Here is a 115343-nt window from a genome sequence, read left to right as displayed (position 1 = left end):
GCCCTCGGTGGAGCCGGAATCGTTGGTGTTGCCCTCCACGGTGTAGATGGTGTCGGCGTCGTAGGCGTAGACGACTCCGGTGTGGTCGCCGCCGCCGGGGCCGAGGTAGAAGGGGCCGCCGAGGACGGGGTAGGGGGTCCAGCGGTTCTGGCGGCGCCACCAGGCGACGGCGTCGAGGCAGGACGCCGTCATCGGCCACAGGTTGTCCATGCCGGTGCGGTGGGCGGCCCAGGCCTCGAAGGTGGCGCACCAGGGTTGGCCGTCGGACCATTCGAGGCCGGGGGTTTCCTCGCTGTAGCGCTGGCGGTTGTTCCAGGTGCCGTCGGCGTCGCGGCCCTCGTGGTAGCCGACCTGGCCGAGGAGTAGGGCAGTGAACTCGTCTCGCATTGGGGAGCCTCCCGTCGTTCCGAGATGGTTCTTCCCCTGTGAGTGCCCAACGACCTCGGAGTGGCGGTGTCACCGGTGGTGTGGAGGCGCGCGGGGGGCGCGCGTCGCGCGAAGTTGGCGGATGTTTCACGTGAAACACCGTCGGGCTCGTGGCACCCTTGGCGGGTGATCACCGAACGGCCCCCGCGCGAGGCCACCCTGCGCGGCCTGCTGCACGGCACCGGCTTCCGCCGGCTGCTGACGGTGCGCCTGCTCTCGCAGTTGTCGGACGGGGTCTTCCAGGTCTCGCTGGCCGCGTACGTGATCTTCTCCCCGGAACACCAGTCCTCCCCCGCCGACATCGCCGCGGTGCTGGCGGTGATGCTGCTGCCGTTCTCGGTGATCGGGCCGTTCGCGGGGGTGCTGCTGGACCGCTGGCGGCGGCGTCAGGTGCTGCTGATGGGCAATCTGGCCCGGTTCGGGCTGGGCCTGGTGACGGCGGCGCTGCTGCTCGGCCGGGCGCCCGACTGGATGTTCTTCGCGGCCGCGCTGCTGGTGACGGCGCTGAACCGGTTCATCCTGGCGGGCCTGTCCGCGTCGCTGCCCCGGGTGGTGGACCCGTCCGACCTGGTCACCGCGAACGCCCTCTCGCCCACGCTGGGCACGGTCGCGGCGGCCTCCGGCGGCATCGTCGGCTTCCTGGTGCACCAGGTGATGCCGCCCGGACGGAACGCGGACGCCGTCCTGGTGACGCTGGCGGCGCTGCTCTACCTCTCCGCCGCGACGGCCGCCCGGCGGATCGCCCCGGACGCGCTCGGCCCCGAGGTGCACGATGAACTCCCTTCCCTGCGGCAGGCGTTGGGCACCGCCTGGCACGATCTGCTGGCCGGCCTGCGGCACCTGCTGCGGGACTGCCGGCCGGCCGTGCGGGCGCTGGCCGCGGTCACCCTGGCCCGGTTCTGCTACGGCGTGCTGATCGTCGTGGTGCTGATGCTCTCCCGGTACACCTTCAACAGCGCGGAGGACACCGCGGGCGGCCTGTCCAGCCTGGGCCGGGCGGTGATCCTGTCCGCGGTGGGCTTCTTCGTCGCCGCGGTGATCAGCCCGTGGTGCACCCGGCGGCTCGGGCTGCACGGCTGGATGACGGTGTGTCTGGCGGCCGCCGCGGTGTTCGTCCCGGCGCTCGGACTGACCTTCCGGGAGGCCCCGTCGATGCTCGCGGCGCTGCTGCTGGGCGTGGTCACCCAGGGCACCAAGATCTGCGCGGACACCCTGGTGCAGGAGTCGGTCGAGGACGAGTACCGGGGCCGGGTGTTCGCGATCTACGACGTGCTGGTCAACGTCTCGTTCGTCGCGGCGGCCGGGGTGACCGCCCTGGTGCTGCCGCTGAACGGCCGCTCGGTGCCGGTGGTGCTGGGCCTGGCGGTGCTGTACGCGCTCGGCGCGCTGCTGTACTTCCGCTCCGCACGCCGGACCTGACGGGGTCTCTGCCGCTAGGGTCGTGGGCGCACGGCACGCCTTCGTCGTCCTGGGGGAGAACAGATGAGCACACCGCCGCCGCCCGGTCCGCACGGCGGGCCCGCCCCGTACGGCCAGCAGCCCGGCCAGCAACCGCCCGGCTACGGCCAGCCCTCCGGCTACGGCCACCCGCCCGCGTACGGACAGCCCCCGTCCTACGGACAGCCCCCGGCGTACGGTCAGCCGTCCGGCTACGGTCAGCCCCCCGCGTACGGACAGCAGCCCCCCGGGCCCGGCCCCCAGCCGGCGTACGGGCAGCCCCCCGCGTACGGACAGCAGCCGGCCGGCGAGGGGCAGATGCCCGCCTGGGGGCAGGCGCCGCCGCCCGCCAAGCCGCCCACCCGGAAGGCCAGGATCCGGGGCGTGGTGGTCGGCCTGGGGCTGATCGGCGTGGCCGTCGGCGGCCTGTTCGCCTTCCGCGCGCTGACCGGCGGGGGCGACAAGGGCGCGAACGTCGGGGACTGCCTCACCACTCAGCACCGAACGGTGGCCTGCACCGCGGCGGACGCCGACTGGAAGGTCGTGGCGCGCCACACCGGCCTCATCAGCACGTACAACTGCGCCCAGCAGTACCCGGGGACGACGGCCTACGACAGCCAGTACCGGTCCAAGAAGAAGACGGTCAAGTACCGGCTGTGCATCAGCCCGCTGAACGCCGCTCCCAAGCCGGCGACCAGCGGGCACTGAGCCGGCGTCAGTCCTCGGGCTGCGCCGCCCACCACTCGTGCAGCGCGGCGACCGCCGCCTCGTGCTCCATCGGGCCGTGCTCCAGGCGCAGTTCGAGCAGGTGCTTGTAGGCGCGGCCGACCGCGGGGCCGGGGCGCAGGCCGAGCAGCTGCATGATCTCGTTGCCGTCCAGTGCGGGCCGGATCGCGTCCAGCTGCTCCTGGGCCTGGAGCGTGGAGATCCGCTCCTCCAGCGAGTCGTAGGTGCGGGCCAGCGCGGCGGCCTTGCGCTTGTTGCGGGTGGTGCAGTCGGAGCGGGTCAGCTTGTGCAGGCGCTCCAGCATCGGCCCGGCGTCGGTGACGTAGCGGCGCACCGCGGAGTCGGTCCACTCGCCGCCGCCGTAGCCGTGGAAGCGCAGGTGCAGCTCGACCAGCCGGGACACCTCGTTGATCAGCTCGTTCGAGTACTTGAGCTCGCGCATCCGCTTGCGGGTCATCTTCGCGCCGACCACCTCGTGGTGGTGGAAGGAGACCCGGCCGTCGGACTCGAAGCGGCGGGTGCGCGGCTTGCCGATGTCGTGCAGCAGCGCGGCGAGGCGCAGCACCAGGTCGGGGCCCTCGGTCTCCAGCGCGATGGCCTGCTCCAGGACGGTCAGCGAGTGCTCGTAGACGTCCTTGTGGCGGTGGTGCTCGTCGCTCTCCAGGCGCAGTGCCGGGAGCTCGGGCAGCACGAAGTCGGCGAGGCCGGTGTCGACCAGCAGGCGCAGGCCCTTGACCGGGTGCTCGGCGAGCAGCAGCTTGTTGAGCTCGGCCTGGACGCGTTCGGCGGAGACGATGGTGATCCGCTCGGCCATCGCGGTCATCGCGGCGACCACCTCGGGCGCCGGCTCGAAGTCGAGCTGGGCGGCGAAGCGGGCGGCCCGCATCATCCGCAGCGGGTCGTCGGAGAAGGACTCCTCGGGGGTGGCGGGGGTGCGCAGCACCCGGGCCTCCAGGTCGTCCAGGCCGCGGTGCGGGTCGACGAAGCCGCGGCCGGGCAGGTCGACGGCCATCGCGTTGACGGTGAAGTCGCGGCGCACCAGGTCCTGCTCGATCGAGTCGCCGTAGCTGACCTCGGGCTTGCGGGAGCTGCGGTCGTAGGCCTCGCTGCGGTACGTGGTGATCTCGATCAGGAACGAGCCCTCGGGCGTGTCCTTGCGGGCGCCGACGGTGCCGAACGCGATGCCGACGTCCCAGACCGCGTCGGCCCAGCCCTTGACCAGCTTGAGGATCTGCTGGGGGCGGGCGTCGGTGGTGAAGTCGAGGTCGTTGCCGAGCCGGCCGAGCAGGGCGTCCCGGACCGAGCCGCCGACCAGCGAGAGCCGGTGGCCGGCGTCCTGGAAGCGGCGGGCGATCTCGTCGGCGACCGGGGAGACCCTCAGCAGTTCCTGCAGGCCGAGGGTCTGCGCCTCGGTCAGGCCCGGCAGGGCGACCCGGTCGGCGGAGCTGGAATGATTGGTGCTGGACGCATTGGCAGTGGACACGGCTCACAAGGGTACGTGCCCGCCCTGCTCCGCCGCCCTCCCGTTTCGTGTGCTCCGCCCGCTCCTCAGCTCCCGGCCCGTGGCACTGCGGGCCGCGCAACGTCGTTACCATGCCGGGTGAACGCTCCTTGTCGGAGGCCGCCGGGGTCGGGCGGGGCCGCGTCGGTGCGTGGGTCGATCGAGACGATCAGGAACGGCGAGGACGCGCGTGGACGAGCGGACCGGGCGGGGCGCGGCAGGGGCCGGGCGCCGTGAACGGTGGACGGGCCGGCTGGCCAGGGGTGCCGCCGCCCTGCTGGCAGGCGGACTGGTCGGGGCCGTCGCGGCCGCCCCGGCAGCGGCCCGGCCCGGCACTCTGGTGACTGCGACGGGCGAGTACCCGGCGACCGTGCAGATCGACACGGTGCAGGTCGGCAACGGGGCGACGCCGAAGATCGCACACGAGAACGAGAACGTGACGGTCACCGGCAAGGTCACCAACTCCGGTTCGGACACCCTGAGGTCCTCGGCGGTCAAGGTGCGGCAGCCGAGCGCCGGCAAGCCGATGCTGACCACCCGCAGCGACATCGACATGATGGGCTCCTGGGCCACGCCGAGCACCAAGGACGGCATCGCGCTGGACAGCCCGGCGCAGGAGGTCGGCGACCTGGGCCCGGGGCAGAGCAAGGACTTCACCCTGCAGGTGCCGGTGTCCGCGCTGAACGCCAAGGAGACCGGCAGCTACGAGCTGGCGGTGGACCTCTGGGGCACCACCGGCGGCGACCGGACGGCGCACCCGCTCGGCATCGCCCGCACCTACCTGCCGTTCCAGGGGCACGCCACGGCCAAGCCCTCGCAGGTCTCGGTGGTGTGGCCGCTGACCCACGCCCCGGTGCTGGTCGCGCAGACCATGCCGGACCAGGACCAGACGCCGGTGCTGCGGGACGACAGCCTGGCGGGCGAGCTGACCGGCGACGGGCGGCTGAACCAGTTGGTCGAGATCGGCAAGACGATGCCGGGCCTGACCTGGGCGATCGACCCGGACCTGCTGGACACCGTGTTCGCGATGACCAAGCCGTACCGGGTGCAGAAGCCCGGCACCTCCGGCGAGTCCGCGCGGGACGACAACACCGTGCCGGGCACCGGCCGCGACGCGGCGACGGCCTGGCTGGCGAAGCTGAAGTCGGCGGTGTCGGGGCAGGACTCCGAGGTGGTGTCGCTGCCGTACGCCGACCCGGACCTGGCGTCGATCGCGCACCACGGCGCCGGCCTGAACGGCATGGACGCCGCGCTGCGCAAGGCGATGACGGCGGGGCAGGTCACCACCGAGGCGCGGCTGTCGGTGGACGCCCACTCGGACGTGGCCTGGCCGTACCGGGGTCTGCTGGACCAGCGGACGGCGGCCGTGGCGGGCGCGGCGGGCGGCCGGACGGTGCTGGTCAACGGCGCGTCGATGCCGGAGTCCGACAAGCTGACCTACACGCCGAACGCGGCGCGTCCGATCGGCAACGGGCAGACCGCGGTGGTCTCGGACTCGGTGCTCGCCTCGCTGTTCCAGAACGACCTGGCCACCGTGCAGGACCGCACCGCGGTCCAGCAGCGGTTCCTGGCCGAGACCCTGGCGATCGCCCACCAGGAGCCGGAGCACCCGCGCGGCTTGCTGGTGCTGCCGTCCCGGTCGCTGACCGTCGGCACCGCGCAGGCGCTGCACGACTCGGTGCTGGCGGCGTCCGGCAACGGCGGCTGGGTGACTCCGGTCATCCTGCAGAAGGTCGTCGACATGCCGGCGGACCCGACCGCCAACGCCAACGTCCCGGCCGACTACCCGGGTGACGCGACCGGCACCGAGCTGTCCTCCGGTGAGCTGGTCGACACCATGGGCATCCAGGACGGCGTCGACCAGCTGATGATGATCCTCACCCAGCCGGAGCGGGTCCGCGGCCCGTTCAGCGCGGCCATGGTGCGGTCGATGTCCACCAGCTGGCGCGACCAGCAGAAGGCCGGCATCGCCTACCGGGCCGGTGTGCAGCACTACCTGGACAACCTGAAGTCGGCGGTCCGGGTGCCGAAGAAGAGCACCGTGACACTGCCGGGCGACAACGCGACGCTGCTGATCAGCGTCAAGAACGACCTCACCCAGGCGGTCGGCAACCTGGAACTGCGGCTGTACTCCACCCAGCCGAACCGTCTCCTCGTCGGCGAGAACCAGCCGGTGGTGCTGGACGCCACCACCTCCCGCACCTTCCGCTTCCCCGCCGAGGCGCAGGTCAACGGCCAGGTCCAGGTGACCGCGGAGCTGTGGACCACCGGCCCGAACGCGCAGCGCTACGGCGAACCGGTGGAGTTCACCGTCGACGTCACCTCGGTGGCCAGCGGTGTGACGTACGTGATCGCCGGCGGCACCGCGCTGATGCTCCTCGCCGGGGTGCGGTTCTACCTGCAGCGCAAGAAGCGCAAGGCGGCCGGCGAGATCGACGAGGACCCGGACCGCCCGCTGTCGGACGCCGCGGGCGACGACGGCGACCGGCCGGGCGCCGACGCGGAGCCCTCCTCCGAGCGGGATGACACCGATCGGGTCTCCGGTGATGAGATGGTGGATCACCGGGCGCCTCACCCCCAGGCGTCCGTCCCCCCTCTCTGACGTGGATTGGTGGCATGAACGAGCGGAGCGAGCGAGCAACCCAGGACCAGGGCGGAGGTAGGCCCCAGGACCGCGCGGGCGGCCCACGGTCCGCCGCCGCCCCCGCCGACCCCACCGCCGACTGGTACGTCGCCGACACCTACGCCCGTGACCCGTACGCCGCCGAGGCGTACGGGGACGCGGACCCGTACGGCGAGGTCGACCTGCCGGGCGCCGTCCCGGACGCCGCGGAGGTCCAGGACGCCCCGGCGGCCACGGCGGCGGTGCCCGGCCAGCCGAGCCGCGAGCCCGAGGCCGCCCTGCGGCTGACCGCGCCCGCCCCGCGCTGGGCGTCGATCGCCGCCGAGGTGGCCGCGGAGGCCGCCGAGCCGACCGGGTCGCGCTGGGACACCGAGACCACCGAGTACGTCGGCGTGGAGACCCTGCTGTCGGCCCCGGAGCAGGCGCCCGCGCCGCAGGCCGCACCGCACTCGCCGCAGGCCGCACCGCCCGCGCCGAAGGCCACCGAGCCCGAGTCGGCCGAGCCCGCCGGCGAACCGGAGCCCGCGAAGGCCCTCGGGCCCGAGCCGGCCCCCGCGACGGGCGAGCGCCACCCGTACGTGCCGCCGATCGAGTTCGACCCGCCGCTCTCCGAGGAGGAGGCGGTGATGCGGGCCGACGCGGCCGTCCTGGAGGCCAACGCCGCCGCCGCGCCGCCCGCCCCCGTACCTGCGCCCGCAGCCGCGCCCGTGGCCGCACCCGCGCCCGCCGGGCCGGGCGACGCCGGTGGCAGCGGTGGCGACGGCGCCGGCAGCCGGGTCACCGGGCTGCTGAACTCCAGCGCCATCATGGCGGCCGGCACCCTGGTCTCCCGCGGCACCGGCTTCCTGCGCACGATGGTGATCGCCGCCGCGATCGGCGTGGCCTCGATGGGCGACTCGTACAACGCCGCCAACACGCTGCCCACCCTGCTGTACATCCTGATCGGCGGCGGCGCGCTGAACGCGGTGTTCGTCCCGCAGCTGGTGCGCAGCATGAAGAACGACGAGGACGGCGGCACCGCCTACGCGAACCGACTGCTCACCCTGGTGGTGACCGGCCTGGCGGGCGTGGTGTTCGTCGCGGTGCTGGCCGCGCCGGTGCTGGTGCAGCTGATCTCGCACGCCCTGATGCGGGACCAGCAGAGCGCCGACACCACGGTCGCGCTGGCCCGGTACTGCCTGCCGACCATCTTCTTCATGGGCGTGCACGTGGTGATGGGCCAGATCCTCAACGCCCGCGGCCGGTTCGGCGCGATGATGTGGACGCCGGTCCTGAACAACGTCGTGGTGATCTTCACCTTCGTGATGTACATCGGCGTGTACGGCACCTTCCAGCACACCGAGGTCACCCCGCAGGCCATCTCCCCCGAGGGCGTCCGGCTGCTCGGCATCGGCACCATGCTGGGCCTGGCGGTGCAGGCGCTGGCAATGATCCCGTACCTGCGGTCGGCCGGCTTCGGGTTCCGGCCGCGCTTCGACTGGCGCGGCGCCGGCCTGGGCAAGGCGGCCCGGCTGGCCAAGTGGACCTTCCTGTTCGTGCTGGCCAACCAGGCGGGCTTCCTGGTGGTGACCCAGCTGGCCACCGCCTCCGGCAAGGCCGCCGAGCACGACGGCCACCTCGGCGTCGGCCTGGCCGCGTACTCCAACGCGCTGCTGATCTGGCAGCTGCCGATGGCGGTGATCACCGTGTCGGTGATGAGCGCGGTGCTCCCCCGGCTGTCCCGGGCGGCCGCCGACCAGGACGCCGGGGCGGTCCGCGACGACCTCTCCTACGGCCTGCGCACCTCGGCGGTGGCGATCGTCCCGGCGGCGTTCCTGTTCCTGTCGCTGGGCCCGGTGATCGGCTCCTCGATCTACGGCCTGGGCAACGGCGGCGCGGTCGCCCACGGCACCACCGCGGTCGGCTACATGCTCTCCGCCTTCGCCCTCGGCCTGATCCCGTACTCGGTGCAGTACGTGCTGCTGCGCGGCTTCTACGCGTACGAGGACACCCGCACCCCGTTCTCCAACACCGTCTGGGTGGCGCTCACCCAGGCCGGCACCGCGGTGCTGTGCTGGCTGCTGCTGCCCGCGCAGTGGGCGGTGACCGGCATGGCGCTGGGCTACGGCCTGTCGTACGCGGTGGGCGTGTTCGTCGCGGTGCCGAAGCTGAAGGCGCGGATCGGCGGACTGGACACCGCCCGGATCACCAAGACCTACGTCCGGCTGGCGATCGCCTCGCTGCCCGCCGCCGTGGTCGGCCTGGGGATCGAGCTGTTCGCGCTGCGGGTGGTGGACGGCTGGATCGGCAACGTCCTGACGCTGCTGGTGGCGGCCGTCGTCCAGATCGCGGTGTTCCTGCTGCTGGCCCGCCGGATGCGCATCGAGGAACTCAACGCGCTCACCGGAATGGTCCGTCGGCGGATCGGCCGCTGACCGGAACGCCGGTCACGGATTGACGAATCGTCAATCACGGGGCTGACGATTCGTCGGCGACTCAGTCCGCCTACTGTGGGCCGGAGTCGGGGCACACCCCCGATTCCGGCCCATTCGTCTGCTGTTCGCCCGGAAGTGGGTAAGCGGGCAACCTCCCGGCACTCTCAGCGGTCGTACCAGGGTGCCGCGAGTGGGCACAATTGTCCTTGCAGCACGGCCGACCACTCCGGCAGCGGCTCGTCGACCGTCCCGGCCCCGACCCGGGACGACACAAGGGGAGGCAGGACCACGGTGGCTGACGGCACCAAGGCGATCGTCGACACGTCCGAGACGGACGGGGCGGCGACCGAGGCCGCGCCCGGAACCTCGCAGCGCGACACCGGATCCGACCGCGGCCGCGCCGCGAAGGGGTCCGCCGACAGCGTGGTGAAGAGCACCGCGAACGGCTCCCCGAAGGACGCCGCGAAGAACACCCCCAAGGGCGCGTCCAAGGGCGCGTCGAAGCCCGGGGCGAAGGACGCCCCGACCACCCCGCTGCGGCCCGCCGCCGCGGAGCCCGCCGACGCCTCCGGGAGCGACGACCCGAAGCCGCCCGCCGACGCCACCGCCCCGCTCTCCGCGCAGGAGATCGACGCCGAGCTGACTGCCCAGGGCGCCCGCGCCGCCGAGCGCCCCTCCCGCAGCCGCGGCGTGCGCCGCCCGCTGCCCCCGATCGAGCCGTCCGAGCCCGCCCCGCCCACCAGCACCGAGACGCTGGACGCCGACACCGCCACGCTGCCCGCCGTGCTGCCCGCCCCGCAGCGGCACAGCGGCGACAAGATCGGCGGCCGCTACCGGCTGGAGGAGTGCATCTCCGAGTCGGACACCTTCACCAGCTGGCGCGCCGTCGACGAGAAGCTCCGCCGCGCCGTCGGCGTGCACCTGCTCTCGGCCGGCCACCGCCGCGCCAAGTCGGTGCTCACCGCGGCCCGCAGCGCCGCCCTGCTCGGCGACCCGCGCTTCGTCCAGGTGCTGGACGCCGTGCAGGAGGGCGAGCTGGTGTACGTGGTCCGCGAGTGGCTGCCCGGCGCCCGCGACCTCGGCGAGCTGCTGGCCGACGGCCCGCTGGAGCCGTACGACGCCTACCAGATGGTCCGCCAGGTCACCGACGCCATCGCCGCCGCCCACCAGCGCGGCCAGGCCCACCTGCGGCTCACCCCCAAGTGCGTGCTGCGCACCGACGGCGGCCAGTACCGGATCAACGGCATCGCGGTCGACGCCGCCCTGCGCGGCCTGCCCACCGAGGACGCCGAACTGACCGACGTCCGTGCGATCGGCGCACTGCTGTACGCGTCGCTCACCCACCGCTGGCCGTACCCGGAGGACCGCTACGACCTCCAGGGGCTCCCCAAGGACCTCGGCTGCGTGCCCCCGGACCAGGTCCGGGCCGGCGTCCACAAGGGCCTGGCGGAACTCGCCGCCCGGATCCTGTGCGAGCAGCCGCCGCACCACAAGGAGCCGATCACCACCCCCGCCGAACTGGCCGCGGCGATCGCCGAACTGCCGAAGATCCGGCAGCCGGAGCAGCCCGCCCCGCCGGTGCTGCGCACCCCGCCCGCCGCCCGGCCGCGCTACTCCCCCGGCGCGCCCACCCAGGCGATCCCGGCGGCCGAGCCCGCCCCGGCCCCCGTCGCCCCCCGCCCGGCCCCGCGGCCCGCTCCGCGCCGCCGCCGCGGGCTGCGCCGGGTGGCCCAGTGGACCGCCTCGCTGGTGGCGCTCTCCGCCGTCACGGTCGGCTCCTGGCAGCTGGTGGACTACGTCAACAACCGGAACAAGGCCACCACCGACAACCACACCGCGCCCGCCCCCGCCCCGAGCGACAGCGGGGCCGCCGCCACCGGCGAGAAGCTCGCCATCTCGTCGGTCTCCCCGTTCAACGCGTTCGGCGGCACCAAGGACGAACACGTCAGCGAGCTCCCCAACGCCACCGACGGCAACCCGGCGACCGCCTGGACCACCCAGCGCTACAACGACCAGTTCGGCACCGCCTACCGGCCCGGCGACGGCCTGCTGGTCGACCTCGGCTCGGCGCGCGCCGTCAGCTCGGTGGAGGTCCAGTTCCTCGGCGACACCAAGGTCGAGCTGAAGGCCGCCCCGGCCGGCGCCACCACCGCCCCGGCCGACGACGAGAACGGCTTCCGCAGCCTCGGCGCCACGATCGCCGGCGGCTCCGGCTCCAAGGTCACCCTGAAGCCCGCCGCCCCGGTCACCACCCGGTACCTGCTGGTCTGGCTCACCAACGTGCCCACCGACGACGGCGGGTACCGCGGCAGGATCGCCGAGATCCAGGTCAACGGCTAGCCGCACAATCGGACCGCCTGCGCCCCTTGATCCGCTCCGCCGGATCCCCAACGATGGTGACCCGCGGCCGCCGGATCGGACGGCCGGACCGTGAGGAGGGGGCGGATGGCCGAGGAGCCCAGCGACGCCGAACTGCTCGCCCGGCACACGGCGGGCGACCCGGACGCCTTCGGGCTGCTGGTGCACCGCCACCGCGACCGCCTGTGGGCGGTCGCGGTGCGCACCCTCGGCGACCGCGAGGAGGCCGCGGACGCGCTCCAGGACGCCCTGGTCTCCGCGTTCCGCGCCGCGGCCGGCTTCCAGGGCCGCTCGGCGGTCACCACCTGGCTGCACCGGATCGTGGTCAACGCCTGCCTGGACCGCGCCCGCCGCGGCGCCGTCCGCCGGGCCGAGTCGCTCGACCAGCACCCGGGCGGCCCGCCGGACGCCGCGCTCGGCACCAGCGAGGGCGCGGAGAACCACGCGGTGCGCGCCGAGACCCGGCGCGAGGTGGCGGACGCCCTGGCCGCGCTGCCCGCCGACCAGCGGGCCGCCCTGGTGCTGGTCGACATGCAGGGCTACCCGGTCGCCGAGGCCGCCGAGGTGCTCGGCGTCCCGGTCGGCACCGTCAAGAGCCGCTGCGCCCGCGGCCGGGCCCGGCTGCTGCCCCTGCTGCGCCACCTCCGCCCGGACGATGTTCCACGTGGAACCGACGCCGCCCGTGTTCCACGTGGAACCGACCCGGGCCCCGCTCCGCGGGAGGCCGATCCGCCGCGTGTTCCACGTGGAACCACCCCCGGCCCACGGGCACCCGTCGCCGATGTTCCACGTGGAACCCCGTCCGCGGCCCGGACCGGGAACCCGAACCGGCCCTCCCCCGTCCCACCCACGAATCCCGCCACCACGCTGGAAGGAGATGCGACCCCGCGATGACGCCGCACCCGCCTTCCGAGCACCCCGACCTGGACGCGCTGGCCGATCTGGCCGAGGACCTGCTGCCGGCCGAACAGGCCGAACCGCTCCACCGCCACCTGGCCGCCTGCCCGGCCTGCGCCGAGGACTACGCCGCGCTCAGCGGCCTCCCGGAGCTGCTGGCGGACCTCCCGGCCGCACCGATGCCGCAGGACGTCGCCGACCGGCTGACGGCGGCGCTGGCCGCCGAGTCCGCCGCCCGCGCCGAGACCCGCGCCGAGGAGCGCCCGGAGCGCCCTCTCGCCGCCCCGTCCGGCCCGTCCGCCCCGTCCCGCCCCGGCGGGCCCGCCCGCGCCGCCACCGGGCCGGGGCGCCCCGCGCGCCGTCGCCGTCGCGCCCTGAGCCTGTTGCTCGCCACCGCCGCCGTGGCCGCCGTGGCCACCCTGGGCGGGCTGCTGATCGACCGGGACACGGCCCGCTCGACCGCCTCGGCCGCCCACGGGGACAGCGGCAAGGCCGCCGCCGAGCCGTCGGCCGTCGACGCCTCCCGTCCCCGGCCCAACGCCGCCGCCGGCAGCCAGGGCCCGGAATTCACCGCCGAACAGCTCCCGGCGCAGATCCGTCAACTGCTGTCCGCCAAGCCCGCCGACCAGCTCGCCCCGGCCGACCCGGGCGGCAGCGCACCGGCCTGTGCGCTGGCCGCGGCCGGGCACCCGGACGACCCGCCGCTGACCACCGGAACGGGCCGCTACCAGGGCCGACCGGTGCTGGCCCTGGTGTTCCGCCCGCCCGGTGGCAGCGGCCCGTTGGACGTCTACCTGGCCACCCCGGACTGCCCCGGCTCGTCGATCCTGCTGCACAGCACCGTCCCGGCCCCCTGATTCCTCACCGTTTTGAGTCGTCCACGTCCGAAGCGCGGGTGCCTGGTGCGCTCGGGCCTGGGAATGCGGGAGACTGGTTAGTCGTTGTCCGGGGCGGCGGAGCAACCGCCCTCCCCCGCGCGAGCGGGACGCCATGCGAACCAGGAGATGCAGTGAGCGACGTCCGTAACGTGATCATCATCGGTTCCGGCCCGTCCGGGTACACCGCTGCGTTGTACACCGCGCGTGCCTCCCTCAAGCCGTTGGTGTTCGAGGGCGCGGTCACGGCCGGCGGCGCGCTGATGAACACCACCGAGGTGGAGAACTTCCCCGGCTTCCGCGACGGCATCATGGGCCCCGAGCTGATGGACAACATGCGGGCCCAGGCCGAGCGCTTCGGCGCCGAGCTGGTGCCGGACGACGTCGTCGCCGTCGACCTCACGGGTGACATCAAGACCGTCACCGACTCCGAGGGCACCGTGCACCGCGCCCGGGCCGTGATCGTCACCACCGGCTCGCAGCACCGCAAGCTCAACCTGCCGAACGAGGACAAGCTCTCCGGCCGCGGCGTCTCCTGGTGCGCGACCTGCGACGGCTTCTTCTTCCGCGACCAGGACATCGCGGTGGTCGGCGGCGGCGACACCGCGATCGAGGAGGCGACCTTCCTCTCCCGGTTCGCCCGCAGCGTCACGATCGTCCACCGCCGCAACACCCTGCGCGCCTCCAAGGCGATGCAGGAGCGCGCCTTCGCCAACCCGAAGATCACCTTCGCCTGGGACAGCGCGGTCGAGGAGATCCACGGCGACCCGAAGCTGACCGGCCTGACCCTGCGCGACACCAACACCGGCGACCTGCGCGAGCTGCCCGTCACCGGCCTGTTCATCGCGATCGGCCACGACCCGCGCACCGACCTGTTCAAGGGCCAGCTGGACCTGGACGCCGAGGGCTACCTGAAGGTGGAGTCGCCCTCCACCCGCACCAACATCCCGGGTGTCTTCGCCGCGGGCGACGTGGTCGACCACACCTACCGCCAGGCCATCACCGCCGCCGGCACCGGATGCTCCGCGGCGCTGGACACCGAGCACTACCTCGCCGCGCTGACGGACTCCGAGGCCGAGACCGCCGCCGTCGCGGTCTGAGCCACCGACAGACCCACCCAGGGCCGAGCAGCCCACCGGCCGGGAGCGGCGACCGTTTCCGCACCGAAACAGAACCGCCCCCGCCGTTGTTATCCCTCTCGCACCTCTCCTCCGACCCCAAGGAGTTCCCGTGGCCGGCGCCACCAAGGAAGTAACCGACGCGACCTTCGACGCCGAGGTTCTCAAGAGCGAAAAGCCCGTCCTGGTCGACTTCTGGGCCACCTGGTGCGGCCCGTGCCGCCAGGTCGCCCCGGTCCTGGAGGACATCGCGGCCGAGCACGGCGACAAGCTGTCCGTCGTCAAGCTCGACGTCGACGCCAACCAGGAGACCGCCGCGACGTACAACGTGATCTCCATCCCGACCCTGAACGTCTACAAGGGCGGCGAGCTGGTGAAGACCATCACCGGTGCCCGCCCGAAGGCCGCGCTGCTCCGCGAGCTGGCCGAGTACCTGTAGTCCGTTCCGGACGCCGTCGCCGAGGCGGCCCGCACGGGAAGTTCCCGGTGCGGGCCGCCTCGGTGTTTTCGGCGGGCACCGTGAGGCTTCGTCAGGACGCGACGAGAGCCGGGCAGTCCGATCCGGACCGACCTCGCCGGAGCGGGGAACGCCGCTCTCAGAACGGCCGCAGCGCCGGTTCCTTGCGCCGGCCGCCGAGCAGCCGCTCCAACGCACCCTCCATGTCGCCCTTCCAGGACAGCGTGGAGCGCGCCTCCAGCCGCAGCCGCGGATACCGGTGGTGCGGCCGAACGGTCTTGAAGCCGACCGCCAGGAGATGGTCGGCGGGCAACACGCAGCTGGGGATCTCACCGCCCTGCGCCCCGAACGCCTCGATCGCCCGGAAGCCGCGCCGGATCAGGTCCTTGGCCACCGCCTGCACCAACACCCGTCCCAGGCCCTGCCCCTGAAACTCCGGCAGCACCCGGGAGACCATCAACTGCACCGCGTCCGGGGAGATCGGACTGGTCGGGAACGACTGTCCGCGCGGCACGTACGCGGGCGGGGCGTAGAGCACGAACCCGGCCGGACGGTCGTCCACGTAGGCGACTCTGCCGCAGGACCCCCAGTCCAGCAGTACCGCCGAGATCCAGCCCTCCTTCTCCAACTCCCCCTTGCCGGCGTCCTGCGCGGCCCGTCCGCTGACCGGGTCGAGCTCCCAGAACACGCAGGAGCGGCAGGTGTTCGGCAGCTCCGAGAGGTTGTCCAGCGTCAGCGGAACGACCCTTCGCCCCACGCCCGCACCTCCTCCTCCACACGGAAACCGGCCCAGGAGTCCAGTCTGCGCCGCCCAACGAAACGGGTGCACGTTTCACGTGAAACATGCACCCGTTGTTCGCCGTTCGGGGTCACCGACGTCAGGACAGCCGCAGCCCCTGCTCACCCGGCGCCAGGCTGTCCAGGATCCGGTTCAGGTCCTCGGCCGAAGCGAACTCCAGCACCACCTTGCCCTTGCCGATCCGGCCGTCGCGCTGCGAGGCCTCGACCTTGACCCGGGTCTCGAAGCGGTCCGAGAGCCGGTCGGACAGCTCGGTGAAGACCGGCGAGGTCGACCGGCCCGCCCGCGAGGTGGCCTTCTTCTCCTTCGGGGTCTCACCGGCCATCAGCCGGGCGATCTCCTCGGTGGCCCGCACCGTCAGCAGCTCGGCCGTCACCCGCTCGGTCAGCTTCTCCTGGCCCGCCGCATCCGGCACCATCAGGATCGCCTTCGCGTGCCCGGCGGTGACCGTCCCGGCCGCGACCTTCAGCTGCACCGAGACCGGCAGCTTCATCAGCCGCAGCGTGTTGGACACGTACTCCCTGGACTTGCCGATCCGGTCCGCCAGCTGCTGGTGCGTGCAGGCGAATTCGCTCAGCAACTGGTCGTACGCCGAAGCCTCCTCCAGCGCGTTCAGCTCGGCCCGGTGCAGGTTCTCCAGCAGCGCGTCCAGCAGCAGCTTGTCGTCCTCGGTGGCCCGGACGATCGCCGGGATCACCTCCAGGCCGGCCTCCCGGGAGGCCCGCCAGCGACGCTCACCCATGATCAGCTCGTAGCGCTCCGGACCGGTCTGACGGACCACCACGGGCTGCAGCAGGCCGACCTGCTTGATGGAGGCGACCAGTTCGGCGAGCTTCTCCTCGTCGAACACCTCGCGCGGCTGGCGCGGGTTGGGGCTGATCGAGTCCAGCGGCAGCTCGGCGAACCGGGCGCCGTCCACCGGCGTCAGCGCCGCTTCCAGGACGCTGCGGCGCTTGTCGCCGGCCAGCTCCCGCAGACTCTCCGCGGCGGCCTTGGCGGCCACCGTGCCGCGATCGGTGGGAACCACCGGCGCCGGCGGGTCGGCCGGTGCGGCCGCTCCCCCGGCCGCCGGCTGGGTCGCCGGGATCAGCGCCCCCAGACCCCTGCCCAGACCCCTGCGCGTGCCACTCACCGGTTGCCCTCCATCGAACTCTGCTGTGCCGTCGGCGCGGACGGCTCCGCGCCGCTGCGCGGCGGAACGACCGCCGCGCGTGCCCGGTGCCGCCCGTCCCCGGCCTTGACGACCGCCCGCAGCGCCAGCTCGCGGCCCGCCTCCAGGTAGGAGAGCGCGCCGCTGGAACCGGGGTCGTAGGTGACTACGGTCTGCCCGTAGCTCGGGGCCTCGGAGATGCGCACCGATCGCGGGATGGCGGTGGCCAGCACCTCGTTCTCGAAGTGCGTCCGCACCTCCTCGGCGACCTGCGCGGCCAGCCTGGTCCGGGCGTCGTACATGGTCAGCAGGATGGTCGAGACGTGCAGCGCCGGGTTCAGGTGCGCCCGCACCAGCTCCACGTTGCGCAGCAGCTGGCCCAGGCCCTCCAGCGCGTAGTACTCGCACTGGATCGGGATCAGCACCTCCTGACCGGCCACCAGGGCGTTGACGGTCAGCAGCCCGAGCGAGGGCGGACAGTCGATCAGCACGTAGTCCAGCGGCTGCTCGTAGGCGGCGATGGCCCGCTGCAGCCGGCTCTCCCGGGCCACCAGCGAGACCAGCTCGATCTCCGCGCCGGCCAGGTCGATGGTCGCCGGGCAGCAGAACAGCCCCTCGACGTCCACCACCGGCTGCACCACGTCGGCCAGCGGCTTGCCCTCCACCAGCACGTCGTAGATCGACGGGACCTCGGCGTGGTGGTCGATGCCCAGGGCGGTCGAGGCGTTGCCCTGCGGGTCGAGGTCGATGACCAGCACCCGCAGGCCGTGCATGGCGAGCGAGGCGGCCAGGTTGACGGTGGTGGTGGTCTTGCCCACCCCGCCCTTCTGGTTGGCCACCACCATGACCCGGGTGACGGCGGGTCGGGGAAGCCCCTCCCCGGCGAACCCGGTGACCGGGACGGCGGCGTGCGCGGCACGTGCGACGGGGGTTTCATCCACCTGATCGACGATCTCCGACTCCTGCATGGGGGTCAGTGTTTCACGTGAAACCGGAGCCGCGACAGTCACTGCCGGGTCCCGTTCGCGGGTCCGGTTCAGCTCCTGATCAAGTACGCCGGTCAGCAGGAAGCGACGTTTCACGTGGAACACGATGCCCGGAATGTCGGAATCCGACGGCCCGACACTCCGGGTGCCGACAAGCGAACGGGGCGGGTGGCCCGATCGCCACCCGCCCCGCCCGGCACCGCCGCGAACTCAGCGCCGCCCGCGGCCGGCGCCACCGCGCCGGCCAGCGCCCTCGGCGCCCTTGCCGCCGCGACCGGCCCGGGCCGCCTTGGCCCGCCGGGTGGCCGCCTTGACGCCACCGGGGCTCTCGCCGGCCTCCACCCGGACCACCCGGGTCTGGGTCTCCAGCACGCCCTCACCGACGCCGATCACCGACCACTTCACCGCACCCAGCCGGGTCAGCGCCGCCCGCGATTCGGTCAGCTCCTGCTCCGCGGTGTCGCCCTTCAGCGCCAGCATCTGCCCGTAGGGCCGCAGCAGCGGCATGCCCCAACCGGCCAGCCGGTCCAGCGGCGCCACCGCGCGGGCGGTCACCACGTCCACGGCCAGCTTGCCGATCATCTCCTCGGCCCGGCCGCGCAGCACGGTGACGTTGTCCAGCCCGAGCTCGCGGACCACCTCCTCCAGGAAGGTGGTGCGCCGCAGCAGCGGCTCCAGCAGCGTCACCGAGACGTCCGGCCGGGCCAGCGCCACCGGGATGCCGGGCAGCCCGGCGCCCGAGCCGACGTCGCACAGCGAGACCTCGGCGGGCAGCAACTCGGCCAGCACCGCGCAGTTGAGCACGTGCCGGTCCCACAGCCGGGGCACCTCGCGCGGGCCGATCAGGCCGCGCTGCACCCCGGCGGTCGCCAGCAGCTCGGTGTAGCGCACGGCCATCGGCAGCCGATCGCCGAAGACCCGTCCCGCTGCCTCCGGCGCCTCGGCCAGCCCCTCCGGCGACGCCTCGGACGCCGTGCCGTCCCTGTCCATCTCTGCCTCTCCGCTCACCGTCGAATCCACCCACCCGTCCCAGCACTGTTCCACGTGAAACATCAGTCCACCGCAAAGGCAACGACCCCGCCCGCGAGAGGCGGGCGGGGTCGGACGCCGTTCCGACGGCACCACCGGCATCAGGCCGGCAGTACCACCACACAGCGCTGGGGCTCCTCGCCCTCCGATTCGCTGCGCAGCCCCGCGGCGGCCACCGCGTCGTGCACCACCTTGCGCTCGAACGGGGTCATCGGCCGCAGCTTGACCTGCTCGCCGCTGCTCTTGACCCGCTCGGCCGCGTCCGCGCCCAGCTCCGCGAGCTCGGCCCGCTTGCGCGCCCGGAAGCCCGCGACGTCCAGCATCAGTCGGCTGCGCTCACCGGTCTCCCGGTGCACGGCCAGCCGGGTCAGCTCCTGGAGCGCCTCCAGCACCTCGCCGTCCTGGCCCACCAGCCGCTGCAGCGTCCGGTCGTCGCCCTCGCCGACGATGGAGACCAGCGCCCGGTCCCCCTCGACGTCCATGTCGATGTCGCCGTCCAGGTCCGCGATGTCCAGCAGACCCTCCAGGTAGTCGGCGGCGATGTCACCCTCGCGTTCCAGACGCGCGAGGACGCCCTCGCCGGCCGGCGCGGTGTCGACGGCGGAGGTGGTGCCATCCGTCACAGGTGGACTCCTTCAGGAATGAGGCCCTCGGGTGGGGCCGAGAACGAGGGTCGGGACTACTTCTTCTTCGGCCGCTGGCCCTGGCCGCCGCGCCGCGGCGGCTGCTGCTGGCGCTGACCCTGCCGGTCCCCCGGCTTCGCCCCGCCCGCCTTCGGGCCGGACTTCCCGGCCTCGGCCGTCTCGGCGTCCGTCTCGTCCGCCGCCGGGCCCTGCTCCTCCGCGGCGTGCGCCTGGTGGGCCGCCGTGGCCTGCCGCTGGGCCTTGGACTGCTTGCGCGGCTGCTGCCGGCGCACCTGCACGCTCTCCTCGGCCGCCGCCTGGGCCTGGGCCTCGGCGCTGTTCTTGGAGCCGGTCAGCGAGGCCAGCACGCCGACCTTCTTGATCGAGCCGTCCGGGTTGATCCGGCCCTGCTTCTTCAACCGGGCCTGACGCTCGTTCCAGGCGTGGCTGCCCGGCGTCGGGTTGTTCCGGATGACGATCAGCTGCTGGCCCATCGACCAGACGTTGGTGGTGAGCCAGTAGACCAGCACACCGACCGGGAAGTTGATGCCCATCACGGCGAACATGATCGGGAAGACGTACATCAGCATCTTCTGCTGCTGCATGAACGGCGTCTTGACCGTCAGGTCCATGTTCTTGGTCATCAGCTGGCGCTGGGTGATGAACTGCGACAGCGACATCAGCACGATCATGATCGCGACGACGATCTGCACCTGCACGCTGTCCGCGCCGACGAACTTCGCCGACAGCGGGGCGCCGAAGATGTGCGCCTGCTTGGCGCTCTCCAGCAGGCTCTGGTCGATGACGCCGATCGGCTTGTCGTTGGCCACCGAGGCCAGCACGCCGTAGAGGGCGGTGAAGAACGGCGCCTGCACGATGATCGGAAGGCACGAGGAGAACGGGTTGGTACCCGCCTCCTTGTACAGCTTCATCATCTCTTCGGACTGGCGCTGCTTGTCGTTCTTGTAGCGCTCCTGGATGGCCTTCATCTTCGGCTGGATCGCCTGCATGGCCCGGGTCGCCTTGATCTGCTTCACGAAGAGCGGGATCAGGCAGATCCGGATGACGACCACCATCATCACGATGGACAGGCCCCAGGCCCAGCCACCGTCCGGGTCGAAGACGTGGCTGAACAGCGAGTGGAACTGGACGATGATCCAGGACACCGCGTAGTAGAGGGGACTCAGAAAGCCGAAGGTCACCGGTCAGACTCCTTGGACATCGGGCTGGCCACCGGCTCCGGCTCGGCGGTCCCGCTCGTGGGGCTCAGCAGATTGCGCAGCCGGCGATGCCACACCGGATGCTTTCGCGGCGGAACATGGTCGACCCCACCGGGAGACCAGGGGTTGCAGCGCAGGATGCGCCAGACGGTGAGCCCGCCTCCCTTGATCGCCCCATGGACGCGCACCGCCTCGTACCCGTAGCGGGAGCACGAGGGGTAGTAACGGCACACCGGGCCGAGCAGCGGACTGATGGTCCACTGGTAGAGCCTGATCAGGCCCATCAGCAGGTACTTCATCGCCCTGTTCCCGTCGGGGCACTGCCGGCCGGTTCCGACCTGAGCAGGCGGCGCAACGCCGCATCCAGGTCGTGCCCGAGTTCTGCGTACGAGGCTGTCGCCGCAGCAGGCAGCGCCCGTACCACTATCAGGCTACCTGCGGGCAACCGGGACAGACGCTCGCGGACCAGATGACGCAGCCGACGCTTGACCGCATTGCGGACCACGGCAGGCCCCACGGCCTTGCTGACGACGAAACCCGCACGCGCCGAAGGAAGCCCCTCGGCGACGTGCGGGCGGGAGTCGCTGTTCCGGTCGGCGCCCTCGTCGGGTACCGCCTCTCTGTGGAGGTGGACCACCAGCAGGGGTCGACCGGCGCGGCGACCGCGTTTCACCGCGGTCGCGAAGTCCTGGCGCCGCCGCAGCCGATTCTCGGTGGGCAGCACTGCAGACCCTTGGCGCGGATCAGGCGGACAGGGCGCTGCGGCCCTTGGCACGGCGCGACGCCAGGATGGCGCGGCCGGCACGGGTACGCATGCGCAGCCGGAAGCCGTGGGTCTTGGCGCGACGACGGTTGTTCGGCTGGAAGGTGCGCTTGCTCACTCGGGGGCTCCTGGGGTGAATCGTAGGATGACGGGGGGTCGCTTGGCCGTCACCGTGCGTCCGCGCGATCTCCCCTTGCACTGGGAAATCCCGTCCCGGGGCCCAGATCTGCTGGACCGGGACCACCACGGCGCCCGTGCTGCGCGCGTCATGGAAGCGGGCGGACCCGCGGACATGCGGCAGCGGCCATCGACAACTCGACCTGGTTACGGTACGCGGCGGCGGGTCCGAGGGTCAAACCAGGTGGGTGTCGGCCCGTTGCCCACAGCCTGTGGACAACGACTTGAATCAGCTCTGCGCGCTGACTACCGTTGCAGGACTTGTCTCTTTTGTTCTGTGCTCGCGGCCGCCTTCGCGCCGCGCCCACCCAAACCTCTCCCGACCTTGACTGACTGCCCCTGCCCGGGGAACGAGAAAGCGTGTACCAGTGGCTGATGTCAACAGCGATCTCGTCCTGATGTGGTCGAGGGTCGTCGAGCGACTGGTCAGCGACAGCGATGTCGTGGAGAAGGACAAGAACTGGGTCCGACGCACCCAGCCGATGTGGATGATGCACGACACCGCCCTGCTCGCGGCCCCCAACGAGTTCGCCAAGCAGGTGCTGGAGGGCCGGCTGCTGCCGCAGCTGACCGAGGCCATCTCGCACGAGTTCGGCCGCCAGGTGCGGATCGCCGTGATGGTGGACGCCAACGCCGCCCCGCCCGCCGGCCTCGGGCCGGAGGCCGAGCCCGAGCCGGAGGCCGGCGACGCCCCGGAGTGGCCGCACCCCCGCGGCGAGCAGGGCTACCCGGCCGAACCGACGTACCAGCCCGGCCCCGCCCACCAGCCGGGCGCCTGGCCGGGCCGCCCCGCCGAGGACTACCAGCGCCCGGCGTACCCGCCCGGCTACCCGCCGGTCGAGCCCTACGGGGCGCCGCCGCAGGACCCGTACCGGGAGCAGCCCGACGCGAGCGGCGGCAGCTGGGAGCCGCAGGCGCCCGAGCGGCGCCCCGAGCCGGCCCCGCGGCGGACCAGCCGTCCCGGCCCGGACTCGGCGCAGGGCGACCTGTTCGGCGGCGCGCTGGGCTCCCCGGACGAGGACCGGCCGCGGCACGGCGGCTCCCGGCGGGGCGCGCCCCGCCCGGCGGACCGTCCGGCCCCGGTGGAGCGCAGGCCCGCTCCCGGCGTCCCGGCCCCGCCCGGCGCTCCCCCGGCCGGCGGCGCCCGCAAGGACGAGCCGAACGCCCGGCTGAACCCCAAGTACCTGTTCGACACCTTCGTGATCGGCGCCAGCAACCGCTTCGCGCACGCCGCGGCGGTGGCGGTCGCCGAGGCCCCGGCGAAGGCGTACAACCCGCTGTTCATCTACGGCGAGTCCGGGCTCGGCAAGACCCACCTGCTGCACGCCATCGGGCACTACTCGCGCAGCCTGTTCCCGGGCACCCGGGTGCGGTACGTGAGCTCGGAGGAGTTCACCAACGAGTTCATCAACTCGATCCGGGACGGCAAGGCGGACGCGTTCCGCAAGCGCTACCGGGACATCGACATCCTGCTGGTCGACGACATCCAGTTCCTGGCCAGCAAGGAGTCGACGCAGGAGGAGTTCTTCCACACCTTCAACACCCTGCACAACGCCAACAAGCAGATCGTGCTCTCCTCGGACCGGCCGCCCAAGCAGCTGATCACGCTGGAGGACCGGCTGCGCAACCGGTTCGAGTGGGGCCTGATCACCGACGTCACCCCGCCGGAGCTGGAGACCCGGATCGCGATCCTGCGCAAGAAGGCGATCCAGGAGCAACTCAACGCTCCCGCCGACGTGTTGGAGTTCATCGCGTCCCGAATCACCCGCAACATCCGGGAGTTGGAGGGCGCGCTGATCCGGGTCACCGCGTTCGCCAACCTGAACCGGGCGCCGGTGGACCTGGAACTGGCCGGGATCGTCCTGAAGGACCTGATCCCGGGCGGGGACGAGGACGCCGGGCCGGAGATCACCGCACAGGTGATCATGCAGCAGACCGCCGCGTACTTCGGGCTGGGCGTGGAGGACCTCTGCGGGTCCTCGCGCAGCCGGGTGCTGGTGACGGCCCGGCAGATCGCCATGTACCTGTGCCGGGAGCTGACCGACCTGTCGCTGCCGAAGATCGGCGCGCAGTTCGGCGGCCGGGACCACACCACGGTGATGCACGCGGACCGGAAGATCCGCTCGCTGATGGCCGAGCGGCGGTCCATCTACAACCAGGTCACCGAGCTGACCAACCGCATCAAGAGCTAGCCGCAGGGCGGCAGTTGAGGTACCCGAAGGGGAGTCCGGGCAAGGCCGCCGGGCTCCCCTTCGGCGTGCCCGCACTGGGTCGGTCGGGCGAATTCGGGCGGCCGGCGGGTGTGGAGCGGGCCTCGGCGGGGCAGGAATCGTTCGACCGGCCCGGGCGGCCGGGCCGTCGTCCACCCGAACATCTGCGCAGCTATTCGAACGGTTCGGGTGCGTACTTGAGTTTTCCACAGGAACGGGTGGGTTTTCCCCGTCCACAGGCCCCACAGGCCCGAGTTATCCAGAGGTTCCTCCACAGGCGGATCACCGCTACGCTCTTCGGCGCAGGTCAGACCCCTGTGGACTTGTGCACAACAGTTATCCACAGCCTGTGGAGAACTGAGGACCCGTCAGGACGGCTCGGGAGTTGTCCACGGGCTGTCCACAGCGGAAGGGGAGTTATCCCCAGGTTTTCCACAGCTGCGTCCACAGTTCGACAACTTCAACTCCCTTGTCAGGCTTGGGTGTGAAAGGCGTCACGTGATGTTGATCGGAGCCCGTGGATAACTCCGGCGATTTCTGTGGATGAACCTGGGGATAACCTGTGGATACTCAGCGTGCCCTGTGGATTACGCTCCGTTGTCCACAGCAGGCCCTGGTTGTCCACAGCCGCCGTCCACAGGACCTGTGGACAAAAAACCGGGTCTGACCTGCGAAAACGGGGTTATCCACGGTATCCACAGGCCCTACTACTACTGCTACACCTAGAGACCTCGCGACTTGATCAACAGTGGGGGTGGCCCGAATCTGTGGACAACCGCGCCCCGACATCTGTTCGGCTTGCTTCCGCCCATCTGCCCCGACTGTCGGCCGAGTACGTCAGACTGTCTCTCGGCACCTGGAAGCCGAGCGGAGCGAGTCCGGTCGGCGGGGAGCCGGAAGACGATCAACAGCGCCGGTCGGCAGTACGGGCCGCCGGCGCGGCGACAGCAGCCAGGAGGCGGTTACCGGTGAAGTTCCGGGTGGAGCGTGATGTCCTCGCGGAGGCGGTGGCCTGGGCCGCTCGCAGCCTCCCCGCGCGGCCGCCGGTGCCGGTGCTGGCCGGCCTGCTGCTGACGGCGCAGGACGGCACACTGGCGCTGTCCGGGTTCGACTACGAGGTGTCGGCCCGGGTCGAGCTGGAGGCGGACGTCGAGGAGGCAGGCACCGTCCTGGTCTCCGGTCGCCTGCTCAACGACATCTCGCGGAACCTGCCGAACCGCCCGGTGGAGATCTCCACCGACGGCATGCGGGTCACCGTGGTCTGCGGCAGCTCGCGGTTCACCCTGCCGACCCTGCCGGTCGACGAGTACCCGGCGCTGCCGCAGATGCCGACCGCCACCGGCACCGTCCCGGGCGACGTGTTCGCCTCGGCGGTCAGCCAGGCCGCGGTCGCCGCCGGCCGCGACGACACCCTGCCGGTGCTGACCGGCGTCCGGGTCGAGATCAACGGCAGCGGGATCACCCTGGCCGCCACCGACCGGTACCGGTTCGCCGTCCGCGAGCTGCTGTGGAAGCCCGAGCAGGACGACATCAACGCCGTCGCGCTGGTCCCGGCCAAGACCCTGCAGGACATCGCCAAGTCGCTGGGCAGCGGCGACCACGTGTCGATCGCGCTGTCCACCGGCGGCGCCGGCGAGGGCCTGATCGGCTTCGAGGGCGCCGGTCGGCGGACCACCACCCGCCTGCTGGAGGGCGAGTTCCCGAAGTTCCGGTCGATCTTCCCGACCGAGTTCTCGGCGGTCGCCGCGGTGCAGACCCAGCCGTTCCTGGAGGCGCTCAAGCGCGTCTCGCTGGTGGCCGAGCGCAACACCCCGGTCCGGCTGAACTTCGAGCAGGGCGTGCTCACCCTGGAGGCCGGCTCGGGCGACGACGCCCAGGCCTCCGAGCGGGTCGAGGCGGACCTGGAGGGCGACGACATCTCGATCGCGTTCAACCCCGGCTACCTGGAGGAGGGGCTCAAGGCGATCGACGCCGCGTACGCGCAGCTGAGCTTCACCACTCCGACCAAGCCGGCCCTGCTCACCGGCAAGCCCGCGGTGGACGCCGAACCGGACGACGCCTACCAGTACCTGATCATGCCGGTCCGCCTGTCCGGCTGACGAAGCCTCAGGTCACAGGGGCGCGAGGGCCATCGGCCTCCGCGCCCCTGTGGCTGCCCGGAGCGGCCCGATCGGCGGCGTAGGCTCACAGAGCGCGGCAACGGCGCCGCCGTCAGGCACGACACCACAGTGAAGGACTTGTCATGGAGCTCGGCCTCATCGGTCTCGGCAAGATGGGCGGCAACATGCGCGAGCGCATCCGCCGCGCCGGCCACACCGTCATCGGCTACGACCGCAACCCCGACCTCGCCGACGTCGACAGCGTGGAGCAGCTGATCGCCAAGCTCGAGGGCCCCCGCGTGGTGTGGGTGATGGTCCCGGCCGGCGGTCCGACCCAGGAGACCGTCGAGCACCTGGCCGAGCTGCTCTCCCCCGGCGACGTCGTGGTGGACGGCGGCAACTCCCGCTGGACGGACGACATCCAGCACGCCGAGCTGCTGGCCGCCAAGGGCATCGGCTTCGTCGACTGCGGCGTCTCCGGCGGCGTCTGGGGCCTGGAGAACGGCTACGCGCTGATGTACGGCGGCAACGCCGAGCACGTCGCGAAGGTCCAGCCGATCTTCGACGCGCTCAAGCCCGAGGGCGAGTTCGGCTCCGTGCACGCCGGCAAGGTCGGCGCCGGCCACTTCGCCAAGATGGTCCACAACGGCATCGAGTACGCGATGATGCAGGCCTTCGCCGAGGGCTGGGAGCTGCTGGAGGCGGCCCCCGAGGTCACCGACGTGCGCGAGGTGTTCCGCAGCTGGCAGGAGGGCACCGTCATCCGCTCCTGGCTGCTCGACCTGGCGGTCCGGGCGCTGGACGACGACGAGCACCTGGCCAAGCTCAAGGGCTGGGCCGCGGACTCCGGCGAGGGCCGCTGGACCGTCGAGGCCGCGATCGACCACGCGGTGCCGCTGCCGGCGATCACCGCCTCGCTGTTCGCCCGGTTCGCCTCCCGCCAGGAGGACTCGCCGCAGATGAAGATGATCGCCGCGCTGCGCAACCAGTTCGGCGGCCACGCGGTCGAGTCGAAGTAAGCACCCACGGCCAGAAGGCGAGCGCAGTCCACCGTCATGCACGTCGCGCACCTGTCGCTCGCCGACTTCCGTTCCTACGCCCGGGTCGAGGTTCCGCTCGACCCGGGCGTCACCGCGTTCGTGGGGCCCAACGGGCAGGGCAAGACCAACCTGGTCGAGGCGATCGGCTACATCGCCACCCTGGGCAGCCACCGGGTGGCCACCGACGCCCCGCTGGTGCGCCTGGGCGCGGAGCGGGCGGTGGTCCGGGCCAGCGTGGTCGCGCAGGGCGGCCGGACCACCCTGGTGGAGCTGGAGATCACCCCCGGCAAGGCCAACCGGGCCCGGCTGAACCGCTCCGACAACGTCCGCCCGCGCGACGTGCTGGGCGTGCTGCGCACCGTGCTGTTCGCCCCCGAGGACCTCAGCCTGGTCAAGGGCGACCCGGGCGAGCGCCGACGCTTCCTGGACGAGCTGCTGACCGCCCGCGCCCCCCGGCTGGCCGGGGTCCGCTCCGACTACGAGCGGGTGCTCAAGCAGCGCAACGCCCTGCTGAAGACCGCCGCGACGGCCCGCCGGGCCGGCGGCGGCAAGGCCGCCGACCTGGCCACCCTGGAGGTCTGGGACGGCCACCTGGCCCGCACCGGGGCCGAACTGACCGCCTTCCGGATCCAGCTGGTGGCCGCCCTGCAGCCACTGGTCGCCGAGGCCTACCGCCAGCTCGCCCCCGGTGGCGGGGAGACCGTGCTGGAGTACCGCTCCTCCTTCGAGGGCGAGCTGCCGACCAGCCGCGAGCAGGCCGAACAGCAGCTGCTGGACGCCCTCCAGGCGGCCCGTGCGCAGGAGGTCGCGCGCGGCCTCACCCTGGTCGGCCCGCACCGCGACGAACTGCTGCTGCGGCTCGGCCCGCTGCCCGCCAAGGGCTACGCCAGCCACGGCGAGTCCTGGTCGTACGCGCTGGCCCTGCGGCTCGCCTCGTACGAGCTGCTGCGCGCCGAGGGCGGCGAGCCGGTGCTGATCCTGGACGACGTGTTCGCCGAGCTGGACGCCCGCCGCCGGGACCGGCTGGCCGAGCTGGTGGCCGGCGGCGAGCAGGTGCTGGTCACTGCGGCGGTCGCGGAGGACGTCCCGAAGGCGCTCAGCGGCGCCCGGTACGCCGTCTCGGACGGCGCCGTGACCCGGCTGGCGCCGTGAGCCCCGGCGAGCCCGTACCCTGGACCGCTCGTCGGTGCAGTTGTCCACAGCCTGGGGATGGAGCGTGATGTCGGAGGGTTCGGAGCTTTCGGGTGTGGACCTGGCCCGGGTGGCGTTGCGCGCCGCCAAGGAACAGGCCAGGCAGCGCGGCGAGCAGGTCCGCGAGCGCCGGGAGGCCAAGCGCACCGGGCTGCGCAGCGGCGCCCGCGCGGACGGCCGCGACCCGGTGCCGCTTGGCGCCGCGCTGAACCGGCTGATCACCGAGCGGGGCTGGGAGGCGCCGGCCGCGGTGGGCGGGGTGATGGGCCGCTGGTCGCAGATCGTGGGCCCGGACATCGCTGCGCACTGTGAACCCAAGTCGTACGCGGAAACCGAGGCGGTGCTCACGGTGCAGTGCGACTCCACCGCGTGGGCCACTCAACTCCGCCTGCTGGCACGTCAGTTGGTGGCCCGGCTGAATCACGAGCTGGGGCACGGCACGGTCCGGGTGATCAAGGTGCTGGGGCCGGACGCCCCGGTGCGCGGTTACGGGCGGTTGCGAGCGCCCGGCAGCAAGGGCCCCGGGGACACCTGGGGCTAGCGGATCCGGATCTTCCGGAATCGCTGACGGCCCGTCCAGGCGCTCTGAGCCCCCCTGTCGAGTATCGGGACACGTCCCGAGGGGATTCAGGGCGGCACATCTGCCCTCAGAGGCTGCCAAACGCCCCTCTCTGTCGCTCGTACCGGTAGACTGAAGCGCAAACACCGTTGCGTGCAGCAACCGAGTCGAAACGCCGTGGTCGCACACCTGCCCGGGCAAACGGGAAGGGGCGCGGCCCGCGCTGTGCCAGAGAGGGCGCTTCGTGGCCGATTCCGGCAACCCCAGCCAGACCCCAGACCCGTCAGACAACAAGGCGTACGACGCCAGCGCGATCCAGGTGCTGGAAGGCCTCGACGCCGTCCGCAAGCGCCCCGGCATGTACATCGGCTCGACCGGCGAGCGCGGCCTGCACCACCTGGTGTACGAGATCGTCGACAACTCGGTCGACGAGGCCCTGGCCGGCCACGCCGACACCATCGACGTGACGATCCTGGCCGACGGCGGCGTGCAGGTGGTGGACAACGGCCGAGGCATCCCGGTCGGCATCATGCCGGGCCAGGACAAGCCCGCCGTCGAGGTCGTCCTGACCGTGCTGCACGCGGGCGGCAAGTTCGGCGGCGGCGGCTACGCGGTCTCCGGCGGTCTGCACGGCGTCGGCGTCTCCGTCGTGAACGCGCTCTCCACCCGCCTCGCGGTGGACATCCGCACCGACGGCTCGCGCTGGACCCAGGAGTACAAGTCCGGCACCCCGACCGCCCCGCTGGCCAAGCACGAGGACGTCGAGGAGACCGGCACCACCGTCACCTTCTGGGCCGACCCGGACATCTTCGAGACCACCGTCTACTCCTTCGAGACGCTCTCCCGCCGGTTCCAGGAGATGGCCTTCCTCAACAAGGGCCTGACCATCGCCCTGACCGATGAGCGCCCCGAGCACGCCGACGAGGAGGGCAAGCCGCTCTCCGTCACCTACCGGTACGACGGCGGCATCGCGGACTTCGTCGCCCACCTCAACTCCCGCAAGGGCGAGGTCATCCACCCCTCGGTGATCGACTTCGAGGCGGAGGACAAGGACCGGCGGATCTCCGCCGAGATCGCGATGCAGTGGAACTCGTCCTACACCGAGGGCGTGTACTCGTTCGCGAACACCATCCACACCCACGGCGGCGGCACCCACGAGGAGGGCTTCCGCGCCGCGCTGACCGGTCTGATGAACCGCTACGCGCGCGACAAGAAGCTGCTCCGCGAAAAGGACGACAACCTCTCCGGCGAGGACATCCGCGAGGGTCTGACCGCGATCATCTCGGTCAAGCTCGGCGAGCCGCAGTTCGAGGGCCAGACCAAGGACAAGCTCGGCAACACCGAGGCCAAGACCTTCGTGCAGAAGGTGGTCAACGAGCACCTGGCCGACTGGCTGGACCGCAACCCCAACGAGGCCGCGGACATCATCCGCAAGTCCATCCAGGCCGCCAGCGCCCGGGTCGCCGCCCGCAAGGCCCGCGACCTGACCCGCCGCAAGGGCCTGCTGGAGTCCGCCTCGCTGCCCGGCAAGCTCTCGGACTGCCAGTCCAAGGACCCGGCCGAGTGCGAGATCTTCATCGTCGAGGGCGACTCGGCCGGCGGCTCCGCCAAGCAGGGCCGCGACCCGCGCACCCAGGCGATCATCCCGATCCGCGGCAAGATCCTGAACGTCGAGAAGGCCCGGATCGACAAGGTGCTGCAGAACACCGAGGTCCAGGCGCTGATCTCGGCCTTCGGCTGCGGCATCCAGGAGGACTACGACGCCGAGAAGCTCCGCTATCACAAGATCGTGCTGATGGCCGACGCCGACGTCGACGGACAGCACATCCGCACCCTGCTGCTGACCCTGCTGTTCCGCTTCATGCGCCCGCTGGTCGAGTCCGGGTACGTCTACCTGGCGATGCCCCCGCTGTACAAGATCAAGTGGGGCAAGGACGACTTCGAGTACGCCTACTCCGACCGCGAGCGCGACGCGCTGGTCTCGGCCGGCGTCGAGGCGGGCCGCCGGCTCCCCAAGGACGACGCGATCCAGCGCTTCAAGGGCCTCGGCGAGATGAACGCCGAGGAACTGCGCATCACCACCATGGACGCCGCCCACCGCCTGCTGCTCCAGGTCACCCTGGAGGACGCGGCCCGCGCCGACGACCTGTTCTCCGTCCTGATGGGCGAGGACGTCGAGGCCCGGCGCTCCTTCATCCAGCGCAACGCGAAGGACGTCCGCTTCCTGGACGTCTGACGTCCCGTCAAGGATCGTTGAAAGGAAACTGACCCCAAGTGGTCGACGACAACCGTCCCGACGGCGGCGAGCAGCCCGAGGACAGCACCACCCCTGCCCAGAGCGGTAACCGGGTCGAGCTCATCGAGCTCGAGACCGAGATGCAGCGCTCCTACCTCGACTACGCGATGAGCGTCATCGTGTCGCGCGCCCTCCCCGAGGTCCGCGACGGCCTCAAGCCGGTGCACCGACGCGTGCTCTACGCGATGTACGACGGCGGCTACCGGCCCGAGAAGGGCTACTACAAGTGCGCCCGCGTGGTCGGCGACGTGATGGGTAACTACCACCCGCACAGCGACGCCTCCATCTACGACACCCTGGTCCGGCTCGCCCAGACCTGGTCGATGCGGATGCCGCTGGTCGACGGCAACGGCAACTTCGGCTCCCCGGGCAACGACCCGGCCGCGGCGATGCGCTACACCGAGTGCAGGTTGATGCCGCTGGCGATGGAGATGATGCGCGACATCGACGAGGAGACCGTCGACTTCGCCGCCAACTACGACGGCCGCCAGCAGGAGCCCACCGTCCTGCCCGCGCGCATCCCCAACCTGCTGATCAACGGCGCCACCGGCATCGCGGTCGGCATGGCCACCAACATCCCGCCGCACAACCTGCGCGAGGTCGCCTCCGGCGCGCTCTGGGCGCTGGAGCACCCCGAGGCCTCCAACGAAGAGCTGCTGGAAGCCCTGATGGAGCGGATCAAGGGCCCCGACTTCCCCACCGGCGCGCTGATCGTCGGCCGCCGCGGCATCGAGGACGCCTACCGCACCGGCCGCGGCTCCATCACCATGCGCGCGGTGGTCGAGGTCGAGGAGATCCAGGGCCGCCAGTGCCTGGTGATCACCGACCTGCCCTACCAGGTCAACCCGGACAACCTCGCGCTGAAGATCGCCGACCTGGTCAAGGACGGCCGGATCGCCGGCATCGCCGACGTCCGCGACGAGTCCTCCTCGCGCACCGGCCAGCGCCTGGTCATCGTGCTCAAGCGCGACGCGGTCGCCAAGGTCGTGCTGAACAACCTGTACAAGCACACCGACCTGCAGACCAACTTCGGCGCCAACATGCTGGCCCTGGTCGACGGCGTGCCGCGCACCCTCTCGCTGGACGCCTTCATCCGGCACTGGGTCGCCCACCAGATCGAGGTCATCGTCCGCCGGACCACCTTCCGGCTGCGCAAGGCCGAGGAGCGCGCCCACATCCTGCGCGCGCTGCTCAAGGCCCTCGACCAGATCGACGCGGTGATCGCGCTGATCCGCGCCTCGGAGAGCGCCGACGCCGCCCGCACCGGCCTGATGCAGCTCCTGGCGATCGACGAGATCCAGGCCAACGCCATCCTCGAAATGCAGCTGCGCCGGCTGGCCGCCCTGGAGAGCGCCCGCATCCTCAGCGAGCACGACGAGCTCCAGGCCAAGATCAACGAGTACAACGCGATCCTCGCCTCGCCCCCCCGCCAGCGCGAGATCGTCTCCGAGGAGCTCACCGCGATCGTCGAGAAGTACGGCAACGAGCGGCGCTCCACCCTGATCCCCTCCGACGGCGACCTCTCCATCGAGGACCTCATCGCCGAAGAGGACATCGTGGTCACCATCACCCGCGGCGGCTACGTCAAGCGCACCCGCTCCGACCTCTACCGCTCGCAGAAGCGCGGCGGCAAGGGCGTGCGCGGCGCGCAGCTGAAGCAGGACGACATCGTCGACCACTTCTTCGTCACCACCACCCACAACTGGATCCTGTTCTTCACGAACAAGGGCCGGGTCTACCGCGCCAAGGGCTACGAGCTGCCCGACGCCGGGCGCGACGCCCGCGGCCAGCACGTCGCCAACCTGCTGGCCTTCCAGCCGGAGGAGCACATCACCCAGGTGATGGCGGTGCGCACCTACGAGGACAAGCCGTACCTGGTGCTCGCCACCCGCGGCGGCCTGGTCAAGAAGTCCGCGCTCAAGGACTACGACTCCCCGCGCTCCGGCGGCCTGATCGCGATCAACCTCCGCCAGGACGAGGAGGGCCGGGACGACGAGCTGATCGGCGCCGAGCTGGTCTCCGCCGACGACGACCTGCTGCTGATCTCCAAGAAGGCCCAGTCGATCCGCTTCAAGGCCACCGACGAGGCGCTGCGCCCGATGAGCCGGGCCACCTCCGGCGTCAAGGGCATGTCGTTCCGTGAGGACGACGAACTGCTCTCGATGAACGTGGTCCGCCCGGAGACGTACGTCTTCACCGCCACCGACGGCGGCTACGCGAAGCGGACGTCGGTCGACGAGTACCGTGTCCAGGGACGCGGCGGCTTCGGCATCAAGGCGGCGAAGATCGTCGAGGGCCGGGGCTCGCTGGTCGGCGCCCTGGTGGTCGAGGAGACCGACGAGATCATGGCCATCACGCTCTCCGGAGGAGTGATCCGGACCAGGGTTTCCGAGGTTCGTGAAACCGGACGTGACACGATGGGCGTCCAACTGATCAACCTCGGAAAGCGCGACGCGGTGGTGGGCATGGCCCGCAACGCGGAAGCCGACGAGGAGGAGGGCGCGGACCTCGACGCCGAGGCGACCGAGACCGCGACCGCCACCGAGCACGAGGCGGACGGCGCGCCCGACCAGGGCTGACGCACGACCGCGACCGTGGTGCCCGTCCCGCTTCCAGCGGGGCGGGCACCACGGGTTGACCGCAGGCCAACCGGGCCGGCGGAGCACGAGCACAACACGGACCAGGGCGGTTCGATCGGCCTGGCGGACGGTTCGGGAGGACCACGGTGAGCGGAGCCACGGGTGCTGGAGGTGCCACGGGCGGGCTGTCGGGCGGACCGGGCGGGACACCGTACGGTGCACCGCAGCGCCCCGAGAACCCTGCCACGTCCACCTCGGTGATGCCCCCGGTCGGCCAGGGCGGCGCCCAGCCCGGCTACGGCGGGCAGACCCCGCCGGCCCCCAGCGGCCCGCCCGGCTTCTCGCAGCCCACCACCTACGCCAAGGGCCAGCCGACCCCGGCCCGCGGCACCCGCACCGGCGGCCCCGGCCCGCAGGGTGGCGCGCCCGGCGGTCAGGGCGGCGGCCAGGCCCGTCGCCCCGGCGGCCCCGCGCAGGGCCCCGGCGGCGGCACCGGGAAGGTCCGCAAGGCCCGGCTGCGGATCACCAAGGCCGACCCCTGGTCGGTCATGAAGGTCAGCTTCCTGCTCTCGCTGGCCGTCGGCGTCATCGTCATCGTGGCCTCCGCGGTGCTCTGGATGACCCTGGACGGCCTCGGCGTCTTCGACTCGCTGACCAGCACCCTCAAGGACGTCACCGGCACCGACAGCTCCGGCGCGTTCAACCTGATGGACTACATCGGGTTCGGCAAGGTCATGATGTTCACCACCCTGATCGCGGTGGTCGACGTGGTCCTGATGACCGCGCTGTCCACCCTCGCCGCGTTCATCTACAACACCGCGGCCGGCTTCACCGGCGGCATCGAACTCACCCTGGCCGAAGAGGACTGACCCGGCGTCAGCTCGCTGGAATTCCCCGGGCCCCGAAGGCTGTTGAAGCCTTCGGGGCCCGTTGTCGTCCGGCGGCGGCAATCGGGTGACCGGGCGGCGCGCCGGGATCGGCCGCACCGCCCCGCATGGACAAATGGAAGACACGAACGAGCACGGGGCCGACCGGCCGCGACAGCGGTCACCGGGCGGCCAGACGGGTACGGCCGGTCGAGAGGTGTCCGTGATGGCGGAGAACGCACAGCAACTGGTCCGAGCGCTCGAAGGCCTGATCGGCCGTCGGCTCCCCTTGCGAGTACGCACCTGGGACGGCTCCCAGGCCGGCCCGCCGGGCGCCCCCGCCGTCGTGCTCCGCAACCGACGGGCCCTGCGCCGGCTGATCTGGTCCCCCGGCGAACTCGGCCTGGCCCGCGCCTACGTCTCCGGCGACCTCGAGATCGACCCCGGCACCGACCTCTACGAGGTGCTGGACGCCGTCGCGGCCTTCGCCGAGGACCCGGACGTCCGCAGCCTGCAACTCGGCCCGCGTCACCTCGTCGGCGCCCCCGGCCGCCACCTGCTCGCCACCGCCCTTCGCCTGGGCGCGCTCGGCCCGGCGCCCGCACCCCCGCCCGAGGAGGTCCGGCGCCGCCGCGGCAACCTGCACAGCCGCCGCCGCGACCGCGCCGCGATCAGCCACCACTACGACGTCGGCAACGACTTCTACGGCCTCGTCCTCGGCCCCACCCTGGTCTACTCGTGCGCCTACTGGACGCCCGGCGCGAAGAGTCTGGAGGACGCCCAGGAGGCCAAGCTCGACCTGATCTGCCGCAAGCTCGGCCTGCGCCCCGGCATGCGCCTGCTGGACGTCGGCTGCGGCTGGGGCTCCCTGGTCCTGCACGCGGCCCGGCACTACGGCATCCAGGCCGTCGGCGTCTCCATCTCCACCGAACAGGTCGCGCTGGCCCGCAAACGGGTCGCCGAGGCCGGTCTGGCCGACCGGATCGAGATCCGGCTCCAGGACTACCGGGAGATCCCCGACGGGCCCTTCGACGCCATCTCCAGCGTCGGCATGGCCGAACACGTCGGCTCGGACCAGTACCTGGTCTACGCCCGCCACCTGTACGACCTGCTCGCCCCCGGCGGCCGCCTGCTCAACCACCAGATCGCCCGCCGTCCGCTGCACCCCGGCGAGAAGTACCGGCTCTCCCCCTTCATCGACCGCTACGTCTTCCCCGACGGCGAGCTCTCCCCCGTCGGCACCACCGTCACCCGCCTGGAGGAGGCCGGCTTCGAGGTCCGCGACGTCGAGGCGCTCCGCGAGCACTACGGCCGCACCCTCCGCGAATGGGTCGCCAACCTCGAAGCCCACTGGCCCGACGCCGTCTCCCTGGCCGGCCGCGGCCGGGCCCGCGTCTGGCGCCTCTACATGGCCGCCTGCGCCCTCGCCTTCGAGCAGAACCGCATCGGCATCAACCAGGTCCTCGCCGTCCGCGCCACCCCCGCAGGCGCCTCCCACCTCCCCGCCACCCGCGCCCAATGGCTCGCCGAGCCCCCTGAGCAGCACCGTCCGGAGGGGGCCGCGGATACGGATTTGGGAGATCGGCCAACGGTCCGCTAATCTTTGAGTGCGGCAAGGGCCTATAGCTCAGACGGTTAGAGCGCTTCCCTGATAAGGAAGAGGCCACAGGTTCAAGTCCTGTTAGGCCCACCGGCGCGAAGGCCCCGATCACCTGGTGATCGGGGCCTTCGACGTTTTCCCTGCCATCGGCCGTAACCCCCGCCCCCGGTTGCTCGTTGAGACCGGTGCGCAGAGGCAAAACACAGGGTGAGCTGACTCGAAACTGATGTGAAGTCGGGGACAGCCGGGCGACAGACCCGGTCATTGGGTGACGTGGGACACAGCGCGACCTCTGCTCCGGCCGGCGGATGACCGGCCCCGCCCGCCCCGGGCGATTGGGCGGTTCCCACGTCATGTCTTCATTCACCGTGTGAGGCACTCCCATGTTCATGGAAGCCGCGCTGCTCGAATCCAGGACGCTCCGAAGCGGCCTGTGCGAGCGCACCGAAGTCCTCGACGAGGTCAAGGCCCTCGTCCTGCTGCCCGACGGGCTGCACGTCAACACGCGGATGGTCGCCGAGTACTTCGGCGTCGGTGAGCGGACCATCCGGACCTTGGTCCGGCGTCACCGACAGGAGTTGGAGAGCAACGGCTACACCGTCCTCAAGCCTGTGGACAACCCCGCTGGCCAGACCTTCAAAACGGAGGTCTGGCAGGTCAGCGGCCTGGAGGGCGGTCAGCCGGAGGACGCGGTGAGTGTCCTCCCTGCGCACCCTGTGGATAGTTCCGCGAACCAGAGTTTCATGATGAAACTCTGGCAGGTCAGCGCCCCGGAACGCCCCCAAGACCACCCCTCCGGCGGGGGTCACCGCCCCACCCCGCCTGTGGATAACTCCAGGGGCGCCACCCACCGCCCCCAGGGCGGTGGAAACGGCGTCGCGCTGTACTCCCGGCGGGCCGTGCTGAACGTGGCGATGCTGCTGCGGGACAGCGAGGTCGCCCGCCAGGTCCGTAGCCGGCTGCTCGACATGATCGAGGGTGCGGTCCGTCCGGTGGCCGAGCCGTCGGCCCTGTACTCGCTGTCGGCTCGGCCGTGGAAGCGGTGGAGCGAGTTGCGGTGGGACGAGGACGAGGCTGGGCGGCGGGATCCGGCCGTGGCGGCCTGGCGGCGGCGGATCGACGGGCTGGAGCCGTTCGAGGGGCGTCTGCCCGCGCCGTCGCAGGTGGCGGAGGAGGAGCCGGGGTTCGGCTTCCCGGGGGACGACTTGCGGGGTGCGGTCGCCGCGTTGGCCGCCGTGCTGGGGTCGATCGACCGGCGGCTGGAGGCGCAGGGCGTGGTGATCACGGCGATCAGCGAGCGGCTCTCCGGGCAGGAGTCGCGCCTGGACGCCCACGGTGCCCGGTTGGACGCCCACGGCGCCCGGCTCGACTCGCTGAGCGAGGACGTCCGGGCGATCCGGCGGGATGTCGCGCAGTTGCGGAGGCGGCGTCGCGGGTAGGCGGGGCTGCGGGGCGCTGTTCGAAGGGCCCGCCACCGGTTCGGAACCGGTGGCGGGCCCGGGTGCGTCGTCGGTCGGGGAGGGAGCGGGCTCGCAGTCTGATGACCGTACTGGTGGGGAAGCGTCAAAGGCGCTTGCAGATCGGCCGGTTGACGGTGGCGGGGGCCGCTTCTGAACCGGTTACCGGTGTGTATCATCGGCCCCAGGGCGGTCTTCAGCCTGACCGCTGGTTCGTACCCTTACATCCAAGCAAGCAAGAAGGACGAGGTCCCGCGGTGAAGAAGCTTCTCCTGGTCGCCCTGGTCGCCCTCGGCGGCTTCTTTGTCTACCGTCAGGTCCAGGCGGACCGCGCCGAGCAGGACCTGTGGACCGAGGCGACCGACCCGGTTCCGGCCGGCCGCTGAGCCGACCGACGAGTCTTCCTCGGACCGGCCCACGGAGCACGGGCCGGGGCCGGTCCGAAACCCGCATGGGGCGTTGCCCGGGAGCGGGTACGCTAGTGCCCGTTGCTCGGGGCCTTAGCTCAGTTGGTAGAGCGCTGTCTTTGCATGGCAGATGTCAGGGGTTCGACTCCCCTAGGCTCCACCCGAATACGACTTCGCCCGACCGCAGAACCGCGGTCGGGCGAAGTCGTTTCTGTCTGCGGGCGGCCGCCCCCGTTCAGTGCGGCTTGCGCGGGTCGTGCGGCTTGGGCCGCTCGTCGTCGGCGGGCTGGGTGACCGGGGGCGGGGTCGGCTTCGAGGTGGGGTCGGCCTCCGGGTCGTCGTGCGGCACGGAGCCGTTCAGGGTGGCCCCGCCGACCGGCGCGCCGGTGGCGCTGCCGGGCCGGGTCGGGTCGGCCGTCGCGGCCGTCGCGGGCGGGGCGGTTACGGGCTCCGGGGGTTCGGTCAGCCACTCGGGGTTGTTCTGCTTGCGGTACCACTGCCAGGCCGCGACGCCGGCACCGACGGCGATCGCGCCGGCCACCGCGAGGCCGGTCGCCCAGCCGTTGCAGCGCTTCTTCTTGGCGTTCTTGGCGGCCAGGTCGCTGATCTCGGCGGCGCTGACGTTCCCGTGCAGCGCGGTGATCGCGGCGGCGCTGCGGGCCTGGGCCTCCTGGGCGAGCGGGACGACGCTCTCCTTGGCGGCCTGGAAGGTCTCGGCGACCTTGGGGGCGACGTTCGTCCGGGCCTGGCAGGCCGCCTGACCGGCCGACAGCTTGGCGGCGAGCGCGGCCTCCTGGGCCCGGTGGACGGCCTTCAGGGCGGCCTTCTGAGTGTCCGGGGGGAGGCTGAAGAAGGCCTGTTCCAGGTGCGGGGCGAGGTGCTTGACGTACTGCACCCGGGCGGCCTGCGCGGCCTGGCCGGCCCCTTGGCGGGCCTGTGCGCCGGCGGCCGCGGCCTTCGGGCCGAGCGCCTCCAGCCTGGGGCCGAGCACCTGCTTGGCCTCCTCGGCGTAGTGCAGGGCGGCCTCCTTCGCGGAGGTGGCGTAGGGCGCGACGGCGTCCTTCGCCCGTGCGGCGGTCTCGCGCGCGGTGTCCGTACGACTCACGGGCTTCTCCTTCTCGGCGGGTGTCCGGCGTTGTCCGGTATGCACCTTTCCACCTGATAGGAGATCATGCATGCTGCTTATCCGCCGGGCACCTCCGGCTGAGCCGTCTGCGGCGATCATGGGATGATTCCTCGGATAGTCAGCCAGAAAGACAGGAAGGTACTCCCGTGGCCGAGGAACTCACCGCCACCCTGAAGACCAACCGCGGTGACATCGTGGTGAAGCTCTTCCCGAACCACGCGCCGAAGACCGTGGCCAACTTCGTCGAGCTGGCCGAGGGCACCCGCGAGTGGAAGAACCCGGAGACCGGCGAGGTGGCCGCCAAGCCGCTGTACGACGGCACCGTCTTCCACCGGGTGATCGACGGCTTCATGATCCAGGGCGGCGACCCGCTGGGCAACGGCACCGGCGGCCCGGGCTACAAGTTCGCCGACGAGTTCCACCCGGACCTGTCGTTCGACCGCCCGTACCTGCTGGCCATGGCCAACGCCGGCCCGGGCACCAACGGCTCGCAGTTCTTCATCACGGTGGCCCCGACCAGCTGGCTGAACCGCAAGCACAGCATCTTCGGCGAGGTCGTGGACGCGGCCAGCCAGAAGGTCGTGGACGCGATCGGCACCACCGACACCAACCCGCGCAACGACCGCCCGGTCCAGGACGTGGTGATCGAGCAGGTCGTCGTCTCCCGCGGCTGATTCGAGCCCCTTGCCGCCCTTCGGGGCGGCCCCGCGCGCCCCGGCGCGCAGTAGCCTGGACGGTCCCGGTGGTGCCCCGTTTCGCACGGAGGCGGCGCCGGGACCGTTTCGTTGATGGAGGGACAGCGCCGATGCTTCCGGACGAGCCCGTGCGGCCGACGCCCGTGGAGGGCCAGGGATCGGGACTGCCCCGGTGCCACCGGCACCCCGACCGGGAGACCGGGGTGTCCTGCGCCAGGTGCGGGCGGCCGGTCTGCCCGGAGTGCATGGTGCCCGCCTCGGTCGGCTTCCAGTGCCCGGACTGCGTGCACGGGGCGGCCGAGCGGCAGGCCCGGCCGCGGACGGCGTTCGGCGGGGTGCTGGCGCTCGGCGACGGTGTGCTGGTCACCAAGGTGCTGATCGGCCTGAACCTGCTGGTGTTCCTGCTCACCGAGTACGTGGCGCCGGAGTGGCAGGTCAAGCTGGGCCTGGTCAGCTGGGCGCCGATGCCCGGGCTGCGGTTCGGGATGGCCGCCGGGCCGGAGGAGTGGTACCGGCTGGTGACCGCGATGTTCGTGCACGGCGGGCTGCTGCACATCGCGACCAACATGTTCTCGCTGTGGATCCTCGGCCCGCAGCTGGAGCGGGTGCTCGGTCGGCTGCGCTTCCTGGGCCTGTACCTGGTGGCGGGCATCGCGGGCAACGCGCTGTCGTTCCTGCTGACGCCGGGGTCCGAGAAGCTGTTCACGGTCGGCGCGTCCGGTGCGATCTTCGGACTGCTAGGAGCCACCGCGGTGCTGTTCCGGGCGAACCGGGTGCCGATGCAGCCGGTGATCGCGCTGCTGGTGGTGAACCTGGTGATCACCTTCTCGCTGAGCAGCATGATCGACTGGCGGGCGCACATCGGCGGCCTGGTGGCGGGCACCGTCATCGGCGCGGGCATGATGTACGCCCCACGGGCGCACCGGAACCTGGTGCAGGGGTTGACGACGGCCGCGGTGCTGGCCGCCGCCCTGGCGCTGGTGCTGGTGGGGACGGCCCGGCTGCCCGGCTGACTGCCGCCCCCTGCGCACTGTCCACAGGCAGTGCGCAGCGGGGGATTGGATTTCCCCGGTCTACGCGCGTTATCCTGCTGCGTTGCGAGTTATCCACAGGATCGGCAAAGTTTTCCCCAGTGTGGACAACCCTGTGGATAAACGTTCGGACGCTCCGTGATCGGCCGGCATCCTGGCACGCCGAACACCGCCCCGGCTCGGAGGCCGAAGCGGTGCGGAGTGCGGATCAGAGCGCGGACCGCCCGGCGGGCGGCGCCGGACTCACTTCCACTGCGTGGAGACGCCGAAGCCCGCCGCGATGAAGCCGAAACCGGCCAGGATGTTCCAGTTGCCCCAGCTCCGGACCGGCCAGGTGCCGCTGGTCACGTAGTAGCTGACGATCCAGGCCAGGCCGATCAGGAACAGCACCAGCATCAGCGGCGCCACCCAGCTCCGGCCGGAACTGATCTTCACGGCGGTCACGGAGGACGGCGGCGGCGTGTAATCGGCCTTCTTGCGGAGTCGAGACTTCGGCACGAGGGGCTCTCCTGTCGATGCGCTGTGACCGCGCAGGTGGTCAGTGGGGGCGAGGTGGCACATGAGAACGGTCGGAGCTCCGCACATGCCACCGGCGTCCGTTAGCGTAGTGGCTCGCCGGGTCTGAGGGAGATAAGGGTACGGTGACTGATTCCACGATTTCTTCGCAGACCCCGGCCGCACGCCCGCGCCGGGGCCGAATTGTCGGACGTGCCCTGACCTGCACCGTCTTCGCACTCGCCGGGCTGCTGTTCTACGTGAGCGGGCGGACCGCGCACGGCACCGATCTGCGCACCGACAACTCGTTGCTCAAGCTCAGCGACGTCATACAGCAGCGCTCCACCCAGAACCAGCAGCTCCAGGAGCAGGTCGCCGCCGACCAGAACCGGGCCGACGGGCTGGCCCGGGAGCAGGGGCAGAGCCCGGACGACGCCGCCCGGCTGGCCGCGCTGCAGCAGGCCGCCGGGCTGGACGCGCTGCACGGGCCCGGGCTGACCGTCACGCTGGACGACGCCCCGCCGAACGCCACCGCCCGGATCCCCGGCGTCCCCGAGCCCGGGGTGAACGACCTGGTGATCCACCAGCAGGACATCCAGGCCGTGGTGAACGCGCTGTGGCGGGGCGGCGCGGAGGGCATCCAGGTGATGGACCAGCGGCTGGTCTCCACCAGCGCGGTGCGCTGCGTCGGCAACACCCTGCTGCTGCAGGGCCGGGTCTACTCCCCGCCGTACGTGATCCGCGCGGTCGGCCGGACCGAGGCGCTGCGGTCGGCGGTGGACGCCGATCCGACGATCCGCAACTACCTGGGCTACGTGGCCGCCTACGGGCTGGGCTGGAAGGTCCAGGAGGGCAACGAGCTGAGCCTGCCAGGGTACGCCGGATCGATCGACCTGCGGGCCGCCTCCGCCCAGTAGGCCGCCGCTTCGGGTCCGTTGCGCGGATACCCGCCTGGGGCGGGCGGGTGGGCGTTTACGCTTGTGCCGACCCGAGCATCGAGGAGCACCATGTACGGCTGGATCTGGCGGCATCTTCCGGGCCCTTCGCCGGTGCGTGCGCTGATCGCGCTGCTGCTCGTCCTCGGAGTGGTCTACGTCCTGTTCCAGTACGTGTTCCCGTGGGCCGAGCCGCTGCTCCCCTTCGGGAACGTGACGGTGGATCAGGGCGCCGGCGGCTGAACCGGCTCCCGGTTCCGTCCGCCCTTCGACGCACGCACACCCCAGGAGTTAGCGATGACCTCCGCCGGCCACCCGCCCCGGATCCTCGTGGTCGACAACTACGACAGCTTCGTCTTCAACCTCGTGCAGTACCTGTACCAGCTGGGTGCGGTCTGCGAGGTGGTCCGCAACGACCAGTTGACGGTGACTCACGCCCGGCCGAGGGAAGGCGCGGAGGGCTACGACGGGGTGCTGCTCTCCCCGGGGCCGGGAACGCCCGAGGAGGCGGGGGTGTGCGTGGAGATGGTGCACCACTGCGCGCGGATCGGGCTGCCGCTGTTCGGAGTGTGCCTGGGCCTGCAGTCGATCGCGGTGGCGTACGGCGCGGTGGTCGGCCGGGCGCCGGAGCTGCTGCACGGCAAGACCTCCCCGGTGGTGCACGAGGACGGCGGGGTGTTCGAGGGCCTGCCCTCGCCGCTGACCGCCACCCGCTACCACTCGCTGGCGGTCGAGCCGGACACCGTGCCCGCCGAGCTGGTGGTCACCTCGCGCACCGACAGCGGCGTGATCATGGGCCTGCGGCACCGTGAGCTGCTGGTCGAGGGCGTGCAGTTCCACCCCGAGTCGGTGCTCACCGAGGGCGGGCACCGGATGTTGGCCAACTGGCTGGCCGAGTGCGGCTTCCCGGACGCGGTGGGCCGCTCGGCCGGCCTCGCCCCGGTGATCGGCCGGGGCTGACCGGATGACCGCCGTGCGCCCGGAGCGGGGCGTTCCCGAGGAGATGGACGAGCCGGACGGCTGGGGCGTCTACGAGCCGGCCCCGGAGCGGACCCTGCAGCTGCGGCTGCCCGACACCGAGCCGGACCCGGCCGCGATATCCGGGCCGGACGACCGGGCCGGACAGCGGCGCGCCCAGGGGCCGGGAGGCCTGCGGGCGGGCTCCGGCCGGCGGCGGGCGTCCGGGAAGGCCGCGGGGCCGCGTCCGCCGCGGCCCAAGGAGCGCAAACGGGTAGTGCTGGCCCGGGTGGTGGGGGAGCTGTTCATCACCCTCGGCGTGGTGATGCTGCTGTTCGTCTCCTACCAGCTGTGGTGGACCAACGTGGTGGCCGACAACGCCGCCGACGCCGCGGGCAAGAAGCTGGAGCAGCAGTGGGGGCAGCTGCCGGCCGCGCCGCCGACCGGCGGTGAGGCGCCGCCGCCGGTGACCAAGTTCGAGCCCGGTCAGGGCTTCGCGATCATCCACATCCCGAAGCTGGACCTGAACTACCCGATCGCTGAGGGCACCAACAAGCAGCAGGTGCTCGACAAGGGCCTGGTCGGCCACTATGCGGGCACCGCGATGCCCTCCGACCAGGCGGGCAACTTCGCGGTCGCCGCGCACCGCACCACGCACGGCCAGCCGTTCCGGGAGATCGGCAAGCTGGCCCCGGGCGACAAGATCGTGGTGGAGACGGCGACCTCCTACTACACGTACGAGGTCGCGGGCGGCATCCCGGAGACGCCGCCGAGCAATGTGACGGTGATTCAGCCGGTGCCCAAGGGCTCGCCGTTCACCGGGCCGGGCCGCTATCTGACCATGACGACATGCACGCCGGAGTTCAGTGCCCGGGGAAGGCTCATCGTCTTTGGCAAGATGGTCGACGAACGGCCGAGGAGCCAGGGCCAGCCGGAGGCGCTGACCGGGCAACACTGAGCAGCGAGGCACGGCACCATGGGCACAGCCATTCGGGACGGGCGACGGCGCGGACGGGTGGCTGCGGCCCTGGGCCTGATGGGGGAGCTGTTGATCACCCTAGGCCTGGTGCTGGCCCTGTTCGTCGGGTACTCGCTGTGGTGGACGGACGTGGTGGCCGCCCGGGCCGCCGGCCTGCAGGGGGACAAGCTGCGGCAGACCTGGAGCGCCCCGGCGGTGCCCTCGCCCGGCGTCGAGGCGCCCGTCCCGGAGTACCAGGCCGGTGACGGGGTGGGCTTCCTGCACGTGCCGGCGTTCGAGAAGGACGACCGCACGACGCTGATCCGGATGGGCACGAACACGGACGTGCTCAACGAGGGCGTGGCCGGGGTGTACGAGGAGCCGTACCGGTCGGCGATGCCGTGGGACGCCGAGGGCAACTTCGCGATGGCGGCGCACCGGGACGGCCACGGCGCGAAGTTCCACGACCTGGACCGGCTCTCCGAGGGCGATCCGGTGGTGGTGGAGACCCGGGACTCCTGGTACGTGTACCGGGTCGCCGGGACGCTGCAGCAGACCTCCAAGTACAACGTGGGCGTGGTCGCGCCAGTCCCCGAGGGCTCGCCGTTCACCGGCCCCGGCCGGTACCTGACGCTGACCACCTGCACGCCGGTGTACACCTCGCGCTACCGGATGGCGGTGTGGGCGACGCTGGTCCGGGTGGACCCGGTGGACGACCACCGCACGCCGCCGCCCGAGCTGCGCTGACGCCCCGGCCCCGTCGACGACGAGAGGGGCCGCACCGTCCGGGCGGACGGTGCGGCCCCTCTCACGGTGCGGTGCCGGTCAGGGCGTGTTCGGCGTCTTGTCCGCCGGCTTGACCCACAGCGTCACGGTGTCGTCCGGGCTGATCTGCGACCCGGCGGTCGGGGTGACGGTCTGCACGATGCCCTGCGGGTCCTGCGAGCCCATCAGCTGGTACTTGGTGATCCCGGCCGCGGACAGCTGCTTGATCGCCTCGGTCAGCTTGACGTTCTGCAGCGGGGGCACGGTCACCTTGTCGGCCAGCTTGCCGACCGTGATGGTGACCTTGCTGCCCTTCGCGACCTGGGTGCCCTTCGGCGGGTTCTGCTCGATGACCTGGCCGACCTTGGTCTGGTCGGTGATGGTCTTGGTGACCACGTTCGGCACCAGGCTGAGGTCGGTGAGCGCCTGGGAGGCGTTGTCCTGGGACTGGCCGACCAGGGGCGGCACCGCGACCTTCGCCTGGCCGGAGGAGACCACCAGGGTGATGGCGGTGTTGGCCGCCGCCTTGCCGCTCACCGACTGGGAGATGACCTTGTCCGGGTCGACCTTGTCGTCGTTGCTGTAGTTGACGGTGACCTGGAAGCCCTTGGCGGTCAGCGCGGTGTTGGCGGCGTCCTTGGTCTGGCCGACCACGTCGGGGACGTCGATCTGCGCCGGGCCGGAGGACAGGTGCACCGTGATCTTCCCGGTGGTGGAGATCTCGGTGCCCGCGGCCTGCTCCTGGGTGCAGACCTGGTCCTTCTGGATCTTGGTGTCGGGGCAGGCGATCGGGTCGCCGGCGGCCACGGTGAGCGTCGGGTTCTGCGCCTTCGCCGCGGCCTCCGCCTCGGGGAGCGTCTTGCCGATCAGGGTCGGCACGTTGGTCTTCTTGGTCCCGCCGCCGGTCTTCACCATCGACTGCACCACGAAGAACGCGCCGACCAGGACCAGCACCGCCGCGACGGCGAGGATGATCCAGGAGGTGTTGCTCTTCTTCGGCTGCTCCTCGCGCCGCCGGCTGCTGCGGCCCTCGTAGCCGTCGTCGTAGCCGCCGTTGCCGTAGCCGTCGTCCTGGTAGCCGCCGTAGGGCGCGGGCTGCTGGTGGCCGACCGGTGGCAGCATGGTGGTGGGGCCGCCCTGCTGGGGCAGCATGTTGGTCTGGCCGTACGGGTCGTACTGCCCGCCGCTCTGGTCGTACCCGTAGCCGTTCGTGCCGGTGCCGTAGGCGGCCTGCTGGGCGGCGGCGACCGGGAGGCCGTCGAGGAAGCGCTCGATGTCGTCGCGCATCTCGTCGGCGGACTGGTAGCGGTAGTCGCGCTCCTTGGCGAGCGCCTTCAGCACGATCGCGTCGATCTCCGGGCGCACCTCGGGGTCGTACGCGGACGGCGGCGCGGGCTCCTCGCGGACGTGCTGGTAGGCCACCGCGACGGGGGAGTCGCCGACGAACGGGGGGCGCACCGTGAGCAGTTCGTACAGCAGGCAGCCGGTCGAGTAGAGGTCGGAGCGGGCGTCGACGGTCTCGCCCTTGGCCTGCTCGGGGGAGAGGTACTGGGCGGTGCCGATGACCGCGGAGGTCTGGGTCATCGTCATGCCGGCGTCACCCATCGCGCGGGCGATGCCGAAGTCCATCACCTTGACGTTGCCCTGCCGGGTCAGCATGACGTTGGCGGGCTTGATGTCGCGGTGCACGATGCCGGCGCGGTGCGAGTACTCCAGCGCCTGCAGGATGCCGATGGTCATCTCCAGCGCGCGCTCGGGCAGCAGCCGCCGCCCGGTGTGCAGCAGTTCGCGCAGGGTGGAGCCCTCGACGTACTCCATCACGATGTACGGGATGGAGATCCCGTCGATGTAGTCCTCACCGGTGTCGTAGACGGCGACGATGGCGGGGTGGTTGAGCGAGGCCGCGGACTGTGCCTCGCGGCGGAACCGGGCCTGGAACGAGGGATCGCGGGCCATGTCGGTACGGAGGGTCTTCACTGCGACCTGGCGGCCGAGCCGGGTGTCGTGGGCGAGGTACACCTCGGCCATGCCACCGCGCCCGAGGACGCCGCCGAGCTCGTACCTGCCGCCTAGGCGACGAGGCTCTTCCATATCTCCGACCCTCTCCCCCACCGGTCGGTGAGGATATGACGTAGTGTCCCCGCACGCTCTGTTCTGACGCGGCCGCCGCCGCGGTGGTTTCACGGTGCCGGCGTCCGCGGTTGGTGACCGCGGACTGGCTGCGGGTACACCCGCTGCTGGCGGATACGCTACCGGGCGAACCTGACCTGCCTGGTGCAGGCAGCCAGCTGAGACCAGACCGGTACCGACCAGGACCGTCCCATTGTGACAATTCCGGCCACCGATCGAGGATCGATGGCCGGAATGTGACGGATACGACCGACCTACTTGCCGAGCGCCGCCTGCATCATCGCCTTGGCGATCGGCGCGGCCAGCGAACCGCCGGAGATCTCGTTCCGCTCGCTGTCGCCGTCCTCGACCACCACCGCGACGGCGACCTGCTTGCCGTCCTGGCCCTTGGCGTAGGAGACGAACCAGGCGAACGGCAGGCCCGCGTTGTCCTGGCCGTGCTGGGCGGTGCCGGTCTTGCCGCCGACCGTCGCACCCGGGATCTTCGCCTTGGTGCCGGTGCCGTTCTGCACCACCGACTCCATCAGCTGCTGGAGCTTCTGCGCGGTGGCCGGCGAGACGGCCTGGCTCAGCTGGTGCTCGGTGTGGGTGGAGATCACGTTCCCGGCCGAGCCCTCCTGGGCGACCAGGTAGGGCTCCATCAGCGAGCCGTTGTTGGCGATGGCCGCCGCGACCATGGCCATCTGCAGCGGGGTGGCCCGGGTGTCGTGCTGGCCGATGGCGTCCATCGCGGTGCCGTCGGGCTTGGAGTCCTTCGGGAAGTAGCTGGGGGTGGGCGCGATCGGGATGCGCAGCTGGTCGCTGTTGAAGCCGAACTTCTCGGCCTGCGCCCGCAGCTTGTCGCCGCCCAGCTCGGCGCCCATCTTGCCGAACACCGTGTTGCAGGAGTAGTCCATCGCGACCTGGACGGTGGCGTTCTCGCACGGCTCGGTGGCGCTGGCGTTGCGCAGCGCGGTGCTGGTGCCCGGCAGGACGTACGGGTTCGGGGTGTCGGTGGTGTCGGTCGGCTTCTGGTACTTGCCGTTCTCGAACGCGGCCGCCGCGGTGACCAGCTTGAAGGTCGAGCCGGGCGGGTAGGTCTCGCGCAGCGCCCGGTTCAGCAGCGGCTTGTTCGGGTCGTCGTTGAGCGCCTTCCAGGCGTTCTCGTCGTCCTTGGTGCCGCCGGAGAAGGTGCCCGGGTCGTACGACGGGGTGGAGACCAGCCCGAGGATCGCCCCGGTGCGCGGGTCGATCGCGACCGCGGCGCCCTTCTTGTCGCCGAGCCCCTCGAAGCCGGCCTTCTGCACCTTGGGGTCGATGGTGGTGACCACGTCGCCGCCCTGCTTGGGCTTGCCGGTCAGCATGTCCAGGGTGTTGCGGAAGAACAGCCGGGAGTCGGCGCCGGAGAGGATGCCGTCCTCCAGCTTCTCCAGCTGGCTGGCGTCGTACGTCTGCGAGGAGTACCCGGTGACCGGCGCGTACATCGGCCCGTCCACCCAGGAGCGCTTGTACTTGTAGCGCAGGCCGTTGACGAAGTCGGACCTGGTGACGGCCTGGCCGCCCGCGATGATGTTGCCGCGCGGGTAGGCGTACCGGTCGTACTTGGTGCGGTCGTTGTGCGGGTTGTTGGCCCAGGCCGACGCCTGCACGCCCTGCACCCAGTTCACCCGGAGCATCAGGGCGAGGATCAGGACCAGGCAGAAGATCGACACCCGGCGGATCGGCTTGTTCACGAGGTCGCTCCCCTGCTCTCGTCCGGTGCGCCCGGCCCGGCGGCGGGGAGCCGCCCCGGTCCGGCCGGCTCCGGGATGGCGGCGGCCGGTTCGACGGCCGGCCGGCGGGCGGTGTCGCTGATCTTCATCAGGATGGCGATCAGGGCCCAGTTCGCCACCACGGACGAGCCGCCCTGGGCGAGGAACGGCATGGTCATGCCGGTCAGCGGGATCAGGCCGGTGACGCCGCCCGCGACCACGAACACCTGCAGCGCGAACGCCGAGCTCAGGCCGACCGCCAGCAGCTTGCCGAACGGGTCGCGGGCCGCCAGCGAGGTGCGCAGGCCGCGCTGCACCACCAGGCCGTAGATCATGAACAGCGCCATCAGGCCGGTCAGGCCCAGCTCCTCGCCGAACGAGCCGAGGATGAAGTCGCTCTTCGCCGCGAACTGGATCAGCCAGCTGCGGCCCTGCCCGAGCCCGGTGCCGACGGTGCCGCCCGAGCCGAGCGACATCAGGGTCTGCCCGATCTGCTCCGATGACTGCGAGGGCGGCTTCGGCCCGAACGCCGCCATCGGGTCGAGCCAGGCGTTGATGCGGGTCTTCACGTGCGGTTCGGCGGAGGCCACCACGGCCGCGCCGCCGAGCGACATGGTCAGACCGAAGACGATCCAGCTGGTCCGCTCGGTGGCGACGTAGAGCATCACCACGAACAGGCCGAAGAACAGGAAGGAGGTGCCCAGGTCGGTCTCGAACACCAGGATCAGGATCGACAGCAGCCAGACCACCACGATCGGGCCCAGGTCGCGCCCGCGCGGCAGGTACAGGCCCATGAACTTGCGGCTGGCCAGCGCCAGGGCGTCCTTCTTGACCATCAGGAAGCCGGCGAAGAACACCGTCAGGATGATCTTGGCGAACTCGCCGGGCTGGATCGAGAACGAGCCGAAGCGGATCCAGATCTTCGCGCCGTAGTCCTCCGGCCGGGACGGGAAGAAGGCCGGCGCGGCCAGCAGCACCAGCGCCACCACCATGGAGATGTAGGTGTAGCGCTGCAGGATCCGGTGGTCCTTCAGCAGGATCACCACGCCGATGAACATCGCCACGCCGAGCCCGGACCACATCAGCTGGTTGCCGGCCGCCGGGAAGTTGAGGCGCAGCAGCTTGCCGGCCTTGTCGAGCCGCCAGATCATCACCACGCCGAGCCCGTTCAGCAGCGTCGCCAGCGGCAGCAGCAGCGGGTCGGCGTACGGCGCGAACCGCCGCACCGCCAGGTGCGCGGCCAGTGCCAGCACGGCCATGCCGAGCCCGAACTTCAGCATGCCGACGGGCAGGCTGCCGTCCATCGCCAGGCCGACGTTGGCGTACGCCAGCATCGGGATCGCGAGGGCGAAGGCCAGCATCAGGAGTTCGGTGTTGCGCCGGTTCGGGGCGTCGCCCGTCGCGGACCGGCCGACGGCGCGGCGCCGCCCGGTGGTGGGCGTGCTGCCGCGGCTCACGTCGAATGTGCTCATGCCTGTGAAAACCCCCGGGGTCGCCCGCGGCCTACTGCCCGGAGCAGGACACGGCGAGCTGCTGCTCCTGCTCGGTCAACGGCGGGGCGGTCGGCGTGGCGTCCCCGGTGGCCGGGGCGGCCTTGGAATCGGCGACCTTCTTGCAGACCTCGGCCTGCGTGCGCAGCGTCTCGACCTGCTTCCGGGCGTCCTCCAGGCTGCTGGCCTGGATGTTCTTGGCGACCTGGTCGCGCTGGAAGGCGGGCAGGTACTTCAGCTCCACGTCCCCGTACTGCTGGTAGACCGAGCTGAGCTTCAGGCCCGCCAGGTTCTGGTCGAGGCCGCGGTAGACCGCGAGGTGGCCGTTCTCGGCGCCGACGTAGTACTGGTTCTGGTTCCACTGCCAGGCGAAGAAGCCGCCGCCGCCGAGCACCGCCAGCACCAGCACCCCGATCAGGGTGAGCTTCAGGCCGCGCTTCTTCTTGCGGCGGCTCGGCGGGGCGTCGCCCTCGTACGGGTCGTCGGGGCCGCCGTACTCGCCGCCGTCGCCGGGCGGGAAGCCGGCCGGGTCGACGTAGTTGCCGTGCTGGTCGTAGCCGCCCTGGTAGCCCTCGGCGGGGCCGAAGTCGCCGGCCGGGGGACCGTAGCCGGGCTGCTGGTCGTAGCCGCCCTGGTAGCCCTCGGCAGGGCCGAAGGCGCCCTGCGGGGCCGGCGGGGTGCGGCCGAGGCCGGCCGCGCGGCCGGCGGGGGTGTCCAGCAGGTGCGGGTCGTGCTGCTGCGGGTGCGGCTGGGTGTCGGCGACCGCGCCGACCACCTCGGGGGCCTGCGCGGCCTGGCCGCTGAGCAGGTCGGTGGCGCCGACCTCGATCACGTCGGCCACGATGCAGGTGATGTTGTCCGGGCCGCCGCCGCGCAGCGCCAGCTGGATCAGTTCCTGGACGGTCTGCTGCGGCGCGTAGTAGCTGCCGAGCGTCTCCTCCAGGGTCTGGTGGCTGACCGGGCCGGACAGGCCGTCGGAGCAGATCAGGTAGCGGTCGCCGGCCCGGACCTCGCGGATCGACAGGTCGGGCTCGACCTGGCCGCGGCCGTCCAGGGCGCGCATCAGCAGTGAGCGCTGCGGGTGGGTCTCGGCCTCCTCGGCGGTGATCCGGCCCTCGTCGACCAGCCGCTGCACCCAGGTGTGGTCCTGGGTGATCTGGTCGAGCCGGCCGTCCCGCAGCAGGTAGGCGCGGGAGTCGCCGATGTGCACCTGGCCCATCCGCTGGCCGTCCCACAGCAGCGCGGTGAGGGTACAGCCCATGCCTTCCAGCTGCGGGTCCTGCTCGACCATCTGCCGGAGCCGGTCGTTGGCGGTCTGCACCGCGTCGCTCAGCAGGGTCAGCAGGTCGGCGCCGGGCTGTTCCTCGTCCAGGCGGACGATCGACCCCAGCACCTCGGAGGAGGCGACCTCACCGGCCGCCGCCCCGCCCATGCCGTCGGCCACCGCGAGCAGCCGGGGTCCGGCATAGCCGGAGTCCTCGTTCCCCTCGCGGATCAGGCCCTTGTGCGAGCCGGCGGCGAAGCGCAGCACGAGACTCATGCTGTCCGGGCCCTCCTTCGGGTGGAGCTGGTCCTCATGCGCTGACTACTTCCGCAGTTCGATGACGGTCCTGCCGATTCGGATCGGCACGCCGATCTGGAGCGGCGTCGGCGTGGTCAGCCGCTGTCGGTCCAGATAGGTGCCGTTGGTGGAGCCTAGATCCTCCACGGTCCACTGCCCAGCCTGATCGGGGTAGATCCTGGCGTGACGGGAGGACGCGTAGTCGTCGTCCAGGACGATCGTGGAGTCGTGCGCCCGGCCCAGCGTGACGGTCTGGCCGTGCAGCGCGACGGTGGTGCCGGCCAGCGAGCCCTGGGTGACCACCAGGTGCGTGGGCTGGCCCCGGCGCTGCCGGGCCTGTTGCTGTTGCTGCTGTTGCTGGGCGGCGGCGGGCTGCCCCTGCGGCTGGCGGCCCGGCCCGGCCGCGGCGGGGGTGGTGGGCGCGGCCCGGTGCCCGGAGCGCGCGGCGCCCTTGGTGGTGAAGAGGTCGCTGCGGATCACCTGCACGGCGACGATGACGAACAGCCAGAGCACGGCGAGGAAGCCCAGCCGCATGACCGTCAGGGTCAGATCAGACATACCGGCCCGCTTCTACCCTTCGACCTGTCGGTAGACGATGGTGGTCGACCCCAGGACGATCCGGGAGCCGTCGCGGAGCGTAGCGCGCTGGGTGTGCTGTCCGTCCACCACGATGCCGTTGGTGGAACCGAGGTCCATCACCATCGCGGGCGTGCCGGGGCGGATCTCCGCGTGCTTTCGGGACACCCCGGGGTCGTCGATCCGGATGTCGGCCTCGGTGGAGCGGCCCAGGACGACCGCGTTCTGGGTGATCTGGTGCCGGGCGCCGTTCACCTCGACCCAGCGCCGGGTGCCGGCGCCGCCGTGGCCCGCGCCGGGGAACGGCCGGACGTTGTTGCCGGGGGCCGGCGGGGCGGGCGGCATCGCGGGCGGGGCGGAGGGCGGCGGCGGAGCGCCGTACGGAGCGCCGGCGCCCTGCTGCCAGGGCGCGCCGGGGGCGGGCGGGGTCGGCGGACGGCCGTAGCCGGGCTGGGCGGCCGGCGGCGCGGGCGGCCGCTGCGGCTCCTCGGCGGTCAGCGTCCGGCTGCGCACCCGGTACAGGCCGGTGTCCAGGTCGTCGGCCTTCTCCAGGGCGACCTGCAGCGGGCCCATGAAGGTGTACCGCTGCGCCTCGGCGTACTCGCGGACCATGCCGGCGAGCTCGTTGCCGAGCTGCCCGGCGTAGGGGCTGAGCCGCTCGTGGTCGTGCGGGCTGAGTTCGACGATGAAGTCGTTCGGGACGACCGTGCGGTCCCGGTTCCAGATGCTGGCGTTGTTGTCGCACTCGCGCTGCAGGGCACCGGCGATCTCCACCGGTTGGACCTCGGACTTGAACACCTTGGCGAAGGTGCCGTTCACGAGACCTTCGAGTCGCTGCTCGAACTTCTTCAGGACTCCCACGGGGCACCCCCTCTCAGGGCGTCGGTCGGACCGGCCCGTAGGCCGGAAAGCGGTACTTCCGTACTGATCGTATCCACGCCCGGCCCTTCCGTACGGTTCCCCGGCCAGGTCGCGCCCGGAGGGTACCCACTGGGCGGTCCGCTCACCCGTTCGCACCCGCCTCCGGTTGCGGTCCGGTCCGGGCCGTGCCGGGGGCCTGCGGGAATGGATTCGCAGGTGGGGCTCGGGGCGTGCTAATGTTTTCCATGTCGGAAGGGGCGCCCGCAAGGGAGCCGAACGGAAGACCCGGAGAGATGCGCTAAGCTTCTCGAAGAGTCGAAAGAGCGACAAGCTCCGGAAGACAACACCCATGCGCGGGTGGCGGAATAGGCAGACGCGCTGGATTCAGGTTCCAGTGCCCGAAAGGGCGTGGGGGTTCAACTCCCCCCTCGCGCACAGCGAAACCCCGCAGATCTCAGGATCTGCGGGGTTTTTTGTTGTCCTGCAACTGTTCTCCGGCCCGCGGTTCCGCAGAAGGCTCCGCGGACGCCGGCGGTCTCAGGCGGGCAGGACGGCGTGCAGCGAGAAGCCGCCGTCGGGGGTGGGGCCCGCGGTGAAGCTGCCGCCGAGCAGGGCGGCGCGTTCGCGCAGGCCGACCAGGCCGTGGCCGCCGCCGGGCAGCGGGGCGGCGGCGGTGCGGTCGGCCGGCGGGCCGTTGCGGACCTCGACGTGGAGCTTTCCGCCGCGGGCCGCGACCCGGACGGTGACCCGGGCGCCGGGGGCGTGCTTGCGGATGTTGGTGAGGCCTTCCTGGACGGTCCGGTAGGCGGCCCGTTCGACCGCCTCGGGCCAGTCGCGGCGGCCGGTGTCGAGCCGGTGGGTGACCGGCAGGCCGCTGTCGCCGATCAGCCGGGGCAGGTCGGCGAGGGTGGGCTGCGGGGCCAGCGGGGTGCGGTTGCCGAGGCCGGCGGCGCGCAGCACGCCGACCATCTGGCGCAGCTCGTCCAGGGTGCGGACGGAGAGTTCGCGGATGGTGCGGGCGCCGTCCCGGGAGGCCGGGTCGGTGCTGGCGACCTGGATCGCCCCGGCCTGGATGGAGATCAGGCTGACCTGGTGGGAGACCACGTCGTGCATTTCGCGGGCCAGTCGGGCGCGTTCGGCGGTCAGCACCCGCTCGGCGATCAGCCGGCTCTCGCGCTGGCGGCCCTCGGTGAGTTCGGTGACGCGTTCGCCGAGCTCGCGGCGGGTGCGGGTGAGCATGCCGAGCGCGGCCGGTCCGGCGCCGAGCATCGCCGACTGGATGGCGTACAGCGCGTTGTCCCGGCTGAGGGCGAACAGGTCGGGGGCGAACGGCCAGTGGAGGAACTCGATCAGGGCGAAGGAGACGGCGCAGGCGACCGGGATCCGCGGTTTCGGGTAGGCGGCGGAGACCGCGTAGACGGCGGTGAGCGGGGCCAGCCAGATCTCGTTGAAGAACGCCCCGGGCAGGGTGAGCAGGGCGACCGTCAGCGGGAAGCGGCGGCGGCCGAGCAGGGCGACGACGGACAGCGCGGACAGGGCGATCTGCCAGGGCTCGGAGCCCTTGGCGACCAGCGCGGAGTCCAGTGCGGCGGCCACCACCGGGACCAGCAGGGTGGTGCGGGGGGAGCGCAGCCAGGCCCAGCGCTGCGGGGCGGAGGCTTCGGCGGCGGGTTCGGCGGAGATCACTCCCCGTCCCGGCGTTCCCGGACCAGCCCGGCGCGGTGCGCGACGACGGCGGCCTGGACCCGGTTGGCGGCGCCGAGTTTCGCCAGGATGGCGCTGATGTGGTCCTTGACGGTGCCGGTGCCGAGGAACAGCCGGTCGGCTATCTCGGCGTTGGAGAGGCCTTCGCCGAGCAGGGCCAGCACGTCGAGTTCGCGGCCGGTGAGCCGGTGGGTGAGGGCGGTGGCGGTCAGGTCGGGGCCGCCGCCGTCGACGTAGCCGCTGATCACCGTGCGGGCGACGGTCGGGGAGAGCACGCTGCCGCCGGCCGCGAGCACCCGGACGGCGTGCACCAGCTGCTCGGGGGCGGTGTCCTTGAGCAGGAACCCGGCGGCGCCGGCCCGCAGCGCGGTGCCGATGTACTCGTCGGTGTCGAAGGTGGTGAGCATGGCGACGACCGGCGGGTCGGGCAGGGCGCGCAGGCGGCGCAGCACGCTGATGCCGTCCAGGTCGGGCATCCGGACGTCGAGCAGCACCACGTCCGGGGCCAGCGCCCGGGCCTGCTGCTCGGCCTGGCCGCCGGAGCAGCCGCCGACCACTTCGAGGTCGGGTGCGGAGCCGACGATCAGGCCGAGCCCGGAGCGGACCAGCACCTCGTCGTCCACGATCAGGACCCGGGTCGGCGGCATGTCTCTCCCTGGTGGGGGTTCGGGCTGTCACCCCCGCCGATCGGCGGGGGTGGGAATCCGCTACCGGATTCACGCAATTCTCATCTTCGCTGGGCAACCATGGAAATCGGGGTGAAGTGCGCAGACCGCGCGCGGATGCGCCCCAATGTTCGATCGTCTGGAATGGTTGCTGTGTCCACAGTGAAGACGGCTGCCTCGGCCGTGTCGCCCTCCCGGGGCGAGGGTTCGGGTCCGCGGGCGCTCTGGCGTCGCCGGGCCGCCACATCGACGGTCTGGTACCTGCGGCTGGTGGCACTGCTGAACCTGGTGGCGGTGCTCTCCGTGCCGTTCAAGGACACGGTGCAGCGGCACAACGAGGGCCAGTTCTTCACCCCGTACCTGGTGACCGCCGGGTTGACCTCGGTGGCGCTGGCGCTGTTCCTGGCGGTGGCGATGCGCCGCCGCAAGCGGGCGGCGTGGATCTTCAACACGGGGCTGGCCGGCCTGACCTTCGTCGGCTACCTGGCGCTGATGGCCTGGGGCCAGCACTTCGCGTCCCACCCGTGGAACTACTTCTCGGTGGTGCTGACCGGCCTGTTCCTGGTGGCGCTGCTGTTCTCGCGCCGCGAGTTCACCTCCAAGGGCGACCGGTCGAACCCGAAGACCGCGGTCGCGGCCGGGGTCGGCGGCCTGCTGCTGGGCGGCCTGATCGGCTCGGTGCTGGTGCAGCTGACCAACACCATCAGCGGCGCGGGCTTCGGCACCCGGTTCAGCTACTCGGTGCACCGGATGATCACGCTGACCCCGTCGGCGAAGGTGGCCGACGTGGTCTCCGTGCCGACCTGGGTGAACGCGGCGATCAACGCGATGAGCGCGGTGCTGTTCCTGGCCGTGCTGTACGTGGCGTTCCGCTCGCCGCGCGGCGAGGAGCTGCAGAGCGACGAGGACGAGCGGAAGCTGCGCGAGCTGCTGGACCGGCAGGGCGAGCGGGACTCGCTCGGCTACTTCGCGCTGCGCCGGGACAAGGCGGTGGTCTTCTCGCCGAGCGGGAAGGCCGCGGTCGCCTACCGGGTGGTCGGCGGCGTCACGCTGGCGTCCGGCGACCCGATCGGCGACCCGGAGGCCTGGCCGGGGGCGATCGACGCCTGGCTGGCCGAGGCCCGCGAGCACGCCTGGGTGCCGGCCGTCATGGGCGCCTCCGAGGAGGCCGGGGTGATCTACGCCCGGCACGGGCTGGACGCGCTGGAGCTGGGCGACGAGGCGATCGTCGAGCTGGACGAGTTCTCGCTGGACGGCCGTGCGATGCGGGTGGTCCGGCAGGCCTACAACCGGGTCAAGCGGGCCGGCTACACGGTGCGGATCCGCCGCCACGAGGACATCCCCGAGTCGGAGATGGCCGAGCTGGTGGCGAAGGCCGACCACTGGCGGGACGGCGCGACCGAGCGCGGCTTCTCGATGGCGCTGGGCCGGCTCGGCGACCCGGGCGACGGGCGCTGCGTGATGCTGGAGTGCTTCGACGGGGACGGCGAGCTGCGGGCGCTGCTGAGCTTCGTGCCGTGGGGCGCGCACGGTCTGTCGCTGGACCTGATGCGGCGCGACCGGGACAGCGAGAACGGCCTGATGGAGTTCATGGTGATCGAACTCCTGCAGCGCGCGAAGGAGGTCGAACTGGAACGGGTGTCGTTGAACTTCGCGATGTTCCGCTCGGTTTTCGAGCGCGGTTCGAAGCTCGGCGCCGGCCCGGTGCTGCGGCTGTGGCGTTCGGTGCTGGGATTCTTCTCCCGCTGGTGGCAGATCGAGTCGCTCTACCGGGCGAATGCGAAATACCGGCCGATCTGGGAGCCGCGCTATCTGCTCTTCGAGAAGAGCAGCGAGATTCCGCGGATCGGTATCGCCTCCGCCCGCGCGGAGGGCTTCATCACGGTGCCGAGCCTGCCGGCGCTGTTCCGTCGACGGCACGCCCGCGAGGGCTGAGCCACGGGCTTCCCGGCCCGCTGGGGCCCGGGACGGTGGTCCCTCCGCCGGGGGGCGGAGCGGGCCGGAAGATCAGACCGCGGTATGACACGACCGGGCTGTGAAGTTGATGCCCCTGATTAATCCGATGCGTAGGGTCGAAGAAGAGGCGTAGAAGAAGACGCGCACAGCGGTACGGACGTCGGGATGGCCGTACGTCCTCGGGACGGGAGAACCGGTTCGTGAAGCAGAACACCCACGCGGGGGGCGTGCGGCCGGGGCTCGGGGCGGTATTCCGCCGGGCCGCGGTCGCCGAGTGGGGGGCGCTGTTCGGCGCCGTGAAGGAACGGGTGGTGCGGCGGAAATTCGCTGCGGTGCCGTTGGCGACCGCGGCGACCGCGCTGGTCCTGCTGTTCTCGATCGTCCAGCACCTGCCGGGCGGGGCCCGGTTCGTCTCGGACATCGGGGTGGTGAAGGCGGCGCTGCCGCTGGACGTGTCGCTGCTGCGCACCCCGCTGTCGCTGTACGTGCCGGCCCTGGACCTGCCGGTGTGGGGGGCGCTGGCGCAGGTCTTCCTGGTGTTCGGGGTGGCGGAGATCGTGCTGGGGCGGCGGCTGACCCTGGTGGTCGCCTACGTCTGCACCCTGGCGGGAACGCTGTTCGCCCGGATCGCGGTGGCCCTCGGCCCGCACCACCTGCTCGGGTTCCCGCGCTGGGTGGCGCACGTGCGCGACACCGGGCCCTCGGCGGCGGTGGTGGCGCTGGCCGTGGTGGTGGCGTTCCGCTGCCGGGCCTGGTGGACGGGCGGCGCCGTGGTGGTGGCCATGGTGGTCGAGGCGACGCTGCTGCCGAACCTGGCGGGCCTGGAGCACCTGGTGGCGATCAGCACCGCGGTGCTGATCGCGGTGTGGGTCGAGGTGTTCGGCGACTACTGGCCGCGGGTGCTGTCCGGGGTCGGCGCAGCCGCCTCGGTGGCGCAGGGCGGGGCCAGGGCGGTCACGCCCTGACCCCGGCCGGTCAGCCGCGCGGCAGCGGCATCTCGAAGTAGACGACCTTGCCGACCGCCTTGCGGGCGGTGCCCCACTTCTCGGACAGCTTGCTGACCAGGTTGAGGCCGCGGCCGTGCTCGGACAGCGAGTCGGCGGGCTCCAGCGACGGCAGGTTGTGGTTGTCGTCGCTGACCTCGACCAGCAGCTTGTCGACCCGGATCAGCTGCAGCTGCACCTCGGAGCGGGCCACCCGGACGGCGTTGGTGACCAGCTCGGACACCAGCAGCTCGACCGTCTCGGTCAGCGCGGTCAGCTGCCAGGCGGCGAGCTGGTCGCGCACCAGGCGGCGGGCCCGGCCGACCTCCAGCTCGGTGACGCCCAGCTGCCAGGTGGCGACCTCGGTCGGCGGGACGCCGTCGAAGCGGGCCACCAGCAGCGCGATGTCGTCCTGCCGGTCGTCGGAGTGCAGGGTGTTCAGCACGGTGTCGCAGGCCTCGTCGGGGGTCTGCTTGGGGTCGATCAGGTTGCCGCAGAGCGCGGCCAGGCCCTCTCCTATGTCGCCGCCGCGGACCTCGACCAGGCCGTCGGTGCACAGCACCAGCATCGAGCCGTCCGAGACGTCGATCCTCGTGGCGACGAACGGCACCCCGCCGACGCCGATCGGTGCGCCCGAGGGCAGGTCGAGCAGTTCGCCGCGGCCGTCGGGGTGGACCAGCACCGGCGGGACGTGGCCGGCCGAGGCGAGTTCGCAGGTGCGGTTGATCGGGTCGTAGACCGCGTACAGGCAGGTGGCGAGGTGGTCGTCGCCGAGCTTCTGGGCCAGGTTGTCGAGGTGCCGCAGCAGCTGGCCCGGTGGCAGGTCGAGGGCGGCGAGGGTCTGCATGGCGGTGCGGAAGCGGCCCATCGCGGCGGCCGAGTGCAGGCCGTGGCCCATCACGTCGCCGACCACCAGGGCGACCCGGCTGCCGGGCAGCTGGATGGCGTCGAACCAGTCGCCGCCGACCTCGGCCTTGCGGTCGCCCGGCATGTAGCGGTGGGCGATCTGCACGCCGGGGATCTTCGGCGGGCGGGTCGGGATCATCGAGCGCTGCAGGGTGGTGGCGACCTTGGACTCGGCGCGGTGCAGCCGGGCGTTGTCCAGCGACAGTGCGGCGCGGGCGGCGATCTCCTTGAGGGTGTCGGCGTCGGCGCGGGTGAACGGCGCCCGGTCGGACAGCCGCAGCAGCTTGAGGATGCCGAGCACCGCGCCGCGGGCGGACAGCGGCAGCGCCAGCATGGAGCGGCCGACCACGGTCGGCTCCAGCTCGGGGCCGCCCAGTGAGGCCGCGTAGTCGACCGCGACGTCCGCGGAGATCAGCGGCACCAGCACCGGCTGGTTCTCCTGCAGGGCCAGCCCGGGCGGGGTGGAGCGCGGCATGGTCAGCAGCGAGCCCTCGTCCAGGACGTGGTTCCAGCGCGGCGAGCCGGTGTTGAAGGTGCGGGCGACGCGGCGCAGCACGGTGCGGTTGTCCGGCGGGTCGGCGGGCAGTTCGCCGTCCGAGAGCAGGCCGTCGAGCAGGTCGACGCAGGCGAAGTCGGCGACCCGGGGGACCAGCACCTTGCACAGTTCGCGGGCGGTGGTGTCCAGGTCGAGGGTGGTGCCGACCTGGCTGCCGACCGAGGCCAGCAGCGCCAGGTCGCCGTCGTCGGGCAGGCCGCGGACCACCTCGACGCCGCCGTCGGCGGCCTTGGCGGGGCCGGGCAGGACGGCGGAGACCTGGGCGGGGGCCTGGGCGGGGGCCGGTTCGGACGGGGCGGTGGCGGGGTCGATGGCGGGGCCTCCCGGGGTCGGGCCGTGGGCGGCGGCGTCGCGTGGGCCAGGGACGGTGCTGCCGGGCACCCGCGCTTCCTCCGCGGGCCCGGCAGCCTGTATCCGTACCCCGAGCGGGGCCCGGGCACCCGTGCCGCGCTGCGGCTCCGCGGGGCGGCGGGCGGTGCGCTCGCGCTGCTGGGCGGCCCGCTGCTGCGGGGTGGGGTAGCGGCGGCCGAGGCCGGCGGCGACCCGGGCGGTGCCGGACGGCCCGCCCGGCGCGGACTGGTAGGGCGCCACCGGCAGCAGTGCCGCGTCCACCCGCAGGGCCGGGGGCCCGGCGGCGGCCAGGGCGGCCAGCAGTCGGCCGCGGCGTTCCGGGGAGCAGGACGGCAGCAGCGCGGCCAGCGCTTCGGGGGTGGGCCCGGCGGGCGGTGCGAAGGCGGCCGCGATCTGCTGCGGGCGGGCCGCGGCGGGTGCGGCGGCGTAGTGGACGAGGCGCTCGCCGAGGGCGATCCGGGGGCCGGCGGCGCGCAGCGGCCGCGCGTCGGCGGCCAGCACGAGCAGCGAGCGGCCGGCCGGTTCGGCCAGCGGGTAGGCCCACCACAGGACGTCGCGCTGCCGCTCCTCGCGGTCGTGCACCGTCATCGCGCCGGCCCACGGGCCGTCGGTGGCGAGGTCGTCGAGGGTGTCGAAGGCGTCGCAGCGGTGCGCGGGGGCGTCCGGGTCGTGGCGGGGGCAGACGGCGGGCAGCAGGCCGTGGGCGGTGCGGCCGACGGCGACGGCGGCGCGGTGGCCGAAGAGCTCCTCGGCGGTGCGGTTCCACACGGTGATCCGGCCGTCCGGATCGACCAGCGCGGCGGCCACGCGAAGCAGTGCCACCACCCCGGTGGGGCGGCCGCCCGGGAGGTCCGCCCGGTCGGGTGCGGAAATGGGCTGGTCCACCATGGATATCGGTCTGCCCCTTTGAGTCTCGCTGCCCCTCCTGGCCGGTGCGCGCGTCCTTGCGTGCGTCCTCCAATGAAGCACGGAGATGCCAATGGGAGGTAGTTAATCCGGCAGATTCGTCCGTATCAGTTGCGTGTCGTTGACGGCGCGCCCCCGGCGTGCTCCACCGTCACCCGTCAGGGCGGTGTGAGGGTCCCGGTAGGGTGGCCCGGGTGAGCGTACCGAGCGTCGAGGTGTGGGCGGATCCGGAGCGGCAGGAGCTGGAGGAGCGGGTCGCGGCGGCCGAGCTGGCCTGGCTGACCCTGGACGTCGACGTGGCCACCCTGCGGGTGGAGATCGACAACTTCGCGCTCGCCCACCACCAGCTGCTCGGCCCGCTGTACGCCGAGCTGGACGAGCTGGACGCGCTGATCGCCGAGGCGGTGGCGGCGCTCAGCGGCGACCCGGAGGACCTGCGGCGGGCCCGCGAGGCCCGGGAGCGGGTCGAGCCCGCCGAGCAGCGCGGCCCGCGCGAGGGCGAGCCGGAGGCCCGCCGGGTGCGGCCCGACAAGGACGCCCAGCGGGTCTACCGCGAACTGGCCCGCCGGGCCCACCCCGACCTGTCCACCGACCCGGCCGAGCAGCAGCGCCGTTCGGCGTTCATCGCCCGGGTCAACGAGGCGTACGCGTTGGCCGACACCGAGGGGCTGGAGCGGCTCGCCGAGGAGTGGTCCGCCGACCCGGAGTCCGCGCCCGCCGTCGGCTCCCCCGACCGGTTGGCCTGGCTGCGCCAGCGCCTGGAGTGGCTGACCGGCCGGATCACCGCGCTGGCCACCGAGCAGGTCCGGCTGGAGCGCACCCCGATGGGCGAACTGCTGCTGCTGCGCCCGGACGAGCCGGAGCGCCTGCTGGAGGACCTCGCGGACCAGCTGCTGGCCACCGCCGCCGACCGGCAGGCCAAGCTGGTCGCCCTGCTGCCGGACAATGGCTCGAACGACCCGTACCGATCCCAGGAGAACGCCCCGATGTTCGCTCAGCTGCCCACCACCGACGCCGCCTCGGTGCCCGCCGACGCCGTTCTGCTCGACGTCCGCGAGCAGGACGAGTGGGACGCCGGCCACGTGGACGGTGCGCTGCACATCCCGATCGGCCAGGTGGTGGCCCGCCTCGACGAGCTGCCCGAGGGCCGGCTGTACGTGCTGTGCCGGGTCGGCGGCCGCTCCGCGCAGGTGGTGCAGTACCTGGTCGCCGGCGGCCGCGATGCGGTGAACGTGGACGGCGGCATGTTCGCCTGGGACGCCGCCGGCCGCCCGATGGTGAGCAGCGGCGGCCAGGACGCCTTCGTCCTGTAACAGCGGCCCCTCTCGCCCCTGTTCGAACGCGCGTGCGGTGCGGCGGGATGACCGCCGCGCGCGTCCGGTCCAAGCCCGCCCGGGCGGTCCCGGCGTTCGCCGGGGCGGGGCGGGGCTGACGGCCGGCGGCCCGGAGCGAGCCGCGGGCGGTGGCCGGCGCGCCGGCGGCGGTCCTGCACAACTGCGCGATGCTGGTGATCGCCGCGCAGGTGGTGCTGGTGGACGCCGCGGCCGGTCGGTACAGGGTCCAGGGCGCCCGTCGGCAGGACCTTCCTGCTGACCTGGGGCGTGGTGGTCGCCCAAGTGGGCTTCCCGTTCGCGCCGGCGGGCCGGCGGCCGAAGAACGTGCTGATGGGCGCCGAGCACCTGGCGGTCGCGGTGGCGCCGGGGCTGCCGTTCCACTCGTCGGCGATGCTCGCCGCGGGCGCGGTGTTCCGGCCTGCCGCGGCGCTGTCGGCAGTGGAGCGAGTGCTGACGGTCCGGTGGCGGAAAAGTCGCTAAGCTCCCGCTATGTCCTGGTTCAAGGCCCTGCGTGAGACCGCGAAGGCCGGGCTGACCGTGGACTTCTCGCTCACCAATCCGCGCCGGTCGCTGCGCGCCGCGGTCGCCGCCGCGCTGGTGATCTTCCCGACCATGGCGATCTACGGGCCCTCGCACGCCGCGTCCGCCGCGATGGGCGCGTTCATCGCCGGTGTCGCGACCTTCCAGCGCTCGTTCCGGCCGCGCGCCTCGCTGGCGCTGGTGGCGGGCGCCGGACTGGGCGCGTCGACCTTCCTCGGCTACGTCGCGGTCGGCATCACCGGCGCGTTCCCGGTGCTGCTGGCACTGTGGGCGTTCGGCGCGGGCATGGCCTGGGCGGTCAGCCCGACCGCCGGTGTGGTCGCCGCCAACACGCTGTCCGTGATGATGGTGGTGGTGCAGCTGCCGGTGTCGGTGTCCGCGGCGCTCGGCCACGCCGTGCTCTGCTCGGTCGGCGGCGGCGTGCAGGCCCTGGTGGTGACGCTGTGGCCGATCGACAGCTGGCGGGCGCAGCGCGACGCCCTCGCCGACATCTACGCCGGGCTCGGCGACTACGCCCGCAGCCTGCGGCACGACCCGGTGGCGCACGTCGACCCGGAGCCGTTCATCGTCGCCCGCCAGGCGGCCCGGCTGACCGCCCGGCAGGCCCGCCGCCGCCCGCCGGAGCTGCGCGGCCTGCGGACCATCGCGGAGCGCGTCCGGCCCACGCTGGCCGCGCTCGCCGATCCGCGGGTGGGGGCTGCCGAGGAGGGCCCGGAGCGGGACCGGGCCCGCGAGGTGCTGGCCGCCGCCGCCGACGTGCTGGACGCGCTGGCCCGGGCGATCCGCACCGGCGACCCGGTGCAGCTGCCCAGGGACACCCCCGGCCTGGCGCTGGCCCGCCCCGGCACCGGCGAGGACCTGCTGCGCGGCGGCGCCCGCCGCTCCGCGCGCCAGCTGTCCGGTCTGCTCGGCCGGGCCGCCGACCGGCTCGACCGGCAGGACCGCGGGGCCGTCCCCACCGCCGGCCGCGGCGCCGGTCTGCACCGCCCTTCGCTGGTCAAGGTGGCCCCCGCGGCGGTGGCCACCGTCGGCCGGCAGCTGCACAAGCATTCGGCGATCTTCCAGCACGCGGTGCGGATGTCCGGCGTGGTGACCTCCGCCTACCTGGCGGCCCAGCTGCTGGGCATCGAGCACGGCTACTGGGCGCCGATGGCCTCCGCCATGGTGATGCGCCCCGACTTCGCGCAGACCTTCAGCCGCGGCGTCGCCCGGGTCGCCGGCACCGTCGCCGGCGTGCTGGTGTCCACCACCATCGTGCAGGTGTTCCAGCCCGGCGACTGGGTGCTGGCCGCGCTCGCCGTGTTCTCGATGGGCCTGTCCTACATGATGCTGAGCACCGGATACGCGCTGCTGACGGCCGCGATCTCCTCGTACGTGGTGTTCCTGCTCGGCCTGCAGCCCGGCGAGCCGGTGCGGCTGGCGTTCGACCGGGTGGCGATGACGCTGCTCGGCGGCGCGGTCGCGCTCGGCGCGTACGCGCTGTTCCCGACCTGGCAGACCGCCCGGCTGCCGGAGCGGCTCGCCGAGTGGCTGGCCGCCGCCGGGCGGTACGCGGCCGCGGTGTTCACCGGGTACGGCGATCCGGCGGGCGGGCACGCCGAGAAGGACGTCCGGCCCGCGCTGCTGGACGTCCGGGAGACCCGCAGCGAGATGCTGGCCGCGCTGGACCGGGCCGAGCTGGAGCCCGTGCACCACTTCGCGAAGGTGCCGGAGCTGAGCCGCAAGCAGTTCGACCGGGCCCGCTCGGCGGTCGGCATGCTGGACCGCTCGATCGTCCTGCTGGAGGCCCACCTGCCCGCCGCGGACGCCCCGCCGCTGCCCGGCGCCGGCGCGTTCGGCGAGGAGCTGCGGGACGCCACCGCGATCGCCGCCGCGGCGATCCTGCTCGGCCAGGACGTCGACTTCTCCGAGCTGCGCGAGGCCCACCGGACCTGGGACTACCTGCTGGCCTCGCTCCCCCGCGACGAGGGGATCGACGTCACCCGGGCCGGGGCGCGGCTGGTCATGCAGGCGCTCACCGAGCTGGAGAAGTCGGTGCGGACGCGCCCGCAGCCGGCCCGCGGCGAGCCCGTACCCTCGAGGGCGTGAGCGACACCTCGGTGCCCCAGCTGGGCGAGCAGTACGACGACGGCCATTTCACGGGGCTCCCCGACGACCGGGAGATCGGCGTCGGACCGCACCCCGAGCCGTGGCCCGACGATCCCCGCCTCGACCCCGAGCTGCTCGCCGCCGGCGACCGCCGCAACGTCGTCGACCAGTACCGGTACTGGCGGCACGAGGAGATCGTCGCCGACCTGGACACCCGGCGGCACGGCTTCCACGTCGCCGTCGAGAACTGGCAGCACGACTTCAACATCGGCTCCGTGGTGCGCACCGCCAACGCCTTCCTGGCGGGGGAGGTGCACATCGTCGGCCGGCGGCGCTGGAACCGGCGCGGGGCCATGGTCACCGACCGCTACCAGCACGTCCGGCACCACGACTCGGTGGCCTCGCTGGCCGCCCACGCCGCCGAGCGGGGGCTGCCGATCATCGGCATCGACAACCTGCCCGGCGCGGTGCCGCTGGAGACCTATCCGCTGCCCGAGCGCTGCGTGCTGCTGTTCGGGCAGGAGGGCCCCGGGCTGACGGCCGAGGCGTGGGAGCACTCGACGGCGGTCTGCTCGATCGCCCAGTTCGGCTCGACGCGTTCGATCAACGCCGGGGCGGCCGCGGCGATCGCCATGCACGCCTGGGTGCGGGAGCACGCCGCCGGCGCGCCCCCGCAGGGTTGAGCGTCCGTCAGGAGAACAGCAGCTTCCAGGTGTGCGGGCCCGGGTAGCCGTCCGCCTCGGAGCCGGTCCAGCCCTGGGCGCGCTGGAACGCCTCGACGTTGCGGCGGTCGGCCTCGCCCCAGGCCGGGTCCGGGCCCTGCCGGTAGGAGCTGCCGAAGCCCTTCTTCACCAGCTGCCGGCCCAGCTGCGCTATGTGATCGTTGACCTTGCCCGGCCCGAACTTGTCCGTGCCGGGGAACGGCGGTCGGCCCGGGGCGGGCGGCGGCGACGGGGCGATCACGGCGGGCGGGATGTCCTTGCCCTTGTGGTGGACCAGGAAGTCCCAGGTGTCCTTGCCCGGGTAGCCGTCGGCCTCCGCGCCGCGCCAGCCCTGCGCCAGCTGGAACGCCTCAGTGGCCCTGCGGTCGGCGTCGCCCCAGTCCGGGCTCGGTCCCTCCCGGTAGAACCGCCCGCCGCCGCGTTCCACCAGCATCCGGCCCAGCCGGGTCACGTAGTCGTTGACCTTCCCGGGCCCGAACTTGTCCGCCCCCGGGAACGCGTCGGCCCCGTCCGGCGCCGGCATCGGCAGGCTCAACCCCCGGTACCGGTACGGAAGGTAGCCGTTCGAGTTGCTCCAGTAGGCGTACGGGGTGCTGCGTTCAGTGGTGCCCGGGCGGGTCTGCTCCAGCGCCGTGTACTTGGTGTGCGCCGCGTCCACCCAGCCGCCGAACAGCACGGCGTGCGAGCCGCCCTGCGGGTCGTTCGCGTTGTTGTAGATCAGCACGTCGCCCGGCTGGAGGTCGTCCTTGGCGATCCGGTCGGCGAAGTCCGGCAGCGTCCAGGTGGTCTGACTGCTGCCCAGGTTCCAGGCCATCGAGATGAACCCGGAGCAGTCCTGGCGGTAGCCGTCCGACCAGTACTTGGTCATGCTGTACGGCACCTTCTGGTCCACCCAGGCCTGGGCCCGCCGCATGATCTCCGCCCGGGTGGTGGCCGGCGGCGCGGCCACCGCCCGGCGGGACGTCGGGGGCTCGCCGAACGGGCCGGCGACCTGGCCCTGCGGCGAGTTCGCGGTCTGCGGGCTGCTGTCGGTGCGCGGCGCGGCCGCGACCGCCGACGAGACCGCCCCGCCGCCCAGCACACTGCCGACGGCGGCGAGCAGCACCGCCGCCCGCCGCGCGCCACGGGCCTGGATCGTGGCGCCGCGGCCCGACCGGACGGCGAGCTGCCGCGCCCGGACGCGGGCGGTGCAGCCGCCGCAGGCACAGGACTCGTCCGGTTCGACCTCGCTGAACTCCATCAGCACGGGGGACCTGCCTTTCCTCGGTGAGTGGGACTCACCTTTCACGGAGGTAGCAGCAAGGACCAGCTGATGGGCGGTCGGACTGGGCGAAACGGGTGAACGGCGGGGTGGTGGTCGGCGTGGTGCCGGTCCCGGCGGGCGCCGGTGCGGCAGGGCTGACGGGCAATCAGGCCGGGTTCGGCGTCACTCCCACTGCCAGCGGATGCCCACCTGGCCGGGCTGCTGGTCGGCGGTGAGGACGTGGGCGCTCGCGGAGGCGCCGATCCAGAGGGGTTCGCGGTGGCGGTCGGTGTCGCTGCCGGGCGCGCGGTCGAAGCGTTCGCACTGGACGGGGACGGCGGAGGGGTCGAAGTGGACCTGCAGGACGTACTCCCGCACGGGGGCCGGGAAGAACCGCCCGTAGCTGGTGGTGGGGCCGGAGTCGGGGAGGTGCACCTCGTACTCGAGCACGGTGGAGTCGCCGAGGGCGAGCGGCCGGTCGAGCAGGAGCTCGGCGACCAGCAGTCCGCTGAGCGGGCGGCGCCGGATCCGGCCGAGGCGGGCGTGCCGGACGGAGGTGATCTCGGGACAGGTCTCGACGCCCTCGTCGGACTTGTGGACCACGACGTGCCGGGTGACGCCGTCCACGGTGGCGCGCACCACCTGACGCATCCTCAGCACGTTGCCGCGGCGGGAGGCGTCGACGTAGTAGGCGTCGTGGATGGACTGCCGCTCCAGCTGGCCGGCCGGCGGGGCGTCGAGTTCGGCGAACACCTCGCCGAGCTCGGTCTCGCCGGGCCAGATCTGTTCGACCCGCAGGCCGTCGGGGGCCGGGCCCTGGGTGACCCAGCGGCCGCGCGGGCGGGGCGGTCCGAGCAGTGCGGTGAGCGCGGTGTGGCGCAGGCCGAGGAGCTCCTCCAGCAGGTGGACGGCGCGCAGCGAGGTGGCCCGTTCGGGCTGGCTGCGGCCGCGTCGCCAGTAACTGAGCGTGGTGACGCTGACCCTGACGCCCTGTTTGGCGAGCGCGGCGCGGATCCGGTCGAGGCTGAGGCCGCTGTGCTCGATGGCGGCGTTGAGGACCTCGGCGAAGCCGCCCTGCGCGGCGGCGGGCGTGGCGGGCACAGCGGGGGTGGCGGGGACGGGAGTCGTGGGGGCGGCGGGTGCGGTGGCGGCGGACTGTGCGGTTACGGGTGCGGTGGTGCTGCGGACGGCGGCCTGCGGGCCGGCCGGCGCGGCGGGTCCGGCCGGGGGCCGGTCACCGCCGTGTTCGCGCTGGCCGACCAGGCGGAGCCGGCCGGCGTGCTGTGGTTGCTGTGAGCCCATGCGACACCTTCCCCACCCGGCGGGTTCGGCGGGTTCGCCCCGGCTCCGCGGTGCGTCGGAGGTGCGCCGCCGAGTGTGTGGGAACCCTATGCAGGGTTGAGAGGCTACGTCATCAATCAGGACATATGACAGTGGTCACGACAAGTATTTCGCAGACGGATCGCGCCGGAAACACTCCTGACACATAGGTGCCGGGAGGACCCGTGAAGGCCCTCCCGGCACCCGTGCTGAGCGGCCGTCAGGAGACGGTGAGCGCGGTGTCGTCGATGACGAAGCTGGTCTGCAGCGAGGCGTCCTCGACGCCGGTGAACTTCACGGTGACGGTCTGTCCGGCGTACGCGGACAGGTCGACGGTCTTCTGGACGTACCCGGTGCTCTTGTCGAGGTTGGAGTACGTCGCCACCGAGGCGCCGTTCACCGACAGGGTGAGCTTGTCGTAGGCGGTGGTGGTGCTGGTCTCCGCGGTGTCGACGTGCAGCCAGAAGCCGAGCGTCGCCTTGCAGCCGGCCGGGATGGCCACCGACTGGGAGACGGTGTCGGTGTGGGCCGAGCCGTAGCCGTTCATCCAGGCCTTCCAGGAGCCGCTGTGGGCGGCCTCGGAGGCGGAGTTGTCGACCACGCCGGTGCTGGTGGTCCAGGGAGCGGCGGTGCCGGTCTCGAAGCCGGGGTTGCCGAGCAGCTGGCCGGCGGTGCAGCCGCCGGTGGGCGGCGGGGTGGTGCCGCCGGTGCCGAGCAGGGCGCTCGCCAGGCCGTCGGCGATCGGGGTGCCCCAGCCGGTGACCTGGTCGTAGCCGGTCCTGGCGGCGAAGTCCTGGTTCGAGCCGCTGGTCACGTCGTGCAGCGAGGTGGCGTAGGAGCTGCTGTTGGCGACCGTGTACAGCTTCGGGTTGACCTCGCCCAGGACGGGCTTGGACGCGGCCTTGGCCTTCTGGTTGTACAGCGCGGCGAAGCCGGACCACAGCGGGGCGGCCGCAGAGGTGCCGCCGTAGACCTGCCAGCCGGCGGCGGTGCTGCCCTGGGTGTAGATCGCGAAGCCGCTGGCCGGGTCGGCGTTGGACGAGATGTCGGGCACGGTGCGCATGGTGCCGGTGACGTTGGTGCCGGTCTGCCAGGCGGGCTTGGCGAACTGGGTGGAGACGCCGCCGCCGGCGGTGCTCCAGGCGCTCTCCGAGCTGTAAGTGGTGCCGGAGACCTTCAGGTTGGTGCCGCCGACGCCGGTGTTGTACGGGCTGGAGGCGGGGAAGTCCACGGCCTTCACGGTGGAGCCCGAGGTGGAGCGGGTGCAGTCCCGGGAGCCGTCGTCGCCGGACGCCGAGAAGATCGAGATGCCCTGGGCGGCGGCCTGCTTGAAGGAGTTGTTCACCGCGGTCATCGAGGCGGCGGTGGTGTCCGGCTCGCAGGAGCCCCAGGAGATGGAGATGACCGAGACCCGGTTGTCCGCGACGATCTTGGCGGCCATGTCGATCTCGCCCTGGTCGGTGTTGGGCGCCTCGTAGACCAGCTGGGTGGCCTTGGGGGCGACGCCGCGCACGATCTCCGAGTCCAGCTCGACCTCGCCCTGGCCGTCGCCCGGCTTCGCGTCGTAGTTCGCGCCGTCCACCGAGACGGTGCTGACCGCCGGACCGGACAGACCGAACTGGCTGTCGTAGGTGGTCAGGTTGGTGGACTTGTAGCCGTCGAACTCCCAGAGCGCCACGGTGCTGCCGGTGCCGTCCGCGCCCAACTGGTTGAGGCGGTAGGCGCCGTCGTAGCCGGCCGGGCCGAAGCCGCTCGGGGCGGCGTGCGGGGCGGACGCCTCGGGCTTGGCGATCCGGGTGGTGCGCACGGTGTGGTCGTTGAGGCCGCTGACGCCCTCGACCACGCCGGCCAGCGCGGCCGGTACCGAGGCGGCGGCGTCGTTGGCGAAGAAGCTCCGGTCGCCCTGCTGCGGGTCGCTGTAGGTCGACTCGTGGGTGCCGAACGCGGCGGCGACCGCGGAGGTCGAGCCGGTGGCGTTCACCACCTGGCGGTTGGCGCTCACCGAGTCGACCTTCAGGCCCTGCGCGGTCAGGAACGCGCGCACCTGGTCCACGTCGGCCTGGGTCGGGCCGAAACGCTCGGTGAACTGCGCGGGCGTCAGATAGTGCCCGAATTCCGCGGTGCCGGGAGTGCCGACCGCCGAAAGGAAACGGTCCAGTTCCGCGGTGTTGCGCAGCTTCAGGCTGACCGCCACGGATATCCGGCGGTCGGCCGGAACGTCTCCCTGCTTGTGGGAGCGGGCCACCGCCGGCGTGACGGTCTGCGGCAGCGCCACCCGGGCACTGGCGTTCGGCGTCGGCGCCGCCTGGGCGGTGCCGACGCCCAACGAGACGGCGGTGAGGGGCAGGACGGCCAGGGCCGCGGCAAGAGCGAGCGAGCGGGGTCGCACGGGGGGTCCTCCGGAAGTCTGGGGGCGTTCCGGTCTTCGAAAACGCTCGCCAAAATCTCTCAGAGGACTCTCAGGAATTGACCCATGCCTGAGCAATTGCTTACTAAAGAACAGTCAACTGTGGAGCTGTCGGGGCTTCCAGTGAATGAACAGAATTTCCGTCGATGAATTCAGTGAATATCAGGGGCGGCCCAGCCAGTGGCTGAGCGCGGCCCGCAGCTCGCCCCGGGTCGGGTCGACGCAGGCCCAGGCCGCGTAGCCGTCGGGGCGGACCAGCAGCACCGTGTCGCGCAGCTTGCCGTGCGGGTCGGCCGGGGCGGCGGTGATCACCCGGTCCGCCCAGGAGTCCGCCACCGACAGCTCGTCGTTGCTGATCAGCACGGCCTTGCCGGCCCGCAGCGCCTCGTGCAGCCGGGACGGGCCGCCGGGCACGTCCACCGCCAGCCGCAGGTCCGGGACCCGGCGGCCGGCCAGCGGGTGGGCGCCCTTCTCGGCGGGGTAGCTGTAGCCGATGCCGGAGATCTGCTTGGCGCCCAGCTCGGCCAGCGGGCCGAGGTGCCCGGCGGCCGCGCCGATCGCCGAGCGCAGCGCCCGGGTGGAGGCGTGCCGGCCGAGCGCGAGGCGCACCAGGGCGCCGGAGCTGCGCAGCACCGCCCGGCCGACCGGGTGGCGCTCGGTCTGGTAGGTGTCCAGCAGGGCGTCGGGGGCCCAGCCGCGGACGGCGGCGACCAGCTTCCAGCTCAGGTTGGCGGCGTCCTGCAGGCCGGTGTTCATGCCCTGGCCGCCGGCCGGGGAGTGGCAGTGCGCGGCGTCGCCGGCCAGGAACACCCGGCCGGAGCGGTAGCTGGTGGCCTGGCGCTCGTCGCTGTGGAAGCGCGAGCTCCAGCGGACCTCGGCCAGGCCCAGGTCACGGCCCGTCACCTGGCGCAGCAGGTCGGCGAGTTCGGGGACCACCACCGGGGCGGAGTCGGGCACTTGGTGGTCGCGGTCCCAGCCGATCACCCGGTACCAGCCGTCCCCGTAGGAGGCCAGGAAGGCGAAGCCGCGCTCGTCGGCGCCGGCCGTCAACGGCTCCTCGGGCGGGTTTTCCAGCCGGACGTCGGCCAGCATCACCGAGCGCACCACCGACTCGCCGGGGAACGGGATGCCCAGCAGGTCGCGCACCGCCGAGTGCACGCCGTCCGCGCCGACCGCGTAGCGGGACCGCAGCCGCTGCTCGCCCTCGGCGGTGCGGACCGTCAGCGCGACGCCCTGCGCGTCCTGCCGAAGGCCCGTCAGTTCGGCGCCGCGGCGCAGGTCGGCGCCGGCCTTGACGGCCCGTTCGCGCAGCACCCGCTCGGTGTGGGACTGCGGGGTGACCAGGACGAACGGGAACCGGCTGGGCAGCGTGGAGAAGTCGATCCGGAGCCGGTTGACGGCCTGCAGCGAGCGGAGCGTCAGCCCGGTGGCGATCAGTTCGTCGGCCAGGCCGCGGGCGTCCAACTGCTCCAGGGTGCGGGCGTGCACGGCGAACGCCCTGGTCAGATTGGACTCTTCGCCGCGCTTGTCGACCACCGTCACCCGCAGTCCGGCCGCGGCCAGGTCGCCGGCCAGCAGCAGGCCGGTCGGGCCGGCTCCGACCACCACCACGTCCGCGGTGAACTCCGTCTCGGTCATCCGTCTCTCCCGTCGTCATACCTGGTCGGCCGGTGGTCAACGGACCGGTGTCCCACGGCTCCCGGGTTCTCAGCGCGCTTTCAGACTGCCATCATCGCGGCCCCATCCAGGGCTGTGAACCTCCTTCCCATGACTCAGCCAGCGATGCGTTCCGAGCTCCGTGCGGCCCCGGCGGCCGACGGCCGGGCCCCGGCCGACGCCGGGGTCGGGACCCGGCTCGTGGAGATCGTGGTACCCGTGTACAACGAGCAGCACTCGTTGGAGCGGTGCGTCGAGGAACTGCACGCCTACCTGTCGGAGACCTTCCCGTACGACTACCTGATCACGGTGGCCGACAACGCTTCGGTGGACGGCACGTGGGAGGTCGCCACCGCGCTGGCCGGGCGGATCCCGAAGGTCCGGGCGGTGCACCTGGACCTGAAGGGGCGCGGCCGGGCGCTGCGGCAGGTGTGGGGCGCCAGCGAGGCCGACGTGGTCGCCTACATGGACGTCGACCTGTCCACCGGTCTGGAGGCGTTCCTGCCGCTGGTCGCGCCGCTGCTGTCCGGGCACAGCGACCTGGCCATCGGCAGCCGGCTGCACCGGGGTTCGGCGGTGGTGCGCGGCCCCAAGCGGGAGTTCGTCTCGCGCACCTACAACTTCCTGCTGCGGGCCACCATGGCCGCCGGCTTCTCCGACGCCCAGTGCGGGTTCAAGGCCGGGCGCACCGAGGTGGTCAAGCGGCTGCTGGAGCAGGTCGAGGACAACGCCTGGTTCTTCGACACCGAACTGCTGCTGCTCGCCGAGGCGTCCGGCCTGCGGGTCCACGAGGTGCCGGTCGACTGGGTGGACGACCCGGACAGCCGGGTGGACATCGTCCGCACCGCGCTGGACGACCTGAAGGGCATGGCGCGGGTCGCCCGGCGCACGCTGGCCGGCCGGGGCGCCGTCGAGCTGCCGGCCAGACGGCGGCCGTCCCGGGCGCCGTTCGGGCTGGGCCGGCAGGCCGTCAGTTTCGCGGTGATCGGGGCGCTCTGCACCCTCGCCTACGCGCTGCTGTTCCTGGCGCTGCGTCAGCTGGTCCCGGCGCTGGCCGCCAACGCGCTGGCGCTGGGCGTCACCGCGGTGTTCAACACCGCCGCGAACCGGCGGTTCACCTTCGGGGTGACGGGCCGTCGGGACGCGCTCCGGCACCAACTGGAGGGCGGTCTGGCCTTCCTGGTCGGGTTGGCGCTGACCAGCGGGGCGGTGGCGGTGCTGCACGCGGCCGCCCCGCGCGCCGGGCACGGTGTGGAGCTGGGCGTGCTGGTGGCGGCGAACGCCGCGGCGACCCTGGTGCGGTTCGTGCTGCTGCGGGCGTGGGTGTTCAACCCCGGCCGTGTGCAGCGCCGTTGACTCCCTGCCCTCTCCCCCCCTGGGACAGGGAACAGCGGGCCCGGACACCGTCCGGGCCCGCTGTGCTGTCCGTCCGGACTACTTGCGGATCTCGACGGTGCGGAACCGGTTGGCGACGAACGCGGCGTCGCTGTACGCGGAGTTGGCGGCCGGGTTGGCGCCGGTGCCGTGCAGGTCGGAGAAGGCCGCGGTCTGGTTGACGTAGACGCCGCCGGTGAGGTTGAGCGAGAGCGAGACGCCGGCGTCCAGGCAGGCGTCGATCAGGGCGGTCTCGACCTCGGGGTCGGTGGTGTACGCGCCGGCGGTCATCGCGCCGTGCTCGACCGTGGTGCGGTGCAGCAGTTCGACGGCGGCGGCGGTGGACTCCACCGCGACGGCGAACGCGATCGGGCCGAAGCACTCGGCGAGGATGCGCGACAGGTCGTCCGGCTTGTCCGCGTCGGCCTTCACCAGGGCGGGCGTGCGGATGGTCGCGCCGGGGAACTCCGGCGAGGCCACCACCCGCGGGGCGAGGGCGAGTTCGCCCAGCTCACCGCCGGCCGCGGCGGCGCTGCGCTGCAGCACCCCGGGGTTGACCACGGCGCCGAGGATGGCGGCGGCCCGGGCGTCGTCGCCGAGCAGGCCGTCGATCGCGGCGGCCAGGTCGGTCACCACCTGCTCGTAGGAGCGCTCGCCGTCCTCGGTGCGGATGCCGGTGCGCGGGATCAGCAGGTTCTGCGGGGTGGTGCACATCTGGCCGCTGTACAGGCTGAGCGAGAACGCCAGGTTGTTCAGCATGCCGCGGTAGTCGTCGGTGGAGTCCACCACGACGGTGTTCACGCCGGCCTTCTCGGTGTACACCTGCGCCTGCCGGGCGTTGTCCTCCAGCCAGTCGCCGAAGCCGGTGGAGCCGGTGTAGTCGATCAGCTTCACCTCGGGGCGCACCGCCAGCACCTGGGCGATCGCGGAGCCCTCCCGCTCGGCGGCCAGGCAGATCAGGTTCGAGTCGAAGCCGGCCTCGGCGAGCACCTCGCGGGCGATCCGCACGGTCAGCGCCAGCGGCAGCACGGCCCGCGGGTGCGGCTTGACCAGGACGCCGTTGCCGGTGGCCAGCGAGGCGAACAGGCCCGGGTAGCCGTTCCAGGTGGGGAAGGTGTTGCAGCCGATCAGCAGCGCGGTGCCGCGCGGCACCGCGGTGAACTCCTTGGTCATCACCAGCGGGTCGCGCTTGCCCTGCGGCTTGGTCCACTGCGCGGAGCGCGGCAGCCGGGTCTGCTCGGCGTACGCGTACGCCACCGCCTCCACGCCGCGGTCCTGGGCGTGCGGGCCGCCGGCCTGGAAGGCCATGCCGTAGGCCTGGCCGGTGGTGTGCATCACCGCCTGCGCGAACTCGTGCGAGCGGGCGTTGATCCGGGCCAGGATCTCCAGGCAGACCGCGGCCCGGGCGGCCGGGTCGGCCTTCGCCCAGGCGGGGCGGGCGGCCTCCAGCGCGGCCAGCAGCGCGTCCGGCTCGGCGTGCGGGTAGGCGATGCCCATGTCGATGCCGTACGGGGAGGCCTCCCCGGTCACCGGCTCGCCGCCGTCCGGGTGGCCCGGCAGTGCGAACTCCCGCCCCAGCAGGGCGTCGAAGGCGGCCTTGCCGTCGGCGGCGGCGTTCTCGCCGTACGCCTTGGGGAACTCCGGGTACGGCGACCAGTAGTCGCGGGACCCGGCCGCGGCGACTGCGCGGTCGAGGGTGTCCTGGTGGCGGGCGATCAGTTCGGCGACCGGCAGGGGGGTCGCAGCGGCCATGGTGCGCTCCTCACGGGGGCGGGGCGGGACACAGCTCAGGGTAACCGAACGATCGGTCGGTGCAAGGGTTCTTCGGAGGGCCGATCGGTGGGGCGGTGGTACCCGGCGTACGCGGCCCGCTCCGACCGGCGGGGCCGACGGCGCGTCCGGCCCGGGTGCGGGCCCGATCGGCGGACCCCGGCGGCGCCGCGGGCCGCTCGCGCCGAACCGGTCGGGCGCGAGCGGCAGTCGTGCTCCCGGCAGCGGTCTACGGAATGCCGAGCTGGAAGATGACGTAGCCGGCGAACCAGCCGGAGGACAGCGCGGCGACGCCGAGCACGGTGGCCAGGTTGCGCAGCCGCACCCGGGCCAGCGCCACCGCGAGCGGGATCAGCAGCGGGAAGATCGGCAGCACGAAGCGGGACAGCGTGCCGAACATCTGCTGGCTGCCGAGCACCATCACCAGGGTGCCCACCGTGTAGACCGTCAGCACCAGCGGCGGGCGCTTGGACAGCAGCGACACCAGCAGGATCGGCAGGGCCAGCAGCACCAGGACCGCGATCAGGTCCTCGGTCGGGTACGTGAACAGGTAGTTGCTCTCGCCGCGCAGCACGTTGGTGGCGGCCCGCAGGGTGTAGCGGCCCCAGTCGAAGAAGTGCAGCCAGCCGCCGCGCTGCAGGGTGATGTAGCCGTCCAGGTGGCCCATCCGGTAGCCGACCCAGCCCAGGTAGCCGAGGCAGCCGATCGGTGGCAGCACGATCGCGGTGAGCGGCCCCGCCACGCCGTCGGAGCGTTTCCACAGGGCGATCGCGGCGGCCAGCGCCACGCCGGCGATCAGCGGGACCGAACTCGGCCGGGCCAGGCCCGCCATGAAGGTCACCACGGCGGCGCTCAGCCAGTTCCGGTCGATGACGAAGTAGCAGGCCCAGGCGGCCAGCGCGACGAACACCGACTCCGAGTACACCGCCCACTCCACGCCGGAGCCCGGGAACGCCGCCCACAGGCCCGCCGCGATCACGCCCGCCCGGTGGCCGTACAGCCGGGACACCACGGCGAAGATGCCGGCCGCGGCGACGAACGAGGCGACGACCGACACCAGCATGCCCGAGCCGTACAGGCCGAGGCCGGTGCTGGACACCAGCCGGATCAGCCCCGGGTACATCGGGAAGAACGCCGCGGAATTCTGCTTGATGGTGAAGAATCCCTGATCCGGAATCAGCTGCGGGTCGTAACCGAGCTGCGCGACCTTCTGGTACCACAGGCCGTCCCAGCTGCCGAGCACGTCCCACGGGTGGGCGCCGCCGCCGAAACGCGGGTCGTTGGTCAGGTAGTGGCCGTTGGTTTCCAGCAGCCACATGAAAGCGGCGAATCCGGCGAGTTTCACCGCACCGAACAGGGCGAGTGCGGGGCCGAAACGCTCCAGGGCGCGGCGGAATCCGGAAGCCGCCGCGGAGCCGGGCTCCGACTCGTCGGCCGGGTCCGCCGGGGCCCGGTCGTCGGTCTCGACCGGGACGTCGTCCTCGGTCGCGATCCCGTTCTCGGCGGCGGTCGGTGGACGACCCGCCATCCCTTGCCGGACGACACCCACGGGCCGCCTCCATCCTGTGCCATTTCGGGCCGCCGGGGGCGGCGGTGCGGATAGTGTAAGGCTGCGTCAGGCCTGCCCACAGGGGGTCCCGGGCGGGTGTGTCCCTCCCGGGCGGGGGGCGTCGCGGCCGTGGCGGAACCATTCCTGGTCGGGGCCGTACCAGCGGCGATCCGGGCCGTCGACAACGGTGCCGAATCAATGCCGGGAATTCCCGGGCGGAACTCGGCACGATTTGGCAAATCCGGCGGACTTGACCTGCTATTCCTGATCTTTTGTGCTGATTTCGGGCGGACGGAACTCCCGGGCGGGCGTTTCGGCGGGCGACCGGGAACCGCACCCCGGCTGACGGGGGACGGCGGCCGGGGCGATACTCGTTGCCATGGCCGAAAACCTCACGCGCGCCTCCTACACGGTCGAGTCGCTGCTCGCCGTCACGGTGCGGGTCTTCAACGAGCGCGGTTACGACGGCACCTCGATGGAGGACCTGTCCCGGGCCGCGGGGATCTCCAAGTCCTCGATCTACCACCACGTGCGCGGCAAGGAGGAGTTGCTGCGGCTGGCGGTCGGGCGGGCGCTGGACGCGCTGTTCGGGATCCTGGCGGAGCCGAAGGCGGTCGAGGGACGGCCGGTGGACCGGCTGGAGCACGTGGTGCGGCGCACCGCCGAGGTGCTGCTGGCCGAACTGCCGTACGTGACGCTGCTGTTGAGGGTCCGCGGGAACACCACGACGGAGCAGTGGGCGCTGGAGCGGCGGCGCGACTTCGACCACCGGGTCGCCGAGCTGGTCCAGGAGGCCGTCGGCGCGGGCGAGCTGCGGGCGGACGTGGAGCCCCGGCTGGCGACCCGGCTGCTGTTCGGCATGATCAACTCGGTGGTGGAGTGGTACCGGCCCGGCCAGCGCGGCTCGGAGGGCCTGCCGGACGCGGTGGTCCAGCTGGCGTTCGGCGGTCTGCGGGCGCGCTGAGCGGCCGGCTCAGGGGGCGTCCGGGGGGATGTGGTCGGTCTCCTCGAACACCAGCATGGTGCGGGTGCTGAGCACCTGCGGGATCGACTGGATGCTGCCCAGCACCAGCTCCCGCAGCTCCCGGTTGTCGGCGGTGTGCACCAGCATCAGCACGTCGTAGTCACCGCCGACCAGCGCGATGTGCGCGACGCCGGGCAGCTGCAGCAGCTGGTCGCGGACGGTGCGCCAGGAGTTCTGGACGATCCGCAGGGTGACGTACGCGGACGCGGCCTGCCCGGCCCGCTCGTGGTCGATCCGGGCGGTGAAGCCGCGAATCACGCCGTCCTCGACCATCCTGGAGATCCGGGCGTAGGCGTTCGCCCGGGACACGTGCACCCGCTCGGCGACCGAGCGGATCGAGGCGCGACCGTCCTGCCGCAGCAGCCGCAGGATCGACCGGTCGACACGGTCGAGTCTGGACACCTGTTCAGCCGACATGGCCCCCCACCCCTCGCGATTGGACGTGCTGGCCCCAGCAGACCGCCCTTTCGGCCGACTGTCCACCGTCTTGACGGGGATATGGTCAAGTTGAACAGACGACCGAACAATCGGTAGGGAGCCCCCACCACCCCGGAGGTGCCCCACATGACCGTTCTGGACCACAGAGATCAGGCCGACCCGGGCGTCGTGCCCGGCTGGCTGCCCGGCGCCACCGCGCCCCGCACCGACCCCGCCCCGCTGCTGCCGGACGACGAACCGCTGCGCGTCCTCGGCACTCCCGCCGCCGACAAGGCCGACCCCGCCCTGCTGCGCGAGCTGTACCGCAGGCTGGTCGCCGGCCGCCGCTACAACCAGCAGGCCACCACCCTCACCAAGCAGGGCCGGCTCGCCGTCTACCCGGCGTCCACCGGCCAGGAGGCCTGCCAGATAGCCGCCGCGCTCGCCCTGCGCAGTGACGACTGGCTGTTCCCCTCCTACCGCGACACCCTCGCCGTGGTCGCCCGCGGCGTCGACCCGCTGGAGGCGCTGACCCTGCTGCGCGGCAACGCGCACACCGGCTACGACCCGCGCGCCACCCGCACCGCCCCGCTGTGCACTCCACTGGCCACCCAGGTCCCGCACGCCGTCGGCCTCGCCCACGCCGCCCGGCTGGCCGGCGACGACACCGTGGCGCTGGCCCTGCTCGGCGACGGCGGCACCAGCGAGGGCGACTTCCACGAGGGCCTGAACTTCGCCGCCGTGCTGCACGCCCCCGTGGTCTTCCTGGTGCAGAACAACGGCTACGCGATCTCCGTCCCGCTGACCCGGCAGTCCGCCGCGCCGACCCTGGCCCACAAGGCGGTCGGCTACGGCATGCCCGGCCGACTGGTCGACGGCAACGACGCCGCGGCCGTCCACCAGGTGCTCACCGAAGCCCTCGAACGGGCCCGCAGCGGCGGCGGTCCGACCCTGGTGGAGGCGCTCACCTACCGCGTCGAGGCGCACACCAACGCCGACGACGCCACCCGCTACCGGCAGGCCGAGGAGGTCACCGCCTGGCAGGCGCACGACCCGATCCGGCTGCTGGAGGACGCGCTGCGCGAGCGCGACCTGCTGGACGACCGGCTGGTCGCCGAGGCCGGCGAGGAGGCCGAGGCGATGGCCGCCCGGATGCGCGCCGAGTTCCACGCCGACCCCGACCTCGACCCGATGTCGCTGTTCGCGCACGTCTACGCCGAACCCACCCAGCAGTTGCGCGAACAGGCCGCGCAACTGGCCGCCGAGCTGGCCGCGGAGGCCGAGGTGCACGCCCGATGACCACCGCCACCCGCGAACAGTCCGGCCTGCGCACCGGCACCATGGCGCAGGCCCTGAACACCGCGCTGCGCGACGCGATGCGCGCCGACAGATCCGTCCACGTGCTCGGCGAGGACGTCGGCGCCCTCGGCGGCGTCTTCCGGATCACCGACGGCCTGACCGCCGAGTTCGGCGCCGACCGCTGCCTGGACACCCCGCTGGCCGAGGCGGGAATCCTCGGCACCGCCGTCGGCATGGCCATGTACGGGCTGCGCCCCGTCGTCGAGATGCAGTTCGACGCCTTCGCCTACCCGGCGATGGAGCAGCTCGTCTCGCACGTCGCCAAGATGCGCAACCGCACCGCCGGGAAGCTCCCGCTGCCGATCACCGTCCGGGTCCCGTACGGCGGCGGCATCGGCGGCGTCGAGCACCACAGCGACGCCTCCGAGGCGTACTACGCGCACACCCCCGGCCTGCACGTGGTCACCCCCGCCACCGTCGCCGACGCGTACGGGCTGCTGCGGGAGGCGATCGCCTCCGACGACCCGGTGGTGTTCCTGGAGCCCAAGCGCCTGTACTGGGGCAAGGACGCGTGGGACCCGGCGGTCGGCGTGGAACCGATCGGGAAGGCCGTGCTGCGCCGGCCGGGGACCTCGGCGGTGCTGGTCACCTACGGCCCGTCGCTGCCGGTCTGCCTGGAGGCCGCCGAGGCGGCCAAGGCCGAGGGCTGGGACCTGGCCGTGCTCGACCTGCGCTCGCTGGTGCCGTTCGACGAGGCCACCGCCTGCGAGGTGGTGCGTTCGCTGGGCCGGGCCGTGGTGGTCCACGAGGCCGGCGGCTTCGGCGGGGCCGGGGCGGAGATCGCCGCCCGGCTGACCGAGAAGTGCTTCCACCACCTGGCCGCACCGGTGCTGCGGGTCACCGGGTTCGACATCCCGTACCCGCCGCCGATGCTGGAGCACCACCACCTGCCCGGGGTGGACCGGATCCTGGACGCCGTCGCCCGGCTCCAATGGGAGGAGTGATGGCGATGCCGGTGGTCCGCGAGTTCACGCTGCCCGACCTCGGTGAGGGACTCACCGGGGCCGAGGTGGTGCGCTGGATGGTCGAGGTCGGCGAGGTGATCGCCGTCGACCAGGCGGTGGTGGAGGTGGAGACCGCCAAGGCGGTGGTCGAGGTGCCCTGCCCGTACGGCGGAGTGGTCACCGCCCGGTTCGGCGAGGTCGGGCAGGAGGTGCCGGTCGGCGCGCCGCTGGTCACCGTGGCCGTCGCCCCCGGGCACGTGCCCGAGGACGGGCCCGCGCCCGAGGCGGAGCGCCCGCTGGTGGGCTACGGGGTGGCCGAGACCCGCCGGGCCGGCCGCCGCCGGGTCGCGCCGGGCGGCGGCAGCGCCCCGGTGGCGCCCGCCCTGCCGGTCGCCCCGGTCGCGGTGGCGCCTGCGGTGGCGGCCCCGGCGGTGGTGGCGGCCCCGGCCGTGGTGGCGGTGATCTCGCCGCTGGTGCGCCGGATCGCCCGCGAGCACGGCCTCGACCTGGCGCAGGTGCCCGGCACCGGCCCGGACGGGCTGATCACCCGGCGGGACGTCGAGCGGGCGATCGAACGCCCCGTCGAGGCCGCCCCGGCGGAGGTTCCACGTGGAACGGCGGAGGACGAGCTGATCCCGCTGCGCGGGCTGCGCCGCACCGTCGCGGAGAAGCTGACCCGCAGCCACCGGGAGATCCCGTCGGCGACCTGCTGGGTGGACGCGGACGCCACCGAACTGATGGCGCTGCGCGGGCAGATGAACCAGGCGCCCGGTCCGAAGGTGAGCGTGCTGGCGCTGCTGGCGCGGATCTGCCTGGTCGGTCTGGAGCGCTTCCCGGAGCTCAACTCCAGCGTCGAGGGCGACGCCGTCCGCCGGCACCGCGCCGTCCAGCTGGGCTTCGCGGCGCAGGGCCGGCGCGGGCTGGTGGTGCCGGTGGTGCGGGACGCCCAACTGCTGGGCACCGAACGGCTGTCGGTGGAGCTGGGCCGGCTGACCGAGGCGGCCCGCGCCGGGTCGCTGAGCCCGGCCGAGCTGACCGGCGGGACGTTCACGCTGAACAACTACGGCGTGTTCGGGGTGGACGGCTCCACGCCGCTCCTCAACCACCCGGAGGCGGCGATGCTCGGGGTCGGCCGGATCACCCCGAAGCCGTGGGTGCACGAGGGGCAGCTGGCGGTCCGTCAGGTCACCCAGCTGTCCTTCACCTTCGACCACCGGGTCTGCGACGGGGGCACCGCGGGCGGGTTCCTGCGGTTCGTCGCGGACTGCGTGGAGCGCCCGGGGGTGCTGCTGCGCGGGCTCTGAGCCCGGTTCGGGTGCGGTCCGCGGGCGCGGGACGCACCCGGGCGGGGCGAGGGTAGCGGGTGGACGGGCCGGTTGTCCCGATTTTGCCCGATTCGACGGATCTGCCGTGCGGTCGGTGGCACTGTGCTGACGGCGTCAGCAGATCGGTCGACCGGAAGCGGAACGATTCCCTTGGCTACTCGTCAGCTCGCACTCGACAGCAGGCCCCTCACCCCCGTGCCGGCCGTCCCGGAGAAGCCCACCCGGCCGCCGACCGTGCCCGCGCCGCCCGCCCCGGTACCGCCCGCGCCCGCAGCGGTCGAGTCGCTGTTCCGGCCGGCCCGGACGCCCAACTGGGTCGGCCCGGGCGACCGTTGGGCCCGGGCGTGGGGCGTGCCGGCGGCCTGGCCGCAGCCTGCCGCGCCGCGGGCGGTGGGCGCGGAGCCGACCGGTCCGGCGCTGCCGCCGACCCCGGAGGAGCTGGCGGTGATCCGGGCGGTGCTGGCGGCGGTGCGGCCGGTCGCGGACCGGGCGATGGCGCACTTCCACGCGCTGGTGTTCCTGCGCCACCCGGAGCTGCGGGCGATGTTCCCGGCCGCCATGGACGAGCAGCGCGAGCTGCTGTTCCGGGCGTTCGAGCAGTGCGTGCGGCACGCCGACGACCCGGCGGCGCTGCGCGGGTACCTGGCCCCGATGGGCCGCGGGCACCGCAGGTACGGGGTGCTGCCCGGGCACTACGCCTCCGCCGAGGAGTGCCTGGTGCAGGCGCTGGCCCGGTTCGGCGGCGCGGTGTGGGACGAGCGGGCCGAGGCGGCCTGCCGGCGGCTGCTGGCGCTGGTGTCGCGGCTGCTGGTCGAGGGGCTGGACGAGGCGCGCTCGACCCCGGCGTGGTGGCAGGCCGAGGTGGTGGCGCACCGGCAGGCGGCCGAGGACACCGCGGTGCTGACGCTCCGTCCGGACCAGGCGTACCCGTTCCGGGCCGGGCAGTGGGCGGCGGTGGAGACGCCGTGGTGGCCGCGGGTGTGGCGGCCCTACTCGTTCGGGTCGGCGCCGCGGCCGGACGGGCTGCTGACGCTGCACGTCAAGGCGGTGCCGGCGGGCTGGGTGAGCAACGCGCTGGTGCACCGGGCCCGGCCGGGCGACGTGCTGCGGCTGGGCGCGGCCGAGGGCGGCATGACGGTGGACCACGCGGCGGGGGAGAACCTGCTCTGCCTGGGCGGCGGCACCGGCATCGGGCCGGTCGTCGCGCTGGTGGAGGAGGTCGCCGCGCACGGGGCGGCGGGCCGTCGGGTGGAGGTGTTCTACGGCGCGCGCCGGGCCGCCGGACTGTACCGGCTCGCCGAGCTGCGCCAACTCGCCGAGCGGAACCCCTGGTTGACGGTCCGGCCGGTGCTGTCGGAGGAGGACGGCGGCTCGGGCGGGGCGCTGTCCGGACAGCTGCCGGAGGTGGTGGCCCGGTACGCCCCGTGGCACGGGTACACGGCCTGCCTGAGCGGCCCGGCGGCGATGGTGCGGGCCGGGGCGGCGGCGCTGCGGCGCTGCGGGATGCCGGCCGGGTCCGTCCGGTACGACCAGCCGGTGTGAGACGGGCCCCGGCGCCCTGGCTCAGCCGAGGTCCTCGGCGAGCAGGGCGCGGATGCCCTCGATGTTGGCGGCGAGGTAGGCGCGGAGGCTGGGCGGGACCACGTTGACCGAGGTGACGCCCTCGCGGGTGAACGGCACCCGGACGATCGTGTACTCGCCGTTGGGGTGCTCCACCTCGGGGCCGTGCCGGCGGTCCGGGTCGGCGTCGGCGAGCCGGCAGACGAAGAAGTGCTGCACCTTGACGCCGTGCGGGTGGGCGGGCGTGCCGTCGTCGTGGTGGGAGTGCGCGACGGTGTCGACGAAGGCCGGCACCACGTCGGTGATCTTCCCGCCGAGCTCCTCGTCCACCTCGCGGTGCAGGGCGGCGACCACGGTCGGGTCGGTGGGTTCGACGCCGCCGCCGGGGGTGATCCAGTACGGGTGCGGGGAGCCCGGGCGGACCCGGCGGATCAGTACCAGCGAGGCGGGGGAGTGCGGGGCGGCCGGATCGAACTCCAGCAGGATCGCGCGGGCGGTGCGCTTGACGACAGGACGGACCGGGCCCGACATGGCTGCCACCTCCGGGGCGCGAGCGTTGTGCGGGAGTCTGCCGCGCGCCGGTGACCGCGAAACCCGCACAGCGGAGCGAATCGGAGGAATCCGTTCCGCCGTCAGGGTGCGGCGGCATGCCCGGGTGTGTCCCGGGGCGGCGACGGAGACTCCGGCCGTGGGTCTTGGATTCACTCACCGGGCGCGATGCCGTCCTTCATGGTCGAGCCGTCCGGGCGCTTGCGCCTTCGGAGCGAAGGTGAATCGCCGAGCGAGGTCGCCACAATGATTGCGGGGAGGTCCGCCCTGTGCTGCAATGACCGACTGCCGGGCGGATTCGGAGCGGACGTCTCCGGATGCCCCTCAGCGCCCGGGGATGGGGATGACCATGCACCGGACCGGGGAACCCGCCGCGCCGCCCGCCGACGACATACGTGCGCCCACCTTGATCGGCTCGGTGCAGCGCGCCCTGCGACTGCTCGAAGCGGTCGGCTCCCACATCCACGGCGCCACCGCCAAACAGCTGGCCCGCTCCGCCGGACTCCCCCTCGGCACCACCTACCACCTGCTGCGCACCCTCACCCACGAGGGCTACCTGCGGCGCGACGACGGCCGGTTCTACTTCGGCGCCTCGGTGGACGGGATCTGCCGCGCCGACACCCGGCAGTCCGAGTGCACCGACCTGCGCGGACGGCTGGCGCGGCTGCGCGACGAACTCGGCGCCGCCGTCTACCACGCGGTCTACGAGGACGGCGAGGTGCGGATGGTGGAGGTCTTCTCCGGCCCCGCGCAGCCGGCGGTGGAGGAGTGGGCGGACTTCCGCAGCACCGCGCACGCGCACGCCGTCGGACTCTGCCTGCTGTCCCAACTCGGCACCGAGGAACGGCTAGACCACCTCTCCCGGCACCGGCCGGCCGCGCTCACCCCGTCCACCGTCGGCGACCGGCGCGCGGTGCTGCGCCGGCTCGACGCCGTCCGGCCCACCGTGCCGGTGCTGGAGCGGCAGGAGTACGCGCTCGGCGCGGTCTGCGCGGCGGTGCCGATCACCGTCGGCTCGGTGGTCGCCACGGTGGCGATATCACTGCCCGTCGAACAGGGCGACCGGCTCGGCCCGGCGGCGGTCCGGCTGCGCCGCCTGGTGGGGGCGATGTTCCCCGCGTTCGTGGGCTGATTCCGCCGGTGCGTTCGTTCACCATTTGAAAAAGCACGCCTTGTCCACATCGCCGTCAAACCTGGACGATGAGGTCCGAACGGGGAATTGGGGACAGAGAACCGACAGAGAACCGACAGCGAACCGACAGATGCCCGACCCCACCGCTCGACCCTCGGCGTACACGGGCGGGCAGAACGAGAGGTACTGGCGCATGCACAACACGGTCCGAGCCCACATGGCGATGCACCTCGTGGTGTCGAGCGAGCTCTCCTTCCGCGTCGTGGTCGACCTGGACTACGACGGCGGCGACCCGTTCGCCGTCCGCTTCACCTTCCACCTGCCCGGCGACGAACCGGTCACCTGGGTCTTCGCGCGCGAACTGCTGGTCGACGGGCTCAGCCGGGCCAGCGGCGAGGGCGACGTCCACCTCCAGCCGCTCGGCGAGGACCTGTCCGAGGTCGACCTGGTGCTGCGCTCCCCCGAGGGCGACGCCCGGGTGCGCGCCGCCGCCCCGCCGCTGCTGGCCTTCCTCGCCCGCACCGACGCGGTGGTGCCGATGGGCCAGGAGGTCGCGACCGGCGACCTCGACCAGGAGTTGGCCGACATCCTGTCCACCACCGGGCACGAGAACGCGGGTTGAGCCCGCGGGCCCGGTTCGCGGCCCCTGCGGCGTGACCGGCCGTCGGACAGCTGCGGGGAGCTGTCCGGTGGCCGGTCGGCCGCGCGGACCGGGGCACGGGCCGGTCAGTCGTCGTCGCCGAAGGCCAGGTGCAGGCCCCAGGAGACCACGCTGATGATCAGCGCGCCGAGCAGCGCCGCCCAGAAGCCCTGCACGTGGAAGTCCAGGCTCAGCTTGTCCGACGCCCAGGAGGTCAGCCAGAGCATCAGGGCGTTGATCACGAAGGTGACCAGGCCCAGCGTGAGGATGAACAGCGGCAGCGAGAACAGCTTCACCAGCGGCTTGATGGCGAAGTTGACCACACCGAAGACGAGCGCCACCGCGAGCACGGTGATCGCCTTGTGCTGCCAGTCGCCCCCTTCCAGCGTGATCCCGTTGACGATCCAGGCGGCGATCCAGATCGCCACCGCGTTGATGAGCGTTTTGATCACGAAATTCTTCATGCTGCGGATGGTGACAGGACCGCCCGCCGTGCGGAAGCTCCCGTGAACGACCGTGTGATGGAGTGTTGTTGAATGGGCCCGGACCGGGAGAGGAGCCGTGCCCCGATGAAGCTGTTCCGGCTGGACGAACTCGACGCCGAACGCGCCGCCGGCGACGGCGCGTACCTGCGTTTCCTGAAGCAGCCGACGATGTCCGCCGGCCTGTACGCGCTGTCCCCCGGCGAGACCGACCCGCAGACCCCGCACGCCCAGGACGAGATCTACCTGGTGGTCAGCGGCCGGGCCGAGCTGACCGTCGGCCGGGAGACCGCCACCGTCGCCCGCGGCAGCGTGGTGTTCGTCCCCGCCGGGACGGAGCACCGCTTCCACCACATCACCGAGGAACTCCGGGTCCTGGTGGTGTTCTCCCCGCCGGAGGACTGACCGTGCCGCGGCGACCGCAACCCCATCGACAGCACGGGAGCAGCCTGTGAAACTCACCGACGAACTGTGGACGGCGATCGAGCCGATCTACGGCCGGATCCTCGACCACCCGTTCCTGGCCGGCCTGACCGACGGCACCCTGCCGCGCGCCGCGTTCCGCCACTTCGTCGTCCAGGACTCGCACTACCTGCGCGACTACGCCCGGGCGCTGGCGGTGTGCGCCGCCAAGGCCCCCGGCGAGGACGAGGTGCTGGCCTTCGCCAACGACGCGGTCGGCGCCATCGCCGCCGAGCAGGAGATGCACGCCGACTTCCTGCACGCCTTCGGCGAGGACGGCGCCGCGGCCGCCGCCGAACCAGTGCTCCCCACCACCCGCGCCTACACCAGCTACCTGCTGGCCACCGTCTACGGCGGCTCGTTCGCGGAGGCGCTCGGCGCGGTCCTGCCCTGCTACTGGATCTACGCCCGGGTCGGCGAGGAACTGCTGCGCCGCTCCTCCCCCGAGCCGCTGTACGCCAAGTGGATCGCCGCCTACGGCGGGGAGGAGTTCCAGGCCGTGGTGCGCCGCGTCCTGGACCTCACCGACCGGATCGGCGAGGACCTCTCGGCGGCCGAACGGCGGCGCGTGGTCGAGCACTTCACCACCACCTCGCGGTACGAGTGGATGTTCTGGGACGCCGCCTGGCGGGGGGAGGGCTGGCCGGTGTGACCCGGCTCTGAGGGTTCCCCCGGGCGGGGGCTCAGGGACGGATCTCCGGGTTCTCTCCGGGCCGCGAAACCTCGATTCACCCGTCCGGCCGACCTACGATCGAAGTGTCGAGATCGAGGGAGCGGGAACGCAGCCGGAACCACCGGCACCGACCCCGAGGGGAGAAGGTACGGACATGGCCGAGTTCTGGAAGTCGCTGCCCTCCTGGGTGCGCAACATCGTCGTCCCGATCGTCCTGCTGGTGATCGCCTGGAAGGTCTTCTGGACCCTTGTCGGCGCAGTGCTGGGAGCGATCGGCTTCGCGGTCAACGTCCTGGTGCTGGTCGGCATCGCCGCCGCGGTGGTGATCCTCATCAAGAAGGCCACCAAGAGCTAGGCCCGGCCGGGCAGTTGCCCGGCCAGGTGGGCGAGGTGGTGACCGAGGTCCCGGTCCGGGGTGAACCCCTGGAGCCGGGACTTCGTGGTGTCCAGGACCACCGGCCGGGCCAGCTGGTCCAGCGCGTACCTGGTCACCCCGTCCCGTCGGCCGACCGCCAATCCGGCCAGCCGGTGCGGGACGTGGAGCAGCCGGGCGCGCACCCGGTGGGCCGCCAGCACCCGGCGCAGGGCGTCGTCGCGGCGGTACGGGGCGGCGTCGGCGATGTTGTACGCGCCGGGCGGCCAGTCGAGCGCCGCCAGGCAGGCCGCCGCCAGGTTCTCCACCGCCGTCAGGCTGAGCGGCACGTCCGGGCCGGGCAGCGCCAGCACCCCGGCGCGCACCGAGGCCAGCAGCCGGGGCGCCAGGTGCGGATCGCCCGGGCCGTACACCGCGCGCGGGCGCAGCACCACGGCGCCCGCGGCGAGGGCGAGCCGGTCCGCCTCCGCCTTCGTCCGCCCGTACGCGTTCAGGTGGCCGCCGGCGGTCGGGTGCCGCTCGGTCACCGACGACCGCTCCGGGCGCGGGTCGTAGACGCTGGCGCTGCTGACGAACACGAACGGGCGGTCGCCGGCCGCCGCGAGCAGGCGGGCCGTGGCTTCCACGTTGACGGCGTGCTGGAGCCGTTCCTGCGGGGAGCCCGGCGGGTGGTCGCCGACGGCGGCCGCGCAGTGGATCACCGCGTCGGCCGCGGACAGGTCCGGGGCGTCGGCGGCGGCGTCCCAGGGCAGGTGGGCGCCGTGGCGGGCCGGGCGGCGGCCGAGGGCCAGCACGTGATGGCCCCGGGCGGCGGCGAGGGCGGCCAGGTGGCCGCCGCAGAAGCCGGTGGCGCCGGTCAGGGCGAGGGTGAGCGGGGGCACGGGGCGGCTCCGGGTCGGCGGGCGAGCAGGCAGCGGCGGTAGGACGGCAGGGCGCTGCGGGAGTGCGCGACGGTGCGCAGCACCCGGGGGCGGTGCGGGGCCAGGACGGCGAGCAGGTCGGCGAGTTGGGCGCGGGCCAGGGCGGCGCCCGGGCAGGCGTGGCGGCCGAGGCCGAACGGGGCCCGGGCGGCGAGCGCGGCGTCGCCGGCCGGGGTGTCGCGGTGCGCTTCGGCGGCGTGCCGGGCGACCAGCAGCAGGCGGTCGCCGCGGCGGAGGCGGTGGCCGAGGACGGTGGCGTCGACGGCGGCCGCCCGGGGCAGCACCGGGGAGGCGGCGGTCAGCCGGAGCAGTTCGACGGCCAGCGCCGGGGCGTCGGTGCGGGCCTGCTCCCAGAGCCCGGCGCGGGCGCACCAGGCGGCGGCGCGGGGCAGCGCGGCCAGGGTGGTGTTGACGGCGGCGACGGCGAGCATCGCGTCCCGTGGGTCGGGCAGCAGCGCGGTCAGCCGCCCGGCGGCCCGGCGGGCCCGGCGTTCGGCTCCCGGGCGGGGCAGCAGCGCGGGCAGGTGGGTGCGGGCGGTGGCGGCGGCGGCCCGCTCGGCCGCGACGGCCAGGGCGACCGGGTCGGCGGTGGAGCCGGTGAGGGCGACGGCGGTGGCGCCGGCCAGCAGGCGGACCGCCGGGACCAGGTCGACCGGGCCGTCGGCCAGCTCGGACTCCAGCCGGTCGAGGGCCCGCTGCCAGTGCGGGCGCAGCGCGGCGATCCCGTCGGACCCGAGCAGGGCGGCCAACTCCCGGCGGGAGCCGCGGTGTTCGGAGCCGCTCTGGTCGAACAGCAGCCCGCCGCCGGTGAGCCGGGCCGCGGTGCCGCCGGTGGTGTGCTCGGCGGTCCGGTCCAGCGGCACCCGGGTGAGGATCTCCCGGTACGGCTCCGGGTGGTGGACCAGCACCGTCCGGCCCAGCCGCAGCACCGGGCGGCGGCGGGTGGCCGCGAGCAGTGCGAACAGCACGGGGTGGCTGCGCAGGTAGACCGCGCGGTCGGCGGCGCGGGCGGTCAGCACACCGGCCCCGCAGGGCCGGTGGCGAGCCGTTCGGCGCACCGGCGGGCGGCGGCCGGCCGGTCGGGCTTGCGGGAGCGGCCGGCCAGCGGGACGGTCCCGAACAGCAGGGCGTCGGGGCGGGCGGAGCCCATCCGGGCCAGCGGCTCGCGCAGGGCGGCGCGCAGGCGGTGCGGGTCGGCGCCGGGGCGGGGCTGCACCAGGGCGACCAGGCGTTCGTCGCCGTCGGGTGCGGGGACGCCGACCAGGACGGCGAGTTCGACGTCCTGGAGGTGCAGCGAGGGCTCGTACAGGCCGGGGTAGATGTTCTCGGCGCGGCGCAGCACCATGTCCTTGAGCCGTCCGGCCAGCACGATCCGCCCGTCCGGGTCGAGTCGGGCGCGGTCGCCGGTGCGGACCCACGGGTCGGGCTGTTCGCCGAGGTAGCGGTCGCGGGCGGCGGGGGCGGCGAGCAGCAGTTCGCCGTCGTCGGCGAGCCGGGTGCGCACGCCCGGCAGGGGCTGGCCGAGCAGGTCGCCGGGGCCCCGGTGGGCGCTCTTGTCGCGCTCCTCGACGGCTGCGGCGGGGAAGAGCTCGGTGAGCGCGTACACGCTCCACGCCTCGGTGGCGCCCGCGTCCTTGGCGCGGCGCAGCAGGGCGGCGGGGGCCGGGGCGGAGCCGGTCCAGACCCGGCCGGTCAGGTGGGTGAGGGGCCGCAGCCGAGGGGGCGTCAGGTAGGTCTCGTCGGGGGCGAGGCGGTCGATCTGGCGTTGCAGGGTGTGGGCGCGGCGGGCCGGGAGGGCGACGACGGCGCCCGCGGCGAGGGCCGGGATCAGCACGAAGGTGGTGTCGCCGAGCACGGTGCGCCCGGGCCGGGGCTGCACCAGGGCGTCCACGGCGCGCATCCCGGCGGCGAGCGAGGCCCGGGTGTGGACCACGGCGCGCGGGGCGGAGGTGGTGCCGGAGGTGAAGACGATCACCGCGTCGCCGTCCCCGTCGTACGGGGCCGGGGGCTGTCCGGGGTGGTCGCCGAGGGCGCGGGCGCAGCCCGGGAGGCGGGGGCCGACGGTGGCCACGGGGGCGAGGGTGTGCAGCGGCGGCAGTTCCAGTCGGGCCCGGCGGGCCAGCGGCCGGGCCCAGCCGGCGACGGCCTGCGCGGCGGCGTCGGCCAGGATCAGCGCGGGCGGGGCGAGGGCGAGCCGGGAACGCAGCACGTCGGGCCCGGCGCCCGGGTCGAGGACGGCGACGCGCAGCCCGAGCCGGTGCGCGGCGAGCAGCACGGCGAGCGCCCGCGGCCCCGGCCGGACCGCGACGCCGAGGGTGTCGCCCGGCCGCAGGCCGTGCCGGTGGTGCAGTGCGGCGGCCAACCGGTCTGCCAGGTCGGTCAGTTGGGCGCACCGGGCGAGGACGCGCGGGGCGCCGCCGCGGGTGGCGCCGAGCAGGGCCGGGCGGGAGCCGGCGTCCCGCAGGGTGCGGTCGAGCTGGTCGAGCACGGGGACTCCTCGGGCGGTAGGGGTTCAGCGGACGTCGACCGAGCGGTGGCCGGCGCCGCGCTCCAGGTACCAGCGGGCGGTGCCGCGCAGGCCGTAGGCGCGGATCCGGCGGGTGGAGTTCTGGACCACCATGTCGGGGCGGTGCACGATCGCGGTGCTGATCCGACGGACCCGGTTGATGAAGGCGCGGTCGGTGGGGGAGGGCCGCCGGGGCATGCCGCCGGAGGCCAGGTAGAGCTCGGCGGTGACGGCCATGTTGTTGCCGGCGTGCATCCGGTAGGGCGTCAGGTAGCCGTGCCGGCGGCGGTGCGCGGGGCGGATCCGGCCGAAGAACGCGCCGATGCCGACCAGGACGCGGAAGGTGCCGCGGCCCAGCGGGCCGTGTTCGTCGCGGCGGGCGGTGACCTTGCCGCAGACCAGGCCGCCGCAGGCGAGCATCCCGGCGCGGGCGGCGGCCGTCCAGCCCGGTTCGGGCAGGCAGTCGGCGTCGGTGCGGGCCAGCAGGGTGGCGCCGTTCGCGATGGCGTGCCGGAAGCCGGTGTCCACGGCGCAGCCCACGCCCTTGTCCGGTTCGACCAGCAGCCGCACCGGGAACGGGGCCTGCTCGGCGAACGCCCGCACCTGCGCGCAGGTGTCGTCGGTGGAGCCGTTGTCGACCACCAGCAGGGTGAAGTCCAGGTCGCGCTGGCCGGCCAGGGCACGCAGGGCGCCGCCGATCCTGGCCGCCTCCTGATAGGCCGGGACGAGCACCCACAGGGCCGTCACGACTTCTCCCACACCATCGTCATCAGGCTGACGCCGCCGCCCAGACCGACCATCAGGACCCGCTCACCCTGCTCCAACTCATCTGTGATCCGGTCGAGTTGGACGCCGATGGTGGCGGAGGCCAGGTTGCCGAGCTCGGGCACGGTGACCACCAGCTTGTCGGCGGGCGCCCCCGTCAGCTCGACGAACCGCTCCAGGTACGGCAGCGTGACCTGGTGCACCAGCACCCGGGCGTAGGCGTCCCAGCCGAAGCCGGTGCGGGTCGCCACCCGGGTCAGGATGTCCGCGCCGATCCGCTCGAACACCCCGCGCAACTCCTTGCCGCCGCCGCGGAAGTAGCTCCACTCGTCGCCGCGCGGGTGCCGCGAGCCGCCGCCCGGGATGCCGCCGACCTCCCAGTGCTCGGACGCCGTCTCGGCCTCGACGTCGAGGATGCCGCCGCGCTCCACCCGCTCCACCACCACGGCCGCCCCGCCGTCGCCGAAGGTGTAGCCCGCGAAGCCCTCCCGGAACTCGGCCAGGCCGGACGGGTCGCGGCGCATCGCCCGGCTCGGCGTCTCCCCCGTCACCACCAGCGCCCGCCGGGCCCGCCCGGCCAGGATCATCGCGCGGGCGGCGTCGATGCCGTTCAGGAAGCTGTTGCACGCGTTGGACAGGTCGAACGCGTGCGCGCGGGAGCCGAGTTCGGCCTGCACCAGGTGCGCGGTGGCGGGCTCGCAGACGTCCCGCGAGGCGGACGCGAACAGCAGCAGGTCGACGTCCTCGGGCCCGATCCCGCGCGCCGCGAGCGCCCGGCGGGCCGCGCCCAGCGCCAGCGTGGAGGGGTGCTCGTCGTCGCGGGCGAAGCGCCGGGTGCGGATGCCGGTCGCCTTCTCGAACATGCCGTCGGGCAGCGGAAGCCGGGCGCCGGCGGCCACTTCGTCCTGCAACTGGCCGGAGGTGACGGTCTGTCGGGGCAGGCACGAGCCGGTCGCGGTGATCCCGATGCGAGGCAGGAGGTCCATGGCTCGATGCTGGCGCGGAGCCGGCCCGGGGGCGTGAGTACGGGTACTCACCCGCGGCTGAGATGTGCGGAGGCGGACACGGGTCCGCCTGGGGAGGGGGTTCCCTCGCCCGGGCGGAACGTGCCTGTCCCGGCCGGGAGTTACTCGGCGTCGGCCTGGATCGGGATGACCTGCGCCGGAGTGGCGGCGGCCTTGGCGGCCGCGGTGTTCTCGCCGTTCCCGGCGTCTGCGGCGGACGGGGACATCGCGGTGAGCAGCTGGCGGGCCAGGCCGAGGCCGGTGCCGCCCATGGTGAGCGCCTTGGCGAACATCTCGGACATGCCCTCGGCGCCGTTCAGCAGCACCATGTGCTCGACGTTGCCGAACGCGTCCGCGCCGGCCCGGACGATCGCCGGCCAGTTCTCGGCGAGCTGCTGGGCGACCACCGCCTCCTGGTTCTCGGCCAGCGCCGCGGCGCGGGCCTTGATGCCCTCGGCCTCGGCCAGGCCCTGCGCCCGGGTGGCCTCGGCCTCGGCGAGACCCTTCGCCCGGGACGCCTCGGCCTCGGCCAGGCCCTTGGCGGCCTCGGCGGCGGCCTGCGCCTCACCGGTGGCCCGGGTGGCCTCGGCCGCGGCCAGACCGCGGGCCCGGGTGGCCTCGGCCTCGGCGGCGGCGGCGACCTTGACCCGGTTCGCCTCGGCGGCGGTCTTCAGGTCGGTCTCCCGGGACAGCGCCTCGGCGGCGGAGATCCGGGCGTCGCGGTCGGCCTCGGCCTTGGTGCGGGTCTCGTACGCGCGGGCGTCCGCGGGCTTGCGGACGTCCGCCTGGAGCTGCTGCTCCTTGCGGTGCGCCTCCAGCTCGGCGACCTTGGTCTCCTGGACCACGACCTCCTGCCGGGCGGCGGCCTGCGCGAGCGGGCCGGCTTGCAGCGCCCGGGCCGCGGCGGTGTCCATCTCGGCCTGGTAACCGGCCTGCTGGATGCCGGAGTTGCGGGTGGCCTCGGCCTTGCGGGCGAACGCCTCCTGCTCGGCCTCGGTGGCCCGGCGGTCCGCCTCGGCGGCGGCGATGCGGGCGTCGCGCTGGACGGCAGCGGCGTGCGGCGCGGCCAGGTTGGTGATGTAGCCGGTCGGGTCCAGGATCTCCTGGATCTGCAGCGAGTCGATGATCAGACCGAGCTTCTCCATCTCGATGCCCGAGGCGGAGCGGGTCTCACCGGTGAGCCGCTCGCGGTCGCGGATCATGTCCTCGACCGTCAGCCCGCCGACGATGGACCGCAGGTGGCCGGCGAACACGTTGTGCACCCGCTGGCCCATCATCTTCTGCTGGTCCAGGAAACGCCGGGCTGCGTTGGCGATCGACGCGTTGTCGTCGCCCACCTTGAAGATCACAACCCCCTTGACGTGCACGGGAATTCCCTGCGACGTCACACACTCCACGTCGAGCGCGGCCTCGTTCAGGTCGAGCGAGAGCCGGCGGACCGCCTGGACGCCCGGCACCACGAAGGTGCCCCGCCCGGTCACCACGCGGAAGCCGAGGCCCTCGCCGTGCTTGGAACCCGAGATCACCAACGCCTCGTTGGGCTCGGCGACCCGCCACATGAGCTTGAACAGGACGATCAGAAGAACGACGCCTCCGACGGCGCTTCCTGCGATGCCGATCAGCATCGGCAATCTCCCCCTTCAGAGCGCGCCGGTCCCGTGCTGCGCTTGGGTTGTGCAGATCTGGCGCGGAAACCGGCGGCAGCCGCATTCTCCGCCGTTCCGGATCACGGGGGAAGGGGTGGGCGGAGGGGAACTCGCACTGTCCCGAAACGGTCGCGGGGGGTGAGCGGAATCGTTCTGACAGGCGATCAGAGCGGCTCGACGTAGACCGTGCGCGGTGGCTGGTATTCGACCACGACCACCATGGCGCCCGGCTCCAACGACTCGCCCGGCGTGGCGCGGTACGCCAGGAACGCCTCGGTGCCCAGCCGCTCCGGGATGTGCACCATCACCTCGCCGACCAGGCCTGCGCCGATCCGCCCCGTCACCCGTCCCATCAGTCCGATCACCTGGACGATTCTCCCACTTCGAACGGGGCGTGAACAGCACGATCGCGCGCGGGAGTTGCCGCCGGCGGGCGGGCGGGGCCGAGCGGTGCGCCCTGGACCGGCGTCGCATCGTGCCTTACGGTGAGGAACCGAACGCAGGCGGCCACGCCTGCGCGGAACGGGAGCTCGGAGCACCGGGCTGAGAGGGCGCTGACGGTACGCGGCCCGCGTACCACCTGCTGCGCCGACCGCAGGAACCTGACCGGGTAATGCCGGCGTAGGGAGTTGAAGGTCCGATGACCGAATTTTCTGAGCACACGTCTGCCCGGCCGTCCGCCGAGGGGTACCCCACCCCGGCCTGGCGCAAGGCCTACCGTCAGGGCAGCCGCCCCGACCTGCGGGTCCCCTACCGCGAGGTCCACCTGACCGACGGCCGGACCGTCCCGCTGTACGACACCTCCGGCCCGTACACCGACCCCGACCTGCCCACCGACGTCCGACGCGGACTGCCCGCCCTCCGCGACGCCTGGATCCGCCAACGCGGCGACGTCGAGGAGTACGACGGCCGGGAGGCCCGGCCCGAGGACGACGGCATCAAGCACACCGCGCCGCGCGGCGGCGACCTGCGCAACCTGGACGCCGTCTTCCCCGGCCGCCCGCGCCGCCCGCTGCGCGCCAGGGACGGCGTCGCCGTCACCCAACTCGGCTATGCCAAGCGCGGGTTGATCACCCCGGAGATGGAGTTCGTGGCGCTCCGGGAAGGCCTGGAGCCGGAGTTCGTGCGCGAGCAGGTGGCGCGCGGGCGGGCCGTCATCCCGGTCAACGTCAACCACCCCGAGAGCGAACCGGCCGTCATCGGCACCGACTTCCTGGTGAAGATCAACGCCAACATCGGCAACTCCGCCGTCACGTCCTCCATCGAGGAGGAGGTGGAGAAGATGACCTGGGCCACCCGCTGGGGCGCCGACACCGTCATGGACCTCTCCACCGGCCGCAACATCCACACCACCCGCGAGTGGATCCTGCGCAACTCCCCCGTCCCGATCGGCACCGTCCCGCTCTACCAGGCGCTGGAGAAGGTCGACGGCCGGGCCGAGGACCTCAGCTGGGAGGTCTACCGGGACACCGTCCTCGAACAGTGCGAGCAGGGCGTCGACTACATGACGGTGCACGCCGGCGTGCTGCTGCGGTACGTGCCGCTCACCGCCCGCCGCAAGACCGGCATCGTCTCGCGCGGCGGCTCCATCATGGCCGCCTGGTGCCTGGCGCACCATCAGGAGAACTTCCTCTACACCCACTTCGAGGAACTCTGCGACCTGCTGCGCGCCTACGACGTCACCTTCTCGCTCGGTGACGGCCTGCGCCCCGGCTCCATCGCCGACGCCAACGACGAGGCGCAGTTCGCCGAACTCACCACCCTCGGCGAGCTCGGCCGGATCGCCCGGGCCAAGGACGTCCAGGTGATGATCGAGGGCCCCGGGCACGTCCCGATGCACAAGATCCGCGAGAACATGGAACTCCAGCAGGAGATCTGCGACGAGGCCCCGTTCTACACGCTCGGCCCGCTCACCACCGACGTCGCCCCCGGCTACGACCACATCACCTCCGGCATCGGCGCCGCGATGATCGCCTGGTGGGGCACCGCGATGCTCTGCTACGTCACCCCCAAGGAACACCTGGGCCTGCCCAACCGCGACGACGTCAAGACCGGCGTCATCACCTACAAGATCGCCGCCCACGCCGCCGACCTCGCCAAGGGCCACCCCGGCGCCCAGGCCTGGGACGACGCCCTCTCCGACGCCCGCTTCGAGTTCCGCTGGGAGGACCAGTTCAACCTGGCCCTCGACCCGGAGACCGCCCGCGCCTTCCACGACGAGACCCTCCCCGCCGAACCCGCCAAGACCGCGCACTTCTGCTCCATGTGCGGCCCGAAGTTCTGCTCGATGAAGATCAGCCGCCAGATCCGCGACGAACACGGCACCGACCTCGACGACACCGTCCAGGCCGGCATGGCCGAGAAGTCCGCCGAGTTCGCCGCCCACGGCAACCGGGTCTACCTCCCGCTCACCGACTGACACCCCACGCGCCGGCGCCGCCCCGACCAACCTCGGGGCGGCGCTCCCCGGAGAGGGCTAGTATTACGTGGTAGGCGTAATACGGGATATGCGGGAGCGCGCGATGCGGCTGAACAGCAAGGGGCAGGTCACCATCCCGGCGGAGCTCCGGGAGAAGTGCGGTCTCCATCCCGGGGACGAGGTGGACGTCATCGAGGAGGGCGGCGTCCTGCGCATAGTGCGCCGGGCGGAGGGCGGAACGCGGGGGCAACGAGTGGCCCGGCGCATGAGGGGGACCGCCGACGGCGGGATGTCCACCGACCAGATCATGGAGCTGCTGCGTGGTGAGTAGTCGACTGACGCTGGTCGGTCGTGAGCGGAGCCGGCCGGTGACGCTGGTGGATTCGTGCGTGCTGCTGGATCTGATGACGGACGACCAGACCTGGGCGGACTGGTCCGAGTCCGAGCTCGCCCGGGTGCAGGACGAAGGTCCGGTGGTGATCAACCCCATCGTGTACGCGGAGGTCTCGGCAGCCTTCTCCGCGATCGAGGAGCTCGACGAGGCGCTGCCGGCCGAGGCGTTCGGCCGTGAGCCGCTGCCCTACGAGGCGGGCTTCCTGGCCGGCAAGGCGTTCCTGCAGTACCGGCGGCGCGGTGGGCAGAAGACCGCTCCGTTGCCCGACTTCTACATCGGTGCGCACGCGGCCGTCCGGGGCCATCGGCTGCTCACTCGGGATGCCACCCGTTACCGGACGTACTTTCCGACCGTGAGCCTGATCTGTCCCTGAGGGTGGTTCGCCGTCAGGGGGTGGCGGGGTGGAGGCCTGCGGGGAGGGCGGGGGTGGCGAGTTGGGCGGCGAGGGTCTGGGCCTGGTCGTGGGTGAAGGAGCCGGTGATGAGGGCCTGGCCGCCGGTGATGGGCTGCATGACGGCGGGGTGGGAGGCGACGGCGCCGTCGATGACGATGGCGAATTGGTTGGCCGGGTCGGACTGGGTGACCAGGGCGGTGGTGAGGGTGGTGAGGTCGGTCGCGCCGGCGGCGGTGAAGGTGAGGTCGATCCCCCACTTGGCGCTGCGGTCGTCGAAGACGGCGGTGCTCTTGGCGATGTCGGCGCCCTTGATGGCGACCGGGCCGAGGGCGAGCTTCAGGGCCGGTTCCTGAGCGGTGGCCGTGCTGCAGGCGACGGTCGCGGTGCTCGGATCGGCGGGGTGCGGCGGGGCGGTGCAGTCCAGGGCCTGGAACTGCGGGCGCAGCGGGAGCGGGACGGCGCTCGACGGCGCGGTGCTGCTGTCGGCGGGCGGTGCGGTGGCGAGGACGGGGCGGAACTCCAGGACGACCTGGTGGGTGAGGGCCTCGGTGCGGTTGTCGACGGCGCCGGCGACGGAGAGTGAGAGAGTCCCGCCGTCGGTGCTGACCCGGGGGTCCTTGAAGCCGAGCAGTTCGGCGCGGTGACGGAGCTGCTCGGCGGCCTGCTTGAGGGCTTCGCCGGAGAGCGGACTGTCCGAGGTGAAGGCCACCACCGTCCGCTTCCCGCCGTCCGGGCTGCCGGAGTCGCAGGCGGTGACGGCGAGTCCGGCGGTGAGCAGCGCGGCCGCGATGGCCAGGGCGCGGATCGGTGACGTCATGGAAGCGATTGTGACAGCCGGGCGGCCCGCGCAGGGGAGTTTCAACAGGCTTGGAATGAAAGGAAGTTGAGAGAGATCAGTCCCGCTGGGTGAGCCGCTGGACGGCCGGCGCGGAGACCCACCCGGACGGTGGCGGTGTCGGTATCGGTGCCGGGGAGACGGAGGTGGGCGAAGCCGCCTTCGCCCCGCCCACCGGGTCGCCGCGGGCCACAGGCGCCAGGTCCTCGCCCACCTCGCCGCCCTGCCGGCCGCCGGCGGCCGACCGGAACCGGAGAGCGCCGAACTCGACCGCCGGATCGTCCTGTTGACGAACGGCGCGATCGTCACCGCGCTGCGCGAAGGCATCGTCGTGCCCGCCGCCGAGGCTCGGGCGATCACGGCCGCGCTGCCCGCCGATCCGTGCGCGGAGACCGTCGGTCGCGGCTGATCCGTGCGTCGGGGGCGGCCGGGCGGCGGTTCCGGGGCAGGATGCCGGAGACCGTCCGCTCCCCGTCCACCCTGGAGGCGCACCCGTGTCGGCCGACGTCCACCCCGACCTCCCCACGTCCGAAAACCTCGAAGACCCCGGAGGCGGCGAAGACCTGCGCCGCGCCGCCGCCGCGCTCCGGCCCGCCCTGGTCGAACTCCGGCGCGACCTGCACCGCCACCCGGAGATCGGCCTCGACCTGCCGCGCACCCGGGCCCGGCTGCTGGCCGCGCTCGACGGCCTGCCGCTGGAGATCACCCTCGGCGAGCGGCTGTCCTCCGTCACCGCCGTGCTGCGCGGCGCCCGCCCCGGCCCGGCCGTGCTGCTGCGCGCCGACCTGGACGCGCTGCCCGTCCAGGAGGAGACCGGCCTGCCGTACGCCTCCGAGCTGCCCGGTGCGATGCACGCCTGCGGCCACGACCTGCACGCCGCCGCGCTGGTCGGCGCGGCCCGGCTGCTCGCCGAGCGGCGCGAACAGTTGGCCGGCAGCGTGGTGTTCATGTTCCAGCCGGGGGAGGAGGGCGCGGGCGGGGCCGCCCTGATGATCGAGGAGGGCGTGCTGGACGCCGCCGGGGAGCGGGTCGCCGCCGCGTACGCGCTGCACGTCGCCGCCGCGCAGCTGCCCGCCGGGCACGTGGCCGGTCGGCCCGGCCCGATCATGGCCGCCAGCGACACGCTGCGGGTGGTGGTCCGCGGCCGCGGCGGCCACGGCTCCAGCCCGCACTTGGCGCTCGACCCCGTCCCGGTGGCCTGCGAGGCGGTGCTGGCGCTGCAGACCCTGGTCACCCGCCAGTTCGACGCCTTCGACCCGGTGGTGCTCACCGTCGGCACCTTCCACGCGGGCACGGTGGAGAACGTCGTTCCCGACCGGGCCGAATTCGCCGCCACCGTCCGCTCGTTCTCCCCCACCGCCCGGGCGCAGGTGCTCGACCGGGCCGTCCGGGTGGTGCGCGGCATCGGCGAGGCGCACGGCTGCCAGGTCGAGGCGGTGGCCGAGCCCGGCTACCCGGTGACCGTCAACGACCCGGCCGAGGCCGCGTACGCGGAGCGGACGGTCCGCCGACTGCTCGGCGGCGACCGGTACGTCGACATGCCCCGCCCGTTGGCCGGCTCGGAGGACTTCGGCGTCCTGGCCGAACACGTCCCCGCCGCGTACATCGTGCTCGGCGCCTGCCCGGCCGACGCCGACCCGTTCACCGCCCCCTACAACCACTCCCCGCAGGCCCGCTTCGACGACACCGTGCTCGGCGACGCGGCGGCCCTGCTGGCGGCGCTGGCGCTCGGCCGCGCGACGGGCTGACGGGGCGTCAGGGTGTGACCAGGGCGTACTCGGTGCGTCGGCCCGTCCGTGGTGAGCCGGTGGCCGACCGGCTTGGGCGCGCGCAGGGTCGGGTGGCGGTCGAGGACGCGCACGGCCGGGAAGCGCAGCGCCGGCTCCCGGCTCGATCCGGCCCAGCTCCGGCAGCCGGGGGCGATCAGGTCGGCGGGGCCGACGGTGATCGCGCACATCCGGGTCTGCGGCAGCCCGGGCGAGTTGGCGGGCGGCGGCCGGCAGCCCGTCCGGGGGACGTCCAGCCGGAGCGTCGCGCCCACCGGGTCGCCGGGTACCCGGTGGCTCGGGGCGAGTCGCGCAGCACCGCCCGGCCCGATTCGCGCAGCTCGGCGAGCCGGCGGCGCACCGTGGCGGCGGGCGGGCCGGTGCGGGCGGCGAGCGCCGCGTACGGCATCCGACCGTCGGCGCCGAGCGCCCGGATCAGGGCCAGGTCCTGCTCGATCCGCCGGTCCGTGACCGGTCGGCCGGGCCGCCCGGACGGGGTCGCGACGGCGGCGCGCTGCGCCGGGTCCAGGGCACCGCTGCTGAACCGGCTGCTCTCGACCACAGTGCGCTTCACCGAGCCGGGGTGCAGGTGCGCAGGACGCCGGGGACGAGCAGGTACGCCGTCAGCGCGTCGTGGTCGTAGGCGGCGACGGCGGTCACCCGGTCGGCGGGGTAGTCGGCCTGGACGAGGGCGGTCAGGCCCCGGCCGATCGGGTCCGCGGACGGGTAGCACGCCACAGCACGTCACCCAGACGTCCCCGTCGGCGGTCGACCGGGCCGACCCCCGAGCGGCGCGGCCGGCCGGACCAACGACGCCCGCAGGTCGACCCACAGGGCGTCGACCCGGGCCGGGTCCCACTCGTCTATCAGCGGGCTGATCAGGTCAGTCGTCGTCCTGGTCGTGGTCCTCGGCGTCGGCCCGGGGGTCCGATGCGCCGCCGGCCGGGCGGGGGCGGCCGCGGCCGTCCGTCAGACCCTCCGGGCCGGGGCTGGTGAAGTCGGGTGCGGTGTAGCGCGGGCCGTCGGGGCGGGGCCGGCCGTCGGCGTCGGTGAGCTGCTCGGGGCCGGGGCTGGTGAAGCCGGGACCGTCCGTGCGCCTGCGGCCCCGGTCGTCGGTCAGGCCTTCGGGCCCGGGGCTGGTGAAGTCCGGGCTGTGGTGGCCCGGGCTGGTGAACCCGGTCGGGCGTGAGCGGCCCTGTTCGTCCGTCAGGCCTTTGCGGCCGGGGCTGGTGAAGTCGGGTGCGGTGTAGCGCGGGCCGTCGGGGCGGGGCCGGCCGTCGGCGTCGGTGAGGTGTTCCGGGCCGGGGCTGGTGAAACGGGGGCCGTCGCTGCGCTTGCGACCCCGGTCGTCGGTCAGGCCTTCGGGCCCGGGGCCGGTGAAGTCCGGGCTGCTGTGGCCGGGGCCGGTGAACCCGGCCGGGCGCGGACGTCCCTGATCATCCGTCAGGCCGTCCGCACCGGGGCTGGTGAACCCGGGGCTGCCGTACCCGGCCCGGCTGTAGCCGGGGCTGTGCAGGTCGGGCGGGGAGGTCCGGGGGCGCGGGACGCCGGTGCCGGGGGTGGCGGTGTGGTGGGCGAGCAGCCAGGGCAGCAGGGCGCGGTCGCGCAGCGCGGTGTGCCAGGCGGCCCGGGCCGCGGCCAGTTCGGCCTGCTGGTACGGGTCCGCGCCGGCGGACCGGGCGGTGCCGCGACGTGCGGTGAGGATCAGCCCGGCGCCGCCGATCAGCAGCGCGGCGGCGGCGACGGCCAGCGCGAGCAGCCCGGCGGTGACGGCGGCGCGCCCGAACGCCAGGCCGGGCGCGGTGACCCGCAGCAGCCAGCCGAGCACCAGCAGGATCAGCCCCGTGGACCCGGCCAGCAGCGGCGTCAGCACCGTCAGCGCGGGGAGCAGCCCGGCGCCGACGACCGGTGGCGCGCCGTCCGGGCGCTGCTCGGCGGCCGCGGCACGCAGTTCCAGGTAGTGGGCGTACTCGGCGGCCGCGGGCGCGGCGACGGTCTCGGCCTCCGCGAGGACCCTGGTGCGGAGCTGTTCGGTGTTGAGGTGCACGCCGGGCTCGGCCAGGGCCTGCCGGACGGCGGGGTCGCGCAGGGCTTCGTCGAGCAGCCGGTCGAAGTCGGCGCGGTCCTCGGCGAGCAGGCGCGGCGGGTGGCTCATTGGTACCCCGTTCCGCGAGGTGGACGGAAGTCGCAGGCCTCGATGGTAGGGGTGCGCGGGAGCGCGCCGACAGGCTCTTTCCGGAACTTCGGTGCGCTCAGTTCCCGTGCGCCGTCGATCAGTTGTTCAAGAGAGCGTCAGTTCAGCGGCAGCCGGGCGACCAGCAGCCGACCGTCCATGGTGACGCCGCCGTCCATCGCGATGGCCAGCTCGTCGGCGTAGATGTACGGGCCGGGCACGTGCGGCGGGGTGCCGTCCTCCGGGTGCTCGCCGGTCAGGTACGGGATCGGGCTGTGGCCGTGCACCACCCGGTAGCCGCCGTACATGGCGAGCAGCTCCTGCGCGGCCATGGTGCCGGCCTGGCCGCGGAACGCGAACCGCTTGGTGAACTTGCGGAAGGCGTCCCACCATTCGTCGATGCCCTCGTCGGCGAGCAGCGCGTGCACGGCGTCGTTGACGTCGGCGATGGTCTCGCCGTACTCCAGGTACGCGGTGGTGTCGGAGTGCAGCAGCAGGTGGCCGTCCTCCAGCGCCATCGCGGGCAGCCGGGACAGCCAGCTGATGTGGTGCGGCTGCAGGCGCTCCAGGTCGTGCTGCTGGCCGCCGTTGAGCCGCCAGGCGGCCAGGAACGAGGCGGTGCCGGCGGTGGACTGGACGGCCTCGTCGCCGTACCGGGCGGCGCCCAGGAACAGCAGTTCGTGATTGCCCATCAGGGCGCGGCAGTAGCCGCCGGCCGCGGCCGCCTCGGCGGCCAGCTGCATCACCAGGTCGATGACGCCGATGCCGTCCGGGCCGCGGTCGGTGAAGTCGCCGAGGAACCAGACCCGGGAGCGGCCGGCCGACCAGTGGCCCTCGGCGTCGATCAGGCCCTGCTGGTGCAGCGCGGCGAGCAGTTCGTCGAGGTAGCCGTGCACGTCGCCGATGACGAACAGCGGGCCGGGGCCCTCGCCGGGCTCGGGCTGCGGGTACGGGAAGTGCACCTCGACGACGGGCGCCACCTCGATCGGCGGGCCGAGCTCGATGGTCGGCGGGTCCTCGTGCGGGGCCGCCCCGGTGGGGGCGTAGTGCCCGGGCACGGGCGCGCTGTCGCCGAACTGCCCGGCGGGGGCCCAGTGCTGCTCCAGGTAGTGGGCGCCGCCGTAGGTGCTGTGGGTGTCCTCGTACTGGTAGCCGGAGGGTGCGGCCGGCTCGAACCAGGAGCCTTGCGGGAGCACGTCGAGGTCCTGGCGGGAGCGGTCGCCCGAGTGCGGGTGCTCGGGTTCGCGGAAGAGGTCCTCGGGTGTCATTCGCCCATCATAGGAAGCGCACTCTCCCGCCGTCCTCACCTGGTCGGTATCCGTTTTCCCCGTTGACCCGCCGGGCGGCGGGTCGGCCGCCCGGTCTGCCCCGGTCCGGGGTGGTCCGGACCACTGGCGGGCGCGGGCGGCGCGGGCTCACACCTCGCCCGGCGGACGGGGCGGACTGATGGTGGTGCGCGGGCTGCGGCGCTGCGAGGAGGCCCGCACGATCAGCTCGGTGGGCATCAGGGTGCCGGGCGGCGGGCCCGTGCCGGCGGTGCGGTAGCGCGGCGGGAACAGCCGCCCGGGCACCGAGCCCGACCCCGCGTCGACTCCTTCGATCGCGTCGATCAGCAGGTTGACCACGGTGGTGCCGATCCGACGGGGTTTCAGCGACAGGGTGGTGATCGGCGGTTCGGTGTTGGCGTAGACGTCGGACTCCGAGCAGCACACCAGCAGCAGGTCCTCCGGCACCCGCAGGCCGTAGCGGCGGGCGGCGGCCAGCAGGTCGGTGCCGTTCGGGTCGAACAGCCCGTACACCGCGTCCGGCCGGTCCGGGCGGGCCAGCAGCCGGTCGGCGGCGACCGCCCCGGCGGCCGGGTCGTGCGCCGGGTACGCCTCGTACACGGGCTCCTGGCCGACCCGGTCGCACCAGGCGAGGTACGCCTCGGTGGACAGCCGGGTGTAGGTGTCGGTGGAGGTGCCGGTGAGCAGGCCGATCCGGCGGGCGCCGGCCTCGCTCAGGTGCTCCAGGATGCCGAGCACCGCCGCCTCGTGGTCGTTGTCCACCCAGGCGGTGACCGGGCAGTTGCCGGGCTTGCCGTCGGATACCACCGGCACCCCGGACCGGTACAGCTCGGTGACCAGCGGGTCCTGGTCGGGCGGGTCGATCACCACCGTGCCGTCCAGCGCGATGTTGCTCCACACGTCGTGCCGGGAGGACGCGGGCAGCACCACCAGGGCGTAGCCGCGCCCGAGCGCGGCGCTGGTGGCGGCCCGCGCCATCTCCGCGAAGTAGGCGAACTCGGTGAAGGTGAACGGCTCTTCGCCGTAGGTGGTGACGGTCAGGCCGATCAGGCCGGACCGGCCGGTGCGCAACGTCCGGGCGGCGGCGGAGGGTCGGTAGCCGAGGCGCTCGGCGACCTCGCGGACCCGGCTCCGGGTCTCGTCGGGGAGGCGGCCCTTCCCGTTGAGGGCGTCCGAGACCGTGGTGATGGAGACTCCGGCGGCCGCCGCGACGTCCCGGATGCCTGCCCGTTCCAGGCGCCGTGAGGCGGTGGCTCGGCGACCGTTCTGATTGGCTGCTGCTGTCATGGCGGACCGATCGTATGGCGCATCGCGGCGTTCTGTGACCGGTTCGCCACCCTGCGTCGCAGATACGTTTCTCCATGACTGCGACCCGGGTGCACCCTTCGATACCTGTGGTTTTCCCGCCTCAATACCTCTGACATGTGCCAAAGGAACCCGGCAGAATGGCTGATCTGCACCCGTAACCCGGACGAGCATCTCACCCTGACGGGTGAGGGGCGGTCGGTATCGTTCACGGCACCCGACCGGGGAGCGATCGGCACCACCGCCGAGAAAGAGAAACGGAGAACCCCGTGGTTCAGCGTGAACACGGCCCGCGCCTGCGGCCGAGCCTGGACGGCATTCCCAGCTACAAGCCCGGAAAGCCCGCCGGCGCGGACTCCTACAAGCTGTCCTCCAACGAGAACCCCTACCCGCCGCTGCCCGGCGTACTGGAGGCCGCGGTCGCCGCCGCCGGCGACTTCAACCGCTACCCGGACATGGCCGTCGGCGGGCTCACCGCCGAACTCGCGCAGCGCTTCGGCGTCCCCGCCGAGCACATCGCCACCGGCACCGGCTCGGTCGGCGTCGCCCAGTCCCTGGTGCTCGCCACCGCCGGCGAGGGCGACGAAGTGATCTTCGCCTGGCGCTCGTTCGAGGCCTACCCGATCATCACCCGGATCGCCGGCGCCACCCCGGTGCCCGTCCCGCTCACCGCCGACGAGGCCCACGACCTCGACGCGATGCTCGCCGCGATCACCGACCGGACCCGGCTGATCTTCGTCTGCAACCCCAACAACCCGACCGGCGCCGCCCTGCACCGCGAGGAACTGGTCCGCTTCCTGGACGCCGTGCCCGCGCACATCCTGATCGTCCTCGACGAGGCCTACCGCGAGTTCATCCGCGACGAGGACGTCCCGGACGGCATCGAGCTGTACCGCGACCGCCCCAACGTCTGCGTCCTGCGCACCTTCTCCAAGGCCTACGGCCTGGCCGGCCTGCGGGTCGGCTTCGCCGTCGGCCACGAGCCGGTCGCCGGCGCGCTGCGCAAGACCGCCGTCCCGTTCGGCGTCAGCCAGCTCGCCCAGGACGCCGCGGTCGCCTCGCTGCGCGCCGAGGACGCCCTGCTGGAGCGGGTGGAGGCGCTGGTCGCCGAGCGCGTCCGGGTGACCGCCGCGCTGCGCGCCCAGGGCTGGACCGTGGTCGACTCCGAGGCCAACTTCGTCTGGCTGCGCCTCGGCGAGCGCACCCTCGACTTCGCCGCCGCCTGCGCCGAGGCCGGCGTGGTGGTCCGCCCGTTCCCCGGCGAGGGCGTCCGCGTCTCGATCGGCGAGGTCCAGGGCAACGACCTGTTCCTGGGGGCCGCGGAGGCGTTCCGCAAGGAGATCTGACGACACGTCGGCAGGCGGGGCGGGCGACACGGTTGTCCGCCCCGTCGGCGTGGAAGGACTCCCGGCGGCAGCGACCGCACCGCAGGGAGAGCCCGGATGAGCCAGCAGCACGCCGATCCCACGCCCACCACCTGGTACAACATCCTTCCGGACCTGCCCGAGCCGGTCCCGCCGATGCTGCACCCCGGCACCGGTGAGCCGGTCACCGCCGAGGACCTCGCACCGCTGTTCACCGCCGAACTCGCCGCCCAGGAGCTCGGCGGCCCCCGCGAGGTCGACATCCCCGGCCCGGTCCTCGACCTGTACCGCCGCTGGCGGCCCGCCCCGCTGGTGCGCGCCGACCGCCTGGAGCGGGCCCTCGGCACCCCCGCCCGGATCTACTTCAAGTACGAAGGCGGCAACCCGACCGGCTCGCACAAGCTCAACACCGCGCTCGCGCAGGCGTACTACAACAAGCGGGCCGGCGTGACCCGGCTGGTCACCGAGACCGGCGCCGGGCAGTGGGGCAGTGCGCTGGGCCTCGCCTGCTCGTTCCTGGAACTGGACTGCGAGGTCTTCATGGTCCGGGTCTCCCACGACCAGAAGCCCTACCGGCGGGCCCTGATGGAGACCTACGGCGCGCGGGTGCACGCCTCCCCCTCCGAGCTGACCGACGCCGGGCGGGCCGCGCTCGGCGACGACCCGGCGGCCACCGGCAGCCTCGGGCTGGCGATCTCCGAGGCGGTCGAGTCGGTGGCGCGCTCCGGCGGGCGGGCCAAGTACGCGCTCGGCTCGGTGCTCAACCACGTGCTGCTGCACCAGACCGTGATCGGGCAGGAGGCGCTCGCCCAGTTCGCCCGCCTCGACGACTACCCCGACGTGGTGATCGGCGCGGCAGGCGGCGGCTCCAACTTCGGCGGGCTCGCCTTCCCGTTCCTCGGCGAGCAGTTGGCGGGCCGCCGGGCGGTGCGGGCGGTCGCGGTGGAGCCGGCGTCCTGCCCGTCGCTGACCCGGGGACGCTACGACTACGACTTCGGCGACACCGCCGGCAGCACCCCGCTGATGAAGATGCACACCCTCGGGCACGCCTTCACCCCGCCCGCCATCCACGCCGGCGGGCTGCGCTACCACGGCATGTCGCCGATCGTCAGCCACCTCAAGGAGCTCGGCCTGGTGGAGGCCGTGGCGGTGCCGCAGACCGCCTGCTTCGAGGCCGGGGTGGCGTTCGCCCGCGCCGAGGGCATCGTCCCGGCCCCGGAGTCCACCCACGCGGTGCGGGCGGCGATCGACGAGGCGCTGGCCTGCCGGGAGTCCGGCGAGTCGAAGGCGATCGTGTTCGCGCTCTCCGGGCACGGGCACTTCGACATGCAGGCCTACCTCGACCACTTCGCCGGGAGGCTGACCGACTGACCGCCGTGAACGGGTGAACCGGGGACGGGACTTCGCTGGGAGGTTTCTGGAAGTCCGGTCAAGAGCTGGTTGCCCGCCGGACATCCGGTGGGCAACCGCCGGGTGGTGTGTGCCGATTCGTCCGGAGTGACGCTCCCAGCCCGCTGCCAGGTGCCGCACAGGGGGGCGCAAGAGCCCGGGGCGATGCTTCTGCGCCATGAAGGTGCTTCCGCGACGGCGTGGTGCCGTCCTCGTCAACTCCGCGCTCGGCGTGGCCCTGCTGGGCGGGGCCGCGCTGGCGTACACCACCCTGGACAGTGGGACCAGCAAGGCCGCCACCGGGTCGAAGGTCCGGACGGCCACGGTCGCCAAGGGCACGGTCCAGGCCACCGTGTCCGGATCGGGCACGCTGTTCTCGCCCTCCGACGCCGGCCAGGACTTCGTCACCGGCGGCAGGCTGACCGCGGTGAAGGTCGCGGTCGGCGACACGGTGAAGAAGGGCCAGGTGCTCGCCACCGTCGACACCACCACCGCCCAGCAGCAGGTCGACCAGGCGCAGTCCGCGCTGACCGCGGCCGAGGCCAACCTGACCAAGGCCGAGGCCGGCGAGACGGTCACCACCACCGTCCCCGGCACCGGCTCGGGCGGTTCGGGTTCGGGTTCGGGCGGCTCCGGCACCGGCTCCGGAGGCTCGTCCGGCCGCGGCGGTGCCGGCGCGGCCGCCGCGTCCACCCCGCAGCCGACCACCACGACCACCGTGAAGGTCGACCAGGCGCAGGTCGCCCAGGCCCAGCAGCAGGTCGACAACGCGCAGAACACGCTGACCAACGCGAAGACCGCGCTGGCCGGCACCACGCTGACCGCCACCACGGACGGCACCGTCGCCTCGGTCTCCGGCAAGGTCGGCGACACCGTCTCCGGCGCCGGCTCCAGCGGTTCCGGCAGCTCCGGCGGTTCCTCGACGAGCGCCAAGAGCGCCACCGGAAGCGGTAGTTCGAGCACCACCCCGACCGGCTTCGTGGTGCTGACCAACCCCTCCGGGATGGAGGTCACCGCGAACTTCTCCGAGCTGGACTCGCTGAAGCTGAAGAAGGGCCAGACGGCGACCGTCGCCCTGAACGCGCAGTCCGACACCAAGCTCGACGCCACCGTGCTGTCGGTCAGCTCGCTGCCCTCCAGCTCCACCAACGGCGCCGTGCAGTACGGCGCGACGCTGCAGATCGCCGGCGACACCTCCGCGCTGCGCACCGGGCTGAGCGCCACCATCTCGGTGATCACCGGCTCCGCCGAGAACGCCCTGTCGGTGCCCACCGCGGCGCTGCAGGGCACCGGCGCGACCCGCACCGCGACCGTGCAGCACGAGGACGGCTCCACCGAGCGGGTGCAGGTGACCGTCGGCATCGAGGGCGACAGCACCGTGCAGGTCACCGACGGCCTCACCGAGGGCGAGAAGGTCGAGCTGACCGCCACCACCGCGGGCACCGGCAACGGCTTCCCGTCCGGCAGCTTCCCCGGCCTGAACGGCGGCGGCGGGTTCGGCGGCGGCACCGGCGGCTACGGCGGTGGGGGCGGCGGCCGCAGCGGCGGCGGCAACGGCGGCGGGGGCACGCGCGGATGAGCGGCGGCAAGCCCCCGGTGATCCAGATCCGCCGGGTCACCAAGTCCTACGGCCACGGCGACGCCGTCGTGCACGCCCTGCGCGGCCCGCTCGGCCCGGACGGCGCGCCGCTCGGCGTCGACCTGGACATCGCCGAGGGCGACTACGTGGCGGTGATGGGCTCCTCCGGCTCCGGCAAGTCCACCCTGATGAACATCCTCGGCTGCCTGGACGTGCCCACCGCCGGCCGCTACCTGCTGGACGGCACCGACGTCGGCCACCTCGACGAGGGCCAGCTCGCCCTGGTCCGCAACCGCAAGATCGGCTTCGTGTTCCAGTCGTTCAACCTGGTGCCGCGCACCACCGCCCTCGCCCAGGTCGAACTGCCGCTCGCCTACGCGGGCGTGAAGGCGGGCGAGCGGCGCCGCCGGGCGCTGGCCGCGCTCACCCTGGTCGGTCTGGCCGAGCGGGCCGGGCACAAGCCCAACCAGCTCTCCGGCGGCCAGCAGCAGCGCGTCGCGGTGGCCCGTGCCCTGGTCACCGCGCCCGCGATGCTGCTCGCCGACGAGCCCACCGGCAACCTCGACAGCCGCTCCACCGAGGAGGTGCTGGGCATCATCGACGGCCTCAACGCGCGCGGCCGCACCGTGGTGGTGATCACCCACGAGGACGAGGTGGCCCGGCACGCCAAGCGGGTGGTCCGGCTGGTCGACGGCGCGATCGTCTCCGACGTCCGGCAGGCACCCGTCGACGGGCCGCCGCCGGCCCTGGCCGCGGAGGTGGTCGCGTGATCGCCTGGCAGATGATCCGCTTCGCGGTCGGCGGCCTGGCCGCCAACAAGGTCCGCTCCGCGCTGACCATGCTCGGCGTGCTGATCGGCGTGGCCTCGGTGATCCTGCTGCTCGCGGTCGGCAACGGCTCCTCGGTGGCGGTGAAGGAGTCCATCACCTCGCTGGGCACCAACTCGCTGACCGTCTCCTCCTCGGCCTCCCGCGGCTCCGCCACCGCCGCCAAGAAGCTCACCGTGGAGGACGCCAAGGCGCTGGCCTCGGCCACCGACGCCCCGGCCGTCAAATCGGTCGCCCCGGTGGTCACCACCAGCGGCACCGCGCTGTACGGGAACATCTCGTACCAGCCCGGCCAGATCGTCGGCACCTACCCGGCGTACTTCGAGACCGCCAACCAGAAGATCGCCCGCGGCGACTACTTCTCCGCCGACGACGTGCTGAACTCCCGCAAGGTCGCGGTGCTCGGCTCCACCACGGCGAAGGAGCTGTTCGCCGCCGAGGACCCGATCGGCAAGAAGATCACCATCGGCGGCACCCCGTTCACCGTGACCGGCGTGCTCACCACCAAGGGCTCCACCGGCTTCAACGACCCCGACGACGTGGTGATCGCCCCGCTGCCGACCGTGCAGAACGCGTTCACCGGCTTCGGCTCGGTCAACCAGATCCTGGTGCAGGCGTCCTCCGCCGACACCACCGCCGAGGCACAGGCCGACATCACCCGGATCCTGATGGGCACCCACGCCGTCAAGGACCCCGCCAAGGTCGACTTCCGGATCAGCAACCAGACCTCGCTGCTGAGCGCCCGCGAGTCCACCACCAAGACCTTCACGGTGCTGCTCGGCGCGGTCGCCGCGATCTCGCTGCTGGTCGGCGGCATCGGCATCACCAACATCATGCTGGTCACCGTCACCGAGCGGACCAGGGAGATCGGCATCCGCAAGGCGCTCGGCGCGCCCCGCGCGGTCATCCTCGGCCAGTTCCTCGCCGAGTCCACCCTGCTGTCGGTGGTCGGCGCCGGCCTCGGCGTGCTCGCCGGGATCGTCGGCTCGCACTTCTCGGTGGTCGGCATCAAGCCGGTGGTGATCCCCGAGTCGGTGCTCGGCGCGTTCGCCATCGCCGTCGCCATCGGCCTGTTCTTCGGCAGCTACCCCGCCAACCGGGCCGCCTCGCTGCGCCCCATCGACGCCCTCCGGCACGAGTAGAAGGAGCCCTTTCATGTCGGACGAGCAGGAGTTGCTGGCCACCGCGCCGGACGCCCGCGACATCACCGCCGAGCTGGCCGCGCCGCCGCGCCGCAAGCTCCCCTGGCCCACCCTGGTGCTCTCCGGCGGCCTGATCGCCGTGCTGTCCTTCGCCGGCGGCGTCTGGTACCAGAAGGGCGACAACAGCGGCGGCAACGGCGCCGCCCGCGCCTCCGGCGGCCAGTACCCGGGCGGCCAGCAGAACGGCGGTCGCCGCAGCGGCGGCCAGGGCGGCTACGGCGGCGGCCAGGGCGGGCAGCTGCCCGGCGGCGGCCAGTTCCCGGGCGGCGGCGGCTTCACCCGCGGCACCGTCAAGTCGGTGGACGGCAGCACCGTCTACCTGACCGACGCCAACGGGAACACCGTGAAGGTCACCACCGGCGACTCCACCAAGGTCACCACGACCAAGGAGGGCAAGGTCGGCGACCTGCAGCCCGGCCAGAGCGTCACCGTGATGGGCAGCAAGGGCGCCGACGGCTCCTACAGCGCCACCCAGCTCACCGAGGGCGGCGCGGGCGGCTTCGGCGGCCGCGGCGGCCAGGGCGGTCAGGGCGGCGGATCCGGTACCGGTTCGACTACGGGCGGATGACCGATCAGCCCTTCATTCACTTGACGTAGCCTGCCCGGGCTAGGGTCTGTCTGACGATGTTCGGTCGGGTGCACCCGGCGGAGCTCGTCCGACCGTCCCGGAAACCGCCCGGGCCGGCCTCATTCGTCCCGGCCGGGAGGCGGAGCAAGATCGTGTCAGGCGCAGTGCAGTCGAGCCCGTCCGCGGCGGCCGCGGCGGGCGGTGAACCGTTCCTGCTGGTGGTGGACGACGAGCCCAACATCCGCGAGCTGCTGTCGGCCAGCCTGCGGTTCTCCGGTTTCCGGGTGGCCTCCGCCGCCACCGGCCAGGAGGCGCTGGACGCGGTCGCCGCGGAGCGCCCCGACCTGGTGGTGCTCGACGTGATGCTGCCCGACCTGGACGGCTTCACCGTCGTCCAGCGGCTGCGCGACCAGACCCAGTGGCCGGGCAGCCCCGAGCACGTCCCGGTGCTGTTCCTGACCGCCAAGGACGGCACCGGCGACAAGGTCCAGGGCCTGGCCGTCGGCGCCGACGACTACGTCACCAAGCCGTTCAGCCTGGAGGAGCTGATCGCCCGGATCCGGGCGATCCTGCGCCGGGCCGGCGGCCCCGCCGACGACGGCCGCCTGGTGGTGGCCGACCTCACCCTGGATCCGACCGCGCACGAGGTCACCCGCGGCGGCGTCCCGGTCTCGCTCTCCCCCACCGAGTTCAAGCTGCTGCACTACCTGATGGCCAACGTCGGCCGGGTGGTCTCCAAGGCGCAGATCCTCGACCACGTGTGGGCCTACGACTTCGGCGGCGACCTGTCCATCGTCGAGTCGTACATCTCCTACCTGCGCCGCAAGCTCGACTCCGGTCCGGTGCACGGCCCCAAGCTGATCCACACGGTGCGCGGCATCGGCTACGCCCTGCGCCGCCCGCCGAACGGCTGATGGCGCGGTTCTCGCTGCGGGTCCGGCTGCTGGTGCTGGCGCTGCTGCTGGTCACCACCGGCCTGGTGGTCAGTGACACCTGGGTGCTCGGCACCGTCCGCAGCCAGCTGGTGGAGCGCACCGACCAGCAGCTGGAGCGGTACGCCGAGCCGCTGTCGCGGCGCGCGCCGTCCCGGCAGCAGTCCCAGGTGTCGGTGTTCAGCCCGCAGACGCTGAGCCGCCGCACCGGCCAGACGCTGCCCAGCGAGTACGTGGTGCGCTACCTGGCCGCGGACGGCACCGTGCTGTCGGTGCTGCGCCAGCCGCTGACCGACTCCGAGCCGGCCCCGCAGCTGCCGGCGCTGACCGCCGCCGCACTGACCCGCCGGGAGGGCGAGCCGTTCACCGAGAAGGTGCCGCGCGGCAGCGAGTGGCGCTCGCTGGTGCTGCCGCTGCAGCGCACCGCCGCCGGCGACTTCGGGTCGCCGCGGTTCGTGCAGGTCGCGGTGCCGATGGACGACGTGCAGTCCACCATCACGCACCTGCGCACCACCTTCTTCACCATCGGCGGCGCGGTCCTGGCGGGCCTGGCCGGCCTGGGCGCGATCGCGGTGCGGGCCGGGCTGCGGCCGCTGCGCCAGCTGGAGGCGGGCGCGCAGCGGATCGCCGACGGCGACCTGTCGCACCGGATGCCGGAGCTGCCGGCCCGCACCGAGGTGGGCCGGCTGTCGGCGGCGCTGAACCGGATGCTCACCGACATCGAGACGGCGTTCGCCGACCGGGCCGCCTCCGAGCGCCGGATGCGCCGCTTCGTCGCGGACGCCTCGCACGAGCTGCGCACCCCGCTGGCGGGCATCCGCGGCTTCGCCGAGCTGCACCGGATGGGCGCGCTGGACGACGTGGACCGGGCGATGGACCGGATCGAGTCGGAGGCGGTGCGCCTCGGCGGCCTGGTGGAGGACCTGCTGATGCTGGCCCGGCTGGACGAGGAGCGTCCGCTGAACCTCGCCCCGATGGACCTGCGGACGCTGGCCGCGGACGCCCTGCACGACCTGACCGCGCTGGACCCGGGCCGCCCGGTGGCGCTGACCGGCCCGCGCGGCGAGGGCGCCCCGCAGCCCGCGCCGGTGCTCGGCGACGAGGCCCGGCTGCGCCAGGTGGTGACCAACCTGGTGGGCAACGCGGTCAAGCACACCCCGGCGGGCACCGCGGTGCGGATCGGGGTGGGCCGGCTGAACGGCGAGTGCCTGTTGGAAGTCGCCGACCAGGGGCCGGGCATGACGGAGGATCAGGCCGCGCTGGTGTTCGAGCGCTTCTACCGGGTGGACGCCTCGCGGGCCCGCCGGGCGGGCGAGGGCGGGGGATCGGGTCTGGGGCTGGCGATCGCCTCCGCGCTGGTGGTCGCGCACGGCGGCGAGCTGACCCTGCACACCGCGCCGGGCGACGGCGCGGCCTTCAGGGTGGTCCTGCCGCACCAGCGCTGACCTGTGCTGATGTGTCGTCAGCGCGGTCGGTGTCAAGCGCCGTTCGGTACAGCGGCGCCTCCCGGCGGCGGCTTGTGGGGGCCCGAACGGGCGGCGGATCATTTGACTCGTCGGAGAACACCCCCCCCGTGCATATGCACTGATAAGCATCATGGATACTGCTCCTTGTGAACGTGTTCACGTTCACAAGCGGACAAGCTTGGGCAGGTTCGGCGCGGTCGCGTGCTAAATATGCTTTTTGTCCGGTATGCACATCCTGTGAGAGAGGGCGCAGTGGACCTAGCAGTCGCTCACGAGACCATCTCGCGATGGCAGTTCGGCATCACCACCGTCTACCACTTCCTCTTCGTCCCGCTCACCATCAGCCTGGCCTCGATCGTGGCCTGCCTGCAGACCGCGTGGGTGCGTACGGGCAAGGAGAAGTACTTCCACGCCACCAAGTTCTGGGGCAAGCTCTTCCT

General features: G+C 72.9%; 101 protein-coding genes, 3 tRNA genes, 1 pseudogene and 1 riboswitch (1 of these 106 running past the window's edge). Of the genes and pseudogenes, 61 read left to right on the top strand and 44 right to left on the bottom strand.

Translation table 11 applies throughout. The annotated features are described in order from the left end of the window. Positions 1 to 387, bottom strand: partial view of a peptidoglycan-binding protein gene (locus CG736_RS38190; RefSeq protein WP_229847523.1) — the 5' portion only. 378 nt of this gene lie to the left of the window's left edge; 387 of the gene's 765 nt are visible here — the first part of the coding sequence; it begins with the start codon at positions 385 to 387; the stop codon falls past the left edge of the window. A 165-nt stretch (positions 388 to 552) separates the two neighbouring features. Between CG736_RS38190 and CG736_RS31930 the strand changes: the two genes are divergently transcribed. After that, positions 553 to 1845 (top strand): MFS transporter, encoded by a 1293-nt coding sequence (locus tag CG736_RS31930; RefSeq protein WP_100589621.1) that lies wholly within the window; start codon positions 553 to 555, stop codon positions 1843 to 1845. A gap of 63 nt (positions 1846 to 1908) precedes the next feature. Next, on the top strand, positions 1909 to 2571 hold the full coding sequence (locus CG736_RS31925; RefSeq protein WP_100589620.1) for a hypothetical protein: 663 nt from the start codon (positions 1909 to 1911) through the stop codon (positions 2569 to 2571). A 7-nt stretch (positions 2572 to 2578) separates the two neighbouring features. Here CG736_RS31925 and CG736_RS31920 read toward each other — a convergent pair whose 3' ends face one another. Next, positions 2579 to 3982 carry a CCA tRNA nucleotidyltransferase gene (locus tag CG736_RS31920; RefSeq protein ID WP_369880789.1) on the bottom strand — a complete coding sequence of 468 codons (1404 nt, stop codon included), beginning with the start codon at positions 3980 to 3982 and terminating at the stop codon, positions 2579 to 2581. A gap of 298 nt (positions 3983 to 4280) precedes the next feature. On the opposite strand from CG736_RS31920, the gene CG736_RS31915 reads away from it, so the two are divergent. From CG736_RS31915 to trxA, 7 genes are all read left to right on the top strand, one after another. Then, entirely contained in the window at positions 4281 to 6692 is a 2412-nt protein-coding gene (locus CG736_RS31915; protein WP_100589619.1) for a DUF6049 family protein, read from the top strand. A gap of 14 nt (positions 6693 to 6706) precedes the next feature. Next, a complete protein-coding gene (gene murJ, locus CG736_RS31910; protein WP_100589618.1) occupies positions 6707 to 9127 on the top strand; it encodes a murein biosynthesis integral membrane protein MurJ in 2421 nt (806 codons plus the stop codon). Between the two features lie 291 nt (positions 9128 to 9418). Continuing rightward, entirely contained in the window at positions 9419 to 11467 is a 2049-nt protein-coding gene (locus CG736_RS31905) for a protein kinase family protein (protein WP_100589617.1), read from the top strand. 105 nt (positions 11468 to 11572) lie between these two features. Next, on the top strand, positions 11573 to 12379 hold the full coding sequence (sigM, locus tag CG736_RS31900; protein WP_100589616.1) for an RNA polymerase sigma factor SigM: 807 nt from the start codon (positions 11573 to 11575) through the stop codon (positions 12377 to 12379). Further along, a complete protein-coding gene (locus CG736_RS31895) occupies positions 12376 to 13239 on the top strand; it encodes an anti-sigma factor (RefSeq protein WP_100589615.1) in 864 nt (287 codons plus the stop codon). The genes sigM and CG736_RS31895 overlap by 4 nt, the downstream gene beginning before the upstream one ends. Positions 13240 to 13391: 152 nt before the next feature. Further along, positions 13392 to 14357: a thioredoxin-disulfide reductase gene (gene trxB / locus CG736_RS31890; protein WP_043915347.1), complete on the top strand. Its 966-nt coding sequence runs from the start codon at positions 13392 to 13394 to the stop codon at positions 14355 to 14357. A 130-nt stretch (positions 14358 to 14487) separates the two neighbouring features. Then, positions 14488 to 14814 (top strand): thioredoxin, encoded by a 327-nt coding sequence (gene trxA / locus CG736_RS31885; protein ID WP_043915349.1) that lies wholly within the window; start codon positions 14488 to 14490, stop codon positions 14812 to 14814. Positions 14815 to 14971: 157 nt separating this feature from the next. On the opposite strand, the gene CG736_RS31880 is transcribed toward trxA, so the two are convergent. From CG736_RS31880 to rpmH, 9 genes are all read right to left on the bottom strand, one after another. After that, positions 14972 to 15589: a GNAT family N-acetyltransferase gene (locus tag CG736_RS31880; protein ID WP_100589614.1), complete on the bottom strand. Its 618-nt coding sequence runs from the start codon at positions 15587 to 15589 to the stop codon at positions 14972 to 14974. 121 nt (positions 15590 to 15710) lie between these two features. Continuing rightward, positions 15711 to 16763, bottom strand: a complete 1053-nt coding sequence (locus CG736_RS31875; RefSeq protein ID WP_043915352.1) for a ParB/RepB/Spo0J family partition protein — start codon at positions 16761 to 16763, stop codon at positions 15711 to 15713. Next, the gene (locus CG736_RS31870; RefSeq protein ID WP_369880788.1) at positions 16760 to 17722 is read right to left on the bottom strand and encodes a ParA family protein; all 963 of its coding nucleotides are present in this window, start codon (positions 17720 to 17722) and stop codon (positions 16760 to 16762) included. The genes CG736_RS31875 and CG736_RS31870 overlap by 4 nt, the downstream gene beginning before the upstream one ends. 255 nt (positions 17723 to 17977) lie before the next feature. Beyond that, complete coding sequence (gene rsmG, locus CG736_RS31865) at positions 17978 to 18757, bottom strand: 16S rRNA (guanine(527)-N(7))-methyltransferase RsmG (RefSeq protein ID WP_100589612.1); 780 nt, start codon at positions 18755 to 18757, stop codon at positions 17978 to 17980. A gap of 140 nt (positions 18758 to 18897) precedes the next feature. Then, a complete protein-coding gene (locus tag CG736_RS31860; RefSeq protein ID WP_043915354.1) occupies positions 18898 to 19419 on the bottom strand; it encodes a R3H domain-containing nucleic acid-binding protein in 522 nt (173 codons plus the stop codon). Positions 19420 to 19475: 56 nt separating this feature from the next. Continuing rightward, on the bottom strand, positions 19476 to 20621 hold the full coding sequence (gene yidC / locus CG736_RS31855) for a membrane protein insertase YidC (RefSeq protein ID WP_100589611.1): 1146 nt from the start codon (positions 20619 to 20621) through the stop codon (positions 19476 to 19478). Continuing rightward, positions 20618 to 20938: a membrane protein insertion efficiency factor YidD gene (gene yidD / locus CG736_RS31850; RefSeq protein WP_043915357.1), complete on the bottom strand. Its 321-nt coding sequence runs from the start codon at positions 20936 to 20938 to the stop codon at positions 20618 to 20620. The genes yidC and yidD overlap by 4 nt, the downstream gene beginning before the upstream one ends. Beyond that, on the bottom strand, positions 20935 to 21363 hold the full coding sequence (rnpA, locus tag CG736_RS31845; RefSeq protein ID WP_100589610.1) for a ribonuclease P protein component: 429 nt from the start codon (positions 21361 to 21363) through the stop codon (positions 20935 to 20937). Before rnpA ends, yidD begins: the two co-directional genes overlap by 4 nt. A gap of 19 nt (positions 21364 to 21382) precedes the next feature. Then, positions 21383 to 21520: a 50S ribosomal protein L34 gene (rpmH, locus tag CG736_RS31840; protein ID WP_043915359.1), complete on the bottom strand. Its 138-nt coding sequence runs from the start codon at positions 21518 to 21520 to the stop codon at positions 21383 to 21385. Positions 21521 to 21947: 427 nt separating this feature from the next. Between rpmH and dnaA the strand changes: the two genes are divergently transcribed. From dnaA to CG736_RS31780, 13 genes are all read left to right on the top strand, one after another. Further along, positions 21948 to 23771 carry a chromosomal replication initiator protein DnaA gene (gene dnaA, locus CG736_RS31835; protein ID WP_100589609.1) on the top strand — a complete coding sequence of 608 codons (1824 nt, stop codon included), beginning with the start codon at positions 21948 to 21950 and terminating at the stop codon, positions 23769 to 23771. A gap of 986 nt (positions 23772 to 24757) precedes the next feature. Beyond that, positions 24758 to 25888 carry a DNA polymerase III subunit beta gene (gene dnaN / locus CG736_RS31830; RefSeq protein WP_043915360.1) on the top strand — a complete coding sequence of 377 codons (1131 nt, stop codon included), beginning with the start codon at positions 24758 to 24760 and terminating at the stop codon, positions 25886 to 25888. Between the two features lie 143 nt (positions 25889 to 26031). Beyond that, on the top strand, positions 26032 to 26907 hold the full coding sequence (gene gnd / locus CG736_RS31825; RefSeq protein WP_100589608.1) for a phosphogluconate dehydrogenase (NAD(+)-dependent, decarboxylating): 876 nt from the start codon (positions 26032 to 26034) through the stop codon (positions 26905 to 26907). A 36-nt stretch (positions 26908 to 26943) separates the two neighbouring features. After that, positions 26944 to 28080, top strand: a complete 1137-nt coding sequence (recF, locus tag CG736_RS31820) for a DNA replication/repair protein RecF (RefSeq protein WP_100589607.1) — start codon at positions 26944 to 26946, stop codon at positions 28078 to 28080. A gap of 67 nt (positions 28081 to 28147) precedes the next feature. Continuing rightward, a complete protein-coding gene (locus CG736_RS31815) occupies positions 28148 to 28660 on the top strand; it encodes a DUF721 domain-containing protein (protein WP_100589606.1) in 513 nt (170 codons plus the stop codon). Between the two features lie 262 nt (positions 28661 to 28922). Continuing rightward, positions 28923 to 30914 carry a DNA topoisomerase (ATP-hydrolyzing) subunit B gene (gene gyrB, locus CG736_RS31810; RefSeq protein ID WP_232734311.1) on the top strand — a complete coding sequence of 664 codons (1992 nt, stop codon included), beginning with the start codon at positions 28923 to 28925 and terminating at the stop codon, positions 30912 to 30914. A 38-nt stretch (positions 30915 to 30952) separates the two neighbouring features. Next, positions 30953 to 33553: a DNA gyrase subunit A gene (gene gyrA / locus CG736_RS31805; RefSeq protein WP_100589604.1), complete on the top strand. Its 2601-nt coding sequence runs from the start codon at positions 30953 to 30955 to the stop codon at positions 33551 to 33553. Positions 33554 to 33813: 260 nt separating this feature from the next. After that, positions 33814 to 34422 (top strand): DUF3566 domain-containing protein, encoded by a 609-nt coding sequence (locus CG736_RS31800; protein ID WP_100589603.1) that lies wholly within the window; start codon positions 33814 to 33816, stop codon positions 34420 to 34422. Between the two features lie 223 nt (positions 34423 to 34645). After that, the gene (locus CG736_RS31795) at positions 34646 to 36019 is read left to right on the top strand and encodes a cyclopropane-fatty-acyl-phospholipid synthase family protein (RefSeq protein WP_100589602.1); all 1374 of its coding nucleotides are present in this window, start codon (positions 34646 to 34648) and stop codon (positions 36017 to 36019) included. 16 nt (positions 36020 to 36035) lie between these two features. Further along, positions 36036 to 36109: transfer RNA gene (locus CG736_RS31790), tRNA-Ile, on the top strand. 293 nt (positions 36110 to 36402) lie between these two features. Then, positions 36403 to 37458 carry a hypothetical protein gene (locus CG736_RS39065; protein ID WP_369880786.1) on the top strand — a complete coding sequence of 352 codons (1056 nt, stop codon included), beginning with the start codon at positions 36403 to 36405 and terminating at the stop codon, positions 37456 to 37458. Positions 37459 to 37733: 275 nt separating this feature from the next. Then, a complete protein-coding gene (locus tag CG736_RS38185; protein ID WP_014137031.1) occupies positions 37734 to 37862 on the top strand; it encodes a DLW-39 family protein in 129 nt (42 codons plus the stop codon). A gap of 108 nt (positions 37863 to 37970) precedes the next feature. Further along, positions 37971 to 38043 (top strand) — tRNA-Ala (locus CG736_RS31780). Positions 38044 to 38118: 75 nt separating this feature from the next. Here CG736_RS31780 and CG736_RS31775 read toward each other — a convergent pair. Continuing rightward, entirely contained in the window at positions 38119 to 38988 is an 870-nt protein-coding gene (locus CG736_RS31775) for a DUF5324 family protein (protein ID WP_100589601.1), read from the bottom strand. 167 nt (positions 38989 to 39155) lie between these two features. On the opposite strand from CG736_RS31775, the gene CG736_RS31770 reads away from it, so the two are divergent. Continuing rightward, positions 39156 to 39683, top strand: a complete 528-nt coding sequence (locus tag CG736_RS31770; protein ID WP_100589600.1) for a peptidylprolyl isomerase — start codon at positions 39156 to 39158, stop codon at positions 39681 to 39683. Positions 39684 to 39814: 131 nt separating this feature from the next. Beyond that, positions 39815 to 40717, top strand: a complete 903-nt coding sequence (locus CG736_RS31765) for a rhomboid family intramembrane serine protease (protein WP_100589599.1) — start codon at positions 39815 to 39817, stop codon at positions 40715 to 40717. Between the two features lie 261 nt (positions 40718 to 40978). Here CG736_RS31765 and crgA read toward each other — a convergent pair whose 3' ends face one another. Then, positions 40979 to 41233, bottom strand: a complete 255-nt coding sequence (crgA, locus tag CG736_RS31760; protein ID WP_100589598.1) for a cell division protein CrgA — start codon at positions 41231 to 41233, stop codon at positions 40979 to 40981. Positions 41234 to 41376: 143 nt separating this feature from the next. On the opposite strand from crgA, the gene CG736_RS31755 reads away from it, so the two are divergent. The 5 genes and pseudogenes from CG736_RS31755 (at position 41377) to CG736_RS31740 (ending at position 44827) form a co-directional block, all read left to right on the top strand. Continuing rightward, positions 41377 to 42147: a DUF881 domain-containing protein gene (locus tag CG736_RS31755; RefSeq protein WP_369880784.1), complete on the top strand. Its 771-nt coding sequence runs from the start codon at positions 41377 to 41379 to the stop codon at positions 42145 to 42147. A 90-nt stretch (positions 42148 to 42237) separates the two neighbouring features. After that, a complete protein-coding gene (locus tag CG736_RS37250) occupies positions 42238 to 42408 on the top strand; it encodes a hypothetical protein (RefSeq protein WP_043915373.1) in 171 nt (56 codons plus the stop codon). Positions 42409 to 42462: 54 nt separating this feature from the next. Then, complete coding sequence (locus CG736_RS31750; protein WP_100589597.1) at positions 42463 to 43125, top strand: aminodeoxychorismate/anthranilate synthase component II; 663 nt, start codon at positions 42463 to 42465, stop codon at positions 43123 to 43125. 283 nt (positions 43126 to 43408) lie between these two features. Then, a pseudogene (locus CG736_RS31745) lies at positions 43409 to 44080 on the top strand (class E sortase); the annotation flags it as partial. 57 nt (positions 44081 to 44137) lie between these two features. Next, positions 44138 to 44827 (top strand): class E sortase, encoded by a 690-nt coding sequence (locus tag CG736_RS31740; protein ID WP_369880783.1) that lies wholly within the window; start codon positions 44138 to 44140, stop codon positions 44825 to 44827. A 78-nt stretch (positions 44828 to 44905) separates the two neighbouring features. Here CG736_RS31740 and pknB read toward each other — a convergent pair whose 3' ends face one another. From pknB to CG736_RS31710, 6 genes are all read right to left on the bottom strand, one after another. Continuing rightward, complete coding sequence (gene pknB / locus CG736_RS31735; RefSeq protein WP_100589594.1) at positions 44906 to 46936, bottom strand: Stk1 family PASTA domain-containing Ser/Thr kinase; 2031 nt, start codon at positions 46934 to 46936, stop codon at positions 44906 to 44908. A 293-nt stretch (positions 46937 to 47229) separates the two neighbouring features. Further along, on the bottom strand, positions 47230 to 48687 hold the full coding sequence (locus CG736_RS31730; RefSeq protein WP_100589593.1) for a penicillin-binding protein 2: 1458 nt from the start codon (positions 48685 to 48687) through the stop codon (positions 47230 to 47232). Continuing rightward, the gene (locus CG736_RS31725) at positions 48684 to 50177 is read right to left on the bottom strand and encodes an FtsW/RodA/SpoVE family cell cycle protein (RefSeq protein WP_100589592.1); all 1494 of its coding nucleotides are present in this window, start codon (positions 50175 to 50177) and stop codon (positions 48684 to 48686) included. The genes CG736_RS31730 and CG736_RS31725 overlap by 4 nt, the downstream gene beginning before the upstream one ends. 31 nt (positions 50178 to 50208) lie before the next feature. Then, a complete protein-coding gene (locus CG736_RS31720) occupies positions 50209 to 51735 on the bottom strand; it encodes a PP2C family serine/threonine-protein phosphatase (protein ID WP_100589591.1) in 1527 nt (508 codons plus the stop codon). Between the two features lie 45 nt (positions 51736 to 51780). Next, positions 51781 to 52314, bottom strand: coding sequence for an FHA domain-containing protein (locus CG736_RS31715; protein WP_100589590.1), 534 nt, complete (start codon positions 52312 to 52314; stop codon positions 51781 to 51783). A gap of 12 nt (positions 52315 to 52326) precedes the next feature. After that, positions 52327 to 53193 (bottom strand): DUF3662 and FHA domain-containing protein, encoded by an 867-nt coding sequence (locus tag CG736_RS31710; RefSeq protein ID WP_043915381.1) that lies wholly within the window; start codon positions 53191 to 53193, stop codon positions 52327 to 52329. 351 nt (positions 53194 to 53544) lie between these two features. On the opposite strand from CG736_RS31710, the gene CG736_RS31705 reads away from it, so the two are divergent. Beyond that, positions 53545 to 53628 (top strand) — tRNA-Leu (locus tag CG736_RS31705). A gap of 102 nt (positions 53629 to 53730) precedes the next feature. On the opposite strand, the gene CG736_RS31700 is transcribed toward CG736_RS31705, so the two are convergent. After that, on the bottom strand, positions 53731 to 54879 hold the full coding sequence (locus CG736_RS31700; RefSeq protein ID WP_100589589.1) for a sensor histidine kinase: 1149 nt from the start codon (positions 54877 to 54879) through the stop codon (positions 53731 to 53733). Continuing rightward, positions 54876 to 55544 carry a response regulator transcription factor gene (locus tag CG736_RS31695; RefSeq protein WP_100589588.1) on the bottom strand — a complete coding sequence of 223 codons (669 nt, stop codon included), beginning with the start codon at positions 55542 to 55544 and terminating at the stop codon, positions 54876 to 54878. The genes CG736_RS31700 and CG736_RS31695 overlap by 4 nt, the downstream gene beginning before the upstream one ends. A gap of 162 nt (positions 55545 to 55706) precedes the next feature. Between CG736_RS31695 and CG736_RS31690 the strand changes: the two genes are divergently transcribed. Together CG736_RS31690 and CG736_RS36680 are read left to right on the top strand one after the other, a co-directional pair. Next, entirely contained in the window at positions 55707 to 57497 is a 1791-nt protein-coding gene (locus CG736_RS31690; protein WP_198520678.1) for a phosphatidylglycerol lysyltransferase domain-containing protein, read from the top strand. Between the two features lie 221 nt (positions 57498 to 57718). Then, positions 57719 to 58483, top strand: a complete 765-nt coding sequence (locus CG736_RS36680; protein WP_157815817.1) for a hypothetical protein — start codon at positions 57719 to 57721, stop codon at positions 58481 to 58483. 10 nt (positions 58484 to 58493) lie between these two features. Here CG736_RS36680 and CG736_RS38470 read toward each other — a convergent pair whose 3' ends face one another. Next, positions 58494 to 61202: a SpoIIE family protein phosphatase gene (locus CG736_RS38470; RefSeq protein ID WP_100589585.1), complete on the bottom strand. Its 2709-nt coding sequence runs from the start codon at positions 61200 to 61202 to the stop codon at positions 58494 to 58496. 212 nt (positions 61203 to 61414) lie between these two features. Here CG736_RS38470 and CG736_RS31670 point away from each other — a divergent pair, with 212 nt between their 5' ends. From CG736_RS31670 to CG736_RS31655, 4 genes are all read left to right on the top strand, one after another. Next, the gene (locus CG736_RS31670; protein ID WP_100589584.1) at positions 61415 to 62533 is read left to right on the top strand and encodes a rhodanese-like domain-containing protein; all 1119 of its coding nucleotides are present in this window, start codon (positions 61415 to 61417) and stop codon (positions 62531 to 62533) included. 291 nt (positions 62534 to 62824) lie between these two features. Then, positions 62825 to 63034, top strand: coding sequence for a hypothetical protein (locus tag CG736_RS31665; protein ID WP_157815816.1), 210 nt, complete (start codon positions 62825 to 62827; stop codon positions 63032 to 63034). Between the two features lie 9 nt (positions 63035 to 63043). Further along, complete coding sequence (locus CG736_RS31660) at positions 63044 to 65182, top strand: FUSC family protein (protein WP_100589582.1); 2139 nt, start codon at positions 63044 to 63046, stop codon at positions 65180 to 65182. After that, the gene (locus CG736_RS31655) at positions 65179 to 65865 is read left to right on the top strand and encodes a TrmH family RNA methyltransferase (RefSeq protein WP_369880782.1); all 687 of its coding nucleotides are present in this window, start codon (positions 65179 to 65181) and stop codon (positions 65863 to 65865) included. Before CG736_RS31660 ends, CG736_RS31655 begins: the two co-directional genes overlap by 4 nt. A gap of 7 nt (positions 65866 to 65872) precedes the next feature. Here CG736_RS31655 and CG736_RS31650 read toward each other — a convergent pair whose 3' ends face one another. The 4 genes from CG736_RS31650 to CG736_RS31635 form a co-directional block, all read right to left on the bottom strand. Beyond that, positions 65873 to 67144: a peptidoglycan-binding protein gene (locus tag CG736_RS31650; RefSeq protein WP_232734310.1), complete on the bottom strand. Its 1272-nt coding sequence runs from the start codon at positions 67142 to 67144 to the stop codon at positions 65873 to 65875. Between the two features lie 186 nt (positions 67145 to 67330). Further along, positions 67331 to 68449 carry a hypothetical protein gene (locus CG736_RS31645; protein WP_100589580.1) on the bottom strand — a complete coding sequence of 373 codons (1119 nt, stop codon included), beginning with the start codon at positions 68447 to 68449 and terminating at the stop codon, positions 67331 to 67333. A 238-nt stretch (positions 68450 to 68687) separates the two neighbouring features. Continuing rightward, a complete protein-coding gene (locus CG736_RS31640; RefSeq protein WP_100589579.1) occupies positions 68688 to 70856 on the bottom strand; it encodes a protease pro-enzyme activation domain-containing protein in 2169 nt (722 codons plus the stop codon). A gap of 180 nt (positions 70857 to 71036) precedes the next feature. Further along, positions 71037 to 72512: an FAD-dependent monooxygenase gene (locus CG736_RS31635; RefSeq protein WP_100589578.1), complete on the bottom strand. Its 1476-nt coding sequence runs from the start codon at positions 72510 to 72512 to the stop codon at positions 71037 to 71039. Between the two features lie 129 nt (positions 72513 to 72641). Here CG736_RS31635 and CG736_RS31630 point away from each other — a divergent pair, with 129 nt between their 5' ends. After that, a complete protein-coding gene (locus CG736_RS31630) occupies positions 72642 to 73886 on the top strand; it encodes a glycosyltransferase (RefSeq protein WP_232734309.1) in 1245 nt (414 codons plus the stop codon). A 78-nt stretch (positions 73887 to 73964) separates the two neighbouring features. Here the strand turns inward: CG736_RS31630 and paaN are convergent, their stop codons facing one another. Together paaN and CG736_RS31620 are read right to left on the bottom strand one after the other, a co-directional pair. After that, positions 73965 to 75656: a phenylacetic acid degradation protein PaaN gene (gene paaN, locus CG736_RS31625; protein WP_100589576.1), complete on the bottom strand. Its 1692-nt coding sequence runs from the start codon at positions 75654 to 75656 to the stop codon at positions 73965 to 73967. 247 nt (positions 75657 to 75903) lie between these two features. Next, entirely contained in the window at positions 75904 to 77202 is a 1299-nt protein-coding gene (locus CG736_RS31620) for a glycosyltransferase family 39 protein (protein WP_198520677.1), read from the bottom strand. A gap of 400 nt (positions 77203 to 77602) precedes the next feature. On the opposite strand from CG736_RS31620, the gene CG736_RS31615 reads away from it, so the two are divergent. Then, positions 77603 to 78187, top strand: a complete 585-nt coding sequence (locus CG736_RS31615) for a TetR/AcrR family transcriptional regulator (protein ID WP_100589575.1) — start codon at positions 77603 to 77605, stop codon at positions 78185 to 78187. Between the two features lie 9 nt (positions 78188 to 78196). Here CG736_RS31615 and CG736_RS31610 read toward each other — a convergent pair whose 3' ends face one another. Further along, entirely contained in the window at positions 78197 to 78664 is a 468-nt protein-coding gene (locus CG736_RS31610) for an Lrp/AsnC family transcriptional regulator (RefSeq protein WP_198520676.1), read from the bottom strand. A 147-nt stretch (positions 78665 to 78811) separates the two neighbouring features. Here CG736_RS31610 and pdhA point away from each other — a divergent pair, with 147 nt between their 5' ends. The 4 genes from pdhA (at position 78812) to CG736_RS31590 (ending at position 83834) form a co-directional block, all read left to right on the top strand. Beyond that, positions 78812 to 79963, top strand: a complete 1152-nt coding sequence (gene pdhA / locus CG736_RS31605) for a pyruvate dehydrogenase (acetyl-transferring) E1 component subunit alpha (protein ID WP_100589574.1) — start codon at positions 78812 to 78814, stop codon at positions 79961 to 79963. After that, positions 79960 to 80967 (top strand): alpha-ketoacid dehydrogenase subunit beta, encoded by a 1008-nt coding sequence (locus tag CG736_RS31600; protein WP_100589573.1) that lies wholly within the window; start codon positions 79960 to 79962, stop codon positions 80965 to 80967. Before pdhA ends, CG736_RS31600 begins: the two co-directional genes overlap by 4 nt. 5 nt (positions 80968 to 80972) lie before the next feature. Continuing rightward, positions 80973 to 82271 carry a dihydrolipoamide acetyltransferase family protein gene (locus CG736_RS31595; RefSeq protein ID WP_100589643.1) on the top strand — a complete coding sequence of 433 codons (1299 nt, stop codon included), beginning with the start codon at positions 80973 to 80975 and terminating at the stop codon, positions 82269 to 82271. A 171-nt stretch (positions 82272 to 82442) separates the two neighbouring features. Next, on the top strand, positions 82443 to 83834 hold the full coding sequence (locus tag CG736_RS31590) for a globin domain-containing protein (RefSeq protein ID WP_157815815.1): 1392 nt from the start codon (positions 82443 to 82445) through the stop codon (positions 83832 to 83834). Positions 83835 to 83855: 21 nt separating this feature from the next. Here CG736_RS31590 and CG736_RS31585 read toward each other — a convergent pair whose 3' ends face one another. Further along, a complete protein-coding gene (locus tag CG736_RS31585) occupies positions 83856 to 84383 on the bottom strand; it encodes an NUDIX domain-containing protein (RefSeq protein ID WP_100589571.1) in 528 nt (175 codons plus the stop codon). 361 nt (positions 84384 to 84744) lie between these two features. Between CG736_RS31585 and CG736_RS31580 the strand changes: the two genes are divergently transcribed. Further along, entirely contained in the window at positions 84745 to 85533 is a 789-nt protein-coding gene (locus CG736_RS31580) for an IclR family transcriptional regulator (RefSeq protein ID WP_100589570.1), read from the top strand. Positions 85534 to 85750: 217 nt separating this feature from the next. Further along, on the top strand, positions 85751 to 86155 hold the full coding sequence (locus CG736_RS31575; protein WP_369880780.1) for an SsgA family sporulation/cell division regulator: 405 nt from the start codon (positions 85751 to 85753) through the stop codon (positions 86153 to 86155). Between the two features lie 104 nt (positions 86156 to 86259). Here the strand turns inward: CG736_RS31575 and CG736_RS31570 are convergent, their stop codons facing one another. Next, positions 86260 to 86637, bottom strand: coding sequence for a phage holin family protein (locus tag CG736_RS31570; RefSeq protein WP_100589568.1), 378 nt, complete (start codon positions 86635 to 86637; stop codon positions 86260 to 86262). Between the two features lie 105 nt (positions 86638 to 86742). Here CG736_RS31570 and CG736_RS31565 point away from each other — a divergent pair, with 105 nt between their 5' ends. The 3 genes from CG736_RS31565 to CG736_RS31555 all read left to right on the top strand — a co-directional run bounded on the left by CG736_RS31565 (position 86743) and on the right by CG736_RS31555 (position 88145). Further along, positions 86743 to 87060 carry a cupin domain-containing protein gene (locus CG736_RS31565; protein WP_100589567.1) on the top strand — a complete coding sequence of 106 codons (318 nt, stop codon included), beginning with the start codon at positions 86743 to 86745 and terminating at the stop codon, positions 87058 to 87060. 46 nt (positions 87061 to 87106) lie between these two features. Next, the gene (gene tenA / locus CG736_RS31560; protein WP_100589566.1) at positions 87107 to 87769 is read left to right on the top strand and encodes a thiaminase II; all 663 of its coding nucleotides are present in this window, start codon (positions 87107 to 87109) and stop codon (positions 87767 to 87769) included. Positions 87770 to 87944: 175 nt separating this feature from the next. Further along, positions 87945 to 88145: a DUF5326 family protein gene (locus CG736_RS31555; protein WP_043915400.1), complete on the top strand. Its 201-nt coding sequence runs from the start codon at positions 87945 to 87947 to the stop codon at positions 88143 to 88145. On the opposite strand, the gene CG736_RS31550 is transcribed toward CG736_RS31555, so the two are convergent. From CG736_RS31550 to CG736_RS31520, 7 genes are all read right to left on the bottom strand, one after another. After that, positions 88142 to 89044: an NAD(P)-dependent oxidoreductase gene (locus CG736_RS31550; RefSeq protein WP_100589565.1), complete on the bottom strand. Its 903-nt coding sequence runs from the start codon at positions 89042 to 89044 to the stop codon at positions 88142 to 88144. The genes CG736_RS31555 and CG736_RS31550 overlap by 4 nt on opposite strands. After that, entirely contained in the window at positions 89020 to 90102 is a 1083-nt protein-coding gene (locus CG736_RS31545; protein ID WP_100589564.1) for a cytochrome, read from the bottom strand. Before CG736_RS31545 ends, CG736_RS31550 begins: the two co-directional genes overlap by 25 nt. Then, positions 90096 to 91571, bottom strand: a complete 1476-nt coding sequence (locus CG736_RS31540; protein WP_100589563.1) for a class I adenylate-forming enzyme family protein — start codon at positions 91569 to 91571, stop codon at positions 90096 to 90098. The genes CG736_RS31545 and CG736_RS31540 overlap by 7 nt, the downstream gene beginning before the upstream one ends. Before the next feature lie 24 nt (positions 91572 to 91595). Next, the gene (locus tag CG736_RS31535; protein ID WP_232734307.1) at positions 91596 to 92336 is read right to left on the bottom strand and encodes a glycosyltransferase family 2 protein; all 741 of its coding nucleotides are present in this window, start codon (positions 92334 to 92336) and stop codon (positions 91596 to 91598) included. Then, a complete protein-coding gene (locus CG736_RS31530; protein WP_100589562.1) occupies positions 92333 to 93340 on the bottom strand; it encodes a 3-oxoacyl-ACP synthase III family protein in 1008 nt (335 codons plus the stop codon). Before CG736_RS31530 ends, CG736_RS31535 begins: the two co-directional genes overlap by 4 nt. 140 nt (positions 93341 to 93480) lie before the next feature. Continuing rightward, positions 93481 to 94983, bottom strand: coding sequence for a flotillin family protein (locus CG736_RS31525; RefSeq protein ID WP_232734306.1), 1503 nt, complete (start codon positions 94981 to 94983; stop codon positions 93481 to 93483). Between the two features lie 185 nt (positions 94984 to 95168). Continuing rightward, positions 95169 to 95369: a hypothetical protein gene (locus CG736_RS31520; RefSeq protein ID WP_043915404.1), complete on the bottom strand. Its 201-nt coding sequence runs from the start codon at positions 95367 to 95369 to the stop codon at positions 95169 to 95171. A gap of 147 nt (positions 95370 to 95516) precedes the next feature. Further along, positions 95517 to 95649: riboswitch (TPP riboswitch) on the top strand. Here CG736_RS31520 and thiC point away from each other — a divergent pair. From thiC to CG736_RS31505, 3 genes are all read left to right on the top strand, one after another. Further along, on the top strand, positions 95645 to 97423 hold the full coding sequence (thiC, locus tag CG736_RS31515) for a phosphomethylpyrimidine synthase ThiC (protein WP_100589560.1): 1779 nt from the start codon (positions 95645 to 95647) through the stop codon (positions 97421 to 97423). (Overlaps the previous riboswitch by 5 nt.) A gap of 103 nt (positions 97424 to 97526) precedes the next feature. Then, positions 97527 to 97754 (top strand): AbrB/MazE/SpoVT family DNA-binding domain-containing protein, encoded by a 228-nt coding sequence (locus CG736_RS31510; protein WP_100589559.1) that lies wholly within the window; start codon positions 97527 to 97529, stop codon positions 97752 to 97754. After that, entirely contained in the window at positions 97747 to 98190 is a 444-nt protein-coding gene (locus CG736_RS31505) for a type II toxin-antitoxin system VapC family toxin (RefSeq protein ID WP_198520675.1), read from the top strand. The genes CG736_RS31510 and CG736_RS31505 overlap by 8 nt, the downstream gene beginning before the upstream one ends. Before the next feature lie 13 nt (positions 98191 to 98203). Here the strand turns inward: CG736_RS31505 and CG736_RS31500 are convergent, their stop codons facing one another. Further along, the gene (locus CG736_RS31500) at positions 98204 to 99028 is read right to left on the bottom strand and encodes a hypothetical protein (RefSeq protein WP_100589558.1); all 825 of its coding nucleotides are present in this window, start codon (positions 99026 to 99028) and stop codon (positions 98204 to 98206) included. 304 nt (positions 99029 to 99332) lie between these two features. Here CG736_RS31500 and CG736_RS38465 point away from each other — a divergent pair, with 304 nt between their 5' ends. Beyond that, positions 99333 to 99455 (top strand): hypothetical protein, encoded by a 123-nt coding sequence (locus CG736_RS38465; protein ID WP_255419051.1) that lies wholly within the window; start codon positions 99333 to 99335, stop codon positions 99453 to 99455. An 85-nt stretch (positions 99456 to 99540) separates the two neighbouring features. Next, positions 99541 to 100794, top strand: a complete 1254-nt coding sequence (locus CG736_RS31495) for a M20 family metallopeptidase (RefSeq protein ID WP_369880779.1) — start codon at positions 99541 to 99543, stop codon at positions 100792 to 100794. 175 nt (positions 100795 to 100969) lie between these two features. On the opposite strand, the gene CG736_RS38170 is transcribed toward CG736_RS31495, so the two are convergent. From CG736_RS38170 to CG736_RS31475, 5 genes are all read right to left on the bottom strand, one after another. After that, a complete protein-coding gene (locus CG736_RS38170; protein WP_232734305.1) occupies positions 100970 to 101386 on the bottom strand; it encodes an Lrp/AsnC family transcriptional regulator in 417 nt (138 codons plus the stop codon). Further along, positions 101383 to 101550 (bottom strand): hypothetical protein, encoded by a 168-nt coding sequence (locus CG736_RS37240; protein ID WP_198520674.1) that lies wholly within the window; start codon positions 101548 to 101550, stop codon positions 101383 to 101385. Before CG736_RS37240 ends, CG736_RS38170 begins: the two co-directional genes overlap by 4 nt. A 145-nt stretch (positions 101551 to 101695) precedes the next feature. Further along, a complete protein-coding gene (locus CG736_RS31485) occupies positions 101696 to 102967 on the bottom strand; it encodes a hypothetical protein (protein WP_100589556.1) in 1272 nt (423 codons plus the stop codon). 137 nt (positions 102968 to 103104) lie between these two features. Then, on the bottom strand, positions 103105 to 104253 hold the full coding sequence (locus tag CG736_RS31480) for a metallophosphoesterase (RefSeq protein WP_083462595.1): 1149 nt from the start codon (positions 104251 to 104253) through the stop codon (positions 103105 to 103107). A 147-nt stretch (positions 104254 to 104400) separates the two neighbouring features. Next, complete coding sequence (locus tag CG736_RS31475) at positions 104401 to 105558, bottom strand: LacI family DNA-binding transcriptional regulator (protein ID WP_100589555.1); 1158 nt, start codon at positions 105556 to 105558, stop codon at positions 104401 to 104403. Between the two features lie 287 nt (positions 105559 to 105845). Between CG736_RS31475 and hisC the strand changes: the two genes are divergently transcribed. The 9 genes from hisC to CG736_RS38165 form a co-directional block, all read left to right on the top strand. After that, positions 105846 to 106922 (top strand): histidinol-phosphate transaminase, encoded by a 1077-nt coding sequence (gene hisC, locus CG736_RS31470; protein ID WP_100589554.1) that lies wholly within the window; start codon positions 105846 to 105848, stop codon positions 106920 to 106922. Positions 106923 to 107018: 96 nt separating this feature from the next. Next, complete coding sequence (locus tag CG736_RS31465) at positions 107019 to 108311, top strand: TrpB-like pyridoxal phosphate-dependent enzyme (protein WP_100589553.1); 1293 nt, start codon at positions 107019 to 107021, stop codon at positions 108309 to 108311. A gap of 196 nt (positions 108312 to 108507) precedes the next feature. After that, positions 108508 to 109908 carry an efflux RND transporter periplasmic adaptor subunit gene (locus tag CG736_RS31460; protein WP_100589552.1) on the top strand — a complete coding sequence of 467 codons (1401 nt, stop codon included), beginning with the start codon at positions 108508 to 108510 and terminating at the stop codon, positions 109906 to 109908. Continuing rightward, positions 109905 to 110678 carry an ABC transporter ATP-binding protein gene (locus CG736_RS31455; RefSeq protein WP_100589551.1) on the top strand — a complete coding sequence of 258 codons (774 nt, stop codon included), beginning with the start codon at positions 109905 to 109907 and terminating at the stop codon, positions 110676 to 110678. Before CG736_RS31460 ends, CG736_RS31455 begins: the two co-directional genes overlap by 4 nt. After that, positions 110675 to 111877 carry an ABC transporter permease gene (locus tag CG736_RS31450; protein ID WP_100589550.1) on the top strand — a complete coding sequence of 401 codons (1203 nt, stop codon included), beginning with the start codon at positions 110675 to 110677 and terminating at the stop codon, positions 111875 to 111877. Before CG736_RS31455 ends, CG736_RS31450 begins: the two co-directional genes overlap by 4 nt. Before the next feature lie 13 nt (positions 111878 to 111890). Continuing rightward, entirely contained in the window at positions 111891 to 112505 is a 615-nt protein-coding gene (locus CG736_RS31445; protein WP_100589549.1) for a DUF5666 domain-containing protein, read from the top strand. 152 nt (positions 112506 to 112657) lie between these two features. After that, on the top strand, positions 112658 to 113419 hold the full coding sequence (locus CG736_RS31440; protein WP_369880778.1) for a response regulator transcription factor: 762 nt from the start codon (positions 112658 to 112660) through the stop codon (positions 113417 to 113419). Further along, positions 113419 to 114882, top strand: coding sequence for a cell wall metabolism sensor histidine kinase WalK (locus CG736_RS31435; RefSeq protein WP_100589547.1), 1464 nt, complete (start codon positions 113419 to 113421; stop codon positions 114880 to 114882). Before CG736_RS31440 ends, CG736_RS31435 begins: the two co-directional genes overlap by 1 nt. A 273-nt stretch (positions 114883 to 115155) precedes the next feature. Beyond that, the coding region (locus tag CG736_RS38165) for a cytochrome ubiquinol oxidase subunit I (protein WP_232734304.1) at positions 115156 to 115343 on the top strand (188 nt) is incomplete at its 3' end.

Origin of the sequence: Kitasatospora sp. CB02891 (genome assembly GCF_002803145.1) — a bacterium.
GTDB classification, from domain to species: domain Bacteria; phylum Actinomycetota; class Actinomycetes; order Streptomycetales; family Streptomycetaceae; genus Kitasatospora; species Kitasatospora griseola.
This window is presented reverse-complemented; position numbering and strand designations above follow the sequence as displayed.

Bases quoted from the DNA above. Each gene is read 5' to 3' on its own strand.
- pdhA (WP_100589574.1), top strand. From the start codon at position 78,812: ATGACCGTTCTGGACCACAGAGATCAGGCCGACCCGGGCGTCGTGCCC.
- CG736_RS31480 (WP_083462595.1), bottom strand. From the start codon at position 104,253: ATGACACCCGAGGACCTCTTCCGCGAACCCGAGCACCCGCACTCGGGC.
- CG736_RS31555 (WP_043915400.1), top strand. From the start codon at position 87,945: ATGGCCGAGTTCTGGAAGTCGCTGCCCTCCTGGGTGCGCAACATCGTC.
- CG736_RS31715 (WP_100589590.1), bottom strand. From the start codon at position 52,314: ATGTCTGATCTGACCCTGACGGTCATGCGGCTGGGCTTCCTCGCCGTG.
- CG736_RS31895 (WP_100589615.1), top strand. From the start codon at position 12,376: ATGACGCCGCACCCGCCTTCCGAGCACCCCGACCTGGACGCGCTGGCC.
- CG736_RS31800 (WP_100589603.1), top strand. From the start codon at position 33,814: ATGCCCCCGGTCGGCCAGGGCGGCGCCCAGCCCGGCTACGGCGGGCAG.
- CG736_RS31695 (WP_100589588.1), bottom strand. From the start codon at position 55,544: ATGCCGCCGACCCGGGTCCTGATCGTGGACGACGAGGTGCTGGTCCGC.
- CG736_RS31660 (WP_100589582.1), top strand. From the start codon at position 63,044: ATGTCCTGGTTCAAGGCCCTGCGTGAGACCGCGAAGGCCGGGCTGACC.
- CG736_RS31565 (WP_100589567.1), top strand. From the start codon at position 86,743: ATGAAGCTGTTCCGGCTGGACGAACTCGACGCCGAACGCGCCGCCGGC.
- CG736_RS31630 (WP_232734309.1), top strand. From the start codon at position 72,642: ATGACTCAGCCAGCGATGCGTTCCGAGCTCCGTGCGGCCCCGGCGGCC.
- CG736_RS31485 (WP_100589556.1), bottom strand. From the start codon at position 102,967: ATGAGCCACCCGCCGCGCCTGCTCGCCGAGGACCGCGCCGACTTCGAC.
- CG736_RS31925 (WP_100589620.1), top strand. From the start codon at position 1,909: ATGAGCACACCGCCGCCGCCCGGTCCGCACGGCGGGCCCGCCCCGTAC.
- CG736_RS31455 (WP_100589551.1), top strand. From the start codon at position 109,905: ATGAGCGGCGGCAAGCCCCCGGTGATCCAGATCCGCCGGGTCACCAAG.
- gnd (WP_100589608.1), top strand. From the start codon at position 26,032: ATGGAGCTCGGCCTCATCGGTCTCGGCAAGATGGGCGGCAACATGCGC.
- CG736_RS31635 (WP_100589578.1), bottom strand. From the start codon at position 72,512: ATGACCGAGACGGAGTTCACCGCGGACGTGGTGGTGGTCGGAGCCGGC.
- CG736_RS31575 (WP_369880780.1), top strand. From the start codon at position 85,751: ATGGCGATGCACCTCGTGGTGTCGAGCGAGCTCTCCTTCCGCGTCGTG.
- CG736_RS31510 (WP_100589559.1), top strand. From the start codon at position 97,527: ATGCGGCTGAACAGCAAGGGGCAGGTCACCATCCCGGCGGAGCTCCGG.
- pknB (WP_100589594.1), bottom strand. From the start codon at position 46,936: ATGGAAGAGCCTCGTCGCCTAGGCGGCAGGTACGAGCTCGGCGGCGTC.
- CG736_RS31500 (WP_100589558.1), bottom strand. From the start codon at position 99,028: ATGACGTCACCGATCCGCGCCCTGGCCATCGCGGCCGCGCTGCTCACC.
- murJ (WP_100589618.1), top strand. From the start codon at position 6,707: ATGAACGAGCGGAGCGAGCGAGCAACCCAGGACCAGGGCGGAGGTAGG.
- CG736_RS31445 (WP_100589549.1), top strand. From the start codon at position 111,891: ATGTCGGACGAGCAGGAGTTGCTGGCCACCGCGCCGGACGCCCGCGAC.
- CG736_RS31580 (WP_100589570.1), top strand. From the start codon at position 84,745: ATGACCATGCACCGGACCGGGGAACCCGCCGCGCCGCCCGCCGACGAC.
- CG736_RS37250 (WP_043915373.1), top strand. From the start codon at position 42,238: ATGTACGGCTGGATCTGGCGGCATCTTCCGGGCCCTTCGCCGGTGCGT.
- CG736_RS31725 (WP_100589592.1), bottom strand. From the start codon at position 50,177: ATGAGCACATTCGACGTGAGCCGCGGCAGCACGCCCACCACCGGGCGG.
- CG736_RS31690 (WP_198520678.1), top strand. From the start codon at position 55,707: ATGGTTGCTGTGTCCACAGTGAAGACGGCTGCCTCGGCCGTGTCGCCC.
- CG736_RS31465 (WP_100589553.1), top strand. From the start codon at position 107,019: ATGAGCCAGCAGCACGCCGATCCCACGCCCACCACCTGGTACAACATC.
- CG736_RS31585 (WP_100589571.1), bottom strand. From the start codon at position 84,383: ATGTCGGGCCCGGTCCGTCCTGTCGTCAAGCGCACCGCCCGCGCGATC.
- CG736_RS31645 (WP_100589580.1), bottom strand. From the start codon at position 68,449: ATGGGCTCACAGCAACCACAGCACGCCGGCCGGCTCCGCCTGGTCGGC.
- CG736_RS31435 (WP_100589547.1), top strand. From the start codon at position 113,419: ATGGCGCGGTTCTCGCTGCGGGTCCGGCTGCTGGTGCTGGCGCTGCTG.
- thiC (WP_100589560.1), top strand. From the start codon at position 95,645: ATGACCGAATTTTCTGAGCACACGTCTGCCCGGCCGTCCGCCGAGGGG.
- CG736_RS31750 (WP_100589597.1), top strand. From the start codon at position 42,463: ATGACCTCCGCCGGCCACCCGCCCCGGATCCTCGTGGTCGACAACTAC.
- rsmG (WP_100589612.1), bottom strand. From the start codon at position 18,757: ATGGACAGGGACGGCACGGCGTCCGAGGCGTCGCCGGAGGGGCTGGCC.
- CG736_RS31525 (WP_232734306.1), bottom strand. From the start codon at position 94,983: ATGCTGATCGGCATCGCAGGAAGCGCCGTCGGAGGCGTCGTTCTTCTG.
- CG736_RS31765 (WP_100589599.1), top strand. From the start codon at position 39,815: ATGCTTCCGGACGAGCCCGTGCGGCCGACGCCCGTGGAGGGCCAGGGA.
- CG736_RS31570 (WP_100589568.1), bottom strand. From the start codon at position 86,637: ATGAAGAATTTCGTGATCAAAACGCTCATCAACGCGGTGGCGATCTGG.
- CG736_RS39065 (WP_369880786.1), top strand. From the start codon at position 36,403: ATGTTCATGGAAGCCGCGCTGCTCGAATCCAGGACGCTCCGAAGCGGC.
- CG736_RS38470 (WP_100589585.1), bottom strand. From the start codon at position 61,202: ATGGTGGACCAGCCCATTTCCGCACCCGACCGGGCGGACCTCCCGGGC.
- CG736_RS31530 (WP_100589562.1), bottom strand. From the start codon at position 93,340: ATGGACCTCCTGCCTCGCATCGGGATCACCGCGACCGGCTCGTGCCTG.
- CG736_RS31650 (WP_232734310.1), bottom strand. From the start codon at position 67,144: ATGGAGTTCAGCGAGGTCGAACCGGACGAGTCCTGTGCCTGCGGCGGC.
- yidD (WP_043915357.1), bottom strand. From the start codon at position 20,938: ATGAAGTACCTGCTGATGGGCCTGATCAGGCTCTACCAGTGGACCATC.
- CG736_RS31475 (WP_100589555.1), bottom strand. From the start codon at position 105,558: ATGACAGCAGCAGCCAATCAGAACGGTCGCCGAGCCACCGCCTCACGG.
- CG736_RS31795 (WP_100589602.1), top strand. From the start codon at position 34,646: ATGGCGGAGAACGCACAGCAACTGGTCCGAGCGCTCGAAGGCCTGATC.
- CG736_RS31720 (WP_100589591.1), bottom strand. From the start codon at position 51,735: ATGAGTCTCGTGCTGCGCTTCGCCGCCGGCTCGCACAAGGGCCTGATC.
- CG736_RS31615 (WP_100589575.1), top strand. From the start codon at position 77,603: ATGGCCGAAAACCTCACGCGCGCCTCCTACACGGTCGAGTCGCTGCTC.
- CG736_RS31600 (WP_100589573.1), top strand. From the start codon at position 79,960: ATGACCACCGCCACCCGCGAACAGTCCGGCCTGCGCACCGGCACCATG.
- CG736_RS31620 (WP_198520677.1), bottom strand. From the start codon at position 77,202: ATGGCGGGTCGTCCACCGACCGCCGCCGAGAACGGGATCGCGACCGAG.
- CG736_RS31815 (WP_100589606.1), top strand. From the start codon at position 28,148: ATGTCGGAGGGTTCGGAGCTTTCGGGTGTGGACCTGGCCCGGGTGGCG.
- CG736_RS31595 (WP_100589643.1), top strand. From the start codon at position 80,973: ATGCCGGTGGTCCGCGAGTTCACGCTGCCCGACCTCGGTGAGGGACTC.
- CG736_RS31460 (WP_100589552.1), top strand. From the start codon at position 108,508: ATGAAGGTGCTTCCGCGACGGCGTGGTGCCGTCCTCGTCAACTCCGCG.
- sigM (WP_100589616.1), top strand. From the start codon at position 11,573: ATGGCCGAGGAGCCCAGCGACGCCGAACTGCTCGCCCGGCACACGGCG.
- paaN (WP_100589576.1), bottom strand. From the start codon at position 75,656: ATGGCCGCTGCGACCCCCCTGCCGGTCGCCGAACTGATCGCCCGCCAC.
- CG736_RS31610 (WP_198520676.1), bottom strand. From the start codon at position 78,664: ATGTCGGCTGAACAGGTGTCCAGACTCGACCGTGTCGACCGGTCGATC.
- recF (WP_100589607.1), top strand. From the start codon at position 26,944: ATGCACGTCGCGCACCTGTCGCTCGCCGACTTCCGTTCCTACGCCCGG.